Raw genomic sequence first — 103,504 nt, forward strand, 5'->3', positions numbered from 1 at the left:
CCCAGAAGGAGCCCGAGAAGTACCCCGAGCTCATCGTGCGCATCGCCGGCTACAGCGCCCACTTCGTGGACCTCAACAAGAAGACGCAGGACACCATCATCGCCCGCACCGTGCAGGAGCTTGGTGCTTGAGCGAAAGTCGCAGGCAATTGCAGTGGGGGCCATGAAGACGGTCGCTTGAGGCGGCTCAAGGGAGTGGGATGAGATCGCCCGAGAGCAGGCGGTAGGTCTCGCCTTCCGCCTGGACAAGCAGGTTGCCTCGCTCATCGATGCCCGCCAGGAGACCCTCCAGGCGGTCTTCCCCTCGCGCATCCGCCGGGGGGCATCTCCCGTCCCGCGGGCCTTCGGGATGCAGCGTATAATTCTCTACCCTTACCCGCCGCCCCACGTAGGCGAGGTGCCGGCGGTATTCGTCCCACACGCGGTCTCCATCGCGGGAGCATCTCTCCTCCAGCTCCCGCAACAGGGCGTGCAGCAACTCGTCCACGCTGAAGAACGTCCCCTCCTCGATGAGGAGGGAGGTGGGCGGGAGCTTGGAGGACAGGCGCAACTCCTCCGGAAGATATGCGACGTTCATGCCCAGTCCCACCACGACGCAACGCCCTCCTTCCCCGTCATACGCCTCGCTCAGGATGCCCCCCACCTTGCGCCGGCCGTAAACCAAGTCATTGGGCCACTTGAAGAGCGGCCCCTCACCGCCCAGGCAGACCACCGCGGCGCGCGCGGAAACGGCCACCAGCGCCGCAGCCGCGAAGGGCGCCACGTCCCCGAGCACCAGGCTGACGATGAGGCTCTTGCCCGGAAGGTCCACCCAGTTCCTGCCCAGCCTTCCCTTTCCCGCGGTCTGGTGCCTGGCGGTGACGACCAGGCCTGCTCTGGCACCTCTTTCCAGCAAGCGCCTGGCTTCGAGGTTGGTGGAATCGATGCACTCGTATCTCCTCAGGTCCCACTCCCGCATAACCATACCCGCTTCCATTCCAAAAAGAGCTCCGTCACCCGGTCAAGGTCTCACGTCGCGCGGCGGCGCGTGGAACAGCGGCGCCGACGGTCCATTGGTTATGTTCACTTCAACTAAAGTAGAATATCCGCCGCGCTATTGACATCGCCGCTTGTTTTCTATATAAATATAGCAAAATCCATAAGGGGGTTTCCATGGAAAAACGCGTGACGATCGCGGCGACGGTGAAGTCTACCTCTCTGGAGAGGAGCATGCTGGTGCGCGCCCTCCTCTTCGCCTCACTGACGGGGATCGGCGCCATCATGAGGATACCGCTTTCCCCGGTCCCGGTGACCATGCAGGTCTTCTTCGTGCTTCTCTCGGGATTGCTGCTGGGGCCCTTCTGGGGTCCCTGCAGCCAGTTGCTCTACATCCTCATGGGGACGTGCGGGGCGCCTTTCTTCGCCGCGCCCCCCCACGCGGGACCGACGGTGCTCGTGGGCCCCACGGGCGGATACCTGTGGGGTTTCCTTCTCGCGTCCTGGACGGCGGGGATGGTGAGCGACATGCTGTCCCGCCGTTCGCGGGCAGGGGGAGCTGCGCGCGGCGCGGCGCTCCTTGCGGGCTGCCTTGCCGGGATAGCGCTCCTTTACCTGTGCGGCGCTTCCTGGCTGGGAACATGGTTGGAAATAAATGGCAAGAGCGCATTTCTGGCTTACCAGCTGGGAATAAAACCCTTCCTGGCGGTGGATCTGGCCAAGGCGGCGCTGGCGGCCGCCGTGGCCCTTCCGCTGTCCGGGATTCAGCGGTACCTGGGGTGAACCTGCCTGTCGACGTCGCGGTCGGCGTTGCAGAGGTAAACTTCAGTAGAGCCAGGAGCAGGACAGGCGGTCAGCGCGAAAATCGTTCCGGGAGGCAGACCGCGGCAAGGCCTTGGTCGGCCCGGTGACCTTACAAGAAAACCCGCCCACCGGCAGCGATCCGCCGAGAACCGCCGACGCGGTTTCGGCACGGTAAAAATCACGGGAAGAGGTGATCATGGAAAAGAAGAAGCGCCACATCGGCATAACCGACACCACCCTGCGGGACGCCCATCAGTCCCTGTGGGCGACGCGCATGCGCCTCACCGACATCCTACCCATCGCGGAACGCATAGACGACGTGGGCTACCACTCCGTCGAGGTATGGGGAGGGGCGACCTTCGACGTGTGCATGCGCTACCTCAACGAGGATCCCTGGGAAAGGCTGCATCGCATCAGGGAGAAGTTCAAGCGCACCAAGCTGCAGATGCTGCTGCGCGGCCAGAACCTCGTCGCCTACCGCAATTTCGCCGACGACCTGGTGGAGGAATTCATCAAGCACGCGGTGGCCGGAGGCATAGACATCATCCGCATCTTCGACGCCCTCAACGACATCCGCAACATGCAGAAATCCATCGAGGTGACCAAGCGGGAGGGCGCTCACGCCCAGGGCACCATATGCTACACGGTGAGCCCCGTGCACGACATCGAGAGCTACGTGGCCCTGGCCAAGGAGCTGGTGGAGCTGGGTTCGGACTCCATCTGCATAAAGGACATGTCCGGCATCCTGGCCCCGTACGTCGCGTACGACCTGGTGAAAAGGCTCAAGGAAGCCGTGGAGGTTCCCATCCAGCTCCATTCCCACGCCTCCACGGGCATGGCCACCACCTCCTACCTCAAGGCCCTCGAGGCGGGGGCGGACGTGGTGGACTGCGCCGCGGCACCGCTCTCCCTCTACACAAGCCAGCCCGCCATCGAGACCCTGGTGGCGTCGCTCAAGGAGACCGAGTACGATCTGGGGCTGGACTTCGACGCCATCCGCGACGTCTCCGAGTATTTCGAGGTGGTCTCCAAGAACCGCAAGCTCATGGGTGCAGAGCAACCACTCATCGACATCACGGTGATCTCGCACCAGATCCCCGGTGGCATGGCCACCAACCTCATCGCCCAGCTGGAGCAGCAGAACGCCCTGGACCGCCTGGAGGAAGTCCTGGAGGAGATACCCATCGTAAGGCGTGACATGGGTTATCCTCCCCTGGTCACTCCTACCAGCCAGCTGGTGGGCACCCAGGCGGTATTCAACGTGCTCCTGGGAGAAAGGTACAAGATCATACCCCGCGAGATCGAGAACTACGTCAAGGGATACTACGGCAGGCCGGCGGGCCCCATCGGCGAGGAACTGAAGCGCAAGGCGCTGAAGGGGGAGGAGCCCATAACCTGCCGGCCCGCAGACCTCCTGGAACCGGAGCTCCCCAGGGCGAAGCAGGAACTGGACCCCTCCCTGGTGGAGAAGGAGGAGGACTACATCTCGTACGCCATCTTCCCCGACATCGCCCTCAAGTTCTTCGAATGGAGGAAGAACCCGGTGATCAGCGAAGAGGAGCCGCCGCAACGCCAGATGGAGCGCCGCGAGAAAGCCCTTCTCGACGGGGCGTCCCTGGAGGAGCTCTCCGAGAGGCTCGCCGTCGTGGTCAGCGAGGGCGTGGCCCAGGCCCTGCAGGGCCTTTCCGTCACCATCAGCCTGGGCGGGCAGGCGGCCGGCGTGGAGGCGGCGGCGGTCCCCGCGACCAGGAGAAGCGCGGTGGCGCAGATGGAAAAGGAGGACCTCGGCTTGGTGCTGGTGCGCGCGCCCATGGTGGGCACCTTCTACCGCACCCCCTCCCCCGGAGCGCCCCCATACGTCGAAGAGGGCGACGAGGTAAAGGAAGGACAGACCCTCTGTCTCATAGAGGTGATGAAGCTCTTCAACGAGATCCCCTCCCCGGTGAACGGTCGGGTGAAACGCATCCTCGCGGAGCATGCCAAGGGCGTTGAATACGACGAAGTCATCATGGAAATAGAGCCCCTGGGAGGGTAGAGCCTTGTTCAAGCGTGTCCTCATCGCCAACCGGGGCGAGATCGCCCTGCGCATACTGCGCGCCTGCAAGCTCCTGGGGCTGGAAACGGTGGGCGTCTACTCCAAGGCGGACACCGATGCCCTGCACCTGAACTACGTGGACCAAAAGGTCTGCGTGGGTCCTCCCGCGAGCGGGGAATCGTACCTCAATATCCGCAACATCATCGGGGCCGCGGAGATAAGCGGGGCGGACGCGGTGCACCCCGGCTACGGCTTCCTGGCCGAGAACGAGGACTTCGCCCGCGCCTGCCGGGAAAACGACCTCGTCTTCATCGGCCCCTCGCCCGAGGCGATGGCCATGATGGGCAACAAGGCGCGGGCGCGCGAGACCATGGCCGCGGCGGGCGTTCCCATCCTTCCCGGGATAACCTCGCAGGACCTGGACGAGTCCACCGCCCTCAAGGTGGCGGACGACCTGGGTTTCCCGGTACTCATCAAGGCCTCCCTGGGGGGCGGAGGCAAGGGGATGCGCATCGTCAACGACCGCCAGGAGCTGATAAAGGCCCTTCCCCTGGTGAAGGCGGAAGCCAGGCACGCCTTCGGTTCCGAGGAGATATACCTGGAAAAGTTCCTGCGGCGCGCCCGCCACGTGGAGATCCAGGTCCTCGGGGACTTGCACGGAAACGTCATACACCTCAACGAAAGGGAGTGCTCCATACAGAGGAGGAACCAGAAACTGGTGGAGGAAGCTCCCTCTCCCGCCGTGGATGCGGAGCTGCGCAAGCGCATGGGGGATGCGGCGGTGAAGGGGGCGGCATCCATAGGCTACAGCTCGGCGGGGACCATGGAGTTCCTCCTGGACGAGGAGGGCAACTTCTATTTCATGGAGTTCAACGCCCGCATACAGGTAGAGCATCCCATAACGGAGATGGTCACCGGCATCGACATCGTGGTGGAACAGATCAAGAACGCCATGGGGGAGCCCATGTCCCTGAAGCAGGAGGACGTGCCGCTCAAGGGACATGCCATCGAATGCCGCATCAACGCGGAGGATTTCCACCGCGATTTCCTGCCGACTCCCGGCGTCATCGAGACATGGAGGCCTCCCGGGGGCCCGCACGTGCGCTTGGACACGCACTGCTACCAGGGCTACGTGGTTTCCCCCAACTACGACTCCCTGCTGGCCAAGCTCATCGCGCACGGGAGCGACCGCGCGGAGGCCATGCGCATCATGAGGCAGGCCCTGCAGGAATTCGTGATCGAGGGGGTATCCACCCTCATACCCTTCCATCTGCGCCTGCTCGCCAACCCGGATTTCCGGGCCGGCAGTTATCACACGCGCTGGGTGGAACAGGAGATGTTCTGACGAGATACGCCCGGCCACGATACGCGGCCCGGAACATTGCGCCCCGGCGGAGTCCCCTTCAGGCGCCCCACGCGCGCCTCAGGACCATGGCGCCCGCCGCGACTATGCAGGCGCCTCCCACCAGGTCCTGCCAGCCCAGGCCCTCTCCCAGGAAAAGGGAGCCGAAGATCATGGCGCTCACCGGTTCCAGGTAAGCGATGATTCCCACGTGTTGCGCCTTCACTCCCCTCACGGCATACACATAAACCAGGCCGGCAAGCGCGGTATGCACGGTAGCCAGAACGACGAGGGACAGCCAGCCGCGGCCGCTCACGGGAAAACTGCGGAACGCGCAAAAAGGGAGCAGGAGAACGGCGTTTGTCGCGGTCTGGTAGAGGCTCACGGTGAGCGTGGGGGTGTCCTCGCGCAGTTTCTTCAGTGCGAAGAGAAGGAAGGCATAGGAAACAGCCGAGAAAAGGGCGAAGAGGGTGCCCATGCTCAGAAGTCCAGCCCCACCTTCCCTGCCGGTGAGAGAGATCAGGGCCATGCCGGCCAGGGCCAGGAGCAAGGCCGGCACCGTCACCATCTCCAGCCTTTCCTTGAGCAGCAGCGGGGCCAGGAAGGCTACCAGAACCGGGGCGAGGTAGGTGATGAACTCCGCGTCCCCTATGGAGAGCCGGTTGAGGGCCTTGAGGAAGAGGACCCAGTGGAGGGTCAAGAGGATGCCGCTTCCGACCAGCAGCACGGGATGCTTGCCGGGACGCAGTTGTTCCCGTTTGCCGCCCAGGGCGATCACAGCGGCGATGCAGGCCGCGCCGACGGCGGAACGCACGAAGACGACGAAGTGCTCCTGCCCCGGAAGGCCCACCCACCTCAGGAACACCCCCACCGAACCCCACAGCGCCGCCGCGCCCGCGATCAGGAGGTAGTCCGTCGCCCTTCTCGCTTCCATGCCGCGTTTCTTTCCGCCTCTCCCCCGGTCCTCCGCCGCGATCTCCCGCGCTACGTCACGCGGTTTCCCGCCCCGCCCGTTCCGCCTGCGAAGAAGGCATGCCCCATTCACCGACACTAAAACAAATCCCCCGACCGCGGTAGCTCGCCGTCTTCATCGGAAGGAAAGGCGCGGCGCCAGACGATATTGCTTCCGGGCGAGAGGCCTCACCTCGCCTGGATGGCGATATGCAGAACGCCGTCCTCGCTCAGTTCCCACTGCGGCGCTTCGCTCTCCCGCCCGGTGATGAGCTCGAAAAAGGCCTGTGACATGCCCACCATGAGAAGGTGAAGGCAGGCGTTGGCGATCTTCACGCTGATACTGCGCGCGTCGGCCTGGAGCTCACCCAGGTACCCCAGGCCCCTGCGCGCCAGGTAAAGCTTCAGGGAGGTGGCCACCTCCCGTGCCTGCCCGGCATCCACCCGCGCCTTCACGAAACGCCTCTGGGCCTCGACGACCGCCCGCTCAAGGGAAACCCCGTGCTCCGCCACCATGTCGTCTAGCACGGCATCAACGGCCAGCGAACCGAAGATGGCGACCCTTCTGCCGGTATCGCCGGCGGTGATGGTCCCCCGCGCGAGGTCCCACCGGTAGGCCGCGATATCCCTCGGTATGCCGCAGGTAGAGCATCTCTCGTACGCGATATCCCCGGGCTTGAACTCGTACCTCTTCCTGCGCCTCAATCTCCCGCCGAGAGCCACCTGGTGTGAGCCGGGATAAACGCTGACCCGGAATGCGTCCTCCCCAACCTCCTCGCTCTCCACCCGCATATCCACCCCCTCGAAGGCCTCCACCGCCCCCAGCACGTCCGCCTTCCACAACCACAGCGAATAAGGATGCTTGATGATCAGGGAGCGCCAGGGATAAGGCTCTCCGCTCTCCCAGTCCATGGACGCCTCCCCGTATCCGAAGACGCGGGCGACGTTGATGACTCTCTCGCTGAGGTCCTTTCTTATCCTCTGCACGGATTCATGAAGCATCTTGCCCGCGGGAGAGTCCCGGTCGTCCGCGCCGGGCACGCCCAGGAGAAGCGTGTTCCTGACCTCGAAGGGAAAGGTCCTCTCGATGAACCTCCTGGTCTCCCTCCTCCGGCTCTCGATGACCAGGGGTTCCATGGGCTCTCCCGTGAGTTCCGCCACGCCGCGAAAGACGTTGTCTATTATGTTGGATTCGTAGATGACCATGCGGTTACCGGGAGACTGGGCAAGGCTTATGACACCGCCGTCCTCCCAGCGCAGTTCAGCGCCCAGCATAGCAGGGGCGCCGCATTCCCGGCATCTCTCGATCTCCGCCACCATCGCCCCCCAGCTCGGCTTCCTTCAGACCTTGACCACTATGTGCAGGTCTCCGTCGTCCGACTGCTCCCACTCGTAGGTGGACTTCTCCAGGTTCAGGGCGATCTCGTAAAGGGCCTGGGCCATGCCCACCATCAGGTGCGGCAGGCAGGAGTTCTCGATGGTCAACGAAAGGTGCTTTTCGTCCGCCTCGAAGAAGGTCAGGTTGCCCATGCCGCGCAGGGCGGTGAGGCGGTTGAAGGTGATCCCGCCCCTTCTCCAGTTCATCTCGCCGGTCCTGTCCTTTACGTAACGCCTCTGCGCCTCGACGATCACCCCCGGTATTTCCTCTCCCAGCTCCGACTCGAGGTCCGCGAGCACGGCCTCCAGGGCGGCGGGCCCGAATATCGCCATCCTCCACCCGGTCTCCGAATCGGTGATCGTCCCCTCTTCCGTATCCCAGCGGTAGCGCGCCAGGTCGGCCGGAAGGCCGCAGGAGGGGCAACGCTCGTAGGAGATGTCGCCCGGCTTGAAGGCACGTACCCTTTTTCTGTGCAACCTCTCCTTCAACTCCACGGGATGTTCGGAAGGATAGGCGATAACCCGGTATACCTCCTCTCCCACCTGCTCGTATCTCGCCCAGAGGTCATCTCCCTCGACGGCCTCCGCCGACCCCAGGGCGTCGGCGACCCAGAAGGGTATGGAATAAGGCCTGCTCACCACGTTCGTCCTCCAGGGAAAGGGATCGCCTTCCTCCCAGCCCTCGCCGGGTATGGATCTACCGTATCCGTAGACCGCGCCTATCTCCATGACCCGCATGGTGACCCTTTTCGCCACCTCCCGCACGGGCACGCGGACCACCCGGGAGAGGGGTCCATTTCCCGCCAAATGTCCCTTGAGCACGCGGAACATCCTCCCTATCAGGGGCGGGAACCTCCTCTCTATGTATCTTCTCACCTCGCGCCGCCTGCTCTCGATGACGATGTGCTCGATGGGCATGCCGATGAGCTCCTCTATCCCACGGAAAAGGTTGTCGATGACCCTCGATTCATAGAGCACCATGCGGTTTTCGGGAGACCTCGCAAGGGTTATCACCCCGTTGCTCCCCCACCTCAGCTCCCTGCTTATCATGAGGGGGATACGGCATCGCGGACAGACCGGGATCTCCTTCATCGCCACCCTCCGAAGCTCCTATGTCCCGCTGCTTGCGGGCCGAAAAACCAAGATCACCTGATGATACTTCACCGCTCTCCCTCGAGCTCCCTTTTTCCGAGTGGCGCCCTTTTCCTTGCGCACGCGAGCGAGAACAAGCCCCCGTTTACCCCGCCCTCTCCTGCGTCATCTCACCCAGGTGGATACGGTAAGGTCCCCGTCCTCCGCCAGTTCCCATGCCACCTTGGAGCGGTCCACCCGGTAGGCCATCTCCACCAGGGCCTGTATCGCGCCCACCATGGGCAGGTGCAGGGCGGAGTTCTCCACGGTCAGGGTGAGGTGGCTGCGGTCGCCTTCGAAACTGGCAAGGTTTCCCAACCCGCGCAGGGCGATCATGCGGCGGAAGTTCTCCGCGTCCCTCCTCCATTCCTCCGACGCCCAGGCGACGCGGATGTAACGGCGCGTGGCCTCGATGACGGTGTCGGGGATAACCACTCCGAGCTCCTCCTCGAGGTCGTCGAAGATGGCGTCCACTCCCAGGGGCCCGAAGAGGGCCATGCGGCGACCAGTGTCCGTGTCGGTGATCACCCCGTTCTCTGGATCCCATTTCCGCTGGGCCACGTCGAGCGGGACGTTGCATTCAGGGCAGCGCTCGTAATCTATGTTCCCCGGCTTGAATGAGTATCTCCTTCTCTTCAGGCGCTGCTTGAGCTCCACCGGATGCTCCCCCGGGTAGACCTCGATGCGGTAGGTGTCTCTCTGGATCTCCTCGTAGCGCACCCACATGTCGATGCCTTCCATGACCTCTATGGAGCCCAGGTTGTCGGCGGCGGCGAAGAATATGGAATAGGGCTTCCTTACGATCTGTACCCGCCAGGGATACGGGTCGCCTCTATCCCAAAGGTCGCTGCGCCTGGTGTGACCATACCCGTATACGTGGCCTATGTCGATTATGTTCTGTCCGATGTTCCTGATGGTCTCCCTGAGCCCGTCCTTTCCCCCGCCGTCCTCTTGCCCGTTTCCCTCGCTCACCTTCCAGATCTCCGGCGGATAGATCCTCTCGATATAGCGTTTGGTTTCCCGGGCGCGGCTCTCGATGACGATGTGCTCTATGGGCATGCCCAGGAGGCGCTCTATGCCACGAAAAACCTCGTCGATGATCTCGCACTCGAAGAAGACCATGCGGTTGTGCGGCGAGCTGGCGAGGGAGATCACCCCGTTCGGTTCCCACCTGTGTTGCCGCCCGATGAGAGAGGGGACCCCGCAGTACTCACACTTCTCCATCACCCATCCTTCCCACCGATGTCCGCGTGCCTTGTGAAGTGAACCCCGCGCGATAATCGTATCAGGGCAACATGGCCTGTACCTTTCGCTTATCTTCTTCGCGCCCTTGTGGCGGGAGAACCTTTCCCCGCGCTAAACCTCCACGTAATCGAATATCAACCAGTCGTTCCCCTCCCTGCGCAGCTCGAACTCCAATTTCATCGTGCTCCCGTCGGTGAACTCCAGGTCCACGCCAACGCGTGCCCGGGAGCCGTTGATGCTCACCTCGTGCGCGTTCCAGCTCTTGAGCACGCCCACGCTCTCCTTCACCACTTCTTCCTCGAAGCTCCTGCGGTCGTAATCCCGCTTGAGCCTGGACTGGGGGTGTATCAATCCCCAGGCTTTCCCAGCGTCCCCCTCGTTCACCGCCGCGATGTAGCGGTTGGTGACATCAACGGGCGCCTTCACAGCCCGGAAGATGAAAATGCCCGACACCACCGCTCCCGCCCCCAGGAGCAGCAGGAGGACAACGACGACGATCACCACTTTTTTCCATACGCCGCTTGAACTTTTCGGTGGAGGCGGCGGGTAGGATGGCGCATAGGGGGAGGGGGGAGGCGCGGGCGGCGGTACCTGCCCGTAAGCGTTCCCTGCCCCTTCAGCCGTCTCGCCGGGACCCAGCGCGTTCCCGCAGGCGGGACAGAAGAGGGCGCCTTCGGAAAGCTCCTTCCCGCACTTCTCGCAGTATCCCACTCTCCTTACCTCCCCTCTCCGCCATGCCGCCCCGGCGCTGCGAAACAGTCCGCGAAAAAGCGGGCCCCTCGCGCCGCGTTCCCGGCCGCACGCTTTTCCCCGCGGGGCTCGCGACCGTTTGCCGGCGCATCGCCCCGCCTTAACCATCCGAAGTATTTTTCGGAAAGCAAGGTGGATTCCTTGAAAGAGCACGCTCTTCCGGCGCCGCAGCCGATCGCTCCCGGGCATACCGTTCATCCCGGAAAGGAGACCGGCGGGTCGTCACGCCTCCGCGGTGCCCGGCCCCCCCGTCACACCGACCGCCCCCGCGCGACCCCAGGGCAGGGCGGTTCCCTGGTACACCCTGCGCAAAACAGGTCACCGCGCAAACCGTGGCCGCCCGCAGGCATCCGGGACCATGCCGCGCACCCTTTGCCCCTGCCCTGCCAGACTATCCCAGCGGCTAACGGGGCTTCAACGCCCGCACGGAGGCGCTGACCACCGCCGCCTGCATTTTCTCCAGCTCCTCCCGCGGCAGATCGCGGCCGGCCACCAGTGCCTGCGCGCTCGGGTCGTTGGCCATGCAGTCAAGGGGGAAACGGCTCTCCTGTACCACCTCGACGTCCACGAACCCGGCCTCCCTTATCATGCGCAGGTAATCATCCTTGCGCGCGGCGCCGGAAATGCAGCCCAGGTAGGCGGCGGTGGATTCCCGGACGACCTGAGGCAGCTCCCCCTCCAGAACGATATCCGAGACCAGTAACCGTCCGCCGGGCTTTAGAACGCGCCAGGCTTCGCGGAACACCCGGGGCTTGTCGCATGAGAGGTTTATGACGCAGTTGGAGATGACCGCGTCCACGGAAGCGTCGGCAACCGGAAGGTTCTCTATCTCCCCCAGGCGGAACTCCACGTTCCCGTAGCCGCCCTCCTGCGCGTTCCTCCTCGCCTTCTCCAGCATCTCGGGCGTCATATCCACGCCGATCACCCTTCCTCTCTCACCCACCCTGGCGGCGGCAAGAAAACAATCCAGCCCCGGGCCGCAACCCAGGTCGAGCACCGTGTCTCCTTCTTCCAGGGAGGCCAGGGCCACCGGGTTGCCGCATCCCAGGCCCAGGTCCGCGCCCTCCGGCACCGCTTCCAGCTCCTCCCTGACGTAACCGATCCTCTCGCTTATCCTCTCCGCCGCGCCCCCTCCGCAGCAGGGCTCCGCCGGTCCGCAACAGGATCCTTTCTTCCGGGCGATGGCCCCGTAACCCTGGCGCACGACCTTCCCGATATCCTCTCCCTCCATCCTCGATCCTCCTTCGTCCCTTTCATGTGCGCGACCCCGCCGGGTGAGGCGATCCCTCACGACAGGCGCCTTCCCCGCCGCCGTGCCCTCATGCCCACGCGCCCGTGCGTCGGGCAGCCTTGAGCGGGTCCTTTGTTGTCCCCGCGGGTCACGCCGGCTTAGATCCTTCTCCGCCCATGTTGCGGGAGCGGCTTTAAAGCATGTCCCTGAGGGTGGGGCCCAGCCTTTCCCTTACCAGGTCTCCCAGCTCTTCCGCCCTCATGAGGACCATGCAGCATACCTCTCCGTCCCTTTCCCAGCTCACCAGCGCCAGCTTGTCTCCAGCCCTGATGCCCGCCCGCTCCCGGAAATCCTTGGGGAGCACCATCTGGCCTCGTTCGTCCACGCTTATGAGGGATTCCACCCGGCAAAGGCTTCCCGCCCCCCCTTCCGGGCAGCATCCCGCCTCTTCATATCCGTTTCTTGCCTTCGCGCTCATGCTCCCACCTTCCCGGGTCCGTCTAACATATTCTGATTAATCTTACTTATCTGAATATTATGATAATGTGACCCCACTGTCAACCAGGCCGGGTCGGAGAATGCTCTCTCCCTTACCGCACGCTTTCAAACGTGGATGGTCGCTCCCCGTACGATAGAAGCAGGTGTTGCCGGATTCGCACGCCGCATACCAGTCGTGCCCAGACGTAAAAGGGAGTGGTGAGAACGCCTCGTATACACCCGCCGTGCTTGCGCTGTCCATAATCCTTACGCGGGGCTTCAGCCGGCTGCAGCCGCCCTCATACCAGTGAGGATGCCTGCGGGTACCTTAAGCCTCCCGGTCGATCGCTAGCTCTTCTCTTTCGGCTTCCTGGCCGGGCTGTACCATAGCGGTCCCCCCGCAATCCATTCCTCCACCCCCACCTTCTTTATCTTGCGCAGGTTTCTCACAAGCGCATCCCCGTGCACGGGCACGAGGAACTCCAGTTTCCGGCAGTCGGCGAACTCCGGGCATTCCCAGCACCCTTCATACTCTTTCTTAAGGGCACACTGTGCTATATGGCAGAACTGCGAACGGCTGCTCGTCTTGCACCCCTTGCAGCGCAGCTTGACCAGGGAGCCGAGGAACTCGTAGGTTCGCCTATACTCCTCCGCGTCAAGGAAAGGTATCACCTCGCTGACCTTGTCGAACCTCACGCGCCGCAACTCACTGCGCAGGTCGCGGGCCAGGTCGGGAATGGTCCCCACGTGAAAGGCGCACTCCGGGCAGTATAACCCGCAATACGCCACCGTCTTCAACCGCTTCGTGCTCAATTTTTCCTCCCTTCCCCGCGTTCCTTACTCGCGCCTCACAAACCGGCGACCCCGCCGTGGCTTAAGGTTACCATACATAGGGATCATGCATTGGGATCGCCCGCCGCCTTACCGCCTGGACGTATTGCAGGAAGGAGAGCCAGGAAGATGTAAGGGTGAAAGCGTAATTACCTGTGGCGGTGCAAGGCGCCGCCGTACTAACATGGGTCATACCCAAAATCACTGTAACCGTGTGACCCGGTAAGCGGGAGGGAGGAGGATGAAGGTGGAAAAGGAGTTGCTGGCGCCGTGCGGTCTTTACTGCGGCGTCTGCGCCGTGCTCATCGCCCATCGCGACGGGAACGAGAAGTTCAAGGAGAGGCTCCTCGGAGTCTACGGCTTGGACTCCACGGAACAGGTGCGCTGCAAGGGTTGCCTCTCCGACGACCGCTTCCTCTACTGCGAGGTATGCCCCATACGCGACTGCAGCGAGAGGAAAGGCTTCGAGGGCTGCCACCAGTGCGAGGACTGGCCCTGCGGGTTCATCGAGGATTTTCCCATGCCGGTGGGGAAGAAGGTGATGCTGCGCGCCGTCCCCGCCTGGAGGGAGCTGGGCACCGAGCGGTGGGTGGAGTCGGAAGAGGCGCGTTACCACTGCCCTGCGTGCGGGTACAGGCTTTTCCGCGGCGCCAAGCGCTGCCGGTCCTGCGGCGAAGCCGTGGACGTGGACTGAACGCGGGGCCCGCTGCCGTCAGACCAGGACATCGCGGCGGTCGAAGAGGAGGACGGAAAGGCCGACGAGGACGAGGGCCGCGCAGAGGAGCACGGCCGCGTGTGCCACGTTGAGGCCGTGCTTCAGCGGCTCAGCCCCGATGTAATAATAGAAGGGGGAGAGCTTCTTCCAGCCCCTTAGCCCCTCCACGACCTGGGCGATGGAATTGAGGAAGAAGGCGGCGAGGGCCACGGCGGTGGCGACGCCGATGGACGTCCCCCTACTGCCCGTGGCGCACCCCAGGGCCAGGGCAACGGCGCCGAAAAGCAGCCCCAGGAGCACGCAGCTGAAGGTGGCGGCTGCCAGGTTGGCGAGGCTTATCTCCATCCCCACGGCCGGGCATCCCAGTGCCAGCACGGCCCAGAAGACCGCCCCCAGCGCGAGTGCCGCCAGCGCCATGGATGCCGCCTTTTCGAGCACCACCCGGCGGCGGGTGAGCGGGTTGGCGAGGAGCAGGTCAAGGGTGCCCTTCTGTTCCTCCCCGGCGATGGCGCCGCTCCCCCGCGAGATGGCGAAGATGAGGAAGATGATGGGCGCCATCATGAAGAAGAGCTCCCCGTTAAGGTAGCCCGCGGGCGATGTGTATTCCTCGACGTTCTCGCCCACGAAGGCCTTTATCCACTCGGGGGCCTCCTGGAAGAACTCGTTCAGCCCCTGCGTCCTGGTGATCGAGGGATAATAGGCGACCACGAACACGCACAGCGCGGTAACCCCCACAACCCACCACAGGAAGGAAGCCCGCTGCTCCCAGAGTGACTTGAGGAAAACGTTCCTAAGCATCGAGGCCTCCCTGGTAGTACTCCATGAAGATCTCCTCAAGGCTCACCTCGGGACTCACCAGGTTGAGCACCTCGTGACGCGCGGCGGTCTTGATCAGCGCGTCCACGCTGCCCACAACGGAGCAGACCAGGGTGTTGTCCTCCACGCGCAGGTCCCTCACTCCAGGCAGTCCCCGGAACTCCTCCACCGGCACCGGGGAGGCGAAGTGTATCTCCAGCCTGCGCAGGGCCTTCTCCTTGAGGTTCTCGATATCGTCCACCGCGACCAGGGAGCCCTCACGGATGATGCCCACCCGGTCGCACATCCTCTCCACCTCTGGCAGATTATGGGAGGAGATGAAAAAGGTCGCACCCTCGTCGCGCAATTCCCTCACCATGCGGTGGAACTCGAGTTGCATGAGGGGGTCCAGCCCGCCGGTCGGCTCGTCGAGGACGAGGAGCTCGGGCCGGTGCATGAGTGCCTGCAGGATGCCCAGTTTCTGCCTGTTGCCCCTGGAGAGCGTCTTTATGCGCAGACCGAGATCGCACTCCAGGCGTCCGGCGAGGGAGCTCACGTAGCCCCAGTCCACTCCCCCTCGCAGGTTCCCCAAGTAGCGCAGGAATTCGCTTCCCGTCATCTTTTCGTACAGGGCGAGCTCGCCGGGAAGGTAGCCCACGCGCCGGCGCACCTCGACGCCGCGCGTACGCGTATCCATCCCCAGGACCTCGGCCCTACCCCGCGTGGGGCGGATGAGGTCGAGAAGGAGCCTTATGGTGGTCGTCTTGCCCGCGCCGTTGGGGCCCAGGAAACCGAAGACCTCGCCGCGCCGCACCTCGAGGTCGAGTTCCTCGACCCCGCGTTGTTTACCGTAGTACTTGGTCAGGCCCCGCGTCCCGATGACCGTCTCACGCATCGGTGCCCCGCTCCACTGAGAACGTCTCCCGTCTTTAAGCCGCTCATCCTTTTCGGTCGTGCCGTCGTGTTTCCCTGCATGCTATCCCATCGTCCCGGTGCGGGCCCAAGTGGTCAGGCCCCGCGTCCCGATGACCGTCTCACGCATCGGCGCCCCGCTTTCGGCGCCCCGGCCCGCCGACCGCCGGCTTCCAGTCAATGCTATCCCATCAACTCCAGGCCGGTCTATACTATACCCCAGGAGGCCAGAGGAGGTGCGGAGCGGGCAAATGCGGTCCGCGACCGGGAAGGGCGCCGGTCCGTAAGGGTTATCATGCCGTGCTTGCCTTCTCCGGTGTTGAGCTGCACGCGCCTCCTGTCGACCGTGGGGCGCGGTTGAGCCGCAAGGAAGCGGCCGACGCGGCGGGACGCGGAAAGAACGGAAGGGGGCCGGGGAGGTGCTTAGAGGCGGGGGAAAGGGGTCTTGCGGCGAGAAGAGCCCTTTCTTCGACTACGAGAACTGCGATCTCTGCGGGGAATGCCTTTACCGCTGCCGCTACCTGGACCTCACGCGGCAGGAAGCCGTGGAGGAGATGAAGCGCCTGGTGACCGGGGAGCCCACGAAGGCAGTGCACCGCAGGTGCATCAGCTGCTACGCATGCGACGCCTTCTGCCCGCGCGATTGCCATCCCTACGAACTCATCATCGGGGCCTGGCACGAGCGCTACCGCGAGCGCGGCCTCCCGGTCAGAGCTTCCTACCTCATGCCCGCCTCCCGCCCCAACTTCCGCAGCGACCTGGTGAGGACCATGCGACCGTGGGAGCGGGAGCTCCTGCGCCGGTGGAAGGATAACCCTCCCGAAGGCGAGCTGGTCCTCTACCCCGGGTGCAACGCCCTTACCCTCCCCCATCTGCTGCACGGCGATCATATGGCAGGGATTACCATCAGCGGCGACCTCGACCTCTGCTGCGGGGAGATGTACTTCCGCATGGGCCTCTTCGACGTGGTGGAGCGGGTGGCCGAAAAGCTCACCGCCTATTACCGCGGACGGGATATCGGCACCATGCTCTTCGTCTGCCCCGCGGGGTTGAACATGTTCCGCAACGTCCTTCCCGACCAGTTCGGAGCCGAGTTCTCCTTCCAAGCCAGGTACCTCGGCGACCATCTCCTGGAAAAGGTGGAGGCGGGTGAACTGGAGATAAAGAGGCGGCTGGACCGCTCCGTGGCCGTGCACGATTCCTGCCACGGCCGTGTCCTGGGCGGGGAGGTCACGGATACCGCGCGCAGGCTTTACTCCCTCCTGGGACTGGAGATGCGGGAGATGGCGGACGATCCCGCGGAGGGCCTGTGCTGCGGCATGGCCGCCGGCTGCAACCGTTACCGTCCCGAGGACATGTACCTGGCGGCGGTGAGGGAGCTGCGCGCGGCCGCAAGGACCAGGGCCGACGAGCTGGCCACCTACTGCGGGGGCTGCCAGCTGACGCTGGCCATGATGCGCTGGCTCTACCCGACCCGCCAGCCGGTGCGCCATCTACTGGAATACCTCAAGGAGGCCATGGGGGAGGAACCCTATCATCCTGCCCCCCGCCGCGTCCTGCGCATGCTCGGCAACGTGGCGGTCAAGTCCTTCCCCAAGCTCGCCTCCCGGCGTACATATTACATAGAGATATGAGCTTCCTGGACACAAGGAAACCGGTCGCAGGGAAAGTGCCCGCGCTGGCGGAGAAAATCCTCAGGTTGTAGGTGTAAAGGCAACCCGACCTGGAGAAACGTTACGGCCGGGCTGGCCTGGAGATCTGCCGCCAGGACATCCAGCACCACCTTTTCTACCTGGCCGAGGCGCTTTTCCTGGACTCGCCCCTCCTTTTCGAGGAGTACATATCCTGGGTCAAATCCTTGCTGAAAAGCCTGGGGGTCCCTGCCGAGGACATGATGGTCAACCTCCAGTGCATGCGCGAGGTGCTCCGGCGGGAACTCCCGCGGCAACATGCGGAGCGGGCCGGCGACCTGCCGCCTTCGGCGTAGCTCCCGCGCATACGCACCCCCTCATGACCATGCCGTACCCACCCTGCGGCCGGGATCCTGTCACCGCGCGGGACTAAAATATATTCCGGGAAGCCGGCGGCCCTTCGGGCCGCGGCGATGGAGCGCGATGCCGATCGGGCGGCATCGATGTTCCCGCGTGGAGAAGACATGGAAAAAGGCAGGGGGAGATGTCACCAGGCCATGCCGCGCAGTGCGGCAGGAGGTTGAGCCGGCTCGCGGAAGGCATCCGGGAGCTCTGCTCGCGCCACCTCCTGGAGGAGAAATGGCTCCTTGCGCCCTCGTACAGGGTTGCCTTCCAGTGGCTCGACGCGGTGGCGTTCTCGGGCCAGCCCGTCTTCAACCTGCGCCTGAAGACCGTTCCCTCGCTCGCGCTCGAGATAGCCGCGCCGAAGATGGTTGCGGAGGGCCTGTCCTTCCTGGAGGGGTTCAAGCTCCAGTTGCTCATCGAGGAAGTGCTCCGGGGTCTCGGCGGAGCCGGGGGCTATCTGCCCGGGATGCAGGAGAGCTCCGGCCTGGCGCAGGCCGTGCGCCGCTCCCTCCTTGACCTGAGGCTTGCCGGCCTTGCCCCGGAGGGACTGCGGACGCGGGATTTCGAGGTCGCCGCCAAGGGAAGGGAGCTGGCAGCCCTTCTCCGCGCTTTCCAGCACGAACTGGAAAGGCGCAGGCTCGCCGATTATCCGGAGGTATTGCGCCTGGCCGAAGAGGCGCTGCGCGACCATCCGGAGACCGTTCCCGAGGGGGTGATCATCGCCATGCCCGAGGACATGGAAAGGAGGTCCTGGGGCCGCGAGAGGGCGTTCCTTCTCGCGTTGCTCCAGCGCCGGTCATTCCCCCTGCCGGCCGATCACCCCGAGGGCGAGCGGGAGGTGGAAAGCGATGCCTCGCTGTTGAGATACGCGCAGCGCCCCTCCCTGGCGCCATCCCCCCGGGGAGACGGGACGGTGGAGCTGTTCCGCGCCGCGGGCGAGGCCAACGAGGTGCGCGAGGTATTACGACGCTGCCTGGAAAAGGGAATCCCTTTCGACGACGTGGAGATCCTTTATACGGACAGCGAGACCTATCTACCCCTCATCTACGAGGTCTCTTCCCTGCTCGCCCGCGAGGCGGGAGAAGCACCTCCCGCGACCTTCGCAGAGGGGATACCCCTTGGTTACACGCGGCCGGGACGCGCCCTCGCGGGCTGGCTGCAATGGATCAGGGAGGATCACTCCCAACCCGTGCTGGCACGGCTGCTGCAGGACGGTCTGCTCGACGTCGATGGTGCCGAAGAGGAGGGGTTGAGCTTCTCCCGCCTGGCCGCTCTCTTCCGCACCCTCCCCATAGGGAACGGGCGAGGGCGTTACCTCCGGGCTTTCGACGCTGTTCTCCGGGACTCGACGGCAGGAGAGGGTACGGGGGAGGACGGCAGCGGGGGAGATTCACCGCGGAACGCGAAAATCCGTGGGCTCCGGCTGTTGAGGAGGTTGTGTTGCGACCTGCTCGACTCCCTACCAGACGACCTGGATGATGCCGCCGGGGTCCTCTCCGCCGTCCAGGAGCTGCTGACATCGAAAATACGCGGCATCGGCGAGATGGACGAGTACGCGCGCAAGCGCCTGCTGAAAACGGTGCGCGAGGCATCATCGTGCCTCGGGGAAGTCCCCCTCTCCGGAAGGAGGGTCCTCTCCTGGATGGAGGAGCAGGTGGCAACCGCCGTGGTCGAGGGCGAGGGCCCGCGTCCAGGGCGCATCTTCGTGGCTCCCCTGCACTCCGGGGGACACTCTGGCCGTTCCCACGTCTTCGTGGTGGGACTGGACGACGGCCGCTTCCCCGGGGCCGCTTTCCAGGACCCGCTCCTCCTGGACTCCGAGAGGAAGAGGCTGTCCGCGGAACTGCCCACCTCATCCACGCTCAGCGAGATCAAGGTGGAATCTTTTTCCATGTTGATGAGCAGGCTGCGCGCCAGCGTCACCCTTAGCTACAGCTGCCGCGACATCGCCGAGGACAGGGAGATGTTCCCGAGCCCGGTCATGGTGTCCGCCTTCAGGATCACCTCCGGGAAGCGGGATGCTACCCTGGAGGACCTGCTGGCTTCCCTTCCGCCTCCCGCCTCCTTCGCGCCCACCTCGGAACGGGGGTGCCTCTCCATGTCCGAATGGTGGCTGTACCGCCTCTGCGAGCGGGGCCCGGTACCCGATGCGGAGCAGGCGGTGGCAGCGGCTTTCCCCCACCTGGGCCGCGGCATGGATGCCAGGCGCGCCCGCGAGAGCGATGGCTTCACCGTGTACGATGGTTACGTACCCGAAGCGGGAAGAGACCTGGATCCCTCCAGGCCGGGGGGGCCGGTGCTCTCCTCGCAGCGCCTGGAATTGCTGGGCAAGTGCCCGCTGGAATATTTCTTCACCTACATCCTCGGGATAAGCCCCCCGGAAGAATTCCTCTACGATTCCCAGGTCTGGCTGAACGCCATGGAAACGGGGGGATTGCTGCACCGCGTTTTCAATGCCTTTTACCGCCGACTTCGCGAGCTGGGGGAGCTCCCCGACTTTCAACGTCACTGGCCCTTGCTGCAAGAGATACTGGAGAGCGAGATAGAGTCCTCAAGATCACTGAAACCACCCCCCAATCCGCAGGCTTTCGCGGAGACGCGGGCACGGCTTCGCATGACTGCCAGGATATTCCTCCGCGAGGAGGAGGCGAACCGCGAAGCGAGGATGCCGCTCTACTTCGAGGTCGCGGTGGGCACGGAGAAAGAGGGGGGCAACCCCGTCGACCTGGCGGAGCCGGTGACGGTAACGCTGCCCGGTGGCAGGCAAGTACGGGTACGCGGCACCATCGACCGTATCGACGCCCTACCCGGCGACGGGAGGGAGCGTTTCGTGGTCTGCGACTACAAGACGGGTTCCGCCGGCGGTTACGACGAGAAAGACCCCTTCCGCGGGGGAAGATGCGTACAGAACTACCTCTACCTGGTGCTGGCGCGCGCCTGCCTCCCGCAGCGCCACCGCGATGCGGAGGTCACGTCCTTCGAGTATTACTTCCCCGGCGTAAAGGGGCACGGGGAACGCGTCTCCTGGGAGGCGAGCCGGTTGGATGGGGGCCTCGAGGTCCTCGCTGACCTGTGCAGCATGCTCTCCCTGGGATGTTTCCCCTGCAGCGACTACCCAGATGACATGAAACACAGCGACTTCAAGCCCGCCTTCCTCGACGTGGAAAAGAGCGCTGAGCAGCTGCAGGCCAAGCTCGCCAACCACGAGAACGACACTCTCGCTCCCTTCAGGCGCCTGCGCATGCCCGGGGAGGTGGGGTCATGACGAAAGCGCGCGCAAAGCAAGGCATGGAGCGCCTTCCCGACCTCGGCCAGAGGGAGAGGATCGTCACGGAGCTCGATAAGAACATGCTGGTGGAGGCCGCGGCAGGGACGGGAAAGACCACCTGCATGGTGCAGAGGATGCTGGCCCTGCTGCGCACGGGGAAATGCGGAGAGATCCGCAACCTGGTGGCTATCACCTTCACGCGCAAGGCCGCGGGCGAGATACGCAGCCGCTTCCAGGTGGAGCTGGAACGGGAAACGAGGGAGGCTTCGGGAGCGGAAAGGAAGAACCTGGAGCGCGCCCTGGACGGGATTGAGCATTGCTTCATCGGCACCATACATTCCTTTTGCGCCCGTCTCCTGCGGGAAAGACCCGTGGAAGCCGGGCTGGACCTCAACTTCAGGGAGATGGACGACCTCGAGGACAGGCTCCTGCGGGAAGAGGCCTGGGAGGAGTTCATCTCCCGCATCACCTCACACGATCCCGACGACATAACGGGTGAGCTCGGCAGGGTGGGTTTGAGCCCTTTCGATCTTAAGCCTGTCTTCATGGACTTCGTGGATTTCCCGGACGTGGACGAGTGGCCCCTCCCCGACGATGTAGACCTGGAGGCGGCGTGTGAGCGCGCGAGGAAAAACCTGGAAGCATACCTGGAACACGTGCTGGAGCTGCTTCCACGACTTCCCGCGGAGTCGGGCACGGACGAACTCATACCGGAGCTCAAGCGGCTGCCGCGTGTCGTTTCCCACTACAACCTGGAGGATCCCGTGGAACTCATGGAGGTTCTGGAACGCTTCGAAAGCGACCCCAAGGTCACGAAAAAGATGTGGGAAAATGGCTCCGCGCTGACAAAGGAAGACGCCGAGAGGGAGAGTGAACGTTGGAGCCGTTTTCGCGAGGATACGGTGCGGCCGGCCCTGGAGGCATGGAGGGAGGCACGCTACGCGGTGGCCATGCGTGCGCTCTCCCGCGCAGGAGAGGTTTACGAGCGACTGCGGATGGAACGTGGTTGCCTGAACTTCCAGGACCTGTTGATGTCCGCGGCGCGCCTGCTGCGCGAGAACCCGCATGTCAGGCGCTACTTCCAGTCCCGCTATACCCACCTGATGGTGGACGAGTTCCAGGACACCGACCCCGTGCAGGCGGAGGTCATCTTCCTGCTCGCTTCCTCCGACGTCGACCAGGTTGACTGGCGCCGTTGCACGCCACGCCCCGGTTCCCTCTTCCTGGTAGGGGACCCCAAGCAGTCCATCTACCGTTTCCGCCGCGCCGACATCACCACCTACAACGAGGCCAAGAAGCTGGTGCTGGATACCGGAGGCTCGCTGGTGCACCTGTCCGCCAACTTCCGCTCCCGGCCCGCGCTCATCGATTGGGTAAACCGCGTCTTCGAACCCCGGGAGGAGGCCGACGCTGGCACCGGGACGGAGGCCAGGTTCCCGCCGCAAGACACGGATGTCTCGCCGTGCTACGTGCCCCTGCTGAAAGGAAGGGAAGAGGGGGATTCCCTTGGGCTGGAAGGCGTCTATCGTATCCCCGTTCCCAGGGAATTGAGCAAAAAGGAACAGATCATCCCCTACGAGGCCGACCTCATCGCGCGTTTCATCCGCCATGCCCTGGACGAAGGCATGGCCATCCCCCGCTCCAGGAGGGAGATGGAGCGCGGTGTCCCCCCGCAGGCCAGACCCTCCGACTTCATGATCATCACTTACAATAAGGGCGGCCTCGACATCTTCGCCCAGAAGCTGCGTGAATACGGGGTGCCCCACCGCGTCAGCGGCGGAGCCGCCCTCAAGGATAACGAGGAGCTGCGGCTGCTGTACCTGTACCTCAAGGCCGCGCTCTACCCCGACGATCCCGTGGCGCTGGTGGCCGTGCTTCGCAGCGAGCTCTTCGGCATAAGCGACGCCGCACTCTACTCCTTCAAGAAGCACGGGGGGGTCTTCTCCTTCTATGCGCCCGTCCCGGAAGGAATGCCCGCGGAAGAGGCCGAGGCCTTCAGGGATGCCTTCCGGCGCCTGAGGAGGGGCCGTGAATCCATCTTCCGGATGCCGCCCATGGCCGCCGTCGAGAGCACGGTGGATGAACTGGGGCTTGCCGCGCTGGCCGCGTCTCGCCCCGGGGGAGACCTGCGCGCGGGGGGATTTCTCAAGGGCGTGGAGCTGCTGCGCGAAACCCGCGGGTGGGGTTGGAGCAGCGCCCAGCTGCTGGACACCCTGGGGCTCATGCTCGAGGGCAAGGTGGAGCATGACGGGATGACCGCGCGTTCCGAGGACCCTCCGGCGGTGAGGGTACTCAACCTGCACAAGGCCAAGGGCCTGGAAGCGCCCGTCGTCTTCCTCGCCGACGTCACCGGCAAGCAGAGCAGGCCGTATGTCCAGCGGCACGTCGACCGCTCCGGAGACAAGGTGCGTGGCTACCTCGCCCTCTACCGAGACCAAGAATCTTACTCGAAGAAGATCCTGGCGCATCCACGGGAATGGGATGACATCTCCCGGCGCGAGCTCGTATTCCAGGAAGCGGAAGAATTGAGGCTGAGGTACGTGGCCGCGACCCGGGCGGGCACGGCCTGCGTCGTGAGCACCAGGGAGACGTTCAGAAACAGGAACCCGTGGGCGGCTTTCCAGGATCTCGTAGCTGACGGGCCTGCCCTCGAGGCACCAGCGCGGACGGTACACGACACGGAGGAAGGCGAGAGAATAGGCCGCCAGGAGGTACGATACGCCGTGGAAGAACTGCAGGGCTCGCTGGCCGCACTGCGGAAAGAGACCCACCGCGTGCTGGCCGCCAGGGAATACGCTCTCGCCGAGGCGGAGAGATTGACCGGGAGGCGGACATGGGAGATCGTGGAGAGGGGCTCACCGGGACGGTCCTCGCGTCGCCATGGTCCCGGAGCCGATCTGGACAACGTGCCAGGCGATGACGGGGGGAGCGAGCAGGGCATGGCCTGGGGCGAGGTGATCCACCTCCTCCTGCAGGTGGCCATGGAAAGGCCACGGGCTGATCTCCTCCCCCTCGCGCGCTCCGCCCTGCGCGGGAAGGACATGGACCCCTCGCTGGCGGAGGAAGCGGTCCTCGTCGCCGGCGCCATCACCGCCTCGCCCCTGTGGCAGAGGGCCCTGCGCAGTGGATGCCGCCTGGTCGAGATCCCCTTCCATGTCCCGCTCGACGACGGATGCGACGTCCCCACCGTCGTGCGCGGCGTCGTCGACCTCGCCTTCCGGGAAGACGGCGGCTGGGTGCTCGTGGACTACAAGACCGGGGGCCGCGGAAGCAGCAAATCGCGCGGACTGGAGCCGGATTACGAAGCCCAGATCCTCCTTTACGCGCGGGCCTGGGAGCGGTGCACGGGCGAGGGGGTGAAGGAAGCCCTGGTGTACCTGGTGGAGGAGGGCCTCCTCTACCGCGTGTCTTGAGGAAAACCGCTTGTTCCGCTGAACGGCAAGGTGCCGGACGGCGGTCCATGTGGCGCAAGCCCGACCCTTCGCTCCGTGAGGGAAGCCTCGCGCGGCCTGCCACGGGAACCCTGCGCCCGGATCCTCCCGCTTCCACCCCTCGCTACCCGTATCCAAGCATTCAACAGAATAGTAGAATATGTTAGGGGACTGCCCGGCGAAAGAGTTGCGGAAACAGGTGGGGCATGGGAAAAGAGAAAGGCGGCTCACGCAAGGCGGGGTTTCCGGCCGCTTTCGGCCGCCGCAGACGACTTGCCGAAGAGGCCGGACAGGAGGGAGAGGGCGGGTGCGACTCCCGCCGCCGGAACGGCGACGGGGAGGGAGTTGCGCCCCCTCAAGGCACCCCGCCGCATCTCCACGGCGAAGAGGTTCCCGAAAAATACTTCGCTTCCCTCATCGACAACTCTTTCGATCTCATCTTCGTAACGGACGCGCAGGGCAAGGTACTCTTCATGGGCCCCTCCGTGGAACGAACGCTCGGATACAAGCCCCACGAGGTGGTCGGCACATCATCCTTCGGTTACCTGCATCCCGATGACGTGGCGAGGGTGATAGACTTCTTCGCGCGCGGCGCGGCGCGGAGCGGCTTTTCCAGAAACGTCACCTGCCGCGTGAAACACCGGGACGGGACCTGGAGGCACATGGAGGCGGTGGGGCACAACCTCCTCCACGATCCCGTGGTGCGCGGCATCGTGATCAACGCCAGGGACATCACCGAGCAGGTCCGTCTCCGGGAGGAACTGAAGCGCAGCGAGGAGTATTTCCGTTCCATCATAGAGGCCGCCTCCGACATCGTCGCCGTCCTCGACCGGGAGGGGACCGTTCGTTACGCCAGCCCGTCCACGCGCGAGGTAATCGGTTACGAGCCCCAGGAGCTGGTGGGGCGGAACCTCTTCGAGTTCACCCACCCGGACGATATAGGGGACAGCACGGCGGCACTCGCCTTCGCCGCCGGCCGACCGGGGATCACCCGCTACGCGAACGTGCGCATCCGCCACAAGGACGGCTCCTGGCGTTACTTCGAGGCCGCTGCCAACAACCTGCTCGACAGCCCCGCGGTGAACGGGATGGTGATCCTCGCCCGCGACGTGACGGATCGTCACCTCTGGGAGGAGGCGCTGCGGGAATCCGAGGAACGTTACCGGCTCATCTTCGACCATTCGGGCGACGCCGTCTTCACCTATGACGCGGAGCTCAAACTCACCGGCGTCAACCGCAGGGGATGCGAACTGATCGCATACCGCCCGGAGGAACTGCTGGGCCACAACATCTTCGAACTGGGCATCCTCCACCCGGATGATTACCAGACCGGCTTCACCAACAACCAGAGGTTGTTCGCGGGAGAGATCGCCCGTGCCGAGCTGAGATTCCTGCGCAAAGACGGCACTGTGCTCGTGGGCGATGTCACCGGGGCACCCCTCTTCAACCGGCAGGGGGAAGTGGTGGAAATCATCAACATCGTGCGCGACGTCACGGAGCGGAAGAGGAATGAAGAAAGACTGGAGGCCCTTAACCGCTGCCTGCTCAACCTGGGGCCCGATCCCCTGGAGAACATCATGAACGTCGTCTCCACGGGAAACGATGTATTGGGCACCTGCCGCCTTGCTTACTGCAGGCTGGACAAGGGCAGGTTCCAGTGTTTTTCGCCGGCACGCAGGGGCGACGGCTTCTTCGCCCCCGAGGAGCCGGAACGTTTCCTGTCCTTCGGCCTCATCTCCTCCGACTTCGCCTCGCCCGTCATCCTGAACGACGCGGAGGAGGCGAGGGCGGCCCGCGATCCTTTTCTCGGCGGCGGTGATTTCCATTACCTGGCAGCCCTTCCCGTGCGCCTGGGTGAGAGCGCGCTGGGTTGCCTCTGCTGCTTCGCCCCGGAAGAGAACGACCTCACCGCGGAGACCATCGGTTTCCTCGGCATGCTCGCGCGCGCCATAACCATCGAGGAGGAGCGCCGCGCCTACGAGGAGAGCATCCGCCACTTCGTGGACATCGCTTCCCACGAGCTGCGCACGCCGCTCTCCATCATCAAGGGCTACGCGGATGCCTTCGTCTGCGGGGACCTCATGGAGCTTAACGACATGCAGATGGAGAAGATCCGCATCATAAACAAGAAGGCCGACAAGATGGCCAAGACCATCAACGACCTCCTCGACCTCTCCCGTATAGAGAGGGGGGAGTTCGTGGTGGAAAAGAGCGCCGTGGACGCCAGGAGCGCCGTCGAGTCCTCCATCGCCCAGATGCTGGAAAGAGGCGCGCAGAACCGTTTCCTCCTTTCCATGGCGGAGGAACCGCTCCTCATCCAGGCAGACCCCGACAAGCTCTCGGACGTGCTCGTCATCCTCCTGGACAACGCCATAAACTACTCCCCCACCGGTTCCGAGATCGAGGTCGAGGTGCTCCCGCACGACGGCGGGGCGATCTTCTCCGTGAAGGACCGCGGGCCCGGCATACCGCAAAAAGAGCGCGAGGGCATCTTCGAGCGCTTCTACCAGCTCGAGGACTCCCGGCACCATTCCTCCACCGGCATGGGCCTGGGCCTTTTCATAGCCCGCGAGATAGTCAGGGGACATGGTGGTAAAATATGGTATGAGGCGCGCGAGGGCGGCGGCTCCGTCTTCCGCTTCACCATCCCCTGACCACCGCCCGGCCGCTGCATGAAAAGGCCGTCACTCCCAGCGGAAGAAGCGCGCCGCGGCAGCAAAGGCCGCCAGGCCCACGCCTGCCAGGACCACCAGGTCCAGCCACACCGCGGCTAGCGACGCGGAATTGATCATCACCTCCCGCAGCCCGTCCCCGAGGTAGTAGAGGGGCAGGCAATGTGCGATGATGCGCACGGGTGCGGGTACCCATTCCACGGAGAAGAAAATGCCGGAGAGGAACATCATGGGCATAGCGATGGCCTGTGCGGCCAGGCCCGCGCTGCGGGCGTTCTTGGTCAGGGAGGCCACGAGAAAGCCCAATGCCAGGAAGGAGGAGGCACCCAGGAGCACGAGGACGGCCATGTAGAGGAAATTCCCGCTTATCCTCAAGCGAAACACCAGGGACCCGAACGTGAGGAGCACGGCAGCCTGCAACAGCGAGAAGACCAGCACGGAGGCGATGCCGCCCGCGAGGAAAACGGGCAGGCGCAAGGAGGAAACCTTTATACGGCGCAGTATGCCCTTTTCGCGGTAGGTCGCGATCTCCAGGGAATAACCCGTCATCCCACCGAACATGATCACCATGGCCAGGATCCCGGGGATCATGAAATCGATGTATTCGAAGTCCTTGACGTCCTTTTCCTCTTCTTCCCTCACCTCTATCAGGTCAGGAACCCCCGACATCACCCGCTCCATCTCTCCCACGATGCCCCGCAGGGTGGACGAGGTTATTTGGGCCGTGGTCACCTCCGACTGGTTGACGACCATGGTGACTTCCGAAGCCTCCCCGGAGGTCACCCGCCCCGAGAACCCCGCCGGGATGATGAGCACGCCGTTCCTGTCTCCGTCCCTGAGAGCCGCCCTCTCCTCGTCCTCGCTCCCCACCGATACCTCGAGGGCGTCGATGCCCTGGAAAGCCTGCACGACGGCCCGGCTCATCTCCGTCCCGTCGAGGTCCACCAGGCCGATGTGCAGCTTGATGTCTCCCGCACTGCCGAAGACGACTCCCAGTATGATCATGAGAACGACGGGAAAGGCGAGCAGCCAGAAGAGCGCTTCCTTCTGCCGCAGGGTTATCTTCAGGTCGTAGAGGAAGATCTTGAGGAAGCTTTTCATGACCTGATCCTTCTCCCGGTGAGCTTGAGGAAGACGTCCTCCAGGGACGCCCTCCGCATGTTGATCTCCTCCGCCTCCGAGCCTTTCTCGTGCGCTAGGGCGAATATGCCGACGAGGGTCTCCTGGGGCGACGAGGTGACCACGTGGAACCGGTCATCGTCGGCGAAGGCGCTCATGACACCCCCGATGCGACTTATCAACGCGACGTCCAGCGGCGGTTGCAGGCGGAAGGTGATGGTGCTCTCGGGCACGAATTCACCGATGAGGCGGCTGGGGCTGCCCAGGGCGATGATCTTGCCGTGATCCATGACGGCCACGCGGTCGCACAGCCTCTCCGCTTCCTCTATGTAATGGGTGGTGAGAACCACCGTCTTTCCCTGCTCCCGCAGGCGCGCCACGATCTCCCAGATCCTCAACCTGGCCTGCGGATCGAGGCCCGTCGAGGGCTCGTCGAGGAAAACGATCCTGGGGTCGTTGATCAGGGCGAGGGCGATGGAGAGACGCTTGTGCTGGCCGCCCGAAAGCTCGTTGACCCGCGACTTCGCCTTCTCCCTGAGCTCGGCCAGCTCGATGAGCTCCTTTGTAGGAAGGGAGTGCGGGTAGAAGCATCCGAACAGGTCCAGGGTTTCCCAGACGGTGAGCTCCTCGATAAAAACGGTGGTCTGCAGCTGCACGCCTATGATCTCCTTCACCGCGCGCGCCTGGCTGCGCACGTCCAGGCCCATGACCGTTATCTCACCCGCATCCGGCTCCCTCAGGGTCTCCACCATCTCCAGCGTGGTGGTCTTGCCCGCCCCGTTGGGGCCCAGGATGCCGAAGATCTCGTGTTCCTCAACGTCAAGGTCCACGCCGTCCACGGCCCTCACGTCGCCGTAGTGCTTCCGCAACCCCCGGATGGAAATGGCGGTCATCTTTCCCCCCGCTCGGTAGATCCCGCTCTTCGCGACAATCCACATTATACCGGAATCACGGGCCTTCTCATCGTCCATCTTATGGATGTTGGAAATGCGTCCGCGTCAGCGGCAGGAACCCGTTATACGCGGATCTTCCGTTATCGGCCGCGCACACCCCCCCTCCCGCCTCACGAATCGTGCCGGGCCCCGGTAAAAGGCTGACGCAATGCGCGATCCCCGGGGACGGCCTATGCCCTCGCGTGTCCGGCTCCGCCGGCGAAACGCGCCCCGAAGACGGCCGGGGGCGGCGACGGAGCGTGCCGGGGAGATAGGGGAAGGGACCGCCCCGGGCGCCGGACGGTCCCTTCTGAAGTACGGAGCGCCCCGATTCTGGGGATGTCCTTGACTTGTCGCCGGCCTATGCGATTGCCTCGCGTTCTCTATCCTTCTCTATATACGAACGAGGGCCCCCCAACCCTCACCCCACTGCCGGGGGCGTTTCTTCCCGCCACCTTCCAGGGAGAAGGCACGGGTGATCCTTCTGGCAACCGGAACCCGGCGGCCTGCCGGAAACCCGACCATCGGCCATCCCTTGCAGACACCGGGCATGCATGATCCCCCAATCGTGTTTACGGGATGAGCGTCTTTCTTAAAGGCGCTTGCCGGGCAAGGTCGGGGCGCCCGTTGGTCACCTTTACCGCCGGGACAGAAGCTCGCGCAGCGTCCGGGCGGCCTCCTGCACGAGCCCAGGCATGCATGATCCTCCAATCGTGTTTACGGGATGAGCGTCTTTCTTAAAGGCGCTTGCCGGGCAAGGTCGGGGCGCCCGTTGGTCACCTTTACCGCCGGGACAGAAGCTCGCGCAGCGTCCGGGCGGTCCCCTGCACGAGCCCAGGCATGCATGATCCCCCAATCGTGTTTACGGGATGAGCGTCTTTCTTAAAGGCGCTTGCCGGGCAAGGTCGGGGCGCCCGTTGGTCACCTTTACCGCCGGGACAGAAGCTCGCGCAGCGTCCGGGCGGCCTCCTGCACGAGCCCGTTGATGCCCGCCGACGCCTTCTCCAGCAGAGTCCTTTCGCCCCCGCAAGCCCGAGGCGTGGATACGGTCTGCGCGTCCCTTTTATCCGGCTCCCTCCCGGTTGCGGCCTTGGGACGCCTTTCCGCCTCGGAGGGCGCTTTCCCGCCTCCCGCCTTATCCTCAATGCAGGTCGCGACAGCGGGGGCTTCCGCCCCGGCCTCGCCGGTATCGCCCCCGCCGTTCCCGGGAACGCCCGCGGGCACGACGCCCCCGGGCCGTTCTGCCTCGACGCCCGTCAGCGTCTTTTCCACCTTGTAGGTCAGATCAACCGTTTTCCGTACCGCTTCCCGGATGCATGCCCGCAGCGTCTCCAGGCGCGCGACGCTCTCCAGGGAGGAAACGAGCTCGTCAGGCATCCCCGTGAAAGCGCACAGGAGAAGCAGCGGCTCGGCGATGAAACCCGTAACGTAACCCCCCAGGGCACATAAGAGATCCGCGGCAGCGCCGCTCTTCTCCGCGATGAAGCGCGCCGCTTCGCAACCCCCGGCGACCAGCGACCGCAGGGGACAGAACCCTTCCGCGGCCGACACGTCTTCCTCCCCTGCCGACGCCTCCGGCGCCTTGGCCTGCGTCACGGCGGGCGAATCCTCCGGGGCATGAGCCTCAGGCCTCTCGGGTCCCTTTGCTGCGGGAGCCGCGACAACGACCTGCTTTTCGGAAAGGGGAGGCACATCCTCGGGAAGCCGTTCCGCCGCGTATGCCTCTCTTGCGTTCTCCCTCACCCCTTCGTTCTGCGAATGCGACGCGGTCATGACCCCCGCTCCCACCAGGGAGCCCGCCAGGATAAAGACCAAAAGCGCGTTCCATGACCTGGCCGCTTCCGGGATGCCCCACGACCATGAACCCGCGCATTCGGCGCATCTGGAAAGCGCGGAAAGAAAGCGCGCGGCGATCCTGCTTCCCGCGTGATGCAGGCTTACAAGCAAGGAGGACCACCAGCCGTATTGCGGCCCCTCCTTCTCCACGAGGTCCTTTTTCAGGTGACTCCGAGCACGGTGTAGCAGGCTTTCCACCGCCTTCTCCGTAGTACCCATGCGGGCGGCTATCTCCCGGTAGGAAAGGCCGCCGTATTCCTTCAGCATGATGACCTGCGCATAACGCCGCGGAAGACGTGACATCGCTTCCCTCACGCCCGCGATCGCCTCGTTCTTCAGGTACAGTTCCTCGGGGTCGTGATCCCCGTTTTCCCGCCTGCCGTTCTCCTCTCCCAGCTCCTCCGGGGATACGACCTTGAACCGCAGCGAACCGTTGCTTTTGCGGAAATAGTCGATAACCAGGTTCTGGGCCACCCGGTAGAGCAGGTTACGTCCGTAGTCGTCCCCGGTTATCTCCCTGCCGCTACGCAACACGCGCAGAAAAACGTCCTGCGTCAGGTCCTCGGCGACCCCCTGATCGATGCCCTTACGGACGAAGAAATTGCAGAGCGAGCGGTGGTGTATCCTGTAGAATTCCTCGATGCGGCGGACGCCCGGTTCTTCGCAACGATCGCCCATGCCTCCCCTCCCTGCAAGGGATCCACGAATATTCCTGAAAGGTTTTTCTATTGTAGCAGAAAAGAACAAAATGCTCAATGATGTATGATTCCAGGCGAGGATACCGGCTGTACCGCAGCGCAGAACGCCTTTCCGAACGGGCTGATAGGGTTCTCGGTACCCTGCGCCGTGAGACCCCGTCAAGGCCCATCGCGGCACAAGCTCCGTGGGGATATGACCGCCCTATCATCCCCAGAACCCGCACATGAGGATTCGCGCCCGGCCTGGCCATGTTATTGCTTCTCCCCTCTTCGATGCCTTCGATAATAAATACGTGCGGGTGTGGGTTTTCCCTCACCGTCCATGCACCGCACAAGCCGTCAAACAGGCCGCCGCTTCCACGTAGTCAGAGAGGATGAGGAGGGGGTGCACCCGGTACGTTACTCCAGAAGTGCGTGACCCCCGTCTCCGCGAGCAGGCTCCACTCCGTCTCTCCCGGGTGCACCCGGTACGTTACTCCAGAAGTGCGTGACCCCGGAAAAGAAAAGGGGCCCTCGCCCCTTCTTGACCCCCGGCCTGACCGTGCCCCAATTGGTTCTTCCACGAGCGGTCAGCGATGCAGGAGGACCTTCCGCGCAGTGAAGGTGATCATCAGGCGGAGAACACGACCTCCCTCTCGCTTTCTCGACGATCTTCCACGGCACCGTCTGCGCGGGCCTCCGATGCGTACGCAGGCAGCGAAACGAGGGAAAAACCAGGGTCGTCTTCCACGGAGGAGTAATCGTAAAGACAGACCTGGCACATGTCGAACTCTATCGATCCCACGCTGCCGCACCTCTCGCACCGTCCGGGATTGCGCAACTCTCTATCACCTCCCGATATAGGGTTTCATGCAGATACTTAACTTTATATGTTAGATTTTATAATATATCCTGTCAACCTTTTCATTTAATGTTGACATATAATCTAATAAGTAATATAGAAAAGCCATGGAAGAGAGGGAAAAGGGCGAGGAAGCGACGGCGCAGCCCGTGGAGGGAACGGACGACGAGCCCCTCTACACCATCGGGGTAGTCTCCCGCATGCTCAATTGCGAGCCCAGCGCCCTGCGGCGTTATGAAAACGCCGGGCTGGTGCGCCCGGGACGCACGGAGGGAAACACCCGCCTCTATTCCAACAACAACGTCCGTACCCTGCGCACCGTGCACAAGCTGATGGACGAGGAGAAACTAAACGTGCGCGGCGTGCGCATGGTTCTGCAGCTGCAGGAGGAGATAAGGGAATTGCGTTCGAGGGTGGAGGAGCTCGAGGAATGCCTGCGAGCGCTACGCGAGAAAGAAGGTGAGGGTTGACACCGACCGCCTAATCGCAGGCCCCTGCGTGGAATGGCTTCATTATCCGCACGGCCTGCGCCGCGTCAAACTCGATAGAGTACGCTTCCCGCAAAAGCCTACTTTTCCTTGCCTTCCTTCTTATCGAAGGAACCCTGGGAATCGCAATTCGGGCACTTCTTGGGCTTGCAGCGGGAGTCCCTCACGTATCCGCACTTCTTACACACCCAGGCCGCCATCGTGCACCACCTCCATACGCATCCTTCCCGCAAGCGGTATTATACCCGGGCGGCGTAAGCGTTAAAACGCCGCGAGGCCGGGATGCTGCGACGTTTCGGCTGGTGTCTTAGGGTCGAATAGGACTGAGGTAACGCCCTGTCATCCCGGCAAAACAAGCAAAGACAGGAAGAAAGGGGTGGTTTCCCAAATGTTCGATCTGGGAACCATGGCACTACTTCTGGCCTCCGAAGCGAAGGGGATAGAGGATATAGAGGATAAGGTTGCGAGAATCGTGTTCGAGCTGGGCAGGTCGTGTTCGAGCTGGGCAGGGCGATGTTGCAGGCCGTATACGCCTACCTGGGCTGGCAACTCATGAAGAAGAGGGGAAAATGCCTGCGTAATGTGGGAATGCGGTAGCGGAACGTCCTCACCCGTTTCGGGATGGTGAGGGAAGCGATTGATTTTCGACCTGCCTGGCTATATACTTATTGAGTTGATGTATGCCGGTTGCCAGGGGGTGTGGACGATGAAGGTAAGGGCGGTCTATCCCTCAAGAAAAGAGCGTGGAAAAAACGCCCGTGCCGTATCCCGAAGATTCCTGATCGCCCTGCTGCTCTTCTCCCTCCTCCCGTTTCTCTCTGCGCCAACGACGGCAGGCGCCGTCTCCCCCCTTCCCCCGCAGGCGAGCGTGATCGCCGGCGGGACGGTGGGGCAACGCTTCGGGACGCAGTCAAGCCACATCAAGCTCTATCCCCCGTCCAACATGCACGCGGAGCTCGACGTGGTGCGGGGCGCGGGCATCGGCTGGCTGCGCTGCGACTTCGCCTGGTTCGACCTGGAATACAACCGGGGGGCGTGGAACTTCACGGGCACAGACCGCCTGGTGGACGAGGCGGAGGCGCGCGGTATCTCTATCCTCGGCATACTGGGCACCTCCCCGCCCTGGGCAAACGGCGGCAACCGCTGGAATTTTCCCCCCACGGACATGGGCGCCTGGAGGAATTACGTGCGCACCGTGGTCTCCCGCTACCGGGGAAGGGTCCCCGCCTGGGAGATATGGAACGAGGAAAACATCCACGCCTTCTGGCAGCCGGCGCCCGATTACACCGCCTACGTAAACCTGCTCGCCGCCGCCTCGCAGGAGATAAGGGCGGCGGATCCCTCTGCGACCATCGTCATGGGCGGCGTCGCCGGGCTGGACCCCAACTACCTGAACAAGTGCCTCCAGCTGGGAGCCGCGGCCTACGTGGACGCCATCGCCTATCACCCCTACGCGGAGACCATCGGGGAAGAGGGGCAGCCGCCGGAGGCGACCTACTGGCCCAAGGAGAGGCTTTGCCGCCTCATCGTCGACTGGGTGCATAACCTGGTGGCCAAATACAGCAGCAGGCGCCTGCAGGTATGGGTGACCGAGGTGGGGTGGACCACCTGCGCCGGCGTACCCCCGGGCGTCGATGAGATGACGCAGGCCTCCTACCTGCTGCGCACCATGATCAACTACGCGGGCACCGACGTGGAGCGGGTCATCTGGTTCAACCTGCGGGACACCTGGGAGAGCGAGATCGACCGCTACGGGCTCGTGGACAGGAACTTCAACCCCAAGCCATCCCTGGGATATTACGCGACCTTCATGAAGGTGTTCGGGCCCGCCGTGGCCAGGGAGTCTGGGGTGGTCTCCTTCACCTGCTCCAGACCCGCGACCCTTGAGGCGCACTGCTTCCGCATGGAGGATGGGGACCTCGTCCTTGCGGCATGGAAAGCGGACGACCAGGCGGATACGCTCTCCCTGCAGGTGAACGACCCCTCCTTCGCAGATCCCGTCTCCGTCGCTCCCCTTGACGCCACGGAGACTCCCGTGCCGGGGACGGCGCGGGACGCAGAGGGAAGGCTTACCGTGAGCGGGCTGGCCATAGGCAAGACGCCGGTTATCATCAGGATGGACAGGGTGAAGGTGACCGCCGTCTCGCCACGCCAGGCGTACCAGTATACACCGAGCCAGTACATCAACGACATCTCCGGCTCGGGCTTTCAAAGTGGAGCCTCGGTGCGCCTGGAGATGGGGAGCACGGTCATCGCGGCCTCGAACGTCAAGGTGCAGTCGGAAGGGCACCTGACCTGCAGCGTGGGATTATGGGGAGCGGCGCCGGGCACCTACGACGTGGTGGTCATCAACCCTGACGGGAGCCGGGCCAGGCTGGCATCAGCCTTCAAGGTGGTCCCGCCGTGTGGCGGCGGTGGGGCGGTGATACTCGTCTTCGTGACCATGATGGGTCTCCTCGCCACTGTCGGCTACCTTTATCCGCGTAGAAGGATCCGTCGCGGGGAAAAGCCCTGACGCGTGCGGCATGCCCGGCGCCGCACAGGGGGACCGTTTTTTCGTGACCCTTGCATGCATGAAAGCGTTGACGCCGGCGGCATGCTCGGCGCCGCGGCGCTATTTGCCGGCCCGCTTTCTCCCTCGTCCCAGGCCCTCGTAACGTGCCTTCAGCTCATCGAGCAGACGCATGGTCTCCTCCAGGTTCGCCGCCCATAGATCGAGCATCTCCATGCCGTCGGGCGTCAAGCTGTAGACCTTGCGCGCCGGCCCCGCTCCCGAGTCATCGAGCGAGCTGGTCGCCATGCCGGCGCGCTCCAGCATGCGCAGGATGCGGTAAACCATGGAGGGATCCATATCCGCCCTCGCCACCCCGAGCTCCTTGAGGCGCACCACCAGCTCATACCCGTGCATGGACTCCTCGGCCAGGAGGAGCAGGATCGCGGGCCTCAGGAGATGGCCGAACGAGCCGGGCGCCAAAGCGCGCATCTCCGTGATGATGCCCGCCGGAAAGCGGCCCGTCCGCATCCCGTGCGGCGAGAAAACGCCTCGGAAAGCATGATGCTCTCCGCGCCGGCCTTCCTCGCCCCCAGATTCCCCTCTTTTTCCTGCGTACTCATCTCCCGTCATCTCCAAAACCTCCTTCGTGCGCTTGCTGGCCGTGCTTCCCGATATTACTGATAATATCACCATATAGTATTATTGTCAATATTGTTATTATGGCAATTTGAAGCCGCGTGCGGTCACGTCGACCTGAGCTGTGCCCCCAAAGTTCCGTAATGTGCTCCTGCAGGAAAACGGGTATGATTGTTACAAAGGGTCTGACGGCTAGCTCGTATAGTATCCGCGGCTTCGTTTGCGGGGAGGAAAGGAGGGTCCCATGGGCAAACCGGTATTGAGGACCAGGCTCTGCGACATGCTGGGCATCGAGTATCCCGTCCTGAGCGCGGGGATGGGCCCCAACCTCCTGGGTGAGGAGACGGGGGCTCCCGTGGACCTGGTGGTGGCGGTATCCGAGGCCGGTGGCCTGGGGGTTCTGGGAGCCAGCGGTTATTCCATCGGGGAGATGCGAGACGCCATCAGGGAGATCAAATCGCGCACCGACAAGCCCTTCGGCGTGGACATCCTGCTGCCCAAGAACATCGTGGAGCTGGACGAGGGCGGCGGCAGCGGCGAGACGCCGCTGAGCGACCTCCTGCGCTCCCTGCCCCAGTCCCACCAGGACTGGGTAAGGAAGGTCATGTCTGACCTCGACCTCCCGGAGGTGGACATCGTGGTGAAGATGGACACCACCACCCTGCGGCCGCGGGAAGCCATCAAGGTCTGCCTTGAGGAGAAGGTCCCCCTCTTCTGCGCCGGCCTGGGAAACCCCGGGTTCATGGTGGAGGAGGCCCACGCCAACGGCGTCAAGGTCCTGGCCATCACGGGAAACACCAAGAACGCCAGGCGCATGGCGCAGTCGGGTATCGACCTCCTGGTCGCGCAGGGACACGAGGCAGGCGGCCACACGGGGAGGATCGGCACCATGGCCCTGGTTCCCGCCTGCATCGACGCGGCTTACCCGGTCCCGGTGCTGGCCGCCGGGGGCATCGGTGACGGGCGCGGCCTCGCTGCCGCCCTGGCCATGGGATGCGTCGGCGTCTGGGTGGGGACCCGTTTCCTGGCCACCGAGGAGGCGGGAGCGCTGGATATCATCAAGAAGCACATCGTGGAGGCCACCGACGAGGACACCAGGGTGAGCACCATGTTCACGGGGAAGACGCTGCGTTCCATCACCAGCAAGTTCCACACCCTCTGGGACGAGTCCGGCCTGGAACCCCTTCCCTTTCCCCTGCAGATGCTGGTATCATCCTACCTCCTCGCCGCCTTTATCAAGGCCAACAAGGAAGAATACGTGGGGGCCTTCGCGGGACAGGTCTCAGGCCTCATCAAGGACATCAAGCCCGCAGGCCAGGTCCTGGAGGAGATGGTGGCGGAAGCGGCGGAAATCCTCACCAGGAAGCTTCCCGAGAGCGTGCAGGTGGAGTAGGAGATCAGCCGCTTTTCATCGCGCGCATGGGCCTCGACAGGCCCCAGGCGAAGAGCGCGCGCACCAGGGCGGGACTGAAGCCGCCGTAGGGCCCAGAACACCTTCGCCGGGGCCGCCACGGTGATGATGGCCTCGTTCCGCTCCATGCCGCGCAGCACCGCGCGCACTTCCCGGTCGGCATGCCCCTGGGCGCCGTCCTCATCATCTTCTCGCGATCCACCTTCATCAGCTCAACGCTCTCGTAGATGGGCGTGCGGATGAATCCCGGGCATACCACGCTCACCTTCACCCCGTAGTGCGCTCCCTCGACGCGCAAGGCGTTGGACGGGCCCACCACGCCGTACTTGCTCGCGGTGTAGGGTACCAAGCCCATTGCGGAAACCAACCCCGCCAGCGACGCGGTGTTCACGATGTGACCTGACCCCTGCCTGACCATTACGGGATAAGCCGCCGCCACTCCATGCACGACCCCGTACAGGTTGACGTCTATGACCCGGTGCCAGTGCTCGTCGGAGAAGTCTTAGGCTTCACCCCTCGCGATGGCGTTGATCCGCGTGGGCCCAGGGGGAAGCGAAGCGATCTCCCACCAGGTAAAGGCGTATTTGCCGACGAGTTCCTGCCCGGTATGGCATTAATCGTATTTCACGTGGGCGCGGATACTCTCGTAGGCCTTTTCCAGGAACTCGGGGTCCTCGAGGCGCACCTCGATGGCGTCCCTGGGGCACGCGGTGGCGCATCTCCCGCAGGCGCGGCAGAGCTCTCCGATGACCGCCCTCCCGTCCTCGATGCTTATGGCCCCGAGGTAGCAGCGCTCCGCGCACCTGCCGCAACCGGTGCAGGCATCCGTCACCTTAATGGAAATGCTTTCCAGGCGGGGCTGCAGGGGCTCAAGCCACTTCAGCGGCACGTGGCGCGTATAACGCGTGATACAACAACATTCGCAGCAGAAGCAGGTGGTGAGCATGCGGGATCTGTCCTTGACGTCGAAGATGAAATTGTCTACCCTGACCTTTCCCACGATGGGCACCAGCCCCGCGTCCACCGCCCTGCGGGCGTGCTCCTTTGCTTCTTCCACCCCCACTTCGCGGCCGGGGAAGCGCTTTATCTCCATCGCGGAATCCCCCATCATCAGGCAGCCTATATCCCGCGGATAGCGCTGGCATTTCCATCCTTCCCTGCAGCCGCAGTAGTCGATGATCACCCTGTGGGATGCTTCCTCGATAAAACGGTCCAGGAGGGCCAGGGGAAGGGGAGCGTTCCCGGGCATATCGATGTCCGCGTTGATGGGAAGCCAGCGTGCTTCCGTTTTGTCCTCGCGCAACCAAGGGTGGACCCTGTTGAGGCCGGGGATCTTCAGGGCCGCTTTCACCGAAAGCTCTACCGCCCGCACCACGCCCCCGCGCACCTTCCTGCTCAAGCCCTTTCTCTTTCCGGCTTCAGCATCCATGTCGCCCGTGCCCCGCTTTCCGGTTCGAGGGTTCTTCTACCCTTTGCTACCACATATTTCCAAGTCAATTAAAACGCAGTCGCGCCCGGTTCCTAACATGCATGGTGACATTATAGTCCATTCGGCGCGCCGGCGGCGCGAGGTGGACCAAGGGTCAGGCACCCGGGTCACGCGGCCGTGCAACATCACGGGGTCGGATCTCAAAGCGTTGATCGGTCCAGATGAGATTGAATCCCCACGAGATGGCTTCGCTGCGCTCGCCATGACATGCAAGGATCAGAACCCGCCTGAATTCGGAAGAACGACGGGCAAGGCGAGATGGCTTCGCTGCGCTCGCCATGACATGTTACGGTTGTTCTTCCCGGCGAGTTGTTCTTCCCGGCGAGATGGCTTCGCTGCGCTCGCCATGACATGCAAGGATCAGAACCCGCCTGAATTCGGAAGAACGACGGGCAAGGCGAGATGGCTTCGCCGCGCTCGCCATGACATGCAAGGGCGCTCGCCAGGACATGTTCCGAGTGGACCGTGGCAGGCTTCGCCTTCAGGGCAGGAGGAACGATGCCTAGTCGTTCTTGCTCGAGAGGATCATCTCGAGATAGCTCTCCCGCTGCACCAGCTCGCCCAAGGCGAGTTCGCGACCACTGAAGGTCTCGAGGAGACCCCACATCCTCCCCGCCACGATGGAGGGTGCGTAGGGGTTGACCACCGCGATCCTGAAATGATCTCCCTTCCTCGCAAGTTTCGTCGGACGTCCCCAGCTGCGCAGGGGAAATTTCATGAGCTCCGCGTCCAGCGAGCTCTCCCCCTTCAGAGACCGGTAATACCCGCGGGCGTAATCCCGCGAGATATCCATTACCATGCGGTCTATCTCCTCCCCAAGCTCCTCCCGCAACACACGAAGCACGGCCGCGATGCCGTTGGTGTTGTGCAGGATGAAGCGTTTGCCGGAGATCTTCTCGAGTATCAACGCCTCGTCGGCGTTCCAGGAGAACTGCCTTGGCACCTCGAGGGGGACGCCGCACTCAGGGCATTGCTCGTACTGAAGATCCCTCTCGTCCTCGCAGGGGATGCCCAGCTCCACCTCCTGCTCTATGCGCTGCTCCAGTTCCGGTTCCCCCTCAGTCGCGACGATGTCGAGGGTCTCGCGCGTGGGCTCGTCCTTCCACACCGGCTCGCCCCTCCTCTTCTCAGCGGCCTCGAACACGCCCGCCCAGTCTCCCCTGCTCATGGGGTCGTTGTAATACCCCGAGATCCGCATGGTAAGCCGCTCACCCTCGCGGTAGTCGAGCACCTCAGCCAGCCCCAGGCCCCAATACTTGCAGAACCTGGCGACGAGGTTGTAGACCTCAAGGGGGGAGGGTTCATGCCCCGTGGTCGCGAGGTTGCGTATGAGGGAATCCGCGTAACGCCTGCCGTCCTTTCGCTTGCCCTCGATCACCAGGCGGGTGATATCGAAACCGATGCGCTCGGAAAGGGCGGGGAAGAGGGAGTTGAGCTCCTCCACGTCGTAAAGGGTGCCCCGTATATGGGGAGGAACACTGGCGGTGACAACACCGTTGGCATGCCAGATGTTTCCCCTGCCTATCCCCTTCGGCAATCCACACCGGGAACACGTCTTCCGTGCCATATCTCTCCCTCCCCCTCTATGGATCTCGAGTCGCAGCCATGCATGATCGTCCGCGGCGATCAACTGCATTATTTTATTATTATTTCGCTTACCATCCGTGTTTCCCTGCCCGAATAGCGGAGAAAAGGGGGTGCCGGCTGTCGCCGCGCTGATCAAGGATGCGGGATTTCCGTGATGTCGCGACGCCGGACCCGGAAAAGCAAGCGGGCCGCGCCGCGAACCTGTGAAGCGGGCAACCTGCCTCAGCCGTTCAGCTTCAACCGTTCAGCCTGCGGTAGCCGAGGGCGTGTTCCGCCTGCATCATCTTGTGGATCTCCGTGGTCCCCTCGTACAGGAGGGGCGCGCGCGCATTGCGGAAAAGCCGCTCCACGGGGTACTCCGCAGAGTAACCGTAGGCGCCGTGGATCTGCACCGCCATGTGGGCCGCCTGGAAGGCGCACTCCGTGGCGTGCCACTTGGCCAGGGAGGTCTCCCGCGTGTTCCTCACCCCCCGGTCCTTGAGCCATGCCGCCTGCCATACCAGGAGGCGCGAGGTCTCCAGGCCCCTGACCATCTCCGCGATCATCCCCTGCACGAACTGGAACCTCCCTATGGGCCTGCCGAAGGCGGTCCTCGTGTTGGCGTACCTTACCGAGGCTTCCAGCGCCGCGCGGATGGTGCCCAGGGCTCCCGCCGCCACGGTGAAACGCCCCATGTCCAGGGCGTACATGGCGATCTTGAATCCCTCGCCCTCCTCTCCCAGGCGGTTTTCCGCCGGGACCTCGACGTCGCTCATGAATATCTCTCCCGTGGACCCCGCCCATACCCCCATCTTGTGCCGGATATCCCTGGTCTCGATGCCCGGCATGGAGCGGTCGAGGAGGAAGGCGGAGATACCGCGGTGCCCCGCCTCCCTGTCCGTCTTGGCGAAGACCAGGAAATGGTCGGCCGCGTGGGCGTAGGAGATCCAGGTCTTCTGCCCGTTGAGGATGTAGCGGTCGCCGTCCCTCCTGGCGGTGGACTCCAGCCCCGCCACGTCGGAGCCCGCGTTGGGCTCGGTGAGCCCGAAGCAGGCGATCCTCTCCCCCTTCGCCTGCGGCACCAGGTAACGCCGCTTCTGTTCCTCGCTTCCGAAGCGCAGCAGGGTGAGGGAATTGAGGCCCAGGTGCACGGAGAGGAGGGTGCGGAACCCCCCGTCTCCCCTCTCTATCTCCTCGCAGATAAGGGCGGTGGACACGAAGTCCAGGCCCTGCCCGCCGTACTCCACGGGGATGGAGGCCCCCAGCATGCCCCGCTCCGCCATGCCCCGCACGATGCCCATGTCCAGCTCGTGGTCGCGGTCCAGTTGGGATATCCTGGGGATTATCTCCCGGTCCACGAACTCCGCGGCGGAGGCCTGCACCATCCTCTGCTCATCGCTCAGTGCGAAGCTTAAACCCGGTTGCGGTATGCACGGGCACAAGGCCGATCACTCCTTTCCCTGCCACATAAAACCGCCACCGGTTTGCCTTATACCGGTGGCCGCGGTTTCCCGCTTCCCCGCAGCGCCTCATCGCAAGCCCTGAAGCCGGCTCTACTCAGGACCGGAGCTCGCGCACGCGCTCCACGATGCGCGGCAGGACCTCGCCCGTCTTGCCGATGATGCCCAAGTCCACCAGCTCCGGGAAGTAGCAGCCGGTCGCGTTGATCTCGACGAGCTTCGCTCCCGCCTTCTTCGCGTACTCCGGGAGGTAGGCGGCGGGATAGACGGCCCCCGACGTCCCCAGGATAAGGAAGACATCCGCGCTCTTGGCCTCCGCTACCGCCAGGTGCATGTCCTGTACGGGCTCGCCGAAGGCCACCACGTCTATGCGGCATATCCCCCCGCAGCGGCAGCGCGAGGCGATGGAGATTATCCCCTCCAGGTCCCCTTCCCGCATGTATTCCACGAGTTTCCATCCCAGGGGGAAGAGCTCCTCCCTCGACAGGTGTACCTTCCCGCCGCAGGAGAGGCAGGCCAGGCGGTAGATATTGCCATGCACCTCTATGACCCGTGAATTCCCCGCCTCCCGGTGCAGGTTATCGATGTTCTGCGTGATGACCGAGCGCAGGATGCCCATTCTTTCCAGTTCGCCCAGCGCCGCGTGCCCGGGGTTGGGGAGCGCCCTTTCCAGCACCGAGAGCATCTCCGAAACGAAGCCCGTGGCCCGCGCGGGCACGCCGCCTCCCTGGAAGATGGAGGTGAAGACGTCGCCGCCCCCCACCTCGTAGGGATCGAAGCGGTCCCAGAGGCCGCCCGGGTCGCGGAAGGTGGGTATGCCGCTCTCCTCGGAGACGCCCGCCCCGGTGAAGGCCACCAGGCTCTTCGCCCCCTTTATCATGGAAGCCGCTTCTTCCAACAGGTCCTCAAGGCCCAAGCCGGTCTCCCTGCACTCCTGGCGCGGAAATCACCCGCCGACCGTGAGAAACGGTGTTCATCAGCCGAGCAACATAATGGTAAATCCCCGCGATGCTTTTCTCAATGCCCCGGCGCACGCCCCGGGCTGTTCCCGGCCTTCGGAACAAGAGAAACAGGCACCGCTTCGACGGGCTCTTTCGCGTCGCAGAGGTCCGCGCGTACGTCGCATCGGCCTGCAGGCGCCTTACGGGCCGAAAAAGCCCGAGATGCGGCCCTGTCGGAGCGTTTCCGAACGAGCGGCGATACGTTATCATTCTGATATAAGGGGTTGCACAGCTGTGGCCTTACCGTGTTGACCTGTCGGTTAGGCTGTCTCCCGGGGAAATGAGGAGGTGGACGGATGAGCGGAGAGAAAAAGGCGGGCATGACCTGGGACGCGGAGGACTACCGCGCTTCCTCTTCCCAGCAGAAGAAGTGGGGGCGCGAACTCATCGCCGGGCTGGGCCTCAAGGGCGACGAGCACGTCCTTGACATAGGGTGCGGGGACGGCGAGCTCACCGCGGAGATCGCCGCCCTGGTGCCGCGGGGAAGGGTGGTGGGGATAGACAGCTCACCCGAGATGATCGACCTGGCCAGGAAGACTTTTCCTCCCCATTCCTTCCCCAACCTTCACTGGGAAATCATGGACGCCGCGCAAATAGATTTTACGGAGGAGTTTGACATCGCCTTCTCCAATGCCGCGCTGCACTGGGTCGACGACCAGCCGGCTGTGCTGCGAGGCGTTCACGGCGCTCTCAAGGCGGGGGGCAGGCTCGTCTTCCAGATGGGGGGGCGGGGCAACGCCATGGACGTGGCCATGGTCCTCGTCTCCATGCTGGCCCGGGAGGAGTGGAACAGGTACTTTCACGACTTCGTCCTTCCCTACCGTTTCGGCGATCCCGCGGAGTTCGAGGGCTGGCTACGGGAAGCGGGCCTGCAGCCGCTGCGGGTGGAGCTCATCGACCGGGACATGGTGCAGCCGGGCAGGGAAGGGCTCGCCGCCTGGGTGCGCACCACCTGGCTCCCCTTCACGCAGCGCATACCCGAGGAGAGACGCGAGGAGTTCATCATGGAGCTGGTCGACGGTTACCTGGCCGACTTCCCCCTCGACGCGGAAGGGTTGGCGCACGTGAAAGCCGTGAGGCTGGAGGTGGAGGCCGTGAAACCCGAGCGCGGGCAGTGACGCCTGAACAGCATGCAGAGGCCTGCCGGCGGGACCTGAGCGAAAGGAGCGGCCTTGCGCGTGCTGCTGGTGAGCGAGAACCGCTGCCGGGAAAACCTGGTCCCCTACCCGTTGGGCGTTGCCTGTGTCGCCGCGGCCGCCCGGCAGGCGGGCCACGAGGTGGCGTGCCTGGACCTCATGTTCTCGGAGTGCCCGGTCGCGGACGTCATGCGGGCCATCGATGACTTCCGGCCGGACTGCATTGGCCTTTCCGTCCGCAACATCGACAACCAGGACATGTTCGCGGGCGAGTTCTACCTCCCCCCGGTGAGGGAGATCGTCGACGCGGTGAAGGGAGCGACCGCCGCGCCCGTGATCCTAGGCGGCGCCGGTTTCACCATCTTTCCGGAGGAATGCCTGGAATACCTGGACCTGGAGATGGGCGTGGTGGGCGAAGGGGAACGCGTCTTCCTCGAGCTCCTCGCCTGCCTGGAGGCGAAAGCGCAGCCGGATGACCTGCCCGGGCTGGCGTTGCGGCGGAACGGCACAGTCCGGACCAACCCGCCGGCTCCCCACGCCTGGCCGGGCTTGTTCCCGCCCCCGGAACGGGAGCTCTTCGATGTCACCCGCTACAACTGGATCCCGGGATCGTGCCCCCCCTTCGTGGCCAACCTGCAGGCACGCCGCGGCTGCCACATGCACTGCATCTACTGCACGAACCCGGGCATCGAGGGCCGCCTGGTGCGCGTGCGCCCGGCGCGGGAGGTGGCCGACGAGCTCGCCTCCCTGGAAAGGGATCACGGCCTGCGGTTTGTCATCTTCACCGACTCCCTCTTCAACTACCCCCCGCCATACGCCGAGGAACTCTGCCGCGAGATCGCCTCCCGCGGGCTGTCCATAAAGTGGTGGTGCAACCTCAACCCCCTCTACTGCGAGAGAAAATTGCTGGAGCTCCTGCGCGAAGCGGGCTGCGTGGGGATGAGCATCGGCAACGAGAGCGGTTCGGAGGATATCCTGGCGTCCCTTAAAAAGGGGTTTACCCGCGAGCAAGTCATAAGGGCGGTCCGCGACGCGCACGAGCTCGGCTTCCGCACCAACTGCTTCCTGCTGCTGGGAGGCCCGGGCGAGAACGAGCGCACCGTGCGGGAAAGCGTAGAGCTGATGGAGGAGCTCGCGCCCACGCAGGTCACGGTCACCGTGGGCATCCGCGTTTACCCGGGTTGCGAGATCCGGGAACTGGCCCTGCGGGAAGGCATGATCGAGGAGGGGCAGAACCTCCTCTTCCCCGCCTTCTATCTCTCGCGCGAGACGGAAAGCTGGCTTTACCCGTACATGCGCGAGCTCTGCGACGCCCACCCCGGATGGACGCTCTGAGCGTCCGCCTTTCCTCCCGCCCTCCACGCGACCCGCGCAAGCGTGACGCCCTACCGCGACACGTGCGTCCGCGGGCCGCGCGGGCGGCTTGCGGAGGTGGATTACCTCGCTCCATTCATGCAAAAATTACCACAGGAGACGCCCGTGGACAGGGAGGAGTTTCAGCTTGAGCGGGTTCCGGGAAAAGATGCGGGGGGCGGCCTCCTCGTTGGGCGCATGGAAGCGGGATGCCGGGGCGCTCTGGAAGGAGTTCGCGTTGCACGACGGCTCGCAGGCGGCGGCGGCCTTCGCCTTTTTTGCCTTCCTATCGCTCTTCGCACTGCTCATCCTGGCGAGCGGCATCCTGGGGATGGTGCTGAGGAACCGGCCCGACCTCCTGCGGCGGGCCGTCGATTACGTGGTGAGCCGTGCGCCGGGGATCTCCGAGATGGTCGAGGAGGCCCTCGACACCTCCGCGGATCTCGGCGGCCTGCTGGGCGTCATCGGTTTTCTGGGGCTGCTGCTCACGGGGACCAAGGTCACGGACTCGCTCCAGGTATGGCTGAACAGGATCTGGGGCTTCGAAAAACCATCCTTTGCAAGGAGGAAATCGAAGGGCCTGGTCATCCTGCTGGTGGTAGCCCTGGCCGTGTCCCTCGGCCTATTCCTGAACATCATCCTGGTGTATGCAGCTGGGAAGGTGGGGGGCTTGAAAATCCCCCTCTCGCTTCTCGCTTTTCTGGGAGCCGTCGCCGTGCAGGCCACCGCGCTCGCCTTCATCTTCGCGTATGCCACGGAAACCAGGATCGGCATGAGGAATGTGTGGAAGGGAGCCCTCGCGGCGGCCTTCCTCATCAACCCCCTGCTGCTCCTCCTCACCTGGTACTACACCCACATGGGGGACCTGGCGGCCGTGTACGGTTCCTTCGCGGGCGTGGTGCTGGGTATCCTTACCATCTACTACGCCGCCTACGTCATATACCTGGGAGCGGAGCTCAACCATTTCCTGTATAAACGGAAGAAGGCGGCATGATCACGTGTCTATCCGGTGGCCGTATCGCGAAAGGGAGGTGAAGATGGCCGAGGGCGAGCGTTATGCCGATTACATGTACGGGCTGATCGACCGGGTGATGAAGGAGATCGGCCCCCGGGAATCCTGCAGCGAGCAGGAGAGGAGGCTGGGAGCGTTGTTCGCGGAAGAGGTGCGTCCCGCCTGCCACGACGTGCACATGGAAAAGTTTACCTGCAGCCCCAAGGCCTTCCTCGGCTTCTTCCCCTACCTGGTGGCGGGCTACCTGGCCGCCCTGGCCCTCTATTTCGTCCTGCCTCCCCTCTCCCTCATCATGACCGCCCTGGGCGTGGGCGTGCTTTACTTCGAGCTCATCCGCTACCGCGAGATGATAGATCCTCTCTTCCGCAAGCGGGAAGGGGAAAACGTCGTCGCCGTCATACGCCCGAGCGGCGAGGCGAGGCGCAGGTTCATCGTCTCCGCTCACCTGGACTCCGCGTACGAGTTCAAGGTCTGGTACTGGCTTAAGGGAGCCTCCGTGCCCGCCATGATCCTGGCCTTCGCAGCGCCCCTGCTGCTCCTCGGGGCCTCCCTGGCGCGCACTCTCGCCGGGTCGACCGGCTTCCCGGACAGCACCGCCTTCCGCGTGCTGGGATACGTGTGCCTGGGTTTCGTGCCCGTTATCCTCCCCTTCGCCTTCTTCCACACCGGGGACGTCGTGCCGGGGGCCATGGACGACATGGCGGGGGTGAGCGTCCTCGCCGGGCTGGCGAAATACCTCGGCGAGAGCAGGGAAGGCGGCGGTTTCTATCCCCGCAACACCGAGGTTGTCCTCCTGGCCCTCTCCTGCGAGGAAGCCGGCCTGCGGGGGGCCAGGCGCTACGCCGCGGCGCACCGGCGGGAACTTCTCTCCCTGCCCACCCACGCCGTCTTCCTGGACGGGATATACGACGAACGGTACCTCACCGTCTTCAGACGCGAGCTCTGGTGCGGCGCGAAGATGGACCCCTACCTGGTGGAGCTGGCGCGCGAGGCCGCGGAGGCCAACGGGTACCCCGTGAAGACCATGGTGATGGCGGTGGGGGCCAGCGACGCCAGCGCCTTCGCGCGCGAGGGCATCCCCTCCGTTTCCATCTGTTGCCAGGATGCCGGCCGCCTGGTTCCCCATTACCACACGCGACTGGACACCATAGACAAGGTGAGGCCGCAGTCCCTTGCCGTTTCCCTGCAGGTGGTGCAGGACATGCTGCGCCGCCTGGACGGGAGCTGACCCGGAATCCGCTCAGAAAATCCTCCTGCGCGCTTCCCAGGCGATGTCGCGGAAGGCGTCCGCCCAGAAGCCCGCGGTGTAGAGGTGGCGCGCGGGGAGAGCGCCGCTGAAGACCCGGGCGTAGATGTCCAGGATGTTTATATCGCCGCGCGGCCTCTCCCGCGTGGAGAGCGAGAGGAAGAAATTCGGCTTGGATATCCTTTCCAGCGGCCAGTAAAGCCTCCCCACCAGGTAGAGAGGGAAAAAACTGCCCGACATCAATTCCCTGCCGTAGGAGCGGAAGGAGAAGTCGCCGCTTTCCAGGGCCCGCACGATGCAGCGTGCCGCCGCGGCCGCGGAATCCGCGCAGATGGCCAGGCCTTCCCCGTTGAAGGGGTCCACACCCAGCTGTTCGCCGACGAAAAGCACCCTCTCGGCGGCGGCTGCCTGCAGCGGGGTGTAGGCCCTCTCCGGATAGGCCCGGAAATCCACCCCGCCAGCGAGCGCGCCAGCCAACTCCGGGTGGTTTCTCAGCACGGCGAAGTAAGCCTGCCTCAGCTCGGCGGCCCCGCCCCTGGCGAACCTTCCTCCCGAGATGCCGGTGTTGATCACCGGATTCCCGCACTCATCCAGGGAGGGAAAGAACCAGGCGTAACCAAGGACGCCGTGCAGGGGCGGGCTGAAGTCCAGCACCATCCTTTCCCCCAGGCCCGCGACCTCGGGCGCCACCGGCAGGTCCGCCTGCAGCAGGAGGTACTTCTGCCCGCGGGGCGGCAGGCCGAACCAGGTGCGACTCGGACCGTTCACACCGTCCGCTCCCACCAGGACCTCGCCCCGGCACAGCTCCCCGTCCCGCAGCACAACGGCAACGCCCTTCCTCTCCCGGTAGGCCCCCCGCACGGGAGCATCCGTCCTCACCTCGGCGCCCCTCTCGCCCGCCTCGCGCAGGAGCATGTCATCGAGGAGGCTGCGGCGCGTGATAAAGCACCTGTCGTTCCCGAAAGACGGGTAATACCTCTCGCTCCCGTAGCACACGGTGAATCCGCTCACCAACCTCCTGGGCAGCTTTTCCAGGTCTATCTCCAGTTCCTCCAGGCGGGCGGTCACCCTGCCGCTCACTCCCCCTCCGCAGATCTTCGTGCGGGGAAAGCGCCTGGCCTCCAGTATCACGACGTCGCCCGCGAGTTCCGGGCGCAGTCGCAGCAGCGAAATCGCGATCAGCGATCCCGCTGGCCCGCCTCCCACGACGATCACCTTGTACTTCCGCATCCCGTACCTCGTTCCCAAGCGTGCCTGCCCTTCCTACTCTATTTCTCGCGGCGCGAGTTACACTCCTCTTCCGCTCCACCTATAGAACCGCCGCCCACTTTCTCCGCCTTCTTTACCGCGGGGTGAAGCCCAGGGGGAGGCGGGCTTTTCCCGCATGAGGCATTGCTATCCCTCCAAGCCCCGATACGTCTTTCCTCCTCCGCGCATTATATCTTCCTCTCGCGAGCCCTGCAGCCGGAGGGCATGATGGGCTCCTCACCAAAACCGTTCCCGGGCCGGCCCTGAGGTCCCGCGCTCTCCTTCCCTCATTACATAACTTTTGCCTGATAACTCCATGGCGTTGTTTCACCGGGTCCATTCTTCAAGATCGCGAGCCGGGAAATGTGAACGCATGTATCCCAAGAGCAAGGTCGCCGTCGCTCACTGTTCTTGCGGAACGGGACCGGAGAACCTTCTTGCCCATGGACAATAAATAGCATATGTGTAATAATAGATCGGCGGTACACGAAAGATATGGAGGTGGCGACGTGGAAGGAAGGAAACCCGACCCGCTTGCAGGGCAAGCGGGAGAGGCACATGCGGGGATCGGCCGCTTTCTCGCCGTGATGAGCGGCAAGGGCGGCGTGGGTAAATCCTCGCTGACCGCCATGCTGGCGGCGGGAATGCAGAGGAAGGGGATGGCGGTCGGGGTGCTGGATGCCGACATCACCGGTCCCAGCATCCCCCGCATCATGGGCGTCAGGGGCCGGGTATGGGTCGAGGACGGGAAGATGAAGCCGCCGCTCTCGGCAGGCGGCATTCAGGTGATGTCCGCCAACCTGATACTGGAACGCGAGGACGACGCCCTCATCTGGAGAGGCCCCATGGTCTCCAGCGCCATAAGGCAGTTCTGGGAGGAGACCGCCTGGGGGAACCTCGATTACCTGCTCATCGACCTGCCTCCCGGCACTTCCGACGCGCCGTTGACCATAGTCCAGATGCTCCCGGCGACGGACGTCCTCATCGTCACCTCGCCGCAGGTCCTGGCCTCGATGATCGTGCGCAAGGCGATAAACATGGCCCGCAGGGTGGGAGCCAGGGTCATCGGCGTGGTCGAGAACATGGGCGAAGCCCGCTGCCCGCACTGCGGGGAGACCTTCGAGCTTTTCCGGGGAGATGGCACGGACCAGATGGTGCGGGAAATGGGGCTGCCCCTGCTGGGGAAGATTCCTTACGACCCGCGCATCGGCGAGCTCTGCGACCACGGGGCCGTCGAGATCTACGAATCCGAGGCCGTTAACGCCCTGGTATCGGCGGTCCTGGAAATAAGCGGCGGCTGATACGTACCGAGGGGCCTTGGAGCGCGCCATGGAATGGAGGCACGGGAAAGAAGAGGCGGTGAAGCCGCATCCGGATAGTACTCCAGTCGAGGCGGCGGCGAACCCGCCCGCTTCCCGGTCGGCAGGCCAGCCCTGGTACGAGCTGGCGCGGGAGGCGGCCCAGATCGTGGTGAGCGCCCTGGCGCTCTATGCATCCATCAGGTCTTTCCTGGAAAAGATGCGCAGGCGGCGCCGGGGCGACGTTTGAGGGGAGGTGAGAGGGATGTTCGCAGGCAGGAGAGGTGGAGGCGGCGCAGGGCGCGCCTCCGGAGGCCGCGGCCTCGGGGGAAGCGCGCGTTGCACCTGCCCCCAGTGCGGATACAGCGAACCCCACCAGAGGGGCATACCCTGCGCGAGCAAGAGCTGCCCCAAGTGCGGGACACGCATGGTGGGAGCACGCTGCTGAAGCGAATCGCTCGTCGTTGCGCCGGGAACCGCGGGACCCGGCAGGAAAAGGTTGAGGAGAGTAGAGAGAAGAATCCGGTGAGAAGGAGGAAAGATGAAGGTAGCGGTTTCATCGGGTGGGCCGGACCTGGACAGCGCGGTTGATCCCCGCTTCGGACGCTGCGCCTACCTCATATTCGTGGACACGGAGAACATGCAACACGAGGCGGTATCCAATCCCAACGTGGGAGCAGGGGGAGGCGCGGGCATAAGCACGGCCCAGATGGTGGTGGACAAGGGGGCACGGGCCGTGCTCACCGGAAACGTCGGGCCTAACGCCTTCGGCGTCCTGAGCCAGGCGGGAATATCCGTCTACACGGGGATAAGCGGCACGGTGAGGGAGGCGGTCGAGGCGTTGCAATCGGGGAGCGTGAGCTCCACTTCCTCTCCCACGGTGGGAGGACATTTCGGCATGCAACCGCCCGCGGCATATCCAGGCGCCGGCGGACCTGGTCCTACGCCTTTCTACCCGGGAGGCGTCGCCGGACCCGGCTACACCGGTGCCGGCATGGGTCCCGGCGGAGGCTGGGGAGGCGGGCGCGGGCGCCGCGGAGGCCGCGGCTGTGGAGGTGGCAGGCGTTGGTGATCGCCGTGGCCAGCGGCAAAGGCGGTACCGGCAAGACGCTGGTGGCCGTGAACCTGGCCCTGGCCCTGGCGCGGGAAGGCCGCGAGGTCCAGCTCATAGATTGTGACGTGGAGGAACCGAATGATCATCTCTTCCTCACACCCGAGATGTACGCATCGCGGAGGGTGGAGCTGACGGTCCCTCGCGTGGACCACGAGAGCTGCGACCTCTGCCGCGCGTGCGTGGATTTCTGCGCCTATCACGCCCTGGCCCTGGCGGGAGGCCGCGTCATGGTCTTCGACGAGCTATGCCACGCGTGCGGGGGATGTTCCCTTCTCTGCCCGCAAAAGGCCATACGGGAGGAGCCCGTGCCCATCGGCAGGATAGAGTGCGGCCAGGTCAAGGCGGGGGAGGGTGGGGGCAAGGACATCCGCTTCCGCCACGGGATCCTGGATATCGGGGAGCCAAAGGCGACCCCCATCACCCGGGAGTTGAAAAAGGAGCTTCACGGGCCGGCGATAACCATCCTGGACGGCGGGCCGGGCACGGGTTGTCCGGTCATGGAAACGGTGCGCGGTTGTGACTACTGCGTGCTGATGACGGAACCCACCCAGTTCGGCCTGCATGACCTGCGCATGGCCCTGGACATGGCGAGAGAACTGGGCGTGCCTTACGGGGTGGTCATCAACAAGTACGTGCTGGGAGGCGGCGGCATGGACACGTGGTGCGCCGAGAACGGGATCCCCGTTCTTCTCCGCATCCCCTACAAAAGGGAGTATGCATCCCTTTATTCCCGGGGGCTTAACCTGGTCGAGGAGCTTCCGGCATGGGGCGAGCGCTTCCTGCGCGTTTACCGGGAGATCGAAGCGAGCGTGGGGGCGAGAAAGGTGGGGACATGATGTTACCCGGCTTTTCGGCCTTTCCCCGCGCGGGGAGAACCTTGGGCGCAGGACTTGCAGCGGCTTCCCCGATGCGCGTGGAAGGAGGAGAGGGCGAGCGACGGGGCGAGTACAGGAACCATGGAGGCTGGTTCGGATGAAACAACTGGTCGTCTTGAGCGGCAAGGGGGGCACGGGAAAGACCACCGTGGCTGCGGCCCTGGCGCAGCTGGCGGGAAGGTCACTGATCGCCGACTGCGACGTGGAAGCCCCCAACCTGCACCTGGTCTTGAAGCCCAGCGTGACCAGGGCTTACACGCTGAAGGTATCAAGCAAGGCGGAGATCGACCCCGAAAAATGCGACCGGTGCGGCATATGCGAGGATTCATGCAGGTTCGAGGCCATCCGCGCCTTCCGGGTGGACCCCTATGCCTGCGAGGGATGCGGCCTCTGCGCGCGGCTGTGCCCCGTTCAGGCGGTGGAGCTCGTGGAGCGGGAGGGCGCGGAGGTCCTCCTGGGCGAAACGCCGTACGGGCCGCTGGTATGGGCTCGCCTCGCCGTGGGAGAGGAGGCCTCGGGTAAGGTGGTCTCCCAAGTGCGCATGGAGGCGCAGGCACTGGCCGCCGAGAAGGGCTACGACCTGCTTGTAGTGGACGGCTCGCCGGGAATAGGATGCCCGGTGATCGCCTCCGTGACCGGGGCAGATCTCGCACTCATGGTGGCCGAGCCCACCCTCTCCGGCCGTCACGACCTGCTGCGAGCCCTGCAGACCGCTTCCTTTTTCCGCATACCCTCACTGGTATGCATAAACAAGTGCGACATCAACGTGGAGGAGGCGAAGAGGATCAGGGATGCCAGCACCGCCATGGGAGTGGAGGTGGTGGCGGAGATCCCTTATCTTGAAGAACTCGCCGAGGCCGCGCGCCTTTCCATGTTACCCCTGGAAGCAGCGAACGGTGATATCGCCGCGCTCTTCCGACAACTATTCGAGAGGGTCATGGAAAGGATGGACGCTCGCGCCACCCCTCCGAAAAGTTAGTTTGACATTTGCTCTTTTTACGGAGCAACATATACGAGACGAGGAAGTCCGGGATCGTTCAGGATAGGGAGAACCTCAGGGGCCGCGCGGCTCCCGGTTCATCTCAGAAGAGACTTGAAAAGGAGGCAACCGATGTTGATCTGCGTAGCTGCCGAGCAGGGAAAGGTCTGTGCGCATTTCGGCCATTGCGAGGAGTTCGCCATCTTCGAGGCGGAGGGAGGGGAGGTAAGACTTCGCGAGTATATGCCCAACCCCGGCCACGCTCCCGGCACACTCCCCCCCATGCTGAAGGACTGGGGGGTGACCCACGTGATAGCCGGCGGCATGGGCAACCGGGCAGTGGCCCTCTTCCGGTCCATGGGAATCGAGGTCGTCACGGGCGCTCAGGGTGAGCTCGAGGAGATCGCCCGGGCATTCGTCCGCGGAGACCTGGTCACGGAGGAGAACGTCTGCGACCACTCCGGTGAGCACGGGGCCGGTCACTGCCACTGAAGCGTCGAGGTGGGGCGATACGAACCGCTTAACCTTACTCGTGTCGATATTTAAGGGCCTGCGGCCGAGGACGCCCTTTTGACACGGCGCCTGTAACGCTCTGCCCGCGAAGCCATCCACGCCTTCCTTGCCCGCTTCCGAGTCTTTCCGGCTTACAGGATTTTACGGTGTATTTCGCGCTTGAAGTGCAGCGTTCATTTTCGGGATGCAACAAGCGCGCCTGGAGCTCGTGCCGGAGCCCTTGCTCCACGCCGGGCGACTTCCTCCTGGCGGTGTATATGGGCCTTATTCCGCGGCGGTCTTTATCTTCCCGTAATACGACTCGGCGAGGTATACGGGCTGCAGGGGGCAATGCCCGGTGACCCTGTCCTTGGTGGCCAGCACGGTGGTGAGCACCCTGGTGGTGGCGATGAAAATGGAGTCGTGGCCCACGCATAATCCCAGGAGGATGTTCAGCTGGGAGCCCTCTCTTTCCAGCACCAGGGCCTGGGCGGCGGGGTTGCAGGCTCCCTCGTAGGTGCCCGGGTTGATCTTCTCCTCGTCCCTCACGCCGAATCTTTCCTTGGAAATCCCTCCCAGCTTGCAGCAGACCGCGACCACTTCGAACCCGCGGCTTTCCAGGATGTCGGCCAGGGTCGCCGCCTCCTTGCGCAACCCCACGCAAAAGGCGATCCCCAGCTTCTGCAATCCCAGCCTCCGCGCGAAGTCGATCATCTCCTCCACCCTGGTCTTGCGACAGTAATTGACGCCCTCCACCACCGAGGAAACGCGGGCAACCTCTGAAAGCTCCCCGCGGATCAGGTTCTCGCTCTCTTCTTCTATCTCCTCCTTGTACACGACGGAGGGGCAGAAGGCGGGGGCATGGTCGAAGACGTTCAGGTAGCATAGCGGGGCCGCGCAAGCGGTGCATTTTACGGGCTTCTTCATCTCCAGCTCCTTTCTTCCCGGGGGTTTCAGGATCTCCGTGGAATAGTTCTCCAGGGCCGGTTACCGCATCCCGATTATGGGCATTCGTATCAGTATTGCAAGGCCACGATATCATAATCCGCCCGCTTTCCGAAAACCCCGGCAACAGGCCATTGAAGGCGCGTCTTCCCCGCTCTACGTGCGGCCCCTAACCCCCTCCCCGGTGCCACAAGCCGGGCCCCTCATCCCCCGGCCCTTGCATGGTATACTCTCTTCCTGAAAGGAGTTCGCGAACCGGGAATCCGCCATGAGCGATTTTGACCTCACCAGGATGGGATGCATCGCGGTATTCGGCGCCACGCAGGACCGCTCCAAGTTCGGGTACAAGGTCCTCAAGGATCTCCAGCAGGGAGGTTACCGTGTCTACGGGATCAATCCCAATTACGATGAGATCGAAGGGTGCCCGTGCTTTCCCGGCATAGGGAGCCTGCCGCAGAAGCCGGACCTGCTCATATTCGTCGTACCGCCCGAGATCACCGAGAAAGCGGTGGTCGAGGCCCACGAGGCCGGCATCAGGAAGATATGGATGCAGCCCGGGTCGGAATCCAAGAGGGCAATAGCCTTCTGCGCGGAAAAGGGCATGGATGTCGTCCACGATGCCTGCATCATGATCTACAGAAGAGAAGGTGGCAGGGACCTGCCCGTATAGTCCTCTCCCCCAATCGCCCCTCCTTTTCCTTACCTGGAAGGGCTGACGCGCGGAGGCTGAAGATACGGTGATCCCCCCTGCTTCTCCCCGGGTTTCCCGGAAAGGCAGGGACCTCCGCGGGTGCCTTTGCGCTGGTATTATTATGCATTAGCTAATAACCTGGGCGATGAGGCCCCGCTCAGGCGGAGGCGAGGAGATGCCCGGCTGCGACTCCTGGTCCGTGAGGTGTAGGACCGTTTTCTCATCCTCTTCTCTATAGGCCGGGAGATGATCACAGCAGCATCTATTTATTGACATATGCCCATATTAAGGGTATGCTCTATCCAGGAGATGTTATCCGGCGACGGGAGGTGAGAATATGCCACCGGGAGGAAGAGGTGGATGGGGAAAACCCTATCCCTACTGCAGGTGCTACCCCTGGCTTCCAAGGCGCTGGTGGGCATACCCGGGTTACGGATACGGGATACCCTACGCAGGTTTCGGGAATTATATCCCCTGGAACGTACCCAGGAGCGGCTACCCCCCGTATTCCCCTCCAGCGCCTTTCGCTCCAGGTAGTTGGCAGAACACTTAAGTATGAGCTTTCTCGCACCACGGCAATCAAGTCACGAGGAGGTGAAAAATGGGAGGCTACGGCAACAGGAACATGTACCGCATGACGGGTCTTCCCGGTTGGATGAGGTTCGGTTACAGCCCCGGGTGGCAGGGGCGCAGCCCCAGCGGCCTGGGACCCTGCGCCGAATACCTGATGACCGGCAGGTGGCCTACGCCCCAGATGGAGCAGGCCTGGCAGCCCCGCCAGGCCACTGCGGGAGCAGGGTTTGCGATGGGCCCGGAGCAGGAACTCGACTTTCTCAAATCACGCGCAGACCTTCTCTCGCAACAGCTCGAGAACGTGCGCAAGCGCATCGAGGAGCTGGAAAAGAAATAGCCCTGGTGGCGTGGCGGAAAAGGCGGCCGGGTCTTGCCTGCTTTGGGCAGGCTCCCTACCCGGCGCCTTTCTTCCTTCTGTCCCAACGCTTCTCCGGCATCATAGCGATCTTGTTTAAATGTCACGGAGAGGAGAGTCCCGGGAAACGTCATCGCGATGAGCGGTTTAAACGTCATTGCGAGGAGCGGAGCGACGAAGCAATCTCCTCCGGACTTCCCCCGGGCCATAAGCAAGCCCCGGCATTATTCGCTTTCTTCCCGGCGAGATTGCCGCGTCGGCGCTTGCGCGCCTCCTCGCAATGACGGCAACGGGGCAACACGTTGGTGCCTGACCCCACCTGTTGCCCCGTTGGTGCCTGACCCCACCTGTTGCCCCGTTGGTGCCTGACCCCACCTGTTGACACTGGGAAACGTCATTGCGAGGAGCGGAGCGATGCGGCGACCTCCTCCGGATGAACGACCGTTTGTCCCCATTACCACCACGTATGATAATAAGTCATGGGGACGAATACATGATCGCGTGCCTCTTGCCCTTCGGCATCTACATGGACAAGGTCGGCAGGATAAACAGAGGGGGTAGGAACGATGAAAGCCACGAAAGCAGCTGCGCTGTTGCTTTCCCTGGCCATGCTCGCGTTATCCGTGGTCTCCTGCGGCAATGCCGGCGAAAGCCCCGCCCCGCCGCAACCGGCGCCGCTCAAGGAAAACGGAACGGGAACTCCGCCCGCGGTCCAGCCATCATCCGGCGACACCGTGCTCATGGTCGTATGCCAGGACGGCTTCCAGGATATCGAGTACAACACGGTGCGCGGCGAGCTGGCCGCCGCCGGATACAAGGTGAGCGTGGCCGCCCCGCAGAAGGCGACGGCCTCCGGCGTATCCGGAACCAGCGTCGCCCCGGACCTCGCCCTGGCTGAGGCCCATGCAGCAGGTTACCTGGCGGTGGTCTTCATCGGGGGGCCGGGAACGGATTCTCTCTTCGATAACGAGGACGCGCACCGCCTGGCCATGGAAGCAGCGGAAGGGGGCAAGGTCCTGGCGGCCATATGCCTGGCCCCGGCGATCCTCGCCCGGGCCGGCTTGCTCGCGGGGAAGCGTGCCACCTCTTACCCGTCCGCCTCCGGCTACCTCACCACCGGCGGAGCCGACTACACCGGCAGCGAGGTCGAGGTGGACGGCAACGTCATCACCGCCTCCGGCCCGGACGCGAGCCACGACTTCGCCCAGGCGATCATCGACGCCCTACGCTGACCCGTGCTCCGGGATCCCCGTGTATCACGCATCCGTGGACAGGCGGTCGAAGCTTTTGCGCTCCCAGTTCCGGAAGTAACGGGTCCACATCTTGAGCCAGGGCGCGGGAACCGCCGGTCGCTCCCTGAGCTCGCGCACCGTCGCCTTGAGGCATGGCCCGCCCATATTCCGGTAGCGAAAGGCCCCGATACCCCAGAAATCGCGTATCCTTTTCCTGAGCTCCTTCTCGTCCTCGCTCGCGATCACCTTCCGCATGTCCCACCGGCGCCAGTCCGTGATGCAGTGGATGAGGAAGGGTCCTCCTTCACCCGCTCCTCGTAGAGGCTCAGGAAACGCCGGGAGGTGTCACCGGCTTCCAGTACCTCGACGGCCATGTCGGCCGCTATGTCCGCGGAGAACCAGGCGGCCGGCACCCCATCGCACAGCTCGGTGCTCTCCAGGCCAGCCGCGTCTCCCACCAGGATCATGCCGTCCGTATGATTGGGCATGCCCCGCAGCCGCGGATCCAACCCCACGAAGATCTCGAACCCCTCCCACGTGTGTGCCCGCAGCCTTATACGGGGTGCCACCTCGTCCCGCCACCAGGGCAGTTTCCCGGTCAGGTTCTCATGATAGACCTCGAAGAGCCTTCGCAGGTTGGGCACCCGCCCGCCGTCCAGGCGAAGGCACTGGTCCTGCATGAAATGGAGGCTGGAGTTGTAGGGCCAGGACATCAGGCCGTTTCCGTGTCCCAGGGGAGGCGCCACCTGCTGCTCATCCCAGCCCCAGCAGAAGCGCAGCTTGTACCCGAAGATGCGGTTCACGTCCTCCTTGTCCATCTCATAATCGTAGACATCGGCCAGGGTAATGGCCTCGGGCGGGTACTTCTCGCGCACCCCCGCCTTTATCGCCAGCAGGCCCTGTGAACCCTCCGCGTCGATCACCAACCGGCAGGGGATGCGCTCCCCGCCGTCGGTCACCACCCCGCAGACGGCGCCATTGCCGTCGCGGATCACGTCCACCACCGTGGTGGACGTGCGCAGCTCCACCCCCGATTCCACCGCACGGTTTGCTTCCCACTGGCAGAACGGCTTGCAGTAGGCGTTGTAGCCGAAGCTGAAGATGGGGGAGAAGGGCCTGGGGACCTTGAGGGAATCGTCGATATCGATGTCCCCGGCGTCTATGTCCTTTATGGTGTTCATCAGATCGGCGACATCGTCGTCAGCGGTTCCACTGGTCTTTGCTTGGTACCTTGAACCAGCATGAATGAACCACGTTCATCTATCAAAGAGCGAATTTACACACAAAAGGGCACGTTATCTCCCCGGAATCCGCTTGCATGATGACGGCTTACGGCAGTCAACGGCTCATGGGATGATGAAGCGAGGCTCCAGGGCTGACCGGTTGCCGTACGTTGACACCCATGGAAAAAGACGGGCCGGCACTTGTGAATACCGGCCCGGTTCCGTTACTGGAGCCCCTGGGGAGAATCGAACTCCCGACACAGGGATTAGGAATCCCTTGCTCTGTCCACTGAGCTACAGGGGCTCGATCTCTCTCCGGTTTCCCTGTCCGTTGTTTAAGTCAACCAAACCAAGAGTCGGCTCTCAGGTCATCTTAACCGTTACGCACCGTTTTTAACGTCCGTTATTATGGCCCTCACATGTTCATCATGTCCAGGTACCACTTGTCGCCTTCTTTGACCATCTGGAGCTCCGCGGGGGTTTCCGCGTCCTTGACGTCCTCCGTGCTCTCGGTTCCCGACTCGTCCACCACGGTGACCTTGCCCTCGACGATCTCCACCGTGGCCTTGTCGTCACCCTCCATTGTGGTCTTGTACTTCACGCCCGAGAACTTCATGCTCTTATAGGTCGAGAAGAACATGTCCTCGAAGAACTCGTCGATGCTCCCGTAATCGCCGTATGAGAGCATGGACTCCAGGTATTCCAGGGAGGAGGGAGCGATGGTGCTCTTTAGCAGCTTCGCGTCCTTGTTTTCCATCGCCTTGAGGAAGTTCGCCGCCACTTCCTCCGGCCCTCCCTTGCCTCCTCCTTCCCCACCGGTGAACCATTTCGGTCCCACTGCGAATCCCAGGAGAAGAACCACTATGGCGCCGACGACCAGCAGTCCCAAACCCCCGAAGAGGACGGCCTTGCCGCCCCCTCCCTTCTTGCCGCCCGCGGGCTGATAGTATCCGGGCGCGGGGGTGGCGGGTGGCGGCTGGTAGGAGGGTTGCATCCCCGCAGCCGGCGGGGCCGCTTCCCGTGGGGGTGGGGGTGTTGCAGCGCTCGGCGGTGGCGGCACCGTGGCGGCTTGCGTCGCCTCCGCCCGAGCAGGCGCCCCGCACTTGGGGCAGAAGGCGCTGCCCTCGCTCAGCTCGGAGCCGCATTTTTCACAAAAAGCCATGAGAACCTCCTTAGTAGCTTGCCGTTCAAATCACTTAAACAATGATAAACGTTTTCACGCCCTAAATCCATGCGCCGCGACAACACGGAAGGTGCCTGCCGAAACGACCCGGCACCCGACAAACCTGGAGGACTCCTGCCGAAACGACCCTGCACCTGATAACCGCATGCGCTGTTCGAAATGGCGTGAAGGTAGCCCGAAAGGCTCCAAGAGCGCTCAAAAGATGCACGTAAGGTATCCCCCAAGGCGCCCTTGACAAGCGCCTTGGGGCATTCTAATTTTAAACATGCCTGCTTAAGAAGGGCGGGCGAGATGAAATAAGTAACAGGAACGGGAACCACGGAGGTTCCGCGGGGGATGTACCCCGGGAAGTTCCGTGTTTTTATTTTCAAGGAGGGAGAAAGATGCACATACCCGACGGTTTCCTCAACGCCGGAACCAGCATCGCCACCGGGGTGGTCGCCGCGGGAGCGGTGGGATACGGGCTGTACAAGGCACGGGAGGAACTGGACGAGAAATCCGTTCCCCTGCTCGCCCTCTGCGCAGCCTTCGTGTTCGCCGCGCAGATGCTCAACTTCCCCGTGGCGGGCGGGACCAGCGGCCATTTCCTGGGCGGGGTGCTGGCGGCGGTCCTCCTGGGCCCATGGCTGGGCGGACTGGTGATCGCCCTGGTCTTGCTCATCCAGTGCCTGGGCTTCGCGGACGGCGGGCTCACGGCGCTGGGGGCCAACGTCTTCAACATGGCGGTCGTAGGAACCATCCTTTCATATTACATTTTCTACGGCGTGAAGTCGCTTCTCCCAAGGAGCAAGGCTTTTTTCCTGGCAGGCACGGGCGCGGTGGCCTGGCTCTCGGTGATGCTCGCCTCGGGCGCCTGCGCGGTGGAACTGGCAATATCCGGCACCTCGCCACTGGGAGTGGCCCTGCCGGCCATGCTGGGGGTGCACGCCATCATCGGGGTCGGAGAGGCGGTGATCACGGTGCTGGTGGTGAGCGTGGTGCTCGCGGTGCGCCCCGATCTCGTACGTACTTATGACCTTCGTCCGGAAACGCCCGGTTTCAAGGGAGCGGAGGTGAGCAGGTGATGGAAGCGCGCAGGAAGGGCTTGTACGTTTTCATACTTGCCGGGCTGGCCGTGGCGGTAGCGCTGGCGCTGTTGGTCTCCCCCTGGGCCTCCTCCTCGCCTGACGGTCTGGAGAAGGTGGCGGAGGACAAGGGATTCCTTGAAAAGGCGGAGGAGACCGAGCCCGCCTGGGAAAGCGCCCCCATACCCGATTACGCCATGCCCGGCCTCACCAGGGAAGCGGTGGACGAGGAGACCGGCGAGGTGGTGGAGGAGCCCACCAAGCTGGCCACCGCCCTGGCCGGGCTGGTGGGCACGGTGGCCATCTTCCTCATCGCCTGGGGTCTGGCCCTGGTACTGAAGAAGAGGACCCCTGACGAAGCGAACACCGTCCCGCGGTAGGCCACGGGGGAGAAGGCGCTTGAAGCACGCTTTCCTGGACCGCTACAGTGACCTGCGGAGCCCCATTCACCGGCTCGACCCTCGGGCCAAGCTGTTGGGGTTCGCGACGCTCATCGTGATCTGCGTCACCACCCCTCCCAACCTCTATGCGGCCTTCGCCGCCTACCTCGGGTTGGAGCTTGCGCTGCTGTGGCTCTCCCGGCTGCCCCTTGGTCACGTGGCCAGGCGCATGCTCGTAGTCCTTCCCTTCGTGCTGATGGTAGCCGTCTTCATCCCCTTCTTCGACAAGGGAGGAGGCAGCTACAACCTGGGGCCGGTGCGGGTTTCCGCCCATGGGTTGCTGGTTCTGTGGAACGTGGCCGCCAAGTCCACGGTGAGCGTGCTGGCGGTGATACTCCTCTCCTCCACCACCCCCTTCCCCGACCTCCTGCGCGGGATGGAGAGGCTGCGTGTGCCCCGCCTGCTGGTGGCGCTGCTCAGTTTCACCTACCGCTACATCTTCGTGCTGGTGGACGAGGCGCAGCGCATGCGGAGGGCGCGAGATTCCCGTGGGTGGAGTGGAAAATGGCTTTGGGAGGCCAGGGTCGTCGCTCACATGATCGCCACTCTCTTCCTGCGCTCCTACGAGAGGGGGGAAAGGGTTTATGCGGCCATGCTGGCCAGGGGTTACGACGGGGGCTTACGCACCCTGTACCTCTACGAGCCGGGGGTCATGGAGCTGGGCTTCGCGTCCCTGGCGGCGCTCTTTCCCCTGGCCGCCAGGCTGCTGGCCTAGGTCAAGGATGAAATCGGGTGCCTGGAAGGGGCGCCATCGGGATCAGGAGTGATATGGTAATAACTGGCATCCCGGAAACCGGGCCGGCCAGGCCCAGGCGGAAAGGAGCGGGATAAGTGCATCACAGGCCGGCGGTGGAGATTCGAGACCTTTACTACGCTTACCCGGACGGGACACCGGCCCTGCGGGGCGTCAACCTCCTGGTCGAGGAGGGTGAATCGGTGGGCATCGTGGGACCGAACGGCGCGGGAAAATCCACCCTGCTCCTGCACCTAAACGGCATCCTCACAGGCCGCGGCGAAGTGCGCATCTTCGGCCTGCCGGTGGAGAAGGCGAACCTGCGGGAGATCAGGCGGCGCGTGGGCCTGGTCTTCCAGGACCCGGACGACCAGCTCTTCTCCCCGACCGTCTTCGACGACGTGGCCTTCGGGCCCCTCAACATGGGCCTCTCCCGGGAAGAGGTGGCCGCGGCCGTGGCCAGGGCCCTGGAGCAGGTGGGATTGGAGGGGATGGAGAAGCGCTCCGCCTTTCACCTCAGTTTCGGGCAGAAGAAGCGCGCGGCAATCGCCACCGTGCTCTCCATGAACCCCGATCTCCTGGTCCTGGATGAACCTTCCAGCAACCTCGATCCCCGCGCGAGGCGTGAGTTCTCAGAGCTGCTGCAGCGCACGAAGATCACCAAGATCCTGGTCACCCACGACCTTCCCTTCGTCTTCGAGAACTGCGAGCGCGTGGTGGTGATGGACAGAGGGAAGGTGGTCGCGGACGGCGATGTCCTTGCCGTAATGTCCGACGAACGACTGCTCCAGGAGCACGGCCTGGAGCTCCCCTTCGGGTTTTACCCGGTGCAACGTGAGGTTTCCCGGGAATCTCCCGACCGCGAACGCGAGTGACCTCGATGGAGTGAAACCCCTCAGGCGTTATCGCAGGCGTGGCGAGAAGATATCCTTCTGGCCATGCCTCCCCTTACCCACCATTTCAAATTTCATCCCAGCGAGATCGCCATGTCGGCATAATCGTGTCTCATCGCGATCTGGTTCTCCGATGATCTCTCTCCTTATCGTCATGATCTTTTCTCGAAGACATGTCACGCCTCCGGGCCATTATTTCGGAGGTATGGCTTTATCGCAACGATGTTTGCCGGGAGGTGGGTGAATCCCTTCGCTATATCTACCTCAGGAGGTGGAGGTTGCCGAGGTGGACGCAGGTGAGGCCGGCTTCCCTGGCCGCCGACAGGCACTCCTCCGCCTGGCGGCGCGAGGTCACCGGCAGGTCGCGCATGGCGTGCTGCGGGTGGAAGGCCAGCAGGGAGTAGGGGATGTCCGGGTCCAGGGAAGAGATGAAGGAAGCGATGCGCCCCACTTCCTCCGCCTCCACGTAGCCGGGAACAAGCAGGGTGCTGGCGACGAGAGGCGGGGGATCGGGACGCTCCGCTATGCGGGAAGCCGCATAGGAAAAGTTTTCCAGAGTGCGCCGGTTGGACACACCGCAGAGGGCGCGGTGGAGTCCGGGGTGGAAGGCCTTGAGGTCGAACTTCACGCAGCCCCCGCTGGCCAGGGACAGGTCCATGGCGCGCCGCAGCAGCCCCGGGTGCATGCTACCGTTGGTCTCCCAGCATATACGCAGGCCTCCCCTTCTCCTCTCCAGGGCCAGCTCGGAAGCCCTGAGAGCGAAGGGCATCTGGGGGGAGGGGTCGCCGCCGAAGTAGCAGATGCAACCCGTGCGCGCGTCGGCGGCTTCCGCCAGCTCCCGCGGTGTGAAAACCGGCGCCAGTCTGGCGGTCAGGTAACGGAACTGGGAGTTCTGGCAGAATAGGCAGTCGAAGGAGCAGGCTCCCAGGAAGACAGCCAGGTTGTAGCGCCCGCGGTCCCGGCTGCCCGGACACACCCAGTCGGCCACGCAGTTTGTGGGCAGGGAATCGTAGTAGTACTCCAGGACGCCGCCCCGGGCGGTCCCGGAAAGGTGACGCAACTTACCGTTCCTTACCGTACGCAGGCCGCAGTAACCCTTCTCCCCCTCCCCCATGGTGCACCCATTCCCGCACACGCGGCAGGTCCTCCCCCCCGCCGTTCTGGGAGGTTCCGGCGGCAGTTCGAAGGGCGCCCGCACGCGTGCGTGCGCCTCGCGCGCCCGCCTCTCCGCCTCCCCCTCTCCCTCCGCCAGGCAACGCGCGCACGCCCCCAGGGCGCGCGAGACCCCGGGCACGATACCGCCGCATACGGCGCATCTCCTTCCTTCCTCATCGACCACGCGCTTATCGGCCTCCTTCCCGCGGTCTTCCCACGGCCCACATGCCGTATCACCATCTTATAGAACTCCGGGCCACGGGAACCATACCGGATGGCCGGTCCGCCGGCCGCACACGCCCCGAAGCGCACAGCGGCAAGGCCCCTCGAAAGCGCGAAGATCATCTTCCGAAATTCCCCTTTCCCCTCCGTTGCTGCGGACCGGCACTTCCCGCGGCCCGGAAAGGGAGGGGGCGGGGCGGGACGTCCGGTGTTAAGATAACCTTTAGGCAAGCCGCCGAGGAAAGGAAGCCTTGCGATGTTTCCTCTCCACGCGTTGGTCGGGCGGCGCGCTTAGCGCGCCTCCCTGGTGGCCCGCGGTTGCTTATCGAGGCGCGGTCAACGCAAATCACTTACGGGAATGGAAAGTAACACACGGGGAACGGAGGAGCGCATCCGGAAGGCGGGACAGGCCGTCAAGTGGGCCTTCGTCATCTTCCTCGCGGTGGTTGCCGGTCTTATCGCCGCGCTGCAGATCTTCCACACCCATCCCGCCCAGGACGTCCTGTCGCGGGCGGTGGAGAGGGTGCAGCAGGGGGACATCGAGGGAGCCATGGAATACGTGGACCCGCAGGGGCAATTGGGCGTCATCTGGCGGGAAAACGTCGGCGGGGCGCGGGATACCCTGGCCTCCCTCGTGGACCGCTACCGCCTGGAATTCTCCTCCCTGAAGTACAAGACCCGCGTGGAAGGGGACTTCGCGGAAGTGCAACTTGCCGGTGGCAGGATCGCGGTTTACGCGAAGAACGAGGGTGGCCTTCTCGCCTTTTTCGACCTGGAGGGCTCCGACCTGGTAATCTACATGCAGAAAAAGGGTGGTTCCTGGCTGATAGAAGGGGCCAACTACGACCTGCTGGAAACCCTTTCTGGGAGCCTGGACTGGTTGTACGAGATGAGGTAGCGGTTTCCATGGAAGACAGGATACATCGTAACACGAGGAGAGGGGTGCCGGTATTCCTTGCCCTCCTTATCATCGGCGTCCTGGCGGTCTCGGCGCTCGCCGGGTGTTCCTCGTCCACGCCGGAACTCACGGTGAAGGATTTTATCTCCGCCCGCATGGAGGGGAACGAAAGCCGCGCGGAGGAACTCACGGTGGAGGGAGACCTCAAGGGATACCTGGGAGGCGAGCCGTTCCTGGCGGGTTCCGAGGCGGACTTCACCGCCGAACTCGTGGAGAGCGACAAGGACCGCGCCGTGGTGCTGGTGCGTTTTTCCTGGGGCGAGGAGGGGGTGGATATATCCTACGTCTGCCGGCGCGCGAAGTCCCGATGGAAGGTATCCCTGCGCGAGACGGAAGCGCTGTGGTACCCCGAGATAGAGCTGAAGGAGCAGGGCACCGATGCGGGGAGCTGAGGCAAACCTTCATCGTCTGCCTGGTGTTTCCTTTCGGGCGTCATCGCGAGGAGGCGCGTCAGCGCCCTTTTCCCTGTCATTGCGAGGAGGTATGCAAGCGCCCTTTTTCCTGTCATTGCGAGGAGGTATGCAAGCGCCTTTTTCCCTGTCATTGCGAGGAGGCGCGTCAGCGCCGACGAAGCAATCTCGCCGAGAGGAGGGAAGGGGGACGGGTGCCGGGAGGGGGAGCAAGGTCCGGAGGAGATCGCTTCGTCGCTCCGCTCCTCGCGATGGCGTTTAAGGGGGGTCCTTGCGATGGGTTTCAAGGAACGCCTCGTAATGTAATGACACTTAACAGGGCTCACAGGGACGACGTTTAAGGGGGGTCCTTGCAGAGGGATTGCTTCGCTTCGCTCGCAATGACGTTTTAGCCGCTCCTCGCGATGGCTTTTAAGGGGGGTCCTTGCGATGGGTTTCAAGGAACGCCTCGTAATGTAATTTTCAAGGAACGCCTCGTAATGTAATGACACTTAACAGGGCTCACAGGGACGACGTTTAAGGGGGGTCCTTGCAGAGAGATTGCTTCGCTTCGCTCGCAATGACGTTTTTAGCCGCTCCTCGCGATGGCGTTTAAGGGGGCTCCTTGCGATGGGTTTCAAGGAACGCCTCGTAATGTAATTTTCAAGGAACGCCTCGTAATGTAATGACACTTAACAGGGCTCACAGGGACGACGTTTAAGGGGGGTCCTTGCAGAGAGATTGCTTCGCTTCGCTCGCAATGACGTTTTTAGCCGCTCCTCGCGATGGCGTTTGAGGGGGGTCCTTGCGATGGGTTTCAAGGAACGCCTCGTAATGTAATTTTCAAGGAACGCCTCGTAATGTAATGACACTTAACAGGGCTCACAGGGACGACGTTTAAGGGGGGTCCTTGCAGAGAGATTGCTTCGCTTCGCTCGCAATGACGTTTTTAGCCGCTCCTCGCGAAGACTTTCACGGAGGCGTGACGAACACATGCGAAGATGTGTTGGCGTCCTCCCGGCCTATTCCTCCCGGCTACGCTTTCCGTTGACAGGCTTTCCGGCTGCCCCGGATCTTGTTTTCGGTGAAGCGGAACCGGTCTTCCCGGAAGCTGTGCGCCCGGGCTTCGCGGTGACAGGCCTTGCTTTCGCGGCGGGCTTCGGTTCCCCATCCGCGGCCACGCTACCTCTGTCCTTTCCGGGTCTGGCCGCCTTGCCGTCAGGGTAAAGGGCGACCTTGAAGACCTCCTCGATGTGCTTCACGGGCACGAACTTCAGGTCCTTGCGTATGAAATCCGGTATCTCCTCGAGGTACTTGCGGTTCTCTTCGGGGATGACGATGGTCTTCACCCCGGAACGGTGTGCGGCGAGCACCTTCTCCTTCAGGCCGCCGATGGGAAGGACCTTTCCCCGCAGGGTTATCTCGCCCGTCATGCCCACGTCCTTGTGGACCTTCCTGCCTGTTATGGAGGAGATGAGCGCCGTGGCCATGGTGACGCCGGCGCTGGGGCCGTCCTTGGGGATGGCTCCCGCCGGCACGTGGATGTGCATGTCGTGCTTCTTGAAGAACTCCGGGTCCACCCCGTAACGCTCCGCCACGCTGCGGCAGTAGGTCAGCGCCGCCTTGGCCGACTCCTGCATGACGTCCCCCAGTTTCCCCGTGAGCACCAGCTCCCCGCTCCCCGGCATCACCTGGCACTCCACGAAGAGGACGTCGCCGCCGGACTCCGTCCACGCCAGACCCGTGGCCACCCCCACCTCGTCCTCCTCCTCCAGGACCTCGAAGCGGAAGCGCACCGGTCCCAACAGCTCGTGCAGGTCCTTCTCCCCCACCTTCTTGCTCTTGCGCTTGCCGGTGGCGATGTCCTTGGCCACCTTGCGGCAGATGGACGCTATCTCCCGTTCCAGGTTGCGCACCCCGGCCTCACGCGTGTATCCCCGGATGACGGCGCGCAGGGCTTCATCGGTTATCTCGAGCTGGCTCTTCTTCAGGCCGTGTTCCTCGAACTGCCTGGGTAAGAGGTGCTCGCGCGCTATGTGCAGCTTCTCCACCTCGGTGTAACCGGGGAGCTCCAGCACCTCCATGCGGTCGAGGAGGGCCGGGGGAATGGGTATCACCGTGTTGGCGGTGGTGATGAACATCACCCTCGAGAGGTCGAAGGGGACGTCCAGGTAATGGTCGGAGAAGGAGAAGTTCTGTTCCGGGTCCAGGACCTCGAGGAGGGCCGCCGCCGGGTCTCCCCGGAAATCCACCCCTATCTTGTCCACCTCGTCCAGCATGAAAACCGGGTTGTTCGATCCCGCCTTTCGTATTCCCTGGATGATCCTTCCAGGAAGGGCGCCGATATAGGTTCGCCGGTGGCCTCGTATCTCCGCCTCGTCGTGCATCCCGCCCAGGGAGATGCGCACGAACTTGCGCCCCAGGGCACGCGCTATGGACTGACCCAGTGAGGTCTTGCCCACCCCCGGGGGGCCCACGAAGCAAAGGATGGGGCCCTTCATGTCCTCCTTAAGCTTGCGCACCGCCAGGTATTCCAGGATGCGGTCCTTCACCTTGTCCAGGTCGTAATGGTCCTCGTCCAGTATCCTGCGCGCCCGCACGATGTCCAGGTTATCCTCGGTGGATTCGTTCCAGGGGAGGCTGGTAAGCCATTCCAGGTAGGTGCGCGCCACCGTGTATTCCGCGGCGGCCACCGGCATCTTCGCCAGCCGGTCCAGCTCTCTCTCAGCCTCCTTGCGGGCTTCCTCCGGCATGCCGCTCTGCTCTATCTTCTCCCGGAACTCGTTGATCTCCATGGTGCGCTCGTCGACCTCGCCGAGCTCCTTCTGGATGGCCTTGAGCTGCTCGCGCAGGAAGTATTCCCTCTGGCTCTTGGACATCTCCGTCTGCACCTGGGACTGTATCCTGGAACCTATTTCCAGGATCTCTATCTCCTTGTTCAGGTACAAGGTAAGTCTTTCCAGCCTCTCCTTGACGTTCAGCGCCTCGAGCAGCTCCTGCTTCTCCTCCAGGGTGATGTTGATGTTGGAGGCGATGAAATCGGCGAGGTTGTTGGGCTCCGATATGTTCATGGCGGCGATGAAGATCTCGTTTGGGAGATAGGGGGCCATGGAGACGATCTTCTTGAACTGCGCGAGTATGTTGCGCGCCAGCCCCTCGACCTCCACCGACTTTTCCACTATTTCCCTGACCTTCTCCACCCTTGCCTTGAGGTAGGGCTCCCTCTGCACGTATTCCAGTATGCGTATCCTCTGCACCCCCTGCACGAAGAGCTGCATGGAACCGTCCGGAAGCTTGAGCATGCGGATGATGGCGGACGCCGTCCCCACGCCGTAGACCTGTTCCGGGCCCGGCAACTCCACGTCCTCACGCGCCGCCACCGCCGCCACCAGCCGGTCGGCGGTCAGGGCGTCGTCTATGAGCTTCACGTACTCCTCCTTGGTGATGAGGAGGGGCATGATGATGTGGGGGTAGATGACCGTGTCCTTCAGGGGCAGCACCGGCAGGATATCGGGGATATAGGGTTCCGCCAGACCCATCGGAAAATCATTGTCCGGCAAGGCTTACCTCCTTCTATCGTCCCGCGGGCGGAAAGGTCACTCGCTGCTGGCATCGAGGCTGCGCGGGCGCTCCTCTTTCCGTTTTGGCAGGGTTATCTCCAGGAATCCCTGGCGGTAAACGGCCTGGGTGGCGTCGGCATCGATATCCGCGGGCAGCTCGAGATTCCTCTCGAACTCGCCGTAGTTCACCTCGAGAAGATAGGTCTTCCTCACGCCCGGTGGCCTGATGGGCTGCCGTCTCCCGCGTATGGTGAGCAGCCTCCCGCGCAGGGTCACCTCCACCTGCTCCTCGTCGACGCCCGCCAGCTCCATCACCACCACGAAACAGTCGGGGCACTCGTAGACGTCGCACAGTGGCTTCCAGGCCTTCTCGAAGACGGCGGAAGGCTTCTTCCAGCGCGGCATGTGGCTGAAGAAGCGCTCCATTTCCCGGCGCATCGCCGTCACTTCGTCGAAATCGTCCCGGTTCCAGAAAGCTTCCGTCACCCTGCAAACCCCTTTCGCTCGTCCGTGGGTTGCCCGCTCGACGCCTTTAATTATACCCCAATCCGCGGGGCGGCCATCGTGAGGCGGCCGTCTTCCGCCCCCGTGAAAGCCGTGGCATCGCACGGAAAAGCGCGGCCGCGACGTCCGGCATCTCCCCCGGGACCGCATCAGGGAGAAAATTCCATTCCCGCGACCCTCTCTTCCTCCCGCTGCAGGGCCTCCTTGAGCTCCCGGCGTACATGGAGATCGTGGCCGCGGAAGGGGGCCAGGCACCATGTGCCCTCGCGTATCCCCCACACAAACTGCCCGGGCACGAGCTTCCCGTCCATGGCCATCTGCACCGCCCTGAAGACGGCGTTGTCGTCTCGCAGGATGAGCGAGGTCAGCACGTGCTCGGGTGAAGACCCGTGGAGATCGGCACCTGCGGGGATGACCAGGATGTTCTTCTCCTCCGCCACCTCTATCACCTCGGACACGAACTCCCCGGGGGCGCAGAAGACGATGTCGGCTCCCTTTTTCGCCGCCTCTTCCGCCAGCGACCTGGCTTTCGACGCTGCAGCGGTGTCTTCCAGCGTGTAGACGAGGACGTTGCCCGCGGGCAGGGCAGCCTTGACCCCCGAGACGAACCCCGCGCGGTACCATTCCGTCATGGCATCGCTTTTCGCTCCCAGGAAAGCGACCACGGGGAGCGCGTTGGTCAGCGGGTGGTCCTTCCCCTCGGTAAGCCGGCCGGCAAGGTACCCGCAGAGGTACGCGCCCTCCTCCACCCGGTAGCGGACGGCGGTCACTCCATCCCCGCCCGAAACACCGGCATCGGGCGGCAGGCCCAGCGCCACCAGCGGCACGTCCGACGCCCCCTGTCGCGAGGCCAGGACGCCTTCCGCTGCACTTTTTCCCAGGGCTATGACGAGCCGGTAGGCACCGTCTTCCGTTCCCCCCGTTCCGCTCCCGAGCGCGTTTCCGCCCGGGTCCATCATTTCCGCCTCCGCCCCCAATTCCGCTTCCACCTTATCGCAGGCGTAAGAGAGCATCTCGCTGCGTTCGTGGCCCGGTTCCCCTTCGGCAAAGCCGTATATGGCCACGCGGAAGGGAGGCTCCGGCCGGGAACAGGAGACGGGCGCTAGGAACATGACGGCCGACGCGAGAGACAGTGTGGCAACGGTCGCGATGCGACTGCGCAAGGCCATTTTTTCCCGCTTCACCTGAGGCTCTTTCTTCCCTTTGCTGCCGTACTGCCGCAAGACATTATAGCATCCCCGCCATGCATCTTAACGATGTCACGGCTCGAGCGGTGCCCCGAACGAGGGCGAGGCCGTGAAGCCGCTTCCTTGCCCCCATCTTCACGTGCCGTCAAGCGTCCCGAGCCGCGCCACCGCCACCGGCTTCCAGGCCGGCCTTCATGGCACGCCACGGCGCCCGCCGCCGATGCCGCCTTCCCTCCGCGGCAGGGTCACGAGCAGGACGCCCGCCGCCACCATGGCGGTCGCGAACAACAGGGCATACGTGACGGGCTCTCCCAGGGCATAGTGGGCGAGAAGCACGGCGACAACCGGCTTCAGGTAGAAGAGGCCCGCCCCCCGTGAGGCGGGCACCCGCCTCATCCCCTCGAAATAGAGGAGGTACCCGAGTCCCACGGTCACCACCCCCAGGTAGAGAAGCCAGCCCCAGGTCCCCGCATCGTAGGAGGCCAACTCCCCCCAGCCGCCGCTCACGACCAGGAGGAGTGCAAACATGGCGGATCCCGCGACAATGCTCAGGAAAGACACGGTGAGCCCGCCGTAGACCTGCGCGTACCTTTTCCCGTAGACGGTATAAGCGGACCAGGTGAGCGCCGCGCATAACACCAGGGCGCCGCCGAAGAAGTCGCCGCGGGAAAGCAGCCCCGAGAAACGGAAACCGGTCACCGCCGCCAGGGCCCCCAGGAACCCCAGGGCGATGCCGAGCCAGCCCGTCATGCCCGGACGTTCCTCGAGGAGCGGCACGGCGAGAAAGGAGGTGAAGACGGGGTTTGCGGAGAAGACCACCGCTGCCGTTGATGCGCTGGCCCTCTCCACGCCCTGGTGAAAGAGGAAGAAGGTCAGGAAGACCCCTACCACGCCCAGCAGCGTGAGCGGGAGGGGCTCCTCGCGCATGGCCTTCGCGGCAAGGCGGCCCCTCCTGCCTGCGACGGCGAAAGGGAGGAGCGCCAGACCTCCGAGGATAAAACGCAAGGCCGCGACCTGGTTCGCACCGGGAGGGTCGCCCGTCCCCAACCCGCCCTGCAGGTACCTGGAAACCACCTCGATGGTACTGAAAAGGACTACGGCGCCCGCGACGTAAAGGAATCCCCTTCTTTCCATGGTCATAGTGTAGCCCTGTCCGCACAATCAATACAGTGGAAGCGGCTGGTTGGTTCGGCGGCGGGCAGCGGGTGGTGTGGCGCAGGACGGTTGGCCGCGCCGGTGGGCGGCGGTTCAGTTCTTCACGTAGTCCTTGCCGATGACCAGGATGACATCGGCGTCGTAGGTTATGGCCACGCTCTCGTCTTCGAGCACCTTGTACGAGGCGCTCCTGTTTAAATCGCCGGCCACCATGCGCGCCTCATCACCGTGCCCCGGCGCATAGTAAACGGTCGTCCGTTCGTACGCGTTCACGGTGTTCCCTATCTTCACGTTCCGGTAGCCCTTGTCCTTCATGACCTCGGCGACCTTGGCGGCCATCCCCTCCCAGCGCACCCCGTTGAGCACCGCCAGGTTGACCGCCGCCCGGTTCCCCTGCGCCTCTCCCTCGTAGCGGAGCTTTTCCTGCTCCATGAGCTCCGCCCGCATCTCCTCCGGCGACTTCGTGCTGCAGTACTTCTCTATGTTCTCAAAAAGGCGCGCCGTGGCCTGGGCATCGTGAACGTAGTACCACGGCTGGCCAGGGGCGGGCTCCGGGCTGTCTCCCGGAAGCGTCGCGAACTCCACGTCCTTGACCTCCATGCCCTGCAGGGCTTCAGCAAGGGTGAAGATCATGTCCGGGTCGAGGGTGGTTTCGAGGTACTTGACCGCGGTATCGAGGATCTTCAAAAGGGACTGGATGTCGCGGATGGAAACCGCCTTTTCCATGGTCGCCTTCAGGAAGGCCTTCTGGTTCTCGATACGGTCCAGGTCGCCGCGGGGGAGCTTGCGGCTCCTGACCACGATCAGGGCCTGGTCCCCGTTCAGGTTGTAATCGCCCTTGGGCAGGTACCCCGTGAGGGGATCGTTGATGGTGTGTTCGAGGTGGAAGGGCACGCCGCCTATCGCGTTCACTATGTTCTTGAAGGCCTCGAAGTCCACCTCGGCGTAGTCGTTGATATCCATGCCGGAGAGCTTCTCCACCACCTCCACGGCCCCCGCGGGCCCCCTGAAGGCATGTGCGGCGTTTATCTTCTGCGTGCCGTACCCGGGGATGGTGACCTTGGTATCGCGGGGTATGGAAACCACCACCGCCTTCTTTTTCTTCACGTTGACGGAGACCAGGATCATCACGTCGGAGCGGGTGTTGCCCTCTTCCCCGGGAATGCTGCCCCTGTCTATGCCGATGAAAAGCACGTTGAGGTTCTTATCGGGGTCGTGCCACTTGCTGAGCTCGGCGTAGAGGTCGGGATCGTCCTCGCGGGATATCACCGCCGGCTCGAAGCGGAGTCGCACGTAGTGCTTGGAGGCCCATATCTTCACCATGTCGAGATTAAGCAGGCCCGTAACCAGGCCGCCCAGGAGCACCAGGACGGCCGCCACCTTGAGGATAAGCCTTCTTCTCCTCCGCTTTTGCAGCCTCAGCCTTTCCTGCCTTTTCATGTCACCTTCTGACGTCCGCTCCCGACGGGCGGTTCCTGCGGCAAGCGCCTCAACCCCGCCGGCAGCGCAGAACGACGAAGCGGCAAACGGTTAGAACGGAACCATCATATGGATTATATGTCGCCTTCCCCGACCGTGCCACCGCCCCTGCCGCCGCTCCCGCGATGATCGCCCGCCGCGCCATCCGGGGGTGGCGCATTGGCCCATGCCGCCGCCCGGGACGCCGCAACGTACCGGCACACCGCCACGTACCGATCTACCGCCACGTCCCAGGCACGCCGGACGGCGAACGCGCGCCCCGTTCCCGCTTTCCCGCGCCGGGTCCACCGACACCGCGCCTCAGCCGCCCTCTCCTTCTTCGCCGCCCACCTCCTCCAGCAACAACTCCTCGCCGGAAAGGCCCTCCTCCATGCTGCCGATGAGCTTCTCCACCTTAGCGCTGGTCTCCGCCAGGCGGCGGCGCGCCTCGCGGATAAGGCCCACCCCCTCCTCGAAGAGGCGCAGTCCCTCTTCCAACTCCAGGTCCTGCCTTTCCAGGGCGGCGGTTATCTCCTCGAGCCTCTCCATCATCCGCCGAAAAGTCATCTCGCTCAATGTCTTCCCCCCTTGTCTTCTCCCCTGTTCCGGAGACCGTTTCATTGTACCTTCCTCGCAAGGCGTCCTCGTCCTTTCAAGCTTTCGCGTGTAGGCGCGCCATCGCTCCCTCCAAGCATCCGTCTTCACGGCAAGCGCGTTCGTCAGCCGCGCCTCCGCGAGCTTGACCGCGTATACAGACGAACGCGCAACTCGTGAGACCGGGTTGCCGTCGGCATCATCGCTCTCAATGCGCCGCCTACGCTCATTCCCACGCACGCGCAACCCCTGCCGGGGCGGACGTTGCGAGGCGGCATGGGCGGCCGCCCCGCAAGTCGGCTTCCCGTCATTCTCGAGTTCACCCCGCTTCCGGGGGAGAGCCCTCACGCCATGATCAAGCCGACTGCCCTGCGCGGCCGGCGTACGCGGCTCGAGTTCACTCCGCCTCCGGGGAAAGGTTTTCGCGCGCCGGCTCTTCCCGCTCCCTGACCTCGCACCGCAGCCCGCCTCGGTGCAGGCGCACGTGCAACAACTGCCCGATCTCCGCCTCCGCGCTGCTGAGGAGCGGCTTTCTCTCACCGGCACGGGTGACGATGGCGTATCCCCTCGAGAGCACGGCGAGCGGGCTCAGGGCATGCAGCCGTGAGGAGAGCAGCCGCGTCCTCGTTTCCTCTGTGGCAAGAAGGGCTTCCATGCGGGACCTCAACTCCCCGCCGCGCAGGGTGGCCTCTCTTTCCTTCCATCTGTACCAGGAGCGGAAGGCGGAAACGAGCTGCGACTTCCCGCCCGCGATCCTGCGCGGCAGGTCCCGGTACTCGCGCGGAAAGAGCGCGAGCGCCCGCGCGTGACTGTCAAGGAGGCCTGAACCCCGGCGCAGGAAAGCGCGCACCTGGTTGACCAGTGCGACCTCCGCTTCCGCCAGTCGCTGGTACGCCTGACCCAGCAATACCTCCCGGTCGAGGTAGGGCCTGCGTCCTTCCAGGGAGAGCAGCCTCTTCTCCATCTCGTGCAGCGTGCGGCTCATCCCTTCCCGCAGGGCGAGTTCCCTGCCTCGCAGCAGGGAAAGGACCTCGGCGGACGACGGGACGGCGGCCTCCGCGGCCCCCGTGGGGGTGCTGGCGCGGAAGTCGGCGGCCAGGTCGGCAAGGGTGAGGTCCGGCTCGTGGCCCACGCCTGTGATCACAGGGATGGAGGAGGCCCTGATGGCCCTTACAACCTCCTCGCTGTTGAAGGGATGGAGGTCTTCCAGGGAACCCCCGCCTCGCGCCAGGATGATGACGTCCACGGGGCAGGCGTGGTTGAACAACGCAAGGGCCGCGACGATATCCCCCACCGCCTCGTCGCCCTGCACGCGCACGCCCCTTACCACCAGGCGACAGCAGGGATAGCGGCGGGTCAGGTTATGGACCACGTCCCTCACCGCCGCTCCCTCCAGGGAGGTGATGAGGCCCACGCGATCCGGATAAGCGGGAAGGGGCCTCTTCAATGCCTCGTCGAAGAGGCCTTCCCGGGCAAGACGGCGCAGGAGCCTGAAGAACTCGCGCCGCAATCTCCCTTCCCCGGCTTCCTGCAACCGGTAAACGTTCATGCGGTACTGGCCGCGTCGAACGTATATGCCCAGGCGTCCCTGCGCGAGCACCATGGTCCCCTCCCGCCCTTCCCAATCGGCGTCCCGCAAAGCCTCGCCGAAGATGACGCAGGGCAGGACGGCTTCCTCCTCGCGCAGGCTGAAGAAGGCGTAATTGGGGTAGGCGCGGTAATCGGAAACCTCTCCCTCCACCCACAGCACCAGGTCCTGCAGGAGAGCGTCCGCCATGCGGTTGACCTCGCCCACGCCGTAAACACGTTCCCCTTCCGGACCGGCCATGCGCGTATCCACCTTATCTTCCCCCGCTTTCTCCCGCGGCACTTTCTCGCGGTCGCCTCCGCCTCTCCTCACCCGGCTCGCGGAACGTGAAGATCCGTAGTCACGGAAATCTCGCGTCCCGCGGACTCCGTACCCGCGTGCGGCTTCGACCCCCCTGTTTCCCTCTATTTTAACCGTATTCAGTGCCATGGGCTGGTAGCTCGAGGGGATTGCTTCCGCAAATCCGCAGGCCGTCGCGGAACCCGGCGGGGCCACTCCCATGGAAGCCGTCCGCACGCGAAGGTTACGTCATGCGACTGCATGTTCCCGCCACCTCTTCCCGTGACAGCCCCGAGCTACAGCCGGGCGCACGCATTATACGCCCCTCACGGAATGACCCTTCGCCCATCGCCCGCGATCACGGGGAACTCCGGGGAGCGGGCAGGAAAAACGACGGCCGTGGTTGAAATACATTATGTAGTCGTTGGAAGGTCGTGGAAACCCTATATATTGTACACGCTGCCCGAAAGACCGAGGACGAGGTGACAGGGGGGCTGCGTTGGAGATACTGGCCCTGCTCCTTCTGGGTTTGATAGCCATGCTTGCCATCGTCCCTCCCATCATCCGCAACAAGCTGGAGGAATCGCCCCTCACCACCACCGAGAGCTTCCAGCGCAGCATGCAGGAGATCGCCCACTCAATCGAGGTCCGCGAAAACGCCCAGGAAGTGCGCGTTTCCCGTTCTCCCGCAGGAATGTACGCCCGCGAAGAACGGGCCAGGGGAAGGGCCGTTTCCGCGGCGGCACATGGAAGGGCGCGCGGACACAGGCGGGCCGCGGCGAGGCGCGCGCGCATAATCACCGCCCTCACCTTTTTCTCTTTCTGCTGGGGCGCAGCCACGCTGTTCAGCGGTAGGACATGGTGCCTCGCGGTCTTCGCCGCCTCCGTCTCCATGCTCGTCCTATACTGGGGGCTCGTCATGCTCGTGCCTTACCTGAGCGTGATGCCGTCGCTCGAAAAGGAAGGCCGCGAGCTGCAGGTGCCGCGCAGGAAGCAGGCGGTGTAACCCCACGCGAACAGGCCTCGATAGAACCTCCTTCCACGAGGCGCATCCGCTGCGCTGGGCCCAGGCATCATGATCCGCTGCGGTGATACGCGCGCTCAGCCCAGGGCCCCCAGCCTCCACAACACCAGCGCCGTGACCACGTGCATGGCCACGAAAAGGACCAGGAAGAGCAGGGAACGCCTCCCGTACTGGGGGCGGATATAGCAGAAGAATATCGCGATGAGGAAACCAACCACCGACACGCACAGGAGCGCGACGATAAAAGGCACCGCCCCACCCAGCCTTTCACGCTGGTTGGCCAGCAGGTAGCAGAAGAAGATGACGGCCAGTCCCGAGAGCACCACCAATAGCACCTGCGTCCAGGTCGGCTGTCTTTCCTCCATCACGCACCCGCCTTTCGCCGGGAACGTTTGTTCCGTCCACGCCAGACAATGCAATCCATAACGTCATTCACCTCCCGCGTACAACCAGCGCAGGCTCTCCCGCGACCGTCGCCTCGCCTCCCCGGCGCGGCGCAGCAGGATCCCTGCACCTTCCTTTGCGCCCGTCGTGAAGAACTTGCTCACCAGGGCCTTTCCAAGCTCACTCGACACCTTCCAGCGTCCCCCGCTCATGTGGGAGAGCACGCCCGCGACACCCTCTCCCCTCGCAAGAAGGCCCATGCCCCCAGCCAGAAAACCACCCACGAAGCTCAAGCAGGATTCCAACACGGAGGGCCTTCCCCCCGCCAGCCCCCGCACCACCACGTCCCCCAGGAACCCGATGCACCCGCAAAGAAACATGGAGGATAACTTCTGCGAAAGATTGGACAGAAGGGAGCCGGCGTAGAGGCCCGCCTGCGCCAATCCCTCGCCGCCGAGGAGGGACCCACCCGAGGTGAGAAAACCCGCGGCCAGGCCCTGTGCCGTTGCCTGTGAAAACAGGCCGCTGACCACCAGCTTGCCCAGGCTGCCGCTCAAACCTCCGATGACGAAAGAGGCCAGGACGGCCCACGGGCTCAACTTCCTCCCGCCGGCAACGCAAAACAGGGTATAAACTGCGGCGTTGGCCGCGCCATGCGCGAAAAAGGCCTTGCAGAAACCCAGCATCCCCAGCTTGGCGAAACCGCTGCCCATAATTGGTGCCAGATACTGGAAAAGCATGCATGCTCCCGCAGCCGCGCCGCCCACCGCGAGGGCGTTGAGAAAACAACCGCCGAACGTGAAGGAGTCCCCCGCCGCGAACGCGTAATAAACGCTGTAGCCCAGGGCGGCGGCGCTTCCCGCCACCGCGGCCACCACGATGGTGGCGAGGGAAAGCCCGAGGGCGAAACCGATGCCCACGACCGCCGCGCAGATGAGCAGGGCCGCGGCCAGCCCGGCCAGCACGGCCTGCACGAAACGGTTGGAGAGCACCGCTTTCGCCGCCCTTGCCAGGCCGCGATAAAGGGGATAAGCCCACGGCCTGATGCACGTCCTGTAGAAGTACGAAAGGCCCCTCCATAACGCCCTTGCCGCGCCGCAAGCGACGCGCCACGCGGCCGCTCCGACCACCCTCGCCGCCCTCGCAACGTAGTGCAAGCCGTCTTTCGCCGCCCTTGCAAGGTAGTCCACGCCGTCCTTTAACCATTCGCCGACCCCTCCGCCCCCGTGGCGTTGGAAATAGGCGTCGATGGCCTTCCGGTCCTCCCAGGGACCGAGGAAAAGGGACCTCGAGGGATGCAACCACTTCCCCAGCAGGTAGGGCAGCGGGTCCACCGCCACCCCCTTAAGGAAGAGGCCGAAGTGCAGGTGAGGCAAAGGAGTGGAGCGGTCCATCGCCCCGTCGCTCTCGCCCAGCAACTGGCCGGCCTCCACGTGTTGCCCCTTCCTCACGACGACCCGGCGAAGGGCCACGTAGGTGGTCTTGAAGTCGCCCGCGTGCAGCAGGCTCACGCAAATCCCCACCGGCGTTCCCCCCGCGAAGGAGACCGTCCCGGGGGCCGAGGCCCGGACCGCGCTTCCCACGGGGAGGAATATGTCTATGCCAGCGTGTCCTCCCGCCCCGTAGGAACCCCGCGCGGCACGGAAAGGCTGCACCACTTCGCCCCGCGCGGGCCACTTGAAGGAGGGTGCCTCCTCCCCGGCCGCAACGGCCGGGGAGGAAAGCGTTTGGAAGGAGAATAAGAAGAGGGTGTAGAGGAGGGGTATGAAGAGGGGTAGGGCAAGTGCCCGGCTCATGAAGGGTGCCTTTCCGCCCCGGCGACGGCCGTCACGCCCATCCGCTTCGCAGCCGGCCGGACGAGCCCGCCCGCCCCGCGTGCGGAACGCGATACGGCGGGGCGCGGTCGGGCTCATCGCTTGCGCCGGCTTCTCGGGGCGGTTCTCCTTCCGGGTGAAAAACAATTCAATATACCTCCACCGTGACCGCTGACGTGTCCGCGGCGCCATCGCAGTCCACCACCTCGAGGATCACCTGGAAGCGGGCGGGGACCACCGAAGAATCGAATACGTGCTGCGCGCTCATCCCCTCGAGGACGGTACCGTCACCGCAGCGCCACAGGTAACGGACGATCTTCCCGTCGGGGTCATAAGACCCACTACCATCCATGCGCACATAAAGGGGTGCCGGACCGCTGCGGCAAGAAAGGCGCGCGACGGCGCGGGGCGCGCGGTTCGCGGTGACAGCCTGTCCCTCAAGGGACCCTCTTACCGCGGCCGCGGACGCGGGGACATCCGGGGCAGAGGCGACAGGAGCGGTTTCCGCCGGGCCGCTCTCCCCCCGCGACAACGTCGGTGCTACCTCCCCTGAAGCAACGCCCTCCTCCGAGGCTCCACCCGTATCACCGGGGCCCGAGCTCACGACCAGGTTGATGACCTCCCCCGGCGGGAGCGCCGCTCCGCGAGCCGGCTCCTGCGCGATGACCCTTCCCGCGGACCAGAGGCGGGAAGGAGCCTCCCGCACCTGGTAGGACAGGCCCAGCTCCTCGAGCGCCTGTATCGCCTCCTCCTCGCTCATCCCCTCGAGGTCGGGCAGGATTATGGTCATCGTTTCCCCCGCCGTCTCCCCTTCGCCCCCGCCGCCGTCCCCGCGGAAGACCGCCGAGAAGGCGGTGAAGGCCATCCATGCCGCAAGTCCCCCCGCGAGCATGAGTGCCAGCAAGCGCAGAAGCCCCGGGCGACGTGAGCGAGCGTGCCTTTCCGATGCGGAAAACCCTTTCCGGTCAAGGCGCATCGCACCATAACGTCCCCGCGAGAGTCCCGCATCCCCACTGTCAACCGCGTGGCCTGTCCCACGGCCCGCCCTTCGGCCTTCCCCTTGACTCACACCGTGGCCCGCCCCATGGCTTTCCCCGCTGCCCATCGCGTGGCCCACTTCGCGGCTCGCGCCGCGGCGCCCGCCGCGTCTCGCTCCCGGATCTGTGTAACCCTCCCGGCGGGTTTCCCAGCCGGGGAAAGCCTCCCCGTCCCGAAAAACACCGCTTCCCCGCGCGTCGGTCTTACCTTGAAGAGCCCGCCCTCCCGGAGGGAAACCCTCGTACAGGGGGTACTCCCATCTTGAAGCGGCTTCGCCGACACGGTATCCCCCTTCTTCGTGGGGGGCATCGACGTTACGGCCTGACCCCCACTCCGTAGGGACATCCTTTTCTTTGCGGGCGTCCTCGTCGTGCAACATGTTCCTCTCGGGACCTTCAGGACCACGCTGCCGGCGCGAAAATCCTCCTTCCTCCCACGCTGCGCCTCCCGCATGCCAGCAACCCAACGCCTCCTGCAGCTCCTCCAGGATCAACCTGGGGGACGAAGGGCGCCTCTGGGGAAGCGGCTCGCTGGCCCTCCGCAGGAGTGCGCGGAGGCGGTCCGTCAACGCCTGCTCCGGCAACATCTCGACGAGCATCACCGCCAGCGCGAACACGTCAGATGCCCGGGTCCCTTCGCGCCCTCCATCGCTTTCCGGCGCGCGGTAGGGCGAGACGCGCGCGAGCAGAGACGGCTCCGCCTCCTCGAGCATCCAGCCGTATCCGGCCCTGGCGATCGCCACCCTGCCTCTCGCCCCTATGAAGACCTGGTGCGGGTTCAGGCCCAGGTAATAGAGGCCGAGGCCGTATGCTTCGCAGAGGACTTGCACGGCTGCCGCCGCGATCTCCTCCACCTGGGCGGGGGGAAGGCTTCCCGTCTGCCGTAACAGTCCCGCAAGGGTGGTGCCCTGCGACGCCGCCCTCACCGCGTACAGGCATCCCTCATCCTCCCACCAGGCGAAGAGGGGATAGACGTGCGGTCCCCGCATGCGCAGGGAGGCTTCCAGCAACTCCCCGAGGCGGGCGGGAGGGAAGGGGAAGCCGTCGCGATGGCTAGACACCGCGTCTATCTCGACCCTCGTGCCCAGGGAGACATCCTCTGCCTCGTAGGTGGCGAGAAAGCGCCCGGAAAACGTCTCCCCCAGCAAGCGATACCTGTCCGCGAGCATTTCCCCCGTCATCTTCATCACCTTGTACATTTAATCATGTTGTATAACATAATATAATTTATAATGTTAGTCAAGAGGGTGAAAGCCGGGAGGGCGGGGTTTTTATGCTTAAATCCCGGAAAAGGCGATGACCCGGCGCAAAGGGAACGCGCGGCCGGGATCCTGCGTGCATCTGACCCTTGCGGGCCCCCGGCGGCGGTGCCATCCTTGACGCATGAAGGTGGAGGAGCTGCTCTTCGGCATACTGTCCCTCGCCTGGGGCGTGATCCTTCTCGCCATGCGCGCGGAACTGCTGGGGTTCGCGCGGGAAGGGGGAAGGGGCCTGCGCGACCGGCGTGTCCTGAATGTCCTCGTAGTCTCCGCCGCGTGCCTTCTCTTTGTTGGAGGGACATACCTCCTTGTCGCTAGGGCCTTATGAACCGTGGCGCTGCATTCTCACGCGCATATCAGGCTGCGGGCGCACGTCGCGCGGCGCATGCCAGGCGGTTCGGCCCTTCGTCGCCTGGAAGAGGAGCGCGCGTACGAGGGAGACGCTGTCCGGCGCCTCCGCCGCCGTATAGAGGAGAGAAAAGAAACGGGGGCCGGCCGCCGCGCCCGCAAGCAGGTGCGGCCGTCACATGAGGGCGCGAGCCGGTGGCCGTTCCCCGCGATGTCCAGCAAGTTCAGTATGAATCCGGTACCACCGGCAGCATTATCCTCGAGGGATAACGCGCGGTGCGCAGCAGGTGGATGATGTTCAGGCCCCAGTAAGGCCAGCCGGTGAGGAGGTCGGCGGTGGAGATCTCCAGCCTGATGCGGCTGCCGGCGCGGAAGCGGTGGTAGCACGCCTGCATCTCCAGGGGGCCTCCCGAGCTCCCATTCTGCCACGCGGATTCCGTGTATCCCTCGAAGAACCCCCTGCTGACCAGGATCTCCCGCCCCTCGGCCGTCACTTCGTAGACCCAGGGGATGAGCTGGGTGAACTTGGCGGAGGAGCGGTAGAAGAACTCGAAGCGGGGCGGGCCCATGATGGTGATATCCTCTTTCAGGGGCTCGCTGAAGTATATGGCCTCCGTGAAGGGTATCCTCATGATCCTCATCCTGGTAGGATATTCCATGACGTCACCGCCCATTATCTGGGGGGCGTCCTGGATATAAGGCAAAGATATCCAGCCCGTGACCCCTGTGTTTATCAACAGGTCATAGGCGCCGGTGTTTCCGGGCTTTTTCTCGACGAGTGTCCCGTAGCCCTCCTTCCCCCTGCCTCCCAGGTACAAGGACAGTTGCTCCGTGCCGGGGAGGGGATAGTCGTCCGCCTGACCGTAATCCTCCGGGTCGGTGTGGCGATAGAAGGCCAGCGGGGGCTCCAGGTCCACCCCGTTGTTCACCCCCTTCAGGAAGCGGTCGAACCACCTGTCCACCTGCTCCCTCACCCAGGCGCTCTCCGGACTGCCCGTCATGAAATCCAGGGGAAAGGGGCCCGGGTAGCAACCGAGGTGCCCGTGGTTGGTGATGATGATGCGCTTCGGGGCAGCGACATGCTCGTACGCCATGAGCCCTTCGTTGGCGAAGAAGAGGTCGTCGTTCCATCCGGCGAGTATGAGGGTGGGGGTCACGATGGGGTGTTCCACCACGCCGTCGTATTCCTCGTCGCACCAGTAACGTGCGGAGCGCACCTTGAAGAAATGCCGGGCGTACTCCTCCTCCGCCTTGCGGCGCTGGGTGACCACCCCGTAGATGTAAGGGAGCTCCGAATCGACGTTGCTTATCGGCGGGATCAGCTTCAGCAAGCGGTCCAGCAAAACACCCAGCTTCTGCTGGTTGTCAAGCCTCTTGTCCAGCGCAAGTCCGACCAGGCTGACCAGGAAACCGGAGAGCCTCCCCGTGTAGGCACCGAAAAGCAGGAAGGTGGTCCATAGGAACTTCATGACGTTGTTGGGGTAGAGGGAGAAGATGAGGTCGAAGGAGCCGTGCATGGGCACTGCGGCCCGTATGCGCGGATCTCCCGGGTCGCCGGGACGCGGGTCCCTGCGCTCGGACATGAGGTAGGAGAAGCATCCCCCCATGGAAGCGCCGGTTATGCCCACCACCGGGCCTTTCTCGTCCTCGCGCAGCGGGAGGCGGTCATCCCGCGCAAGCAGGTCGATGATGCAGCTCACGTCCCTCATCTCCCGTTCGGGATCCATGCAACCCACCTCGCCCCCGGCCCCGAACCAGCCACGCACGGTGAAAGCCAGGGTCACGTAACCTCGCGAGGCGTAATATTCCGCGGCCCACTCCCCCATGGTCTTATCCAGCGACCAGCCGTGCACCACGAGGATTGCGGGGAAGGTTTCCCCGGGGGCCGCGTCTGCGGGATAGAAGACCGATACGGGAAGGCGAGCGCCGTCCCACATGGTCCATTCCTCGCAGATCCTTTCCACCTCGTAGGTCCGCTGCGTCTCCCGCTGCACCTCTGCCGCGCCTGCGGCCTGCAGGGACGGCGGCGCTCCGACCGGCAAGGCCCCGGTGGCGCAGAGGATGGCGCAGAGCAAGATGCTGAGAAGAAGCGCGGAAACGTGGTGGCGCTTGTTACCGGACATGTTGCTCCCCCCTTTTTTTGTCAAGCGATCAGGAAGGTTGTTCCCCCAGCTATCGTCCCTTCCACCGGCGTTTCCCTTCTCGCCCGGGAGCGGGGGCCACGGGCCGAAGGGTGCAAGCTCCTCTTATCTCGTATATACCTCTTGTATATATAATAACATCTTTTGTACGTTTGCAAACATCATTATTACAAAAATGAAAATATTTGGACGAGCAAATAACGGCACCGGCAGGAACCGGCCCGTTCCCGAACAATGGCATGCCTGACGAGAGAGGGCTGAAGCTCTTGCCGCTCTTTTTTTCTTGCTTTTTTCTTCCCTTCATTTCTTCCCTTCGCTTCTTCCTTTCGTTCTGTTCTTTCGTTTCCCCCGGTAAACCAGATCGATTTCTTGCCTTTCGCTTTCTTTCCCCTGCTTTCCCTTTCGCCTTTCGCTCCTCTCTTCGCCTTCTCTCATCCCATGCCTGCACCCTCTTCTTTCTCGCGCACCTTACCTTGCCCGAGGCGGCACCCCCCGGCCTGACCGCCTTGACCGGGTGCGAGGGAGCGGGAGGAGGCCGCCTTTATGCGAGCCGGCGATATGCGAGCCGGCCTCCCGTCCGCCCGCTTGCCAGGGCAAGACGGTTTGGAAGAAAATACGCCTATGGCGTGGCGCGAGAACAACGGGAAGGGCTCAAGGAAAAGGAAGCAAAGGCCCCCGATCCCCCCGGGGGTCATATCGCGACGGCGGAAAGCGGAGGGGTGAGGTGAAGATCTACCTGAACGGCGCAATCGTCGGGGAAGAGGGGGCGCTTCTCCCCGTGCAGGACCGCGGAGTGCTCTTCGGCGACGGGGTCTTCGAGACCATACGCGCTTACGAGGGGCGGCCCTTCCGCCTGGACCGCCACCTGGCGCGCCTGCGGGAAGGATGCCAGGTGCTGCGCCTCACCGGTATCCCGGGGGACGCGGAGCTGGAAGAGGCCATCGCCTCCCTTTACCGTGAGAACGTGGGGAGCGGTGATGCCTACGTGCGCATCACCGTCACCGGCGGATCTTTCGACGGGACCAGGACACTGTCCAGGTCCTTCCCCCCCAATGTCTTCGTGGTGGTCACGCCCTTCGAGGGATACCCGCCGGAGCTATACCGGCGCGGCCTGCGCGTCATGATATCCGCAACGCGGAGGAACGAGAGCTCGCCTCTCTCGCGCATCAAGACCACGAATTACCTTGATTCGCTCTATGCAAGGCAAGAAGCAAAAGAGCGGGGATACGACGACGCCCTCTTCCTCAACACCGCCGGTTACCTGGCGGAGGGTTCCACCTCCAACCTCTTTTTCGCTCGCGGGGAGCGCCTGTGCACGCCCCGCGTGGATTGCGGTATCCTTCCAGGTATTACCAGGGAAGCGGTGCTGGAGCTCTGCGTGAAGCTGGGCATTGCCACGGAAGAGGGCTTCTACTCTCCCGATGAACTGCTCTCCGCCTCCGAGGCTTTCCTCACCATGAGTACGGGAGAGCTTGTGCCCGTCGCCGAGGTCGATGACTCCCCGCTGGGTTCCGACTGTCCGGGTCCCCTAACCTCGCGCCTCGCGCAGGCGTACCGCAAGCTGGTGCGGGACGAGCTCCTCATCTAAGTGATGCGTAGGGGCCGGGTACGGGGGTCATTCTCCGCCCTTTCGGTTGCCGTCATGGGGAGGAGAGGCGCGTGAGCGGTCGTTCTCCTGTCATTGCGAGGAGGCGCGCCAGCGCCGACGAAGCAATCTCGCCGGGAGGGGGGAAGGAGCACGGGTACCGGGAGGGGGGCAAGGTCCGGAGGAGATCGCTTCGTCGCTCCGCTCCTCGCGATGACGTTTCAGGGGGGGTTCCTCGCGATGACGTTTAAGGGGTGCTCCTCGTGTGAGAATGCTTTTCTTCCCTCGCGATGACGTTTAAGGGGGGTCCTCGCGGTGACGTTCCGGTACCTGTCATTGCGAGGAGGCGCGCCAGCGCCGACGAAGCAATCTCGCCGGGAAGGGGGAAGGAGCACGGGTACCGGGAGGGGGGCAAGGTCCGGAGGAGATCGCTTCGTCGCTCCGCTCCTCGCGATGACGTTCCGGTACCTGTCATTGCGAGGAGGCGCGCCAGCGCCGACGAAGCAATCTCGCCGGGAGGAGGGAAGGAGCACGGGTACCGGGAGGGGGGCAAGGTCCGGAGGAGATCGCTTCGTCGCTCCGCTCCTCGCGATGACGTTTCAGGGGGGTTCCTCGCGGTGACGTTTCAGGGGGATTACTCGTGTGAGAGTGCTTCCCTTCCCTCGCGGTGACGTTTCAGGGGGGGTTCCTCGTGTGAGAATGCTTCCCTTCCCTCGCGATGACGTCTTCCAGCCTCAACAAGCGGGGTCAACAAGCGGGGTCACGCGCCGAGGTGTCGCTTAAGACAGCAGATGAGGCACGACCGCGAGGTGTCGCCAAAGGCAACATCCGGAACCCGGTTTTGGGGCGTTGCTACTGGAGGGAAGCGAAGATGGCCTTGCCCTTGTCCAGGGTCTCCTGGTACTCGTCCTCGGGGACGGAATCGGCCACGATCCCCCCACCCACCTGGAAATAGGCCACGCCGTTCCGGACGATCACGGTTCGGATGGCGATGTTGAGGTCGTAGTTACCATTAAATCCCAGGTAGCCGATACTTCCCGTGTACACGCTGCGCGCGGTCGGCTCCAGTTCGTCGATGATCTCCATGGAGCGTATCTTGGGGGCGCCGGTTATGGAGCCGCCGGGGAAGGTGGCCTTGAGCAGGTCCACCACGTCCCGGTCCGGGTGCAGCTCCCCCGCTACCGTGGAGACGAGGTGGTGCACGGTGGCGTAGTGCTCAATGACCGCGTGCTCCTCCACCCGCACGCTCCCGTAGGAACAGACCCTCCCCAGGTCGTTGCGCTCGAGGTCCACGATCATGGAGAGCTCGGCGCGGTCCTTGGGGCTGTTCATAAGCTCCTCCGCCAGGCGACGGTCCTCGTCGGGATCGGCCGCACGCCTGCGCGTGCCCTTGATGGGGCGCGTCTCCACCCTTCTTCCTTCTCCCCTCAGGAAAAGCTCCGGCGAGGAGGAACATACCTGCCCTTCCACGGCATTGAAATAGGCGGCGAAAGGGGCGGCGTTCAGCCGGCGCAGCCGGCGGTACATGGTCCAGGGGTGTTCGCGCAGGGACGCGTGGAAGCGCTGCGAAAGGTTGGCCTGGTAGATGTCGCCGGCGTAGATGTACTCCTTTACCCTCCGCACCGCGGCGATATATTCCTCTCGCGTGAAGTTGGAGGCGAAGCGGACCTCGCCGGGATCGTTTTTCCGCCCGTAATCGGGGGGTTCTGCCTGCATGGTACGCAGCGCCTCCTCCAGCACGGTCCCGGGGTTATCGGGGTGCAGGGCGACGAGCCAGGTATCGCCCGCCGCGTGGTCATGCGCGATGACGCGGTCGTAGAAGGCGAAGCACAGCTCGGGCAGGCCGAGGTCGTCCACCGCCTTGCCCGGCAATCTCTCTATGTGCCGCCCCAGCTCGTAGGCAAGGTAGCCCATCCCGCCGCCCGTGAAGGGAGGGAGCCCCTTTGCTTGCGATCCCCGCGCATCCTTTTCCATGCGAAACGCGGAAAGGGCGGAGCGCAGCGCGGCGAAGGGGTTACCCTCCGTAATCCACCCCACCCCGTTCCCGCACTGCCACGTGCAACGGTTTCCCCGCGTGGAGAGCACCAGGAAAGGCTGGAAGCCGATGAAGGAATAGCGTCCCAGGCGCTCCATCGTCAGGCTGGAATCGAGAAAGCAGGAATAGGGGAGATGGGCGAGGCGGTGAAAGATGTCCTCCATGGGAGGCGCATCCTCCAGCTCCCGCGCCTCCACGCGCAGTCGCACGACGTTTCCGTCACCACTCCCTGACGATGCTCCCTCGTGCAGGTCCCGCGCCAGCGCGCGCAGCCAGGCATCGCTTGCGTTCCTCTCTCCGGTCAGCGCCATGGACATACCTCCGCGATCCACCGGGCCGGGAAGCGCACCCGGGTAATTTCCCACTTATTGCCAATCAAAGACCAAAGACCCACGCACCTACCGCGCGGCCGCAACGTCCCGCGCGTCGCGGCATGCCGCGAGGAAGTTCTCCAGGAGCCGCAGGCCGTGCGGCGTCATGAAGGATTCCGGGTGGAATTGGATCCCCTCCACCGGGTAAGCGCGATGCCGTACCCCCATGATCAAACCGTCCCCGGTGCGCGCGCTCACCTCCAGGCAGGAGGGGAAGGAATCTTCCAGGATGACCAGGGAGTGGTAGCGAGCCGCCTCCATGGGGTTGGGGAGCCCCCGGAATACGCCCCGACCGTCGTGGTAGACCAGGGAGGTCTTCCCGTGCATGACGTACGGCGCGCGGTCTACCCGCCCCCCGTAGACCTCGCCGATACACTGGTGCCCCAGGCATACCCCGAGGATGGGGATACGCGGTCCGAAGGCGGCGATTATCTCCTTGGAGAGCCCCGCGTCGCGCGGCGCCTTGGGGCCGGGGGAGATGACGATCCCCGCGGGGGCCAGTTCCTCCACCTGCTCCAGGCGTGTATGGTCGTTACGAAAGACCACCAGGTCCGCCCCCAGGATGCCCAGGAACTGCACCAGGTTGTAAGTGAAGGAATCGTAGTTGTCCACCATGAGGATCTTTCCGCTGCTCACCCGCTCACCCCCGAAACATGCCTTCGCCGCGGGGCGAGACGCACGGAGGCCGCCTCCGGGCGACTTCCCTTCGCCCCGCCTCCCCCGACGACTCCGGCCGTGCCGTCGTTTCCGTGTTCCTCATCGTCCTTTCGCTTCCTCCGGATCGGGCGGGTGGTTTCGCCCCCGCGCCGCGCAATGTCCCTCATTCCCGGCGTGGTGACCGGCAAAAATAAATCCCAGCCTTTTCCGGCTGGGTGCCGACCCGATAGGTCGCCTGACATACCGGTCAGGATGGATTATATCACAAGGATACCGACTTACCCACCCGGATTTGGGGGCCTCCCGACTATTTCGCCCTGGGAAGGTTACCCGCCCGACCCCGAGTTGCGCTATGCTTGTGGCAAGATAACGTCCGTCAAGCATCATGGATGTCGAACGGGGAGGCGGGCAGCATGGGTCAATCCTTGCACGGGAAGCGGTCGGCCATCGTATCCCTCGTGTTGCTCGTATTCCTCCTGTCCCTGCTGGTCTGCGCACCGGTCGCGGTAGCGGGGTGCGGGCGGAAGGCGGCAGGGCCTCCGGGCACGCTGGAAACCCCCCGACTGGACAGCGGCCCCATAAGCGGCTCCTGCCGGGACGGCATATGGCAATACCTGGGAATACCTTACGCGGCCCCTCCCGTCGGCGAGCTGCGCTGGAAGGAGCCGCAGCCGGTCGCAGCCTGGGAGGAGGTGCGGCCCTGCAACGAATACGGCCCCTCGTGTCCGCAGATCGAGGAGGACTGGACGGGGAAACTGGCGCAGAGGAAGATGAGCGAGGACTGCCTCTACCTCAACGTGTGGACGCCCGCGGAGGGCCCGGGGGAGCGCTTGCCGGTGATGGTATGGATACACGGCGGGGCCTTCAAGGGCGGGTCCGGCTCCCTCTCCCTCTACGACGGACACAACCTTGCAGCGAAGGGCGTGGTCGTGGTCACCATCAACTACCGCCTGGGGCCCTTTGGGTTCTTCGCCCATCCCCTGCTCACCGAGGAATCGCCCAACGGCACCTCCGGCAATTACGGCCTGCTGGACCAGATAGCGGCGCTGCAGTGGGTACGGCGGAATATAGCGGCCTTCGGCGGTGACGCGGGCAACGTCACCGTCTTCGGCGAATCGGCCGGCGGGATGAGCGTCATCGACCTCATGGCCAGCCCGCTCGCGGAGGGCCTTTTCCACCGCGCCATCGTGGAAAGCGGTCCAGTGCTGGACCTGGGGCTGCCCATAAGCAGGACCCCCACCCTGAAGGAAGCGGAGAGGAAGGGACGGGAGATCGCGGGGAAACTCGGCCTTGCGTCGGAAGGGGACGAACTGGCCGCGTTGCGCTCCGTCCCCCCCGAGAGGCTCCTGGAGGCCTCCTCTTCCGCGGAGACCATCATGAGCCCCCTGGATCTCCTGCCGAACGTGGACGGCTACGTGCTGCCGGAGTCCCCCGTGGAGGCCTTCTCCTCCGGAAGGCAGCACCGCGTGCCGCTCCTCACCGGCCTCAACGCCAACGAGGGCATCCTCTTCGTCCCGGACCTCGACCTGGACACCTACCGCCTCATGGCCGGCTTCCTTTACGGAAAGTATGCCGAGGAGGTGATTGAGATGTTCCCCGCCGGGAGCGAAGACGAGGTGGACGCCGCGGTTGACCGCGTGGTGACGCAGCTCGGCTTCGCCGCCTCTGCGAGGTTCACGGCCGAATGCATGGCGAACATCGGCATCCCGTCCTACCTCTATCATTTCGTGCGCACCACCTACGACCCGCGCGCGGGATCCCGTGGTTCCTTCCACGGACTGGAGATCGCCTACGTCTTCGGCAACCTGGACAGCCTGCAGGCGGAAGCGGTGAGCGAGTCCGACCGGCGACTTTCGGATACCATGATGGCTTACTGGACCAATTTCGCGCGCTCCGGCGATCCCAACGGTGAGGGTCTTCCGCAATGGCCCCCTTACGGCGAAGACGCGCGTCACCAGGAACTCGGCGAGGAGATCTCCTCCCAGTCCGCGCTGTACCAGCATTCCTACGAGTTCGTCCTGCGCTTCAGCGGCCTTTCCCCCTGATCGCTCACTCGCTTGAGGCCGGAAACATGCGCCGGACCGGCCCCCTTCCATCGACCACCCGGCCCTGCCCCCTGCCCGTCGTCCGAGGCCCCCGGACCGAAAGAAGGGATGGGCACCCGACAAGCTTGGAGAACCGTTGCGTCGTTCGCGGCGAGCGCGCCTTTTCCGATCCCGCGAACCTTATGGCGGGTTACGCGGCGCCGAGCGAGACCGTCACCCGGGGGCCCCGTACCGGAAGAAGGGATGCGCCCACAACAAGCCCGCCGAGCGAGGCGCTCGGCATGGCCTTCCGATCCGACCAGCCTCGTCGCCGCGCCGGAGGCATGAAGAGGGATGCCGGGAGGGGGCTGAGCTATCCCCTGCGCCCCTTGATAAGGCCTGCGGACATGAACGCGGCCCGACCCGTGTCCCTGCGAGCCCCGTGCCTGTGGTCAGAAGCCGAGGGTTCGCCGACCAGGAAGACCTTGAAGTCTGTCATCATGGGACGGCGGGAGATGATGGTGGTGATGCGGCAGATGTTCGCGGGCCGGTTGCAGTCCACGCACCTGCCCTTCTCCACGCAGGGGGTATCCAGGTTGTAGCGGATGGCGTTGGCGGGCGCCGCCACCTCGCGGATGCGCTGCATGGCCGCTTCCAGGTCCTCCACGATCTTGTTGTAACCGGCTACGATGATCACCTTCGCTGGGCCGAAGGAGATGCCGGCTACCCGGTTGCCTATACCGTCCACGTTGACTATCTCCCCCCGCAGGGTGAGGGCGTTGGCACTGGAGAGATAGACGGGGCACGTGAGCGCCTCCCTCCGTACCCGCATGGCCTCCTCGAGGTCCATGCCGGCCTCGTGGGCCAGCACGCGGTTTCCCCTCTCACGCAGCGACTCAAGGATCCCCAGCTGGCGCACGGTCCAGGAGCCGCCGCAGCCCACCGGCGCGTCATCGGGCACGGCCTCCAACACCGCGCGCACCGCCTCCTCCCGGCCCCCGTAGAAGCGCGCGTCGAACTCCTTCTTCCGCAGGGCCCTGACGGCGGCGTCACACCTGGTCCTCACATAACGAGACCAGACCTCCCCCATCTCGGAATAACTCATGGTCCCTCCTTTACCCTCCGCATGCGCCTTGTTCCCGCCAGCCGGAAACGAACGACGGGCATGACCTGTGCACGATTATAAATATTCCTCCCCGCGGCCGATAAGTGGTATATAAACCAGGCGGGTCCGGCCCGCAAGCAGGCGCAAGGAAAGGGAGGGGAGTTGGAACGGCGGGAGATCCTCATGGCCGCGCTGTCGGGCGAGCCCACCCCCCGTCCGCCCGTCATCGGCCCGGGAGGCCTCATCAACGTGGTCACGCGCGAGACCCTTGACCGCTTCCACGTGCCCCTGCCCGCGGCCCACTACAGCGGCGTGATGATGGCCGAGCTCGCAGCCGCCTGCTACGACATGGTGGGCTTTGACAACGTGGGAGTACCCCTCTGTCTCACGGTGGAGGCGGAGGTGCTGGGTGCCAAGGTCAACATCGGCGACGCCACCACCCTGCCCCGCATCGTCGCTTTCCCGGAACTCTCCCCCGAGGAGATCATCGCCAACGCCCTGCCGGCCCTGCTCAACCACGGCCGCGTCCCCCAGGTCCTGCGCGCCGTGGAGCTGCTGCGCCAGATGCGCCCCAGCGCGCCCATCATCGGCAACCTGGCGGGACCGGCCACGCTGGCAGCCTCGCTCATACGCCCCTCCGTCCTCCTCGACCTCATCCGGAAGGACCCCAGCTTCCTCAACCGCCTGCTCGAGGGCGTCGTCTCCTTCCTCTGCGCTTATGCGGAGGCCATGGTGGAGAGGGGCGCGGAGATAATCATGGTACACGAGCCGGCTGCGCGCACCGGCTCCTACATGGGCTTCGACCTCTTCGTCAACGTCATCCCCTACCTGAACGAGGTGAGCAGGTACGCACACCTCGGGGGCGCGAAGCTCGTACTACACGTATGCGGCGGGCGCATGGAGCAGGTCAAGATGTGCCGCGAAGCGATGGTGGACGCCTACTCGTTCGAGTCCGAGGTGGACCCGGGTGAGGCCTTCCGTATACTGGAAAAACCCATCGTGGGCACCGTCCCGGCCTCGCTGGTGCACTATTTCCCTCCCGAGATGGTCCTGGAAGAGACCCTCATGGTCATGCGCAGCGGGGCAGCCCTCCTCTCCCCTCCCTGCGGCCTGGGCTTGGACACGCCCTTCCAGAACCTGCGTATCATGAAGGAAGCCTCGCATCGCTTTCGCGTCTGAGCCACGCCCGTTCCCTTCCCGTTCGACCTCCTTCACCGCGCGACACGGGTCAAGGCCTCACGGAGACCTCCCAGTCGCCGAGACGGCGCAGGCGCACGGCCTCGTCAATCACCAGGTAGGTGGCGGTGGTGTTGTCTCCCCCATCCTCAAGCCAGCACCCGCAGTTGGCCAGGAGCACCCTGCCGGCTCCCACGCGCATGCCGTGCAGGCCCGCCCGGTGGGTATGTCCGAAGACGAAGAGGTCGGGAATGTGCCCGGGTAGCATGGTTTTCAGAAGCTCGCGCACTTCCGGCGCATTCTCGACAACGCTCTTGAAACGGCCCGGGCTCGCGCCCTTTTTCGATTGGAAGCGGAGCAGGCGCATGGAAAAGCGGATAAGTCGGTAGAAGGTGTACTCCCAGGCGAGGAGCTCCGGAACGCGCGCGGTGGAGGTGAGGAGCTCGAAAAAGGGGCGGTTAAGGCGATCGAGGTCGCCGAGGGATATCCCCCGCGATCTGCCCAGCACCCAGTGCGCCAGCCAGGCGGTCTTCGCCCACCAGAACGAGCGCGTGAAGAAATCGAGGTGGTGCCCGTGCATGAGAAGGAGCGTCCTTCCCCCCACCTCGAGGTGCAGGAATGGGTAGAAGGTCTGCAGCGGCAGCCCGCACACCCTCGACCCTTCACCCCTCATCCATCGGCTCACGCCCGCGACCGTACTGCGGCGGTCTTCCCCCGCCCGCGACGGTTCTCCGCTCTCACCTTCCCATCCAAGGCGGCGCCACTGTCGCCTTTCCTCGCCAAACGAGACCAGGTGAAAATCGTGGTTTCCCGGCACCATGAACACCTGCCTGCCGGCCGCCCACTCGCCGAGGGCACGGAAAAACCTCTCGCCGGCGCGGCTGGCCTCGGGAAGACCGGCCCACCAGAGATCCCACACGTCGCCCAGGAGAACCAGCGCATCCACTCCGTCCAGGCCGGAGAGCTCCTCGAGGAAAGCCCCTATCTTGTCCCCGCTGGACAGGACGGCGCCCTCGTGACCGAAATGCGTATCGCTCAGGACCACCAGCCTGCGTATGGCGCTCAATTCAATACTCCCCTCCCGTTATCCCGGCTCCCGCTACGGCCCGTGCACGTTGCTGCGGCGTTCGGAACCACCAGCCTGCGTATTGGCGCCCGATGCCGTCCTCCCCTCCCGTTATCCCGGCTCCTGCAATGCCCGTGCACGTTGCTATATAATGCGGTTGGTCTATTATAATATCCTCCGCCCGGCGGCGAGAGTGCGGAGAAAGAAGGGAATATCCTCCGCCCGCCGGCGAGCGGGAGGCGGAATGAGGGACCTGCGACCCGCGGTGCGATCCCGCCGGCGCAGGAAAGCGCGAAAGGTTGGCGTGAGCACATGCTGGAGGCTTCTAACACGCTGGAACTCATAGGCAACACGCCCCTGCTCAAGCTGAACAAGGTGGTGCCGCGCAATCCCCGCGTGGAGATCTATGCCAAGATGGAGGGCTTCAACCCCTGCAGCTCGGTCAAGGACCGCGTGGCTAAGTACATGATCGAGGGGGCGGAGGAACGCGGTGAGCTCACTCCCGACAAGACCATCGTGGAGGCATCCAGCGGAAACACCGGTATCGGCCTGGCCATGGTGGCTGCCTTCAAGGGTTACCGCCTCAAGATCATCATGCCGGAGTCCATGAGCGTGGAGAGGCGCCGGGTCATGCAGGCCTTCGGCGCGGAGGTGATCCTGACGCCAGCCGGGGAGGGCATGAACGGCGCCATCGCCAGGGCGGAGGAGATGGGGAAAGAGCCCGGTTGCTATCACCCCGACCAGTTCGCGAACCCCGACAACGTGCGCGCCCACTACGAGGGCACGGGAAGCGAGATCCTTTCCCAGGTAGAAGGGATAGACGTCCTGGTGGCCGGCATAGGCACGGGGGGGACCATAACCGGTGTGGGCAGGAGGCTGAAGGAAGCCTATCCTTCGCTGCGCGTGGTGGGAGTGGAGCCCTACCCCAAGTCCCTCATCCAGGGCCTGCGCAACCTGCAGGACTTCGTCCCGCCCATCCTCGACCTTTCCCTCCTGGACGAGAAGCTCAACGTGGAGGACGGTTGCGCCTTCAACACGGTGAGGGTGCTGGCCAACATCGAGGGGCTTTTCGTGGGCATGTCCTCCGGGGCGGCCGTGCATGCCGCCCTGCAGGTGGCGGAGGAGATGGAGCGGGGACGCATCGTGGTCATCCTTCCCGACCGCGGCGACCGCTACCTGAGCACCGACTGTTTCTCATGCGCAAACCTTGAATGCGTCTACCGCGACTTCCTCCAATCCCTGCAAACCAGGCACCCGGATTGAGCGCTCACTGCACGCGTCCGTTCCCGGCCTCCGCCGCCTCGCGCACCCTTCCGGCATCCTCCCGTGTTCTGCGCAAAGAACGGGTGTTCCGGGGAAAAACCCCCGTGGGCCCCCGAAAAGCCTCCGAGAAGCCTCCTATATAGTCCGTGGCGTTTCGTGTCGATTAATCTTATGATTGATGGGGGTACCCCGATGACACCGTGCGGGTGCGGCCTGCACGGGAGGTTGCTGAAGAGGAGGCGGCGGCATGCCCTCTGCGACGGACAGGCTGTCACAGTTGCTGCTGAAGCACAACATCATCACGGAAAAACAACTGGCGCAGGCCATGGAGCGCCAGAAGGAGACGGGTGCCAGCCTGGGCAGGGTCCTCCTGGAGATGGGCATGGTCAAGGAGAACCAGCTGGCGGAGCTTATCGCCCGCGAGCTGGGCCTGGAATACGTGGACCTGCTCGAGTACAAGATAAACATCCAGGCGACGACCTCCATAGACGAGTCCACGGCCAGGCGCTACAGCTGCATCCCCATCGACTTCGAGGACGGTAAGTTGGTTGTGGCCATGGCCGACCCCACTAACATCTATGCCCTGGATGACATCCGCCTGAGCACCGGGTACGAGGTCAAGCCGGTGGTGAGCGCACGGGAGGATATCCAGAACGCCATCCAGCGTTACTACCACCTGGACACCGACGTGGTGGAGGAGGCCCTCCAGGGACGGGAAGAGGAGGATATGGAGGCCATCACCGGGGTGGTGGACGACACGCCCCTGGTGCGTTTTACCACCACCATGATCAGCGAGGCCATCAACCGGGGAGCCAGCGACATCCACGTCGACCCCCGGGAAAACGAGGTCCTCATCCGCTACCGCATTGACGGCGTCTGCCAGGAGATCAAGCGCCTGCCCAAGAACATCCACGACGGGATCGTCTCGCGCATCAAGATCATCTCCGACCTGAACATCGCCGAGAGGAGGGTACCCCAGGACGGCCATTTCGGCATCGTCCAGAACGGCAAGTCCATCGACTTCCGCGTGGCCGTCCTCCCCACCGTCTACGGCGAGAAGGTGGTCATGCGTATCCTGGACAGGTCAAGCATCCTGCTGCGCCTGGAGGACTTAGGCTTTCTCCCCGAGGCGCTTGAGAAGTACCGCCAGGCCTTCAGCAAGCCCCACGGCGCCCTCCTGGTCACCGGGCCCACCGGTAGCGGGAAATCCACCTCCCTCTATGCCACCCTCAACGTCCTGAACACCGAGCACAAGAACATCACCACGGTGGAGGACCCCGTGGAGTACCGGCTCTCGGGGATCAACCAGGTGCAGGTGAACCCCAAGGCCGGCCTGCATTTCGCCAACGCCCTGCGCAACATCCTGCGCACCTCGCCCGATATCCTCATGGTCGGCGAGATCCGCGACCGCGAGACGGCGAAGACGGCCATAGAGGCCGCCCTCACGGGACACCTGGTGCTCTCCACCCTGCACACCAACGACGCTCCCAGCGCCCTCCCCAGGCTCATCGAGATGGGGGTGGAGGCCTTCCTGGTCTCCTCGGCGATCAACTGCGTCATGGCCCAGAGATTGGTGCGCAAGCTCTGCCCCAACTGCAAGGTGCCTTACGAACCTGACCCTGAGGTCCTGAGAGCGCTGCAGTTCCCCGCCGAAGATCTGGAGGACCTCGTTCTCTACAAGGCCAACGAGAACGGTTGCGCCAAGTGCAGCGGTACCGGCTACAAGGGCCGCATCGGCCTCTACGAGGTCATGCCCATGAGCGAGGAGATCAAGAAGCTGACGGTGCGGGAGGCCTCCGCCACCATGATCATGAACCAGGCCAAGGAAGAGGGCCTGATCACCATGCGCGACGACGGCTTCACCAAGGTGAAGATGGGAATAACTTCCATCGAAGAGGTCATGCGGGTGGTGGCCGTCTAGACCCCACGCAGGGCATCCTCCACGGTGGGATAAAAGGGGATTATCTTCCCTATCTGGACCACCTCGAAAAGATCGGCGATCGTCTCGGAAGCCCGCGCGATGACCAGACTTCCGCCGGCCTTTTCCGCCTTCTTATAGGCGTCCACGATAACCGACAGCCCGCCGCTCGAGAGGTAACTGGTGTTCTCCATGTCCAGTACGATGCGGCAGACGGGTCGCTTGAGAAGCGAGTTGATGAGGGCGAAAAAGTCCTCAACGTTGGTGGAGTCAACCACCCCGTCCAGGTGCACCACCACCTTGGCCCCGCCCTCTCTCTCCTCCGTTTCCCAGATCATGCCGTCGCCTTTCCCCTTCATCTACTCGCGCAGCGCCCGCCCGAACTGGAAGAAGACCTCCGGGATGGGGGGCATACCGAAACCGATGACGAAGGCCATCACGGAAGGAAGGATCAACACCCAGACGAACGCGCCGGGGAACATGGCCTCCACGGTGTAGCGCATGATCTCCGCGCCGTTCTCCCACAGGAAGCGGAAGGAAACGAGGTCGAAGAGGATGGTCCTGAAGGCCGCGTTCTTCATTATGATGAGGAACCAGTGGATGAACTCTCCGACGGCCAGCGAGAAGAAGGTCACCAGCGCGGCCTGCACCGCCAGCTTGGTGCCGTGCTTCCTGCCCGCCTTCCACCAGAAAAGCAGCCCGAGGAGAACGCCTATGCCCACGGCGTGGATGCCGTATTCCGTGTCCTTCGGCACCAGGTAGGCGTTGGGTACGGCCCAGAGCACAGCACCCAGCAGCAGCATAATGGCGACGAAAAGCGCGGCGCGCCACCAGGAACCGGCGATGAGGGTGTGCTCCGCGGAACGTCCCTGGGCTATGAAATCCCAGCGCTCCCGGCGTTCTTTCCTGCGCTCCTCCCTACGCGCCGCCCTCCTTCCCCTCGGGCGCGCCGCTTCCTCTCCGGGCCGGGGAAGAGCGACGGCGCCGCCGGCCTCCGCGGCGGTCGCGGCAACCGACCCCCGGGGTTCCACCATCCCTGTGAGCGAAGGCTTGATCTCCCCGCTTCCCGCATCCTCCCCGGGTTTGAGCAGGGTGGCAACGACGTCCTCGAGAAGGAGGTCCTCCGAGGAGGAGTCCTGCCTTGCCGGCTTCCTCGCCCCGCGATGCCTGGCGGCGCGTGGCGGCCTCAAGCGAACCGGCGCTTCCTCCACCGGCGCCTCCGCGGTCTCCCCCTCCGCGGGAGGAACCTCATCCGGAACCGCCGCCCTGTCCCGCTTCTTACCCAGGCGGAAACGCGGGCCCTCCGTCACCAACTGGCTGAAGTCCTCGTCGGGCCCCTGGGCAAGGAAGGCGCTCGTTTCCTCTTCTCTCGCTTCCTCACCCTTTTCCTCGCGAGTTTCCTCCTCGGCTGCCGCTTCCTCGCGTGCCGGTGCAGGTGCCTCTTCGCGCCCTTCCTCGCGTGCCGTCTCCTCTTCCTCCCCGCGCGCTATCTCCAGGGTCTCCTCGCGTTCTTCCTCCAGGACCGCCTCCCGCGCCTCCTCCTCGATGATCTCCAGGGCCTCCACCCGGGCACCTTCCGTCATCAACCCCGTTGCTTCCTCGCGTGCCGGTGCAGGTGCCTCTTCGCGCCCTTCCTCGCGTGCCGTCTCCTCTTCCTCCCCGCGCGCTATCTCCAGGGTCTCCTCGCGTTCTTCCTCCAGGACCGCCTCCCGCGCCTCCTCCTCGATGATCTCCAGGGCCTCCACCCGGGCACCTTCCGTCATCAACCCCGTTGCTTCCTCGCGTGCCGGTGCAGGTGCCTCTTCGCGCCCTTCCTCGCGTGCCGTCTCCTCTTCCTCCCCGCGCGCTATCTCCAGGGTCTCCTCGCGTTCTTCCTCCAGGACCGCCTCCCGCGCCTCCTCCTCGATGATCTCCAGGGCCTCGCCTTGCTCCAATTCCTGGATTATTTCGTCCACTTCCTCACCGGGAACCTCCGGAAGAACCTCCCGAGCCTTCTTTTCTTCTTCTTCAGGAAGCACTGTTTCAGGCCTCTTCCTGCGACCAGGAAGGATGAAACCGCGCCTCAACGGCCTCAGGCGCGGGACCTTGCGCTCAACCGGAGCAGGCGTTGAACCCGCTCCCGGTGGTGCTTCTTCCGGCGCAGCCGCCTCACCCGGGGGAAAAACGTGGGCTGCTGGCTCGCTGGGGGCGAGGATCGCCGGCTTGCGGGGAACGGCAGCCTCGGGCTTCGAAGGGGCTCCTGTGGGCTCGCCTTCCCTACCGGCCGCCTCCAACGGCGTCTCCTTCGTTGCCTTCTCCGGCTCCGGCGCGAGCTCCCTCGCTATCTCGCTCACCTTGCGCCGGTAGCACTCGTGGCACAGCGTGGTCTGGTCCGTTTCCCGCACGCATTCGATGCAGAAACCGGTGCCGCAATCCCGGCAGGAAGCCACTACCCGCTTGTTGGGATGCCTGTGACAGTTCAAAAGCTCTCCTCTACTTTCACCTTGCCTGTTTCATCGACTTTCCAACGGCCATTCCCTCCCTAAGGAGATATTAGCCCATACCGTCATGTTGCGGAAGGACCGCATTCCTTCGCATCCGACCCCGGGTCTACTCTCCAAGATAGAGCCGGTTGATCTCCAGCTCCACCCGCTCCACCAGGGGATCAAGGCGGTTTATCTTCAGGGCGGCGAAGATCTCCTCGGCCAGCGCGGGATATGCGGAGATAAGCTCGCTGACCCTTTTGCTGCTCTCACCGCCGGCGTTTACCAGCACGGTGGTTCCGCTCCGCAGCAGGGAGATGCTGTCCCGTGCGGCTGACCTGATGTTCGTTATCAGGTCCATAAAGAAAGCCTTATACCCGGCAACGGCATCCGGCACCGATACTCCATTCAAGGCCTCCAGGGATCGATCGCTGGTTGCGACCAGCTCATTGAGGTACTGCAGGATCTCCGCAGGTTCTTTCAGCATGCCCAAAGGAACGGTAAGGTTCACGAGCAGGGTCGGTTCCGCCGCTTTCAGCGTGTTCTCCACCCCGTCAAACGCCAGGCGCAGTTCCTCAACCGCACCTTTGGTCCCCTCGCACAACTCCCCGACCATGACCCCCAGCTGAGCCGTCTTTCCCCCGTACCTCATCCCTTGAAGGACCTCCACGTCCGCCAAGAGCCTCCCGGCGGAGTCGCGGCTTGCACCTATCAGTTCCGTTGCCGATTTAACATAATCCGCGTCACCCAGCTCGATGAATCCAAGCGCAGCGGCAAAGTCGTCACACTCCCCAAGGTCGGAAACGAAACCGCGCACGGCCGCGTCTATTTCCTCGAGGGAGGCGGCTGGTTTTCCGCATCCGGCACAAGCGCACCCGACTACGGCAAGGCAAGCAAGGGCGACCGCGATCCGGGGATGCAACGGACGCGCACCGATGCGGGTTATCGCGCGACGCATCTCTTTCCTTGACATTTCCCCCTTCGTTACAGATCCCGTAAAGGTTACACATTCAAGCCATCGTCGTTTTTCCCGTTAATATTGAGGGGGTCGGCCATGTCCCGCTGCACGGGTCACACCGACGGTCGGCCGTCATGACCCCGTGAAGGCGCGCCTTCACGCATTCACCGCTCCTATTACGATACTGTCCCGGAAGGGCGGCGTGTCGCCAGGCCATCCCTTCCGGGACACCGCACACAGGCCCATCCCCGTTCCGGGGAAGGGCCTTTCCACTACGGGTGAGCCCGCGGAGACGGGAATGACCAGTCTCCGCCGTTGGCATCCCAGTAGAGCCCCTCGATCTTGCACTCGACATTGGTTAGATCCAGTATATTCAACCTACTGTTCATCTGCAGCACGATCTGGTCGAGCAAGGACACGGTGGCGTCATCGTTGTTGTTGTCAACTCCGGAGGCGTTGACGGCGTTCACCAGCGCCTGGCCGCGGTCGCTGTGGGCGGGGCCTCCCAGGTTGACGATGAGGTTGGTGATGAAGCTGGGGTTGGAGGCTATGGCACCGGCCAGCACGTTGGTATCCAGCGCGCCCAGCAGGTTGGTGAGGAAGGTGCCGTTGGCGTTGACGGCGGCGGCGATCACGTTGGCATTGAGAGCCCCGATGAGGTTGGTGAGGAAGGCCTGGTTGGCGTTGACGGCAGCGGCGATGGTCGACGCGTTGAGGGCCCCGATGAGGTTGCGCAGGAAGGTGCCGTTGGCGTTGATGGCCGCCGCCAGCGTACTGGCGTTGAGCGCGCCCAGCAGGTTGGTGAGGAAGGCCTGGTTATTGTTGAGGATGTAAGCCACCTGCGAGGCGTTCAGCCTTGAAACCAGGGTGGTCAGCCAGTTCCTCACCGAGTTGTCGTTGAGCACGTTGGCCAGCACCTGGCTGTCCAAACCGGTCAATAGGCTCGCCACGAAGCTCTGGTTGCTGTTTATCGCGGTGGCCAGCACGCTCGGCGAGAGGTTGGTCACTAGGCCGGTGACGAAGGTCTGGTTGGCGTTTACCGCGCCGGCCACCACCGACGGGTCGAGGTAACCGACGAGGTTCTGCATGAAGGTGCCGTTGGCGTTGAGGGCGTTGGCCAGGACCTGGGGATTGAGGGCTCCTATGAGGTTCGTGACGAAGGTGCCGTTGGCGTTGAGGGCCGCCGCCACCACGCTGGGGCTGAGGGCTCCCATCAGGTTGCTGAGGAAGGTGCCGTTGGCGTTGATGGCGTTGGCCAGCACGGTGGGGTTCAGCTTCCCGAGCAGCTGGGTGAGGAAGGTCCCGCTGGCGTTGATCACGTTGGCCAGCACGGTGGTGTCCAGGTGCTGCACAAGGCCGGTGATGAACGCCTCGTTGGCGTTGACTGCGTCGGCGATAACACCGGGGTCGAGAGCGGCCATCAGGTCGGCGATCCAGTCCCCGTTATTGTTCACCACGTAAGCCACGTTGCCCTCGTCGACCTGGGGCAGCAGGGCCGTCAGGAAGTCCCGAGTGTGGTCGGAATTCACGATGCCCGCGATGTCGGCGGTGTTGAGCCCCGGTATGATGGTCTCCGTCAGCCAGGTCGACAGCCCGCTCACCATGCTGTTCACCGTGCCCGGCGTGATGTTGGTGACCACCGAGTTCAGCCAGCTCACGTTGTTGTTGACTATGGATGCGACGTTGGGCGCGCTGAGCTGCGGCAGCAGGGCGTTGAGGAAGGCCGTCGTCTCCGGGGCGTTCGCCAGGTTGGCGATGGAGGCGAGGGCATTGACCCTCAGGTCATCCATGAGGTCGCCCCACCAGGTGGGATCCAGGTCATTTACTATATCCACCACCAGGGAGGTATTGAGGTTGGATATGAAGTCCCCGATCCAGGCGCCGTTGGTGTTGGCGATGCCCGCCATGATGGCCGGGTCGAGCTCGAGGATGAGGTTGTTCACGAAGTCGGTGAAGGCGGCGTTGTTGAGCAGGGTCCCCAGGTTGCCCAGGGTGGTGGGGTTGTTGAGGTCGGTGAAGAGCTGCGTCATCCAGGAGGCGTCCAGCTCGTTCACGATGTCCACCACGGTCATGGTGTTGAGGTTGGAGACCAGGTCTCCCACCCAGGCTCCGTTGTTGTTGAGGATCCCGGCGAGGATGGCGGGGTCCAGGTAGCCGATGAGGGCGTCAACGAAGGAGGTGAACTCTGTTGAGTTGGCAATATTTCCCATGACGTTCAGAGTCGTTGGGTTGTTGAGGTCGGTGAAGAGTTGCGCCGTCCAGGCGGGATCCAGGTTGTTCACGATATCCCGCAGCATGGTGGTGGAGAGATTGGAGACGAGGTCTCCCACCCAGGCGCCGTTGTTATTCACTATTCCCGCCACGGTCGCTGGATCCAGCAGTGGTATCAGGTCATTCAGGAAGTCCACCGTGGCGGGGTCGTTGGCGATGTCGGCGATTGTGTTGCGGTCCAGTCCCGACATGAGGGTCCCGATCCAGCCGTTGGAATAGAGCTGGGCCAGGATGCCGTTTATGGTCCCGGGCGTGATCTGGGAGGTGAAGTCCCCGATCCAGGCGGCGTTGTTGTTGACGATGGCGGCGAGCTGGTCCTCGTCGAGCAGGGGCAAGAGGTCGGAGATGAAGTCCACCGTGGCGGGGTCGTTGGCGATGTCGGCGATTGTGTTGCGGTCCAGTCCCGCCATGAGGGTCCCGATCCAGCCGTTGGAATAGAGCTGGGCCAGGATGCCGTTTATGGTCCCGGGCGTGATCTGGGAGGTGAAGTCCCCGATCCAGGCCCCGTTGTTGTTGACGATGGC

87 protein-coding genes and 1 tRNA gene are annotated in these 103,504 nt (G+C 64.0%); 40 read left to right on the top strand and 48 right to left on the bottom strand.

The genetic code is table 11. The features are described 5' to 3' along the window. Positions 1 to 131 (top strand): hypothetical protein (locus H5T73_08980; GenBank protein MBC7247897.1); only part of this gene is annotated, 131 nt, incomplete at its 5' end. Positions 132 to 186: 55 nt separating this feature from the next. Here H5T73_08980 and H5T73_08985 read toward each other — a convergent pair. Then, entirely contained in the window at positions 187 to 963 is a 777-nt protein-coding gene (locus H5T73_08985) for a biotin--[acetyl-CoA-carboxylase] ligase (GenBank protein MBC7247898.1), read from the bottom strand. 188 nt (positions 964 to 1,151) lie between these two features. Here H5T73_08985 and H5T73_08990 point away from each other — a divergent pair, with 188 nt between their 5' ends. The 3 genes from H5T73_08990 to accC all read left to right on the top strand — a co-directional run bounded on the left by H5T73_08990 (position 1,152) and on the right by accC (position 5,158). Next, on the top strand, positions 1,152 to 1,757 hold the full coding sequence (locus H5T73_08990) for a biotin transporter BioY (GenBank protein ID MBC7247899.1): 606 nt from the start codon (positions 1,152 to 1,154) through the stop codon (positions 1,755 to 1,757). Between the two features lie 217 nt (positions 1,758 to 1,974). Continuing rightward, entirely contained in the window at positions 1,975 to 3,813 is a 1,839-nt protein-coding gene (locus H5T73_08995; protein MBC7247900.1) for a pyruvate/oxaloacetate carboxyltransferase, read from the top strand. A gap of 4 nt (positions 3,814 to 3,817) precedes the next feature. Next, positions 3,818 to 5,158, top strand: a complete 1,341-nt coding sequence (gene accC / locus H5T73_09000; protein MBC7247901.1) for an acetyl-CoA carboxylase biotin carboxylase subunit — start codon at positions 3,818 to 3,820, stop codon at positions 5,156 to 5,158. A gap of 58 nt (positions 5,159 to 5,216) precedes the next feature. Here the strand turns inward: accC and H5T73_09005 are convergent, their stop codons facing one another. The 8 genes from H5T73_09005 to H5T73_09040 all read right to left on the bottom strand — a co-directional run bounded on the left by H5T73_09005 (position 5,217) and on the right by H5T73_09040 (position 13,130). Beyond that, the gene (locus H5T73_09005; protein ID MBC7247902.1) at positions 5,217 to 6,089 is read right to left on the bottom strand and encodes a DMT family transporter; all 873 of its coding nucleotides are present in this window, start codon (positions 6,087 to 6,089) and stop codon (positions 5,217 to 5,219) included. A 206-nt stretch (positions 6,090 to 6,295) separates the two neighbouring features. Next, positions 6,296 to 7,426, bottom strand: coding sequence for a hypothetical protein (locus H5T73_09010; GenBank protein MBC7247903.1), 1,131 nt, complete (start codon positions 7,424 to 7,426; stop codon positions 6,296 to 6,298). Between the two features lie 21 nt (positions 7,427 to 7,447). Further along, complete coding sequence (locus tag H5T73_09015) at positions 7,448 to 8,575, bottom strand: hypothetical protein (protein MBC7247904.1); 1,128 nt, start codon at positions 8,573 to 8,575, stop codon at positions 7,448 to 7,450. Between the two features lie 165 nt (positions 8,576 to 8,740). Beyond that, the gene (locus H5T73_09020; protein MBC7247905.1) at positions 8,741 to 9,838 is read right to left on the bottom strand and encodes a hypothetical protein; all 1,098 of its coding nucleotides are present in this window, start codon (positions 9,836 to 9,838) and stop codon (positions 8,741 to 8,743) included. 132 nt (positions 9,839 to 9,970) lie between these two features. After that, the gene (locus H5T73_09025; protein ID MBC7247906.1) at positions 9,971 to 10,570 is read right to left on the bottom strand and encodes a zinc ribbon domain-containing protein; all 600 of its coding nucleotides are present in this window, start codon (positions 10,568 to 10,570) and stop codon (positions 9,971 to 9,973) included. A 442-nt stretch (positions 10,571 to 11,012) separates the two neighbouring features. Continuing rightward, on the bottom strand, positions 11,013 to 11,840 hold the full coding sequence (locus H5T73_09030) for an arsenite methyltransferase (GenBank protein MBC7247907.1): 828 nt from the start codon (positions 11,838 to 11,840) through the stop codon (positions 11,013 to 11,015). A 193-nt stretch (positions 11,841 to 12,033) separates the two neighbouring features. Continuing rightward, a complete protein-coding gene (locus H5T73_09035) occupies positions 12,034 to 12,318 on the bottom strand; it encodes an AbrB/MazE/SpoVT family DNA-binding domain-containing protein (protein ID MBC7247908.1) in 285 nt (94 codons plus the stop codon). Positions 12,319 to 12,665: 347 nt separating this feature from the next. Then, entirely contained in the window at positions 12,666 to 13,130 is a 465-nt protein-coding gene (locus tag H5T73_09040) for a DUF3795 domain-containing protein (GenBank protein MBC7247909.1), read from the bottom strand. Between the two features lie 259 nt (positions 13,131 to 13,389). Here H5T73_09040 and H5T73_09045 point away from each other — a divergent pair, with 259 nt between their 5' ends. Continuing rightward, positions 13,390 to 13,842: a DUF3795 domain-containing protein gene (locus H5T73_09045; GenBank protein ID MBC7247910.1), complete on the top strand. Its 453-nt coding sequence runs from the start codon at positions 13,390 to 13,392 to the stop codon at positions 13,840 to 13,842. A gap of 18 nt (positions 13,843 to 13,860) precedes the next feature. Here H5T73_09045 and H5T73_09050 read toward each other — a convergent pair whose 3' ends face one another. Both H5T73_09050 and H5T73_09055 read right to left on the bottom strand, forming a co-directional pair. Beyond that, positions 13,861 to 14,661 carry an ABC transporter permease subunit gene (locus H5T73_09050; GenBank protein ID MBC7247911.1) on the bottom strand — a complete coding sequence of 267 codons (801 nt, stop codon included), beginning with the start codon at positions 14,659 to 14,661 and terminating at the stop codon, positions 13,861 to 13,863. After that, positions 14,654 to 15,553, bottom strand: coding sequence for an ABC transporter ATP-binding protein (locus H5T73_09055; protein MBC7247912.1), 900 nt, complete (start codon positions 15,551 to 15,553; stop codon positions 14,654 to 14,656). The genes H5T73_09050 and H5T73_09055 overlap by 8 nt, the downstream gene beginning before the upstream one ends. Before the next feature lie 436 nt (positions 15,554 to 15,989). Here H5T73_09055 and H5T73_09060 point away from each other — a divergent pair, with 436 nt between their 5' ends. From H5T73_09060 to H5T73_09080, 5 genes are all read left to right on the top strand, one after another. Continuing rightward, positions 15,990 to 17,204: a hypothetical protein gene (locus H5T73_09060; GenBank protein ID MBC7247913.1), complete on the top strand. Its 1,215-nt coding sequence runs from the start codon at positions 15,990 to 15,992 to the stop codon at positions 17,202 to 17,204. 89 nt (positions 17,205 to 17,293) lie between these two features. Next, complete coding sequence (locus H5T73_09065) at positions 17,294 to 17,557, top strand: hypothetical protein (GenBank protein MBC7247914.1); 264 nt, start codon at positions 17,294 to 17,296, stop codon at positions 17,555 to 17,557. Positions 17,558 to 17,745: 188 nt separating this feature from the next. After that, positions 17,746 to 20,871, top strand: coding sequence for a PD-(D/E)XK nuclease family protein (locus H5T73_09070; protein ID MBC7247915.1), 3,126 nt, complete (start codon positions 17,746 to 17,748; stop codon positions 20,869 to 20,871). Continuing rightward, positions 20,868 to 24,287: a UvrD-helicase domain-containing protein gene (locus tag H5T73_09075; GenBank protein ID MBC7247916.1), complete on the top strand. Its 3,420-nt coding sequence runs from the start codon at positions 20,868 to 20,870 to the stop codon at positions 24,285 to 24,287. Before H5T73_09070 ends, H5T73_09075 begins: the two co-directional genes overlap by 4 nt. 224 nt (positions 24,288 to 24,511) lie before the next feature. Beyond that, the gene (locus H5T73_09080; protein ID MBC7247917.1) at positions 24,512 to 26,959 is read left to right on the top strand and encodes a PAS domain S-box protein; all 2,448 of its coding nucleotides are present in this window, start codon (positions 24,512 to 24,514) and stop codon (positions 26,957 to 26,959) included. 30 nt (positions 26,960 to 26,989) lie between these two features. Here the strand turns inward: H5T73_09080 and H5T73_09085 are convergent, their stop codons facing one another. The 4 genes from H5T73_09085 to H5T73_09100 all read right to left on the bottom strand — a co-directional run bounded on the left by H5T73_09085 (position 26,990) and on the right by H5T73_09100 (position 32,346). Further along, positions 26,990 to 28,078 carry an ABC transporter permease gene (locus tag H5T73_09085; GenBank protein ID MBC7247918.1) on the bottom strand — a complete coding sequence of 363 codons (1,089 nt, stop codon included), beginning with the start codon at positions 28,076 to 28,078 and terminating at the stop codon, positions 26,990 to 26,992. Then, positions 28,075 to 28,989, bottom strand: a complete 915-nt coding sequence (locus H5T73_09090) for an ABC transporter ATP-binding protein (protein ID MBC7247919.1) — start codon at positions 28,987 to 28,989, stop codon at positions 28,075 to 28,077. The genes H5T73_09085 and H5T73_09090 overlap by 4 nt, the downstream gene beginning before the upstream one ends. Before the next feature lie 966 nt (positions 28,990 to 29,955). Further along, positions 29,956 to 31,542: a sigma-70 family RNA polymerase sigma factor gene (locus H5T73_09095; protein ID MBC7247920.1), complete on the bottom strand. Its 1,587-nt coding sequence runs from the start codon at positions 31,540 to 31,542 to the stop codon at positions 29,956 to 29,958. Positions 31,543 to 32,172: 630 nt separating this feature from the next. Further along, positions 32,173 to 32,346, bottom strand: coding sequence for a hypothetical protein (locus tag H5T73_09100; protein ID MBC7247921.1), 174 nt, complete (start codon positions 32,344 to 32,346; stop codon positions 32,173 to 32,175). 164 nt (positions 32,347 to 32,510) lie between these two features. Here H5T73_09100 and H5T73_09105 point away from each other — a divergent pair, with 164 nt between their 5' ends. After that, positions 32,511 to 32,873, top strand: coding sequence for a MerR family transcriptional regulator (locus H5T73_09105; GenBank protein MBC7247922.1), 363 nt, complete (start codon positions 32,511 to 32,513; stop codon positions 32,871 to 32,873). 98 nt (positions 32,874 to 32,971) lie between these two features. On the opposite strand, the gene H5T73_09110 is transcribed toward H5T73_09105, so the two are convergent. Then, a complete protein-coding gene (locus tag H5T73_09110; protein ID MBC7247923.1) occupies positions 32,972 to 33,091 on the bottom strand; it encodes a rubredoxin in 120 nt (39 codons plus the stop codon). Between the two features lie 506 nt (positions 33,092 to 33,597). Between H5T73_09110 and H5T73_09115 the strand changes: the two genes are divergently transcribed. Next, the gene (locus tag H5T73_09115) at positions 33,598 to 35,406 is read left to right on the top strand and encodes a cellulase family glycosylhydrolase (GenBank protein ID MBC7247924.1); all 1,809 of its coding nucleotides are present in this window, start codon (positions 33,598 to 33,600) and stop codon (positions 35,404 to 35,406) included. Between the two features lie 99 nt (positions 35,407 to 35,505). On the opposite strand, the gene H5T73_09120 is transcribed toward H5T73_09115, so the two are convergent. After that, on the bottom strand, positions 35,506 to 35,874 hold the full coding sequence (locus H5T73_09120; protein ID MBC7247925.1) for a helix-turn-helix transcriptional regulator: 369 nt from the start codon (positions 35,872 to 35,874) through the stop codon (positions 35,506 to 35,508). A 391-nt stretch (positions 35,875 to 36,265) separates the two neighbouring features. Here H5T73_09120 and H5T73_09125 point away from each other — a divergent pair, with 391 nt between their 5' ends. Further along, positions 36,266 to 37,414, top strand: coding sequence for a nitronate monooxygenase (locus H5T73_09125; GenBank protein ID MBC7247926.1), 1,149 nt, complete (start codon positions 36,266 to 36,268; stop codon positions 37,412 to 37,414). Positions 37,415 to 37,418: 4 nt separating this feature from the next. Here the strand turns inward: H5T73_09125 and H5T73_09130 are convergent, their stop codons facing one another. From H5T73_09130 to H5T73_09150, 5 genes are all read right to left on the bottom strand, one after another. Further along, on the bottom strand, positions 37,419 to 37,904 hold the full coding sequence (locus H5T73_09130; protein ID MBC7247927.1) for an SDR family oxidoreductase: 486 nt from the start codon (positions 37,902 to 37,904) through the stop codon (positions 37,419 to 37,421). Positions 37,905 to 38,045: 141 nt separating this feature from the next. Then, positions 38,046 to 38,861 carry a 4Fe-4S binding protein gene (locus H5T73_09135; protein ID MBC7247928.1) on the bottom strand — a complete coding sequence of 272 codons (816 nt, stop codon included), beginning with the start codon at positions 38,859 to 38,861 and terminating at the stop codon, positions 38,046 to 38,048. Positions 38,862 to 39,423: 562 nt separating this feature from the next. Next, the gene (locus tag H5T73_09140) at positions 39,424 to 40,488 is read right to left on the bottom strand and encodes a hypothetical protein (GenBank protein ID MBC7247929.1); all 1,065 of its coding nucleotides are present in this window, start codon (positions 40,486 to 40,488) and stop codon (positions 39,424 to 39,426) included. A 256-nt stretch (positions 40,489 to 40,744) separates the two neighbouring features. Further along, a complete protein-coding gene (locus H5T73_09145; GenBank protein MBC7247930.1) occupies positions 40,745 to 41,872 on the bottom strand; it encodes an acyl-CoA dehydrogenase family protein in 1,128 nt (375 codons plus the stop codon). Between the two features lie 172 nt (positions 41,873 to 42,044). Continuing rightward, positions 42,045 to 42,863, bottom strand: coding sequence for an NAD-dependent deacylase (locus H5T73_09150; protein ID MBC7247931.1), 819 nt, complete (start codon positions 42,861 to 42,863; stop codon positions 42,045 to 42,047). A 405-nt stretch (positions 42,864 to 43,268) separates the two neighbouring features. Here H5T73_09150 and H5T73_09155 point away from each other — a divergent pair, with 405 nt between their 5' ends. From H5T73_09155 to H5T73_09170, 4 genes are all read left to right on the top strand, one after another. Further along, positions 43,269 to 44,066, top strand: coding sequence for a methyltransferase domain-containing protein (locus tag H5T73_09155; GenBank protein MBC7247932.1), 798 nt, complete (start codon positions 43,269 to 43,271; stop codon positions 44,064 to 44,066). Between the two features lie 54 nt (positions 44,067 to 44,120). Continuing rightward, positions 44,121 to 45,419, top strand: a complete 1,299-nt coding sequence (locus H5T73_09160) for a radical SAM protein (protein MBC7247933.1) — start codon at positions 44,121 to 44,123, stop codon at positions 45,417 to 45,419. Between the two features lie 166 nt (positions 45,420 to 45,585). Beyond that, positions 45,586 to 46,431: a YihY/virulence factor BrkB family protein gene (locus tag H5T73_09165; protein ID MBC7247934.1), complete on the top strand. Its 846-nt coding sequence runs from the start codon at positions 45,586 to 45,588 to the stop codon at positions 46,429 to 46,431. Positions 46,432 to 46,474: 43 nt separating this feature from the next. Beyond that, the gene (locus H5T73_09170) at positions 46,475 to 47,677 is read left to right on the top strand and encodes a M28 family peptidase (GenBank protein ID MBC7247935.1); all 1,203 of its coding nucleotides are present in this window, start codon (positions 46,475 to 46,477) and stop codon (positions 47,675 to 47,677) included. A gap of 12 nt (positions 47,678 to 47,689) precedes the next feature. On the opposite strand, the gene H5T73_09175 is transcribed toward H5T73_09170, so the two are convergent. Next, the gene (locus H5T73_09175; GenBank protein MBC7247936.1) at positions 47,690 to 48,943 is read right to left on the bottom strand and encodes an NAD(P)/FAD-dependent oxidoreductase; all 1,254 of its coding nucleotides are present in this window, start codon (positions 48,941 to 48,943) and stop codon (positions 47,690 to 47,692) included. A 509-nt stretch (positions 48,944 to 49,452) separates the two neighbouring features. Here H5T73_09175 and H5T73_09180 point away from each other — a divergent pair. The 6 genes from H5T73_09180 (at position 49,453) to H5T73_09205 (ending at position 53,701) form a co-directional block, all read left to right on the top strand. Continuing rightward, positions 49,453 to 50,244 (top strand): Mrp/NBP35 family ATP-binding protein, encoded by a 792-nt coding sequence (locus tag H5T73_09180; protein MBC7247937.1) that lies wholly within the window; start codon positions 49,453 to 49,455, stop codon positions 50,242 to 50,244. A gap of 16 nt (positions 50,245 to 50,260) precedes the next feature. Further along, positions 50,261 to 50,491: a hypothetical protein gene (locus H5T73_09185; GenBank protein ID MBC7247938.1), complete on the top strand. Its 231-nt coding sequence runs from the start codon at positions 50,261 to 50,263 to the stop codon at positions 50,489 to 50,491. Positions 50,492 to 50,782: 291 nt separating this feature from the next. Further along, the gene (locus H5T73_09190) at positions 50,783 to 51,313 is read left to right on the top strand and encodes a NifB/NifX family molybdenum-iron cluster-binding protein (protein MBC7247939.1); all 531 of its coding nucleotides are present in this window, start codon (positions 50,783 to 50,785) and stop codon (positions 51,311 to 51,313) included. Further along, on the top strand, positions 51,307 to 52,191 hold the full coding sequence (locus H5T73_09195) for an ATP-binding protein (protein MBC7247940.1): 885 nt from the start codon (positions 51,307 to 51,309) through the stop codon (positions 52,189 to 52,191). The genes H5T73_09190 and H5T73_09195 overlap by 7 nt, the downstream gene beginning before the upstream one ends. Before the next feature lie 136 nt (positions 52,192 to 52,327). Next, on the top strand, positions 52,328 to 53,209 hold the full coding sequence (locus H5T73_09200) for an ATP-binding protein (protein ID MBC7247941.1): 882 nt from the start codon (positions 52,328 to 52,330) through the stop codon (positions 53,207 to 53,209). Positions 53,210 to 53,341: 132 nt separating this feature from the next. Continuing rightward, positions 53,342 to 53,701: a NifB/NifX family molybdenum-iron cluster-binding protein gene (locus H5T73_09205; GenBank protein ID MBC7247942.1), complete on the top strand. Its 360-nt coding sequence runs from the start codon at positions 53,342 to 53,344 to the stop codon at positions 53,699 to 53,701. Between the two features lie 285 nt (positions 53,702 to 53,986). On the opposite strand, the gene H5T73_09210 is transcribed toward H5T73_09205, so the two are convergent. After that, positions 53,987 to 54,628: a DUF1847 domain-containing protein gene (locus H5T73_09210; protein MBC7247943.1), complete on the bottom strand. Its 642-nt coding sequence runs from the start codon at positions 54,626 to 54,628 to the stop codon at positions 53,987 to 53,989. Positions 54,629 to 54,914: 286 nt separating this feature from the next. Between H5T73_09210 and H5T73_09215 the strand changes: the two genes are divergently transcribed. The 3 genes from H5T73_09215 (at position 54,915) to H5T73_09225 (ending at position 57,497) form a co-directional block, all read left to right on the top strand. Further along, positions 54,915 to 55,316 (top strand): CoA-binding protein, encoded by a 402-nt coding sequence (locus H5T73_09215; GenBank protein MBC7247944.1) that lies wholly within the window; start codon positions 54,915 to 54,917, stop codon positions 55,314 to 55,316. A 622-nt stretch (positions 55,317 to 55,938) separates the two neighbouring features. Further along, positions 55,939 to 56,247 (top strand): DUF5320 domain-containing protein, encoded by a 309-nt coding sequence (locus H5T73_09220; GenBank protein ID MBC7247945.1) that lies wholly within the window; start codon positions 55,939 to 55,941, stop codon positions 56,245 to 56,247. Between the two features lie 584 nt (positions 56,248 to 56,831). Next, positions 56,832 to 57,497 (top strand): DJ-1/PfpI family protein, encoded by a 666-nt coding sequence (locus H5T73_09225; GenBank protein ID MBC7247946.1) that lies wholly within the window; start codon positions 56,832 to 56,834, stop codon positions 57,495 to 57,497. A gap of 24 nt (positions 57,498 to 57,521) precedes the next feature. Here H5T73_09225 and H5T73_09230 read toward each other — a convergent pair whose 3' ends face one another. From H5T73_09230 to H5T73_09245, 4 genes are all read right to left on the bottom strand, one after another. Then, positions 57,522 to 57,752 (bottom strand): hypothetical protein, encoded by a 231-nt coding sequence (locus tag H5T73_09230; GenBank protein MBC7247947.1) that lies wholly within the window; start codon positions 57,750 to 57,752, stop codon positions 57,522 to 57,524. After that, on the bottom strand, positions 57,740 to 58,678 hold the full coding sequence (locus H5T73_09235; GenBank protein MBC7247948.1) for a tryptophan 7-halogenase: 939 nt from the start codon (positions 58,676 to 58,678) through the stop codon (positions 57,740 to 57,742). The genes H5T73_09230 and H5T73_09235 overlap by 13 nt, the downstream gene beginning before the upstream one ends. Positions 58,679 to 58,948: 270 nt before the next feature. After that, positions 58,949 to 59,024: transfer RNA gene (locus H5T73_09240), tRNA-Arg, on the bottom strand. A 111-nt stretch (positions 59,025 to 59,135) separates the two neighbouring features. Further along, a complete protein-coding gene (locus H5T73_09245; protein ID MBC7247949.1) occupies positions 59,136 to 59,882 on the bottom strand; it encodes a zinc ribbon domain-containing protein in 747 nt (248 codons plus the stop codon). Positions 59,883 to 60,286: 404 nt separating this feature from the next. Between H5T73_09245 and H5T73_09250 the strand changes: the two genes are divergently transcribed. From H5T73_09250 to H5T73_09265, 4 genes are all read left to right on the top strand, one after another. After that, entirely contained in the window at positions 60,287 to 60,967 is a 681-nt protein-coding gene (locus H5T73_09250; GenBank protein MBC7247950.1) for an energy-coupling factor ABC transporter permease, read from the top strand. After that, positions 60,967 to 61,347, top strand: coding sequence for a PDGLE domain-containing protein (locus tag H5T73_09255; protein ID MBC7247951.1), 381 nt, complete (start codon positions 60,967 to 60,969; stop codon positions 61,345 to 61,347). Before H5T73_09250 ends, H5T73_09255 begins: the two co-directional genes overlap by 1 nt. A gap of 19 nt (positions 61,348 to 61,366) precedes the next feature. Next, entirely contained in the window at positions 61,367 to 62,122 is a 756-nt protein-coding gene (gene cbiQ, locus H5T73_09260; GenBank protein MBC7247952.1) for a cobalt ECF transporter T component CbiQ, read from the top strand. Between the two features lie 116 nt (positions 62,123 to 62,238). Next, complete coding sequence (locus H5T73_09265) at positions 62,239 to 63,015, top strand: ABC transporter ATP-binding protein (GenBank protein ID MBC7247953.1); 777 nt, start codon at positions 62,239 to 62,241, stop codon at positions 63,013 to 63,015. A 277-nt stretch (positions 63,016 to 63,292) separates the two neighbouring features. On the opposite strand, the gene H5T73_09270 is transcribed toward H5T73_09265, so the two are convergent. Then, the gene (locus H5T73_09270; protein ID MBC7247954.1) at positions 63,293 to 64,330 is read right to left on the bottom strand and encodes a radical SAM protein; all 1,038 of its coding nucleotides are present in this window, start codon (positions 64,328 to 64,330) and stop codon (positions 63,293 to 63,295) included. A 438-nt stretch (positions 64,331 to 64,768) separates the two neighbouring features. Between H5T73_09270 and H5T73_09275 the strand changes: the two genes are divergently transcribed. Next, positions 64,769 to 65,308, top strand: coding sequence for a hypothetical protein (locus H5T73_09275; GenBank protein MBC7247955.1), 540 nt, complete (start codon positions 64,769 to 64,771; stop codon positions 65,306 to 65,308). An 8-nt stretch (positions 65,309 to 65,316) separates the two neighbouring features. Continuing rightward, positions 65,317 to 65,760, top strand: coding sequence for a hypothetical protein (locus H5T73_09280; protein MBC7247956.1), 444 nt, complete (start codon positions 65,317 to 65,319; stop codon positions 65,758 to 65,760). A 1,019-nt stretch (positions 65,761 to 66,779) separates the two neighbouring features. Here H5T73_09280 and lon read toward each other — a convergent pair. The 7 genes from lon to xseA all read right to left on the bottom strand — a co-directional run bounded on the left by lon (position 66,780) and on the right by xseA (position 76,043). After that, a complete protein-coding gene (lon, locus tag H5T73_09285; GenBank protein MBC7247957.1) occupies positions 66,780 to 69,296 on the bottom strand; it encodes an endopeptidase La in 2,517 nt (838 codons plus the stop codon). Positions 69,297 to 69,353: 57 nt separating this feature from the next. Next, positions 69,354 to 69,803 carry an Hsp20/alpha crystallin family protein gene (locus tag H5T73_09290; protein MBC7247958.1) on the bottom strand — a complete coding sequence of 150 codons (450 nt, stop codon included), beginning with the start codon at positions 69,801 to 69,803 and terminating at the stop codon, positions 69,354 to 69,356. 167 nt (positions 69,804 to 69,970) lie between these two features. Then, positions 69,971 to 70,990, bottom strand: a complete 1,020-nt coding sequence (locus H5T73_09295) for a BMP family ABC transporter substrate-binding protein (protein ID MBC7247959.1) — start codon at positions 70,988 to 70,990, stop codon at positions 69,971 to 69,973. Between the two features lie 210 nt (positions 70,991 to 71,200). Further along, entirely contained in the window at positions 71,201 to 72,142 is a 942-nt protein-coding gene (locus H5T73_09300) for an EamA family transporter (GenBank protein MBC7247960.1), read from the bottom strand. A 114-nt stretch (positions 72,143 to 72,256) separates the two neighbouring features. After that, entirely contained in the window at positions 72,257 to 73,603 is a 1,347-nt protein-coding gene (locus H5T73_09305; GenBank protein MBC7247961.1) for an LCP family protein, read from the bottom strand. Positions 73,604 to 73,942: 339 nt separating this feature from the next. After that, complete coding sequence (gene xseB / locus H5T73_09310) at positions 73,943 to 74,188, bottom strand: exodeoxyribonuclease VII small subunit (protein ID MBC7247962.1); 246 nt, start codon at positions 74,186 to 74,188, stop codon at positions 73,943 to 73,945. A 424-nt stretch (positions 74,189 to 74,612) separates the two neighbouring features. Beyond that, positions 74,613 to 76,043, bottom strand: coding sequence for an exodeoxyribonuclease VII large subunit (gene xseA / locus H5T73_09315; protein MBC7247963.1), 1,431 nt, complete (start codon positions 76,041 to 76,043; stop codon positions 74,613 to 74,615). A gap of 538 nt (positions 76,044 to 76,581) precedes the next feature. Here xseA and H5T73_09320 point away from each other — a divergent pair. Then, positions 76,582 to 77,088 carry a hypothetical protein gene (locus H5T73_09320; protein ID MBC7247964.1) on the top strand — a complete coding sequence of 169 codons (507 nt, stop codon included), beginning with the start codon at positions 76,582 to 76,584 and terminating at the stop codon, positions 77,086 to 77,088. Positions 77,089 to 77,183: 95 nt separating this feature from the next. Here H5T73_09320 and H5T73_09325 read toward each other — a convergent pair whose 3' ends face one another. The 3 genes from H5T73_09325 to H5T73_09335 form a co-directional block, all read right to left on the bottom strand. After that, positions 77,184 to 77,474: a hypothetical protein gene (locus tag H5T73_09325; GenBank protein MBC7247965.1), complete on the bottom strand. Its 291-nt coding sequence runs from the start codon at positions 77,472 to 77,474 to the stop codon at positions 77,184 to 77,186. Between the two features lie 60 nt (positions 77,475 to 77,534). Then, positions 77,535 to 79,286, bottom strand: coding sequence for a M23 family metallopeptidase (locus tag H5T73_09330; GenBank protein MBC7247966.1), 1,752 nt, complete (start codon positions 79,284 to 79,286; stop codon positions 77,535 to 77,537). Positions 79,287 to 79,452: 166 nt separating this feature from the next. After that, positions 79,453 to 81,522 (bottom strand): PASTA domain-containing protein, encoded by a 2,070-nt coding sequence (locus H5T73_09335; GenBank protein ID MBC7247967.1) that lies wholly within the window; start codon positions 81,520 to 81,522, stop codon positions 79,453 to 79,455. A gap of 202 nt (positions 81,523 to 81,724) precedes the next feature. Here H5T73_09335 and H5T73_09340 point away from each other — a divergent pair, with 202 nt between their 5' ends. Beyond that, positions 81,725 to 81,928 (top strand): hypothetical protein, encoded by a 204-nt coding sequence (locus H5T73_09340; protein ID MBC7247968.1) that lies wholly within the window; start codon positions 81,725 to 81,727, stop codon positions 81,926 to 81,928. A 244-nt stretch (positions 81,929 to 82,172) separates the two neighbouring features. On the opposite strand, the gene H5T73_09345 is transcribed toward H5T73_09340, so the two are convergent. Continuing rightward, positions 82,173 to 84,071 carry a CocE/NonD family hydrolase gene (locus H5T73_09345; GenBank protein ID MBC7247969.1) on the bottom strand — a complete coding sequence of 633 codons (1,899 nt, stop codon included), beginning with the start codon at positions 84,069 to 84,071 and terminating at the stop codon, positions 82,173 to 82,175. A gap of 742 nt (positions 84,072 to 84,813) precedes the next feature. Here H5T73_09345 and H5T73_09350 point away from each other — a divergent pair. Then, positions 84,814 to 85,677 (top strand): aminotransferase class IV, encoded by an 864-nt coding sequence (locus H5T73_09350; GenBank protein ID MBC7247970.1) that lies wholly within the window; start codon positions 84,814 to 84,816, stop codon positions 85,675 to 85,677. A gap of 849 nt (positions 85,678 to 86,526) precedes the next feature. On the opposite strand, the gene pabB is transcribed toward H5T73_09350, so the two are convergent. Together pabB and H5T73_09360 are read right to left on the bottom strand one after the other, a co-directional pair. Next, positions 86,527 to 88,020, bottom strand: coding sequence for an aminodeoxychorismate synthase component I (gene pabB / locus H5T73_09355; GenBank protein ID MBC7247971.1), 1,494 nt, complete (start codon positions 88,018 to 88,020; stop codon positions 86,527 to 86,529). Between the two features lie 87 nt (positions 88,021 to 88,107). Further along, on the bottom strand, positions 88,108 to 88,695 hold the full coding sequence (locus tag H5T73_09360; protein MBC7247972.1) for an aminodeoxychorismate/anthranilate synthase component II: 588 nt from the start codon (positions 88,693 to 88,695) through the stop codon (positions 88,108 to 88,110). Between the two features lie 455 nt (positions 88,696 to 89,150). Here H5T73_09360 and H5T73_09365 point away from each other — a divergent pair, with 455 nt between their 5' ends. Further along, complete coding sequence (locus H5T73_09365) at positions 89,151 to 90,782, top strand: carboxylesterase family protein (GenBank protein MBC7247973.1); 1,632 nt, start codon at positions 89,151 to 89,153, stop codon at positions 90,780 to 90,782. A gap of 352 nt (positions 90,783 to 91,134) precedes the next feature. Here the strand turns inward: H5T73_09365 and H5T73_09370 are convergent, their stop codons facing one another. After that, positions 91,135 to 91,851: a lactate utilization protein gene (locus tag H5T73_09370; protein ID MBC7247974.1), complete on the bottom strand. Its 717-nt coding sequence runs from the start codon at positions 91,849 to 91,851 to the stop codon at positions 91,135 to 91,137. Positions 91,852 to 92,028: 177 nt separating this feature from the next. Here H5T73_09370 and H5T73_09375 point away from each other — a divergent pair, with 177 nt between their 5' ends. Next, entirely contained in the window at positions 92,029 to 93,045 is a 1,017-nt protein-coding gene (locus H5T73_09375) for a hypothetical protein (GenBank protein ID MBC7247975.1), read from the top strand. A 49-nt stretch (positions 93,046 to 93,094) separates the two neighbouring features. Here H5T73_09375 and H5T73_09380 read toward each other — a convergent pair whose 3' ends face one another. Continuing rightward, a complete protein-coding gene (locus H5T73_09380; GenBank protein ID MBC7247976.1) occupies positions 93,095 to 94,108 on the bottom strand; it encodes a metallophosphoesterase family protein in 1,014 nt (337 codons plus the stop codon). 312 nt (positions 94,109 to 94,420) lie between these two features. Here H5T73_09380 and H5T73_09385 point away from each other — a divergent pair, with 312 nt between their 5' ends. Together H5T73_09385 and tadA are read left to right on the top strand one after the other, a co-directional pair. Beyond that, on the top strand, positions 94,421 to 95,371 hold the full coding sequence (locus H5T73_09385; GenBank protein ID MBC7247977.1) for a cysteine synthase family protein: 951 nt from the start codon (positions 94,421 to 94,423) through the stop codon (positions 95,369 to 95,371). A 247-nt stretch (positions 95,372 to 95,618) separates the two neighbouring features. After that, positions 95,619 to 97,292: a Flp pilus assembly complex ATPase component TadA gene (gene tadA, locus H5T73_09390; GenBank protein ID MBC7247978.1), complete on the top strand. Its 1,674-nt coding sequence runs from the start codon at positions 95,619 to 95,621 to the stop codon at positions 97,290 to 97,292. On the opposite strand, the gene H5T73_09395 is transcribed toward tadA, so the two are convergent. The 3 genes from H5T73_09395 to H5T73_09405 all read right to left on the bottom strand — a co-directional run bounded on the left by H5T73_09395 (position 97,289) and on the right by H5T73_09405 (position 100,403). After that, entirely contained in the window at positions 97,289 to 97,627 is a 339-nt protein-coding gene (locus tag H5T73_09395; GenBank protein ID MBC7247979.1) for an STAS domain-containing protein, read from the bottom strand. The genes tadA and H5T73_09395 overlap by 4 nt on opposite strands. 21 nt (positions 97,628 to 97,648) lie before the next feature. Next, entirely contained in the window at positions 97,649 to 99,751 is a 2,103-nt protein-coding gene (locus H5T73_09400; protein MBC7247980.1) for a hypothetical protein, read from the bottom strand. A 127-nt stretch (positions 99,752 to 99,878) separates the two neighbouring features. Further along, complete coding sequence (locus H5T73_09405) at positions 99,879 to 100,403, bottom strand: hypothetical protein (GenBank protein MBC7247981.1); 525 nt, start codon at positions 100,401 to 100,403, stop codon at positions 99,879 to 99,881. A gap of 3 nt (positions 100,404 to 100,406) precedes the next feature. On the opposite strand from H5T73_09405, the gene H5T73_09410 reads away from it, so the two are divergent. Beyond that, a complete protein-coding gene (locus tag H5T73_09410; GenBank protein ID MBC7247982.1) occupies positions 100,407 to 100,721 on the top strand; it encodes a hypothetical protein in 315 nt (104 codons plus the stop codon). Between the two features lie 260 nt (positions 100,722 to 100,981). On the opposite strand, the gene H5T73_09415 is transcribed toward H5T73_09410, so the two are convergent. Continuing rightward, the coding region (locus H5T73_09415) for a hypothetical protein (GenBank protein MBC7247983.1) at positions 100,982 to 103,504 on the bottom strand (2,523 nt) is incomplete at its 5' end.

The sequence above is a fragment of the Actinomycetota bacterium genome (assembly GCA_014360655.1).
In the GTDB taxonomy this organism is placed as follows: Bacteria; Actinomycetota; Geothermincolia; order Geothermincolales; family RBG-13-55-18; genus JACIXC01.

Excerpts from the sequence above, each read along its gene's own strand:
- H5T73_09245 (MBC7247949.1), bottom strand. The coding sequence starts at position 59,882 with ATGGCTTTTTGTGAAAAATGCGGCTCCGAGCTGAGCGAGGGCAGCGCC.
- H5T73_09010 (MBC7247903.1), bottom strand. The coding sequence starts at position 7,426 with ATGGTGGCGGAGATCGAGAGATGCCGGGAATGCGGCGCCCCTGCTATG.
- H5T73_09225 (MBC7247946.1), top strand. The coding sequence starts at position 56,832 with ATGAAAGCCACGAAAGCAGCTGCGCTGTTGCTTTCCCTGGCCATGCTC.
- H5T73_09230 (MBC7247947.1), bottom strand. The coding sequence starts at position 57,752 with ATGCGGAAGGTGATCGCGAGCGAGGACGAGAAGGAGCTCAGGAAAAGG.
- H5T73_09335 (MBC7247967.1), bottom strand. The coding sequence starts at position 81,522 with ATGACGGGGGAAATGCTCGCGGACAGGTATCGCTTGCTGGGGGAGACG.
- H5T73_09050 (MBC7247911.1), bottom strand. The coding sequence starts at position 14,661 with ATGCTTAGGAACGTTTTCCTCAAGTCACTCTGGGAGCAGCGGGCTTCC.
- H5T73_09090 (MBC7247919.1), bottom strand. The coding sequence starts at position 28,989 with ATGACCGCCATTTCCATCCGGGGGTTGCGGAAGCACTACGGCGACGTG.
- H5T73_09070 (MBC7247915.1), top strand. The coding sequence starts at position 17,746 with ATGTCACCAGGCCATGCCGCGCAGTGCGGCAGGAGGTTGAGCCGGCTC.
- H5T73_09365 (MBC7247973.1), top strand. The coding sequence starts at position 89,151 with ATGGGTCAATCCTTGCACGGGAAGCGGTCGGCCATCGTATCCCTCGTG.
- H5T73_09095 (MBC7247920.1), bottom strand. The coding sequence starts at position 31,542 with ATGGGCGATCGTTGCGAAGAACCGGGCGTCCGCCGCATCGAGGAATTC.
- H5T73_09030 (MBC7247907.1), bottom strand. The coding sequence starts at position 11,840 with ATGGAGGGAGAGGATATCGGGAAGGTCGTGCGCCAGGGTTACGGGGCC.
- H5T73_09250 (MBC7247950.1), top strand. The coding sequence starts at position 60,287 with ATGCACATACCCGACGGTTTCCTCAACGCCGGAACCAGCATCGCCACC.
- H5T73_09110 (MBC7247923.1), bottom strand. The coding sequence starts at position 33,091 with ATGGCGGCCTGGGTGTGTAAGAAGTGCGGATACGTGAGGGACTCCCGC.
- H5T73_09035 (MBC7247908.1), bottom strand. The coding sequence starts at position 12,318 with ATGAGCGCGAAGGCAAGAAACGGATATGAAGAGGCGGGATGCTGCCCG.
- H5T73_09280 (MBC7247956.1), top strand. The coding sequence starts at position 65,317 with ATGGAAGACAGGATACATCGTAACACGAGGAGAGGGGTGCCGGTATTC.
- H5T73_09140 (MBC7247929.1), bottom strand. The coding sequence starts at position 40,488 with ATGGCACGGAAGACGTGTTCCCGGTGTGGATTGCCGAAGGGGATAGGC.
- H5T73_09220 (MBC7247945.1), top strand. The coding sequence starts at position 55,939 with ATGGGAGGCTACGGCAACAGGAACATGTACCGCATGACGGGTCTTCCC.
- H5T73_09395 (MBC7247979.1), bottom strand. The coding sequence starts at position 97,627 with ATGATCTGGGAAACGGAGGAGAGAGAGGGCGGGGCCAAGGTGGTGGTG.
- H5T73_09155 (MBC7247932.1), top strand. The coding sequence starts at position 43,269 with ATGACCTGGGACGCGGAGGACTACCGCGCTTCCTCTTCCCAGCAGAAG.
- H5T73_09055 (MBC7247912.1), bottom strand. The coding sequence starts at position 15,553 with ATGCGTGAGACGGTCATCGGGACGCGGGGCCTGACCAAGTACTACGGT.
- H5T73_09360 (MBC7247972.1), bottom strand. The coding sequence starts at position 88,695 with ATGGTGGACAACTACGATTCCTTCACTTACAACCTGGTGCAGTTCCTG.
- H5T73_09210 (MBC7247943.1), bottom strand. The coding sequence starts at position 54,628 with ATGAAGAAGCCCGTAAAATGCACCGCTTGCGCGGCCCCGCTATGCTAC.
- H5T73_09385 (MBC7247977.1), top strand. The coding sequence starts at position 94,421 with ATGCTGGAGGCTTCTAACACGCTGGAACTCATAGGCAACACGCCCCTG.
- H5T73_09345 (MBC7247969.1), bottom strand. The coding sequence starts at position 84,071 with ATGTCCGGTAACAAGCGCCACCACGTTTCCGCGCTTCTTCTCAGCATC.
- tadA (MBC7247978.1), top strand. The coding sequence starts at position 95,619 with ATGCCCTCTGCGACGGACAGGCTGTCACAGTTGCTGCTGAAGCACAAC.
- H5T73_09405 (MBC7247981.1), bottom strand. The coding sequence starts at position 100,403 with ATGAGGTACGGGGGAAAGACGGCTCAGCTGGGGGTCATGGTCGGGGAG.
- lon (MBC7247957.1), bottom strand. The coding sequence starts at position 69,296 with ATGGGTCTGGCGGAACCCTATATCCCCGATATCCTGCCGGTGCTGCCC.
- H5T73_09205 (MBC7247942.1), top strand. The coding sequence starts at position 53,342 with ATGTTGATCTGCGTAGCTGCCGAGCAGGGAAAGGTCTGTGCGCATTTC.
- H5T73_09125 (MBC7247926.1), top strand. The coding sequence starts at position 36,266 with ATGGGCAAACCGGTATTGAGGACCAGGCTCTGCGACATGCTGGGCATC.
- H5T73_09085 (MBC7247918.1), bottom strand. The coding sequence starts at position 28,078 with ATGAAAAGCTTCCTCAAGATCTTCCTCTACGACCTGAAGATAACCCTG.
- H5T73_09020 (MBC7247905.1), bottom strand. The coding sequence starts at position 9,838 with ATGGAGAAGTGTGAGTACTGCGGGGTCCCCTCTCTCATCGGGCGGCAA.
- H5T73_09370 (MBC7247974.1), bottom strand. The coding sequence starts at position 91,851 with ATGGGGGAGGTCTGGTCTCGTTATGTGAGGACCAGGTGTGACGCCGCC.
- H5T73_09295 (MBC7247959.1), bottom strand. The coding sequence starts at position 70,990 with ATGGCCTTGCGCAGTCGCATCGCGACCGTTGCCACACTGTCTCTCGCG.
- H5T73_09005 (MBC7247902.1), bottom strand. The coding sequence starts at position 6,089 with ATGGAAGCGAGAAGGGCGACGGACTACCTCCTGATCGCGGGCGCGGCG.
- H5T73_09115 (MBC7247924.1), top strand. The coding sequence starts at position 33,598 with ATGAAGGTAAGGGCGGTCTATCCCTCAAGAAAAGAGCGTGGAAAAAAC.
- H5T73_09235 (MBC7247948.1), bottom strand. The coding sequence starts at position 58,678 with ATGAACACCATAAAGGACATAGACGCCGGGGACATCGATATCGACGAT.
- H5T73_09145 (MBC7247930.1), bottom strand. The coding sequence starts at position 41,872 with ATGGTGCAGGCCTCCGCCGCGGAGTTCGTGGACCGGGAGATAATCCCC.
- H5T73_09255 (MBC7247951.1), top strand. The coding sequence starts at position 60,967 with ATGGAAGCGCGCAGGAAGGGCTTGTACGTTTTCATACTTGCCGGGCTG.
- xseA (MBC7247963.1), bottom strand. The coding sequence starts at position 76,043 with ATGGCCGGTCCGGAAGGGGAACGTGTTTACGGCGTGGGCGAGGTCAAC.
- H5T73_08985 (MBC7247898.1), bottom strand. The coding sequence starts at position 963 with ATGGTTATGCGGGAGTGGGACCTGAGGAGATACGAGTGCATCGATTCC.
- H5T73_09170 (MBC7247935.1), top strand. The coding sequence starts at position 46,475 with ATGGCCGAGGGCGAGCGTTATGCCGATTACATGTACGGGCTGATCGAC.
- H5T73_09190 (MBC7247939.1), top strand. The coding sequence starts at position 50,783 with ATGAAGGTAGCGGTTTCATCGGGTGGGCCGGACCTGGACAGCGCGGTT.
- pabB (MBC7247971.1), bottom strand. The coding sequence starts at position 88,020 with ATGGCGCTGACCGGAGAGAGGAACGCAAGCGATGCCTGGCTGCGCGCG.
- H5T73_08995 (MBC7247900.1), top strand. The coding sequence starts at position 1,975 with ATGGAAAAGAAGAAGCGCCACATCGGCATAACCGACACCACCCTGCGG.
- xseB (MBC7247962.1), bottom strand. The coding sequence starts at position 74,188 with ATGACTTTTCGGCGGATGATGGAGAGGCTCGAGGAGATAACCGCCGCC.
- H5T73_09305 (MBC7247961.1), bottom strand. The coding sequence starts at position 73,603 with ATGAAAAGGCAGGAAAGGCTGAGGCTGCAAAAGCGGAGGAGAAGAAGG.
- H5T73_09200 (MBC7247941.1), top strand. The coding sequence starts at position 52,328 with ATGAAACAACTGGTCGTCTTGAGCGGCAAGGGGGGCACGGGAAAGACC.
- H5T73_09340 (MBC7247968.1), top strand. The coding sequence starts at position 81,725 with ATGAAGGTGGAGGAGCTGCTCTTCGGCATACTGTCCCTCGCCTGGGGC.
- H5T73_09330 (MBC7247966.1), bottom strand. The coding sequence starts at position 79,286 with ATGAGCCGGGCACTTGCCCTACCCCTCTTCATACCCCTCCTCTACACC.
- H5T73_09075 (MBC7247916.1), top strand. The coding sequence starts at position 20,868 with ATGACGAAAGCGCGCGCAAAGCAAGGCATGGAGCGCCTTCCCGACCTC.
- H5T73_09215 (MBC7247944.1), top strand. The coding sequence starts at position 54,915 with ATGAGCGATTTTGACCTCACCAGGATGGGATGCATCGCGGTATTCGGC.
- H5T73_09135 (MBC7247928.1), bottom strand. The coding sequence starts at position 38,861 with ATGGATGCTGAAGCCGGAAAGAGAAAGGGCTTGAGCAGGAAGGTGCGC.
- H5T73_09105 (MBC7247922.1), top strand. The coding sequence starts at position 32,511 with ATGGAAGAGAGGGAAAAGGGCGAGGAAGCGACGGCGCAGCCCGTGGAG.
- H5T73_09045 (MBC7247910.1), top strand. The coding sequence starts at position 13,390 with ATGAAGGTGGAAAAGGAGTTGCTGGCGCCGTGCGGTCTTTACTGCGGC.
- H5T73_09120 (MBC7247925.1), bottom strand. The coding sequence starts at position 35,874 with ATGCGCGCTTTGGCGCCCGGCTCGTTCGGCCATCTCCTGAGGCCCGCG.
- H5T73_09275 (MBC7247955.1), top strand. The coding sequence starts at position 64,769 with ATGGAAAGTAACACACGGGGAACGGAGGAGCGCATCCGGAAGGCGGGA.
- H5T73_08990 (MBC7247899.1), top strand. The coding sequence starts at position 1,152 with ATGGAAAAACGCGTGACGATCGCGGCGACGGTGAAGTCTACCTCTCTG.
- H5T73_09300 (MBC7247960.1), bottom strand. The coding sequence starts at position 72,142 with ATGGAAAGAAGGGGATTCCTTTACGTCGCGGGCGCCGTAGTCCTTTTC.
- H5T73_09080 (MBC7247917.1), top strand. The coding sequence starts at position 24,512 with ATGGGAAAAGAGAAAGGCGGCTCACGCAAGGCGGGGTTTCCGGCCGCT.
- H5T73_09015 (MBC7247904.1), bottom strand. The coding sequence starts at position 8,575 with ATGAAGGAGATCCCGGTCTGTCCGCGATGCCGTATCCCCCTCATGATA.